The sequence below is a fragment of the Gardnerella washingtoni genome (assembly GCF_049262705.1).
Taxonomy (GTDB): domain Bacteria; phylum Actinomycetota; class Actinomycetes; order Actinomycetales; family Bifidobacteriaceae; genus Bifidobacterium; species Bifidobacterium vaginale_D.
Genome location: NZ_CP058398.1, coordinates 748,137 through 863,479 on the forward strand (window position 1 = coordinate 748,137; position 115,343 = coordinate 863,479).

Sequence of the window (115,343 nt, forward strand, 5' to 3'; positions counted from 1 at the left end):
CGGCTTAATTGGTTCAGCGTAGATTTCCTGAATACGACGAGTTGCAATATCAGATGGAAGCTCAGATATTTCCTTCAACAACGGCTCTGGATTCTCGTAGCGAGTCCATAAGCCCTCCAAATCGAGAACTCCAAGACCACCCATTTGACCGATTGCAATTGCTGTATCTGGGCTTGTTACTGAATCCATTGGAGCAGCAAGGATTGGAATATCAAACGTGTAGGCATCTACTTGCCATGCAGTAGATACAGCTTGCGGATCACGCGAACGGCGCGAAGGAAGGATAGCAATATCGTCGAGCGAATATGCAACTCGGGCTTTTTTGCCCAAACCAATTTCAATTTCCTGAGACATACTTCTTAGGCTAGTGCCTTATACTGACGAAGTGTCGCGCTCAACGATGTCATGTTATTTCTTGTAGCATAATTGCAAGAAAAACAAGATTTTATGCAAAATTTACAGAACTTCTCAGGCTTTTACAAAATACTAACTGTATAATAGATACGATTAGTGCTTGTTTATAGCATTTTGATACTCCCTGCAAACAGTAATGTGTATAATTCAACACACTCAAACTCGTTTATTTTCAAAGCATTGAATAAATATTTTGTAATTTATCCACATTTTTGTTAATTCTTCAGTTCAGCAAAAATTACCTTGTAAGCTTTTATCTAAACTTGCTGCATGTACAAGATACACACTCAGCAGGCGCTCAATAGTAACAATTTTTACCAAGAGAAAGGATAGGAGAAGAATATGAAAATTGATTTTGTTGATGCGTACAGCATGGAAAACCAGGATGACGACGATGAGCACACCGATGAGTCGATGCACAATAGTCACGACAAGCGCGAACGCATACCACGCATTACTACTATCAAACATTATTTGCCTGTTCATGAAGGAAAATTGCGTATTGGTTTTTCGCGCGGCTATTTAGAATATCACGTTGGCATGTGCTATTTCGATAATCGCGATGAGGAAGCATTTATTAATTTGGCGTTGAAAACTTGCCAAATCGCGTGTATTGCTGCAGATATTTCTCGCGGTAGACCTATTTCTCCAGCAATGTCTAAATTGCTCACTCCGAAATGCATGAATAAACTGTCCAATATGTGGAAACTAATGGATGAGTACTTTAGCGATCAACATGATACAGAATCTCGTTCAGCAATACGAAAGTTTCCTGCGGTTCCAGTGTTATTTAACGGCATGCTAGTAAGTCCGACTCATTTTGAAGGAGTTGTGCATATTATTGCAGGACAAACACAATATTGGGTTTCATTAGCCTTGGAACTACGGTACAACAAATGGATTTGCACATATGCAGACTTAGGTTAGCCAGCATATTACAAAAGAAAACAAGCACGTAATTAAAACACGTAATTTTAGAAATAGAAAAATAAGTATTTTGTGTACATATGTTCGGCAACAGATTACAACTACATACAGAAACTCCTTCTTGCGGCTTAATTTTGCACTACCGATATTGCATAATTATAAGAACGTAAGAAGGAGTTCGATCAAAATTTCAAAACAACCTTCTCAATAACACTTCTTTTCATATTTCAAGATTTTCATCGCACGAATTGATAAACTGCACATTGCTAAAACAGATTATTCATAGCTCAGATTTATCTGTAGCATCTTTATGCTCGTGTAAGAAGCGATAAATAGTTTGCGCTTTACTTTCACCAATACCAGGAACTTTTTGCAATTCATCTATTGAAGCTTTTCTCACTGCTTTTAAAGATCCAAAAACAGCAAGCAACCGTTTGCGATATACTGTACCAATTCCAGGAATAGTGTCAAAAGTTGAGTACAATGCACCTTTCCTGCGACGCTTACGATGATAAGTAATAGCAAAACGATGAGACTCATCTCTTGCTCGCTGCAACAAATATAACCCTTCTGAACTACGCTTCAAAATAATTGGATAATCTTCGTCAGGAAGCCACACTTCTTCAAGTTTCTTAGCTAAGCCACAAACAGTAATATTGCTCATACCAGCATCTAACATCGCTCGCCTAGCAGATTTGGCTTGCTCTTTTCCACCATCGATAATAATGAGTTGAGGCTTATAAGCAAAATGCTGATACCCACCCCCGGTTCCAACCTTCACATCAACATGCGTAAATCTTCGAGATATAGTTTCATACACGGCACTTAAATCATCAAGTTTACCAACACCATTCTTACCACGAATAACAAAATGACGATATTCACTAGGGCAAGCAATCCCATCTTCAAACACAACCATAGAAGCAACCTGATAACTGCCATCTACAGTGTTTGAAATATCGTAACATTCAATGCGCAAAGGCGCTTCTTTCATACCAAGAGCTTTTGCGATTTCATTCATAGCTTCAGTTCGCATGGCTATGCTATTAATTCGGCTTGATTTTATGCGTGTTAACGCTTGCGAAGCGTTATCGTTTGCTCGTTCCATAAGAGCACGCTTTTCACCTCGCTCAGCCACTCGAATACTCACTTGAGAACCACGTATAGCACTAAGCCACAATTCAAGTTCTTGCTGACGATCTTCAGGAATTGCAACTGGTACTATAATTTCGCGCGGAACTGGAGCAATTGGAGCAAGTAAATCTTCACGACCTGTAATCTCTTGACGTTCACGGCGAGTTTTAGTAGCTTGCGCTCGTAAATTAACATCCGTTGCAGTGGATTGCTGCGTGCTGCCAACAGCATCTCGAACTTGCGTAATATGAAGAGAGTCACGCTGCAACGATAAAGAGGATTGCTGCTCATATTCTGCATAGACATGAGTGATTAAATCAGCCATGAGTTCACCGTCATGAACCTGCTCATTGCGTTCTACTGACCAATTACGCTCGCCACGAATCATGCCTGCGCGCACAAAAAACACATGAATTGACGCTTCAAGCTCATCTGTGCAAAAACCAAATACGTCAGCTTCTACATCTTCGTCAAAAACTACTGCATTCTGCTGCAAAACAGTACGCAAAACTGCAATCTCATCACGCAATTTAGCTGCACGCTCAAACTCTAAATCATCACTTGCTTGCTTCATATCACGCGTAATTTGAGTAATATACGATGATCCTATACTGCCAGTAAGCACTCCTACTACATGTTTAACTAAATCACGATGCTCAGTAGGATTAATATTGCCAATGCACGGGGCTGAACATTTACCAATTGACGCAAGTAAGCAGGGGCGTCCTGTTCTATGAGCTTTCTGAAAAACAGCTGCTGAACATGTTCTCACCGGGAATGTTTTGAGTAAAGAATCTAAGCTGTGACGCAATGGTCGCACTTGCGCATATGGTCCAAAATATTGCGTATTTCGTGCTCCGCGATTTCGAGTAATCCATACTCTAGGGAAAGTTTCACCTACCGATGCTGCAACATACGGATACGTTTTATCGTCTCGAAAAACAACGTTAAAACGTGGGTCAAATGCTTTGATCCACGTATATTCAAGAGTAAGTGCTTCAAACTCCGTTGCGACAACAGTCCATTCTAAACTTCTAGCGGCGAGCACCATTGATTGCGTGCGAGGGTGCAATTGGTAAAGAGGCTGAAAATAATTTGCTAAGCGGTTGCGCAAATTTTTTGCTTTTCCAACGTAAATAACTCTCCCTTCGCCATCACGCCACTTGTACACACCAGGTTGCGCCGGAATATCTTGAGAAGCTGGGCGAAATAAGTCGCGACTATCCCCCAATAATGGTGCTCCAAAAGCATTTACTTTTTTGCTGTCAACTTCTGAATCTTCCAACAATTGTTTATCTTCCATAACTTTTGTTTTGTGCCATTTTTGAGGAGTTTGTATTCGATTTTGTTCATGTCTACTAGCTAATTGATATGAATTTTCACGAGAGTTATTATCCTGCATTTTCACCTCCTTTCGTAAACACCCTTTCGTAAATACCCTTTGATGAATATCTTGTTATAAACCTTTTATTGAATAATATTTGCGCAATATTCATAGAGTTTAACGCTATATTTTTTATGTTCAGAAATTTCTTAATACTAATTTTTTTAAGCATTTAGTATTGGCTTAAGGAATTTGCCAGTCCAACTTGCCTCACATAGTGAAACAGTTTCCGGACTTCCTTCCGCAACAACTGTTCCGCCAGAATCTCCACCTTCAGGTCCCAAATCAATAATCCAATCAGCAGACTTTACAACATCGAGATTATGCTCAATAACAATAACGCTATTGCCTTTATCTACCAACGATTGTAAAACATTCAGCAACTTTCTAACATCCTCAAAATGCAAGCCAGTAGTCGGCTCGTCAAGAATATACACTGTTTTGCCGGTTGATCTTCTCTGCAATTCTGTAGCAAGTTTTACACGCTGAGACTCTCCACCAGAAAGCGTAGGAGCGCTTTGACCTAAACGAATATAACCTAATCCAACTTGAACCAAAGTATCCAAATATCGCGCAATAGACGGGTATGCTTTGAAAAATACTGCAGCTTCTGAAATTGGCATGTCAAGAACGTCAGAAACTGACTTTCCGTTATAGGTTACTTCCAAGGTTTCACGATTGTAGCGTTTTCCGTGACAGACTTCGCATTCTACATACACATCCGGCAGGAAGTTCATCTCAATTTTTAAGGTACCGTCACCATGGCAGGCTTCACAACGACCACCTTTAACATTGAATGAGAATCTTCCAGGACCATAGCCTCTAACTTTTGCTTCGGGAGTTTGGGCAAAAAGCGTGCGAATTTTATCCCACACGCCAGTGTACGTTGCAGGATTAGAACGCGGAGTTCGACCGATAGGGTTTTGATCAACGTGAACTACTTTATCGCAATATTCCAAGCCTTCCACACGCTTGTGTTTTCCAGGAACTATGCGAGCGCCGTTGAGTTTATCCGCAAGAACTGGATACAAAATTGAGTTAATGAGGGTTGATTTTCCAGATCCCGATACTCCTGTGATGCAAGTAAACACTCCTAGCGGTATACTCACGTCTATATTTTTGAGATTATGCTCGCGAGCGCCAATAATGTGTAGCATTTGCTCTGGGTTTATTGAGCGACGATTTTTGGGTACTTCTATCGTTCGTCTTCTAGCAATGTAGTCGCCTGTGATTGAGCGTTGTGCTTTTACAATATTTGCTGACGGTCCAGAGTACACTACTTCTCCGCCATGTTCTCCTGCTTCTGGACCAATGTCAACTAGCCAATCTGCTTCACGAATGGTTTCTTCATCATGTTCTACAACAATAAGCGTGTTTCCTAGGTTTCTTAGGTGGTGCAAGGTTTCGATGAGACGTTCGTTATCTCGCTGGTGCAATCCAATAGATGGTTCGTCTAGCACGTACATAACGCCAACTAATCCTGAGCCTATTTGTGTAGCTAAGCGGATTCGTTGTGCTTCGCCTCCTGATAAGGTTTTTGCAGCTCTTGAAAGGGTTAAGTAGCTTAATCCTACGTCGTTTAAGAAGCCAAGTCGCGCACGTATTTCTTTGAGCACTTCTCCTGCGATAAGTGCTTTGGAACCTTCTAATTGTAGTGAGTTAACCCATGCTAGGCTACGTTCTACTGGCATATCGCAAACTTCAGCTATTGATGTGTCTGCTACTGTAACTGCTAGTACTTCTGGACGTAAACGTTTTCCATGACATTTTTGGCATGGAACTTCGCGCATGTATGATTCGTAGTATTGGCGCATTTGCTCTGAATCAGTTTCGTCATGTTTGCGCATCAGCGTTCTGACTACGCCTTCAAAGCCTGTTGAGTATTCGCGCTGCCTACCCCACCTGTTTTTGTAGGAGACTTTTACGCTAAAATCATGTCCGTACATGATTGCATGCTGTACGTCTTCTGGAAGATTTTTCCAAGGCGTATTCATGCTGAATCCCATATCTTGAGCAAGCCCTGAAAGCACATGCTGATAGTACATTCCTGCAGCTTTGTTCATTGCCCAAGGTTCAATAGCTCCTTGTGCGAGCGATTTGTCTGGATTGGGAATAACAAGTTCAGGATCAATTTCAAGTTTGTAGCCTATTCCAGAACATTCTGCGCACGCTCCGTATGGCGCGTTAAATGAGAATGTTCTAGGTTCAATTTCTTCAAGATCTAGCTTGTGATTATGAGGGCAAGACCTGTGTTCGGAAAATGATTGGCGCCTGTTTGGAGAATTTTCTGGCTCGTCAACAAAATCTGCAACCATCACTCCTTGAGAAAGTTGTAATGCTGTTTCTATTGAGTCTGTTAAACGAACTCGAATACCTTCTTTTATAACTATTCGATCGATTACTACTTCAATAGTGTGTTTTTTCTGTTTTTCAAGCGTAATATCTTCAGAAAGTTCATGCATTTGACCGTCAATAATTGCGCGCGCATACCCGTCTGCTCTCAATAGTTCAAGCGTATCTTTGAATTCTCCTTTGCGTCCTCGCACAACAGGTGCCAAAATTTGTAAACGGGTACGCTCGGGCATAGCTAGCAAAGTATCAGTCATCTGTTGAGGAGTTTGTGCACTTACCAACTCACCACATTCAGGGCAGTGAGGAACTCCAATTCTAGCGAACAGTAATCGTAAATAATCGTATATTTCAGTAATGGTTCCAACAGTAGATCGAGGGTTACGATTGGTGGTTTTTTGGTCAATAGAGACTGCTGGGCTTAAGCCTTCTATGAAATCTACATCCGGCTTATCCATGCGTCCTAAAAATTGGCGAGCATACGCACTAAGCGACTCAACATAACGCCTTTGACCTTCCGCAAATAACGTGTCAAAAGCAAGCGAAGATTTGCCTGAACCAGAAAGTCCCGTAAAAACAACCATACGGTTTCTAGGAATCGACAAACTCACGTTCTTAAGATTATGCTCGCGCGCTCCTTGAATAGTTATTTTCCATTCTGTAGGTACATGAGATAAATCAGATATCAGTGTTCCATTACTATCACACAAAGGCGCTTTATCAAGTAATGCTTGCAATGTGTCAGATTGCGTATAAAGTTGCCTACTCATAAAACCTCCACACTCACTCATAATCATCCGCATATTCCCAACCAATATGCACGTACTCGATAAATAGCAATCATAGAACAAGCGTTCAAAAAGTAAAGTTTGCTTCAGCATACTCTTTACGAATACGAGTACACAAAACTCAGAAAGATTACGCATATAAACGTTCGTGACTACTACACGGTATAATAGTGAGTTTGGCTAATACTTTACTTAGTACATATAGATAAGAAGCCTACTTTTTCGGGGGAACGGAACATACATTATGCCTATTGACGCACAAGCATTAACCATTCAAATTGGTGCGCGCACGCTGTTAAACCCTACCGATTTTCATGTTACAAAGGGAGACAAAATCGGTTTAGTCGGTAGAAACGGCGCAGGCAAAACGACACTTACTCGCGTTATTACTGGAGATATGCTTCCAGCAGGCGGATCCGTGAGAGTAAGTGGTGGCTTGGGGTATTTGCCACAAGATACTCACGCAGCAGACCCTGAACAAAGCGTCATCGACCGCATTATGAGCGCTCGCGACATTGCTTCTATTGTTTCGCGTATACGTAAAGCAGAAAAAGAGATGACCGATCCCGATCCGGACGTGATGACTAAAGCCATGAACCGCTATGACAAAGCTATGCAAGATTTTGAAAAAGCAGGCGGCTACGCAGTGCAATCCGAAGCAATCTCAATGGCAACAAGCTTAGGATTACCGCAAGAAGTGATGCAACAAGCTCTTGGCACTCTTTCCGGCGGACAACGCAGACGCATTGAGCTTGCACGCATCCTGTTTTCAGACGCGGACACATTAATTCTCGACGAACCTACAAACCATTTGGACGCAGACTCGATTATTTGGTTACGCAACTATCTGAAACGCTTTGAAGGCGGATTCCTTGTTATCTCCCACTCAACGGAACTGCTTGACGAAGTAGTAAACAAGGTTTGGCATTTAGATGCTCAACTCGCACAAATAGACATGTATTCAATGGGCTGGAAAGCATACTTACATCAACGCGTAGTAGATGAGGAACGTCGCCGCCGCGAACGAGAAGTTGCAGAAAAGAAAGCAGAACGCCTTATGAAACAAGGCATTCGCTTGCACGCAAAAGCCACAAAAGCTGTTGCTGCACAAAACATGATGCGCAGAGCAGAACGACTACTCAGTGAAACAAGCGAAGCTCAAAAACAAGAAAAAGTTGCCGACATTCGCTTCCCAGAACCAGCACCATGTGGTCGCACACCAATTATGGCTAAAGATATTTCTAAAGCATACGGTTCTAACATTGTTTTTGCAGGTATTAATCTTGCAATAGACAAGGGTTCCAGAGTTGTTATTTTGGGATATAACGGTGCCGGAAAAACCACAACTTTACGCATCTTAGCAGGCGAAGAAACAGCCGATACTGGCGAAGTGCAGTATGGGCACGGCTGCAAAATTGGCTACTTTGCACAGGAACACGACACTTTAGACTTAGACGCTACGGTACTCGAAAATCTGCAGCATGTTGCACCAAACTTAAATGACACTCAAGCACGATCCATGCTTGGAAGCTTCCTATTTTCAGGTGATGACGCTATGAAGCCTGCACGAGTACTTTCCGGCGGCGAAAAAACTCGTCTTGCGCTCGCAACACTTGTTACATCACAAGCTAACGTACTGCTTCTCGATGAGCCTACAAACAACTTAGATCCGGCATCTCGCGATGAGATTCTTAAAGCTATTGCAAAATATGAGGGCGCAATTGTGCTTGTTACTCACGATGAGGGTGCTGTTGAAGCATTGCAGCCTGAGCGCGTACTACTCATGCCTGATGGTGATGAAGACTTGTGGAATGATGAGTATCTTGACTTGGTTGCTGAAGAATAAGTATTCGTTCACTGTTTACTCGAAGCTTTGCAATAGAATGGTTATGTGATGGTTGCATCGTCCACGGCTCAAAATTTGTCGAAGAAATCACAGCATGCTCAATCACAAGATGCTAATACCTACGTGAGCAATACAACTCACGCTCATGGCTTACCTTGCGCATGGCATTTTTTGCGCATACCATTGCTTATCGCTGCGTTCGTCATACTTTTTGAATGTTCAATTGGTAATCTTCCCTTTTGGAATAGCATTACTGGCAGCACGGATAGCGCATCCGTCCACAATACTCTTGGTAGTGGTGTTCGGCGTTTAAACTCCGGCGGTTTACTTATAACTGACCCCTCAGAAGCGTATTTGGAAGTAATTTCAGATGGAAGCTCGCCTTATATTCGTCTTCAACCGTCGCGTATTAAAAGCAAGTTTTATAAAAAGCAGCAAATTACAGATGATATTCACACGCGTATTGAAGCTAATAAATATGTGAGCAAGCCACAAAGCACAAACCCTAGAGCACTTGATGCTTCATTGCTGATGCTACCTTCTGAAGCAATTGATCAGCATTGTATTGTGCGCGTATGGCTACAACATCCTGTAGGCGCTGTGCTTGATATTGAAGATGCTCGTGCTAACGTCCGCGCACCGTTTAGCTGGTCTTGGGGACGCGTAAGTCTACTAGTTATTTTCGCATTGCTACTATCTCTGTGGAATCCATGGTCAAAAATATGGCATATTCAGCTTGACACTAACAGCCTACGTCAACGGTGCTATCTTGCATTATCATGGCTACCATTCGTTACTATTGGCATAGTAACAATTATTTGGAATTTGCGTAATGCTACCCCTATGCATTTCGACACTGCAGGTAATTACACCTATGATTTTGACCAATACGCGCACACAGCTGATGCGTTGCTCAGTGGCAAAGTTCATCTTAATCTGCCGGTTCCTCACGAATTAGCACAATTAGCGAATCCTTACGATCCAACAGCTAGAAACAATCTCCTTAATCATTCAGTGCATCACATGTACTGGGATTACGCGTACTATCAGGGACACTGGTATTCATACTTTGGCGTGTTACCAGCAGTATTGCTGTTTTTACCGTATAAACTTATTACTGGATTATGGATACCCGGTGGCACAATGCTTCCAACTACAGTTGCCACGCTTGTGTTTCTTATTGGTTTTCTTATTGCAGGTTCTTTACTTGTTCTTCGCATCATTCAACATACTGCACAAAACGTGTCTTTAGGAACCGTATCAATTGCGTTAGCATTATTCTTTATTACCTCGAATACTGTGTATTTGTGGTTTAGGACCTCATTCTATTCAGTTCCTATGGCTGCTTCACTTTTCTTCACAACTCTTGGCATATGGTGTTATTTTGGAACGAATAAAACACATTTATTGCGAAATATTATGCTCGGTTCTTTCTTTATTGCGCTGAACTTAGGTTGTCGTCCTACATTTGTTATAGCTGTTCTTTTCGCAATTCCTGTTATCTATTCGCGCGTGAAAGAAAATATAAACAGTATTCTTCAACACTCCTGCCAATCTGATTCATGGCATAACCTTTTGAAATATGCGGCAGCTTGGGTACTTCCTTGCATGATTACTGCTATACCTTTCGGATTATACAATCTGCTCCGTTTTGGCTCACCCTTCAACTTTGGCAACGAATATCAGATCACTATTACCGATATGACTACTATGCGTTTGCCTTTACAAAATATTTTGCCATCTATTTTTAGCTATATTGCGCTACCTTTGCGTTTTATTCCAACTTTTCCTTGGATTGGTATTCAGCCTGTTGCTTTTGACAGATGGCAGTATGCTGAACCTATGATTGGCGGAATGTTTACGTTATCACCACTAGCGCTCATTGCAGTAGCTGCTGCCTGCATAATGTATAAACGTTGCCACGTTCGTCTTGCATGGCATGCCAGCATAATAGCATTCATAATTGGGGTTGTACTTATCGTATTCGATAGTTTGAAAGCTGGCATTGGTTGGCGCTATATTGCTGATTTTGCTTGGTCTTTTGCCATTATTGCAGTAGTTGGTGTTACATTACTTTTAGAATATGCTATTTCAATTCGCAAAAATGCTTCTTGGCAGAAGAAAACTCTTTCATACAGTATCCATTTTTTGATAGTAACGCTGCTTTTTGCTTCGATTATTATTGCAGCACTCAGCTGGTTCGTTACAGGTCGCGAAGATAGCACGCTCCGCTTTAACCCGGACTTATGGTATGTAGTTCGTTCGTGGCTTACGCTTTTTTAACGAAACGTTATTTGCAAATCATTCTTCGCAAAGAAGAGTATCGACAGTTTGTAAAAGTGCTTTCAAACCTTCAATAAACTGCGTTGGTTCCGGCAGTAACGAAAGTGCAAGATACCCGTTTGCCGGCATATCAAAATAGTAGCCTGGCTGCGAAACTAAGTGATAATCCTGTATTAAACGCAATGCTAACACATCATCGTCAATGCAAGATGGCACACGCAACAAAATATTCCAACCGCCTTCTGCGCGCAAAGCAGTTACACAACAATGCGGCCAAGAAGCTAAGGTCTTACGAAGAGTTGCAAGATTGTTATTCACGCGATTTCGCACCTTTTGAGTCTGCGAAGAAGCGTATGCCAGCAACTCGGGAATGTGCTGCGAAACCGTTGTTCCAATTGGCAAAAAATCGTCTGCTATAACGTCAAGTCTTTTTTGAGCTTCATAAACGTCATCTTCCGGCCCTGAAACTTCAATCCAACCAACTTTTGCGTGAGGAGCAGCAAGCATTTTAGAAAAACCATCCAACGCAAACACAAGCGTTGAAGCTTCTCCAGCAAACCTAGCGTTCGTTTCAAAAGGCTCTAACGAATAGTCGTAGAACACTTCGTCAGCAATAATCGCAACGTCATTATCATGACATAATTGCAATAATTCTTTTCTTTCTTCTTGCTTAACATAGGAGCCTGTAGGATTATTAGGATTAATAAGAACGAGCGCTTTAATTCTCAAAGACGCATCTTCTAATAACTCTCGAACGCGAGGCACGTCAATAGTCCAAGAACCATCGTAATGCAAAGGATACGGTATTGCGTTTACACATTGTAAACGTGCAATCGACTCAATAAGCGGGTAGCCTGGAGTCGGTCCCATAACAGCATCTCCTGCGTCGCAAAGAAGCATCATAAGCCATGCGTAAGCTTGAGACGTTGAAGAAAGCACGTAAAGACGATCTGGATTCAATGTTGAAGGAGTAGAAGTATTCGTGCGATTGTCGCGCTTGTTAATAAAGTCTGCAATAAGCTCCCTAGCTTCTTGAGGACCTCTTGCATCGGCAGTATAACGTCCAGATAAACATTCAGGAGCAAGAGCGTGAACAGTAGGATTAGAGTCGTTTAATTTAGTGAGTTTTATACCCTGGGATACAGCTTTACGCTGAGCTACAATAATAGGATTCGGTTCGCTTACATCTACTCTGGAAGAAAATCGCACGCAACTACCCTAACACTTGGCATAGCAAAAGCTGGGCAGTGCATAAACCACACACCCAGCTTCTACCAGTAATCTTATCAATAACTATTTAATGCTGCTGCTTTTGACTTGCATAATAAGCTGCACCAATAATACCAGCCTCATTATGCAAAGAAGCGACAACAATAGGAGTCTTAATATCAATATGTGGAAGGAATTTTTCGCTTACGCGACTCACACCACCACCAACAACAAACAAGTCAGGGTTAAAGTACTTTTCCATCAAACCGTAGTACTTTGTTAAGCGCTTAGCCCACTTCTTATAGCCCATATCAAGCTTTTCACGAACGGAAGAAGCAGCATACTTTTCAGCATCGCCCTTACCTTTTTCAAGCTGAATATGACCAAGCTCAGTGTTTGGAATAAGCACGCCGTTGTAAATCAAAGCTGTACCAATACCGGTTCCAAGCGTTGTAGCAATAACTAAGCCATCCTTATCTTTAGCGGCACCGAACTTTTGTTCAGCTAAACCAGCAGCGTCAGCATCGTTAACAACTGTTACTGGACGACCGCAAGCCTCACTAAAGACTTCAGTAACGTCAACACCAATCCAAGACTGATCAAGATTAGCCATAAAATCAAGCTTCTTACCCGGCTTAATCGGAGCTGGGAATGCAATTCCCACAGGAACATCTGCAGGAACTTCAAAATGTTCAAGCTGCTGACGAACAATATCCGCAACCGCCTGAGGCGTAGAAACTGCAGGAGTGAGAATCTTATAACGAGGTTCTGCAAACTCGCCTTTTTCCAAATTCACTGGAGCAGCTTTAATACCAGAACCACCAATATCGACGCCAAATGCTTGTGCAGTGTCAATCATCTCACTAACACTCCCCTCTGAATGTGTGCTGTAACAGGATATTCAATAGTATTCTACCGTATATTCAGTGCGACACGCTTACTATGCTGGTAGCTTCTATGCTATTGGCGGCATAGGTTTCCACGTTCCGTCGTGCAAAATCTTACGAGAAGCCAACCAGCCGGTGAATAATTTGGTAATACCAGAAACAATATGCTCACGGTCAACAGCAACCAAACGAATAAGCTCTTTAGCAGCTGTTAAAGCAGTTCCAAGCGCAAACATCAACGGGCGAAAATCACCATGAACCATAAAGTAGCGAGCCATAAACCCACGATTTCGCATGATATGGTAACGGTTCATATCCGATGTTGAGTTGAGTTGGCGCACTCCAGCGATATCCCAATTAGGAATATCGCGAGTACGACGAAGAATAATATCAGGAATAACAATAGGATTCGTAACTTTACTAGCAAGATACCCATAGGTAGTATCATCCCAGTAAATAAAGTAGCGAGAATCTGGGAAGCCGATTTTTTCAACAATATCGCGACGAATCAAACCACCCTCAAAGCACATCGTATTCATCACACGATAACCAGCTCTTCCGAAAGCGGCTGGAGCAATAGGATTCGGTATTCCAAGAGGAACCAAAAAATCGTACTGCCAGTAGAAATTACCACCATCATAATCTAAGCGGCTTCCTTGAATAACAGCGTGACGCTTCGTCCAAGGAGCAAGACGCTCAATAGATTCAGGCACTGTTTCAACATCATCGTCCATAACCCAGAACCACTTAGCTCCAAGTTCGTAAGCCTTCTTTACACCAGCACTAAAACCACCGGCTCCACCAAGATTTTCAGTTTGAGGAGCGTAAACAACGTGAGAACAATTGCCTTCAGCATCCTTTTCTGCATTTCCCCAACGATGAGTCAAATCAGCTTCAAGACGAGCAACCATTTCACGAGTCTTATCGCTGCACTCATTGTCAACAACAACAATTCGCCAAGGACACTCGTTCAAACATTCAAAAGAATGGAATAAATTCTCCAAAAGTTCTTGACGTTTATACGTAACTACAACAACAGCAAGCTTATCAATACTCTTAGCTTTACTGCGCACAATTTTCTTTGTTCCCATATTGCTCATACTTGTATTCTCGCACCTACCCTCGCCACACAATGATTGCAACAATGTTCTTAGCATGAGATACAAAAGAATAGTTAGTTTCAGGGAAGGTGAAAATCCTTACTGGCGGTAACAAAATACGTGTTTCATGCGTTTTTGAAGCCCGCGAGCGGCTTACAAGCTGCTGATTCGGTTCAATTCCGAAGCCAACGGTTACAGTCCGGATGAAAGAAACGGAGACCCATCATGGGCATTTCTCATACCAATAATCACCAAATAAACTCTTCAAACGCACGCTGGTCTAGTGAGAAAATCGCAAAATATGCGCTATTTGTAGCACTTTCAATGGCAGTAAGCTTCATAGAATTTCCACTTATTCCAGACTTGTCGTATTTAAAATATGATCCTTCTGGAATCGTGTGCCTAGTTGCAGGATTCGCGTATGGTCCTGCAGCTGCAGCAATCGTAAGCATACTCGGCTTTGCACCGCACTTGTTTACCAATCCACTCGGCACAGTTATGGCAGTGCTAGTATCTTTAGGAGCTAGCGTTACAGCAGCAATCGTGTACAAGAAAATGCACACCAGAAAAGGCGCAATCATTGCACTTTTGGCAGGCTCTATTGTTGCAATTGCGCTCGCAATAGCAGGAAACCTTGTTATTACACCGCTTTACGCTCACATGACTGTTTCGCAAGTTGCGGCTCTTATTCTTCCAGCATTACTGCCGTTTAATATTATTAAACTTGCTTTGCACGTAGTAGTAACTATGCTTATTTACAAACCAATTTCCAACCTACTACACAAAAATAACTAATCATCCTAAGCAGCATAGTTATGCATAATATCAGCACAAGCAGCAGTACGAACGAAGCTAAAAAGCACATGATTGAAAACAATGCACAAGTAGTGTTGCGAAATATTTGCTTTAGCTACGATGATGGAAAAACTTGGACGCTTGAGCAACTAAATCTTACAATTCACCCTGGTGAACGCGTAGCGATTGTTGGCAAAAACGGTTCTGGTAAATCAACATTGGCAAAAATTATTGCAGGACTAGTCGCTCCAGATAGCGGCTATGTTGAATTGTGCGGCGAAAAAGTGTTTGAAAATACTACTGCTTATGCTGATGCTTATAAAAACGCGCGAAAATATATTGGCGCACTTTTCCAAAGTCCTGAAGATCAGATTATTACTACAATTACTGAAGAAGATGTTGCCTTCGGACTAGAAAATTTGCAATTCCCTCAAGAAACAATGTATAAGCATATCAACGAGGCTTTAAAAACCGTTCATATGGAAGATAAGCGTTACGATGACCCTAGCACTATGAGCGGCGGACAGCAGCAACGAGTAGCCTTAGCAAGTGCTATTGCGATGAATTCTAAACTGCTTGTTCTTGACGAACCTACTTCTATGCTCGACTCGTTCGCACGCAAAGACGTAGATGCATTATTCGATAATTTGCACAAAAATGGCACTACTATCGTTCAAATTACACACAATTTTGAGGAATGCAAGCGCGCAAATCGCATACTTTTACTAAAAAATGGCATCCTCAAAGAAGTAAGCTTGAATGGTTTAAAAACTTACTTTTCTCATATTGAGTTGGCAAATAATCATGTAACTAACATGAGCAAGAACAAAAACTTAACAGATAGTAGATGCAAAGAAAATAAGTCAGATATCGCTGTAGAAATTTCCGGACTAACTGTTCAATATGATAAAACTTCGCCAGCTGTTATTAATAATTATTCACTCACTGTTACAAGCGGAGAAACAATTGCAATAATGGGCGAAAACGGCTGCGGCAAATCAACTCTTGCCAAAACAATGTGCGGATTATTAAAAGCCAATTCAGGAAATATAACAGTGCATGGCATATCTGTTAGAGCTAAAACATCTAGAATAATACGACAAAAACTACATCAAACAATTGGCTACGTTATGCAACTGCCAGAACAACAGCTTTTTGCTGACACAGTACGGAACGATGTTGCTTACGGACCAAAAAATTTTGGGCTGAAAGGCAATGCTCTTAAAGAACGTGTGGATGAAACCCTACGCTTATTGAACCTTGAGAACTTGGCTGAAAAATCACCTTTTGCGCTTTCTGGAGGTCAGCAGCGTCTTGTTGCAATAGCTGGCGTTCTCGCTTGCAAGCCACGCGTGCTCGTACTGGATGAGCCAACAGCCGGATTAGATTTTGAAGCTGCGTTGCGTATTCGAGAAATTCTTGAAATGCTACACAATCAAGGCGTAACCATTATACTTATTACGCATAATCTTCAAGAAGCAGAAGATTTAGGCGCAAGATTAGTAACATTAAAAGCAAGGAATAAAGCAAACAATACTGAAAATACTGAAAATAGCATAAAGAAAGAAAGTTCCACAAAAGCAAAAACAACTTCACTGCTTCAATCTTTTGACCCACGTGCAACACTGCTATCATGCTTTATTCTTATGCTAAGCGCTTTTAGCATTACTAACTACATACAGCTAGCTATTCTTGCTTTTGTAACATTTACACTAACTGTTGCTGCAAAAATACCGTTTGTTAAGCTTATTGCTTCACTGCATATGATTATTGCAGTATTTGTTTTCTCCGGACTACTGAACATTCTGGCAGTACGAACCGGCACAGTACTAGCAAATATTGCAACTATTCCTATTACAACTGACGGAATTAATTACGCAATACTGTTTGCAACACGATTCTCGCTTGTTATTATCATTGGAGCAATTCTAGTACTAACAATGAGTCAAACAACGCTGAGCGAATCTTGCACACGATTACTATCACCACTTCGACATATTGGAATACCAACGCAAGAAATAGCACTTATTATGAGCCTAGCGCTACGATTCTTACCAACACTCAGTGCAGAAGCGCACTCTGTGGCACTAGCGCAAATCGCTCGCGGAAGTAGCATTCGAGATGGTTCTTTTAAACAACGAGTACACGCTATAACAGCTTTAATAGTGCCAGGTTTTGCAGGAGTCATTCGCCATGCTGACACTCTTGCGCTCGCATTAGATGCACGCTGCTACACGCCTGGAGCTGAAAGAACTCACTTGTACTCATGGAAAATACGTATCAAAGACGTGCTGCTATTAGTAGTTACTCTTTGTGTTGTGTGCGCGATTATTGTGTGCAACATGCTGCCTTGGTAATAAAAATTTTGAAAATATCTCACACTTTTGCAGCACGCGCAATAAATACGGAATAAATGCGCAATAAATGCGCAATAAATAAATTTGTATTAGCGCATGCAACAATTCGCAATATACTGTATAATCCGTTAAGCACTTATATAACACTGATGTACCTGAAGTACTACTTTTAAGATTACCTATACTGGGTATTTGAAAGGACGCCTTATGGCATTGACGAAAAAGCAGACGAAGCAACTGCGCGCGCTCGCTAATACGTTAAGTCCACTGTTGTATGTGGGAAAAAACGATATCACTGATGCAGCTGTGAAACAAGCAGACGAAACCATGCAGTATCACGAGCTCATGAAGTGCGCTGTGCAAGATGGTTCCGGATTAAGCGCCAAAGAAGCTGCTGACGAACTTGCTCAAAAGCTTGGCGCTGAAGTTGTGCAAGTCATCGGCAATCGTTTTGTGCTATTCCGCGTCTCTCCACTCGACAACGTTGACCACATTATGCTCGTGCGTGAATAAAACTCTCTCTTAGTATTTTTATATTTTTGCGATACTTCGTAAATAAAAATGCTCCATGATTGCAAAACTGCTGAGGCAGTTCAACATTCATGGAGCATTTTTAATCTTTACTGTATCAACATGCTACCAAAAAGCATTCCTACTCTTTGATAACAAATACATTATTCATAACAGGTAAGCCATAAGGGATTGATCTAAGACTCATTCCTACATCTCCAGGTTTTCCAATTACAGTAAGTCTCTTCCCGTTATATGACTTGAAACTATCAATACCATTGTATTCAGAACTGGAAAGAAGTACACCACGACAATCCATACTTTGCACTGATGGCCTAAACATACTATCCATAAATTGCGGCCAAGCATCTACAGACATAGGCCTATCAAAACTAAGAATAGTATACGTATTCTTTGGATCCACATCTTGCGAATACTGCGATTGATCTTTAGCAAAACGAGCAGCTTCTAGCGCAGTAAGAGTTTTTACTTCCCCGCTAAAAACTTGATATCCTTTCTCTTTCCATTTTTGAACTGTTTTTTCATATCGCTTTTTTGCAGCGGTATTCTTCACATAATTTGCCAATTTATTTACATCTGTTTCATCATCTACTGATATAAACGATGGATGAACGTATTGTTTTATTTCATTTCGCCAATCCGAATCAGTTCTCGGGAAACTATGCGTTTCCTTTAACTTATTTTTGACAATCTTATAAACAGTTTCTCTTGCTGTATATGAATTCTCGTCAATGCTACGCAATGTAATAATTCCGTCATTATTATTGCGCAAATACAAAGTTCCGAGGAATTCTCCATTACCATGCGGATCTACAATCGCATTAGTAGATATAAGTTTCTTACCGTTGTATGAGAACACACGAATATATTCATCAGTATTACTCATAGTTCCACTTTGTGCGGCAATAACAATCATATCCGGAATCTTATCTTTATTAATATCCCATAAGGTATAGTAATATTTTCTATCCGCTGCAACAGCATTATCCTTGTATTTACCATTAGCAAGCACATCCTTATACGCTTTACCAGCTTTAGCAAGAAGTGCATCGCTAATCTCATTTTGTGATTGAGATGCAGATACAACTGGACAATCTATAATATTCCATGGATGTTTTTCGTTGTTAAACAATTCTATCTCATAAGACCATGGATCAGGTCCCCAATCTAACATGTCTCTATCAACCATAAGTAATCCAGCAGATACTTTTGTTCCAAATTCCAAGGCGCCTTTAACTGACATGTACACTTGCGCAACATGTTTAGCTTCCTCACCGGTTTTTAAATTACTTTCAACTTTACCCACTATCCCTAATCTGAGAGTGACACCACTCATTTCATAAAGATATATAGTCGGTTCAATAGAGAGCCCTGCATCCACTCCTAACTTTCCATCAATTTTTCCAGGAATTCTACAAGCCGGGTTAACATGGTTAATCTTAAACGAACCCTCATGAATTGGATTCCATTTATCATTCTTAAATTCGATACCTAACTTCAAATTTTGCTCTAAAGTTTGACCAATACTTACAGAAGTATCAAAATCTAAATTACTATCAAAGAAGATAGGAACCACAATATCTATTATTACAGGAACGCCTCCAACCATAAAAATATACGGTGACTCTGGATGATATTCCACAAGCTTATGCTTAAAAATCTTTTTTTTAATTTTTTCACTTGCTTTTGCGCCTATAGTCACATCACCCTTTTCGCTGATATACGTTTCAAAGTTCTTGACTCGTGATTTAAACCAATCTAATTCAATTTTCAAATTGAAATGCAAAATGAACTGAAGTTCAGCCTCAAAGGAAGCAAAAGTATCCTCTTCAATATCCTCCTTCCTTGCTTCTTCATCATTCTTTTTAATAGATTTGTACTCAACGTCGCAATAAGTTCCACTGGTTTTTCTAACATCACAGGAAATGCCCAACGATATTTTAGCAAGATCACTATCTTTACCAATATCAAAACTACGATTACTGCGTCCAGATGGAAGTTCACTATGCACAGTTGTTTGGAAAGAATCTGCGGACGAATCATCAGTTTCCCCATTTTTATCTGGAATAGGCTCCAAAGACCTGTTACCAGTAGAAAATGGTCTATCTTCGCTAATATCCGCTTGATAAATAGCATCCGTGAGCATTGCAGGTTCAGTAACAACAACCCATGTATTGCCTTGCTGTGTTACACCAACAACCTTACGCAAGAAGCCCCTCGGAGCATTCTTTCCAGGCGTGGAAGCTAAAATATCACCAGCCTTGTATTGAGGCTTCTTGTTAAACACTAATGAATCAGGATTAACAGCAGTAATATCATTGCTCAACTCGTCAGGCATCACAACTTTAGCTTTGTCACTAATAATAGTTTTCTTAGCATCCGGCAGTTGAGTATTCACGTCACGCTGAGTAGTACCGAAACTATTGTTGGTACGAGATACAGCTTTAACGTGTATAGCATTCTTACCAGCAACCGGTATGGCAATCTCCATGCTCCATATTGCTTTGCCATGAGCATCGTAAGAAACAGCAGCATTACCTAAATCAACTGTCTTATTATCAGAAGAATGAACAGTTACATTCACATAGTCAACTGACGAAGCTGCGTCAACAGTACCAGAAATTGTTAACTTCTTACCCTTAGAGAAATCAATAGAAGCATTTTCCTTAGGAGAAGTCCATGTAACGGTAACAGTTTCAGCTTTATCGTTTTGCGGTCTATTACCAAGAATACTTCCAAGCATCAAAACTTGAGAAGATACATTACTTCCTCGAGCAGATACCTTCGCACTCTTTGCATCAGTGTCCACAAAATCAAGCTGAGGTAGTGCTCCTTCTTTCGCGTCAACTACTGCACCAGTAGATCTGCCTTGAACAGGTTTACCATACTCAACAAATGCACGTTTACCAGAAGCATGAGCACTAACTAAGGCAAGTTCAAAGGCACTATCGTTTGATTGTTTACCTAAAGCAACAGTAGAAGTTTTATCTTTTTCTGTTGTTGATTCAACCCAATTCTTAGCAATTGACGGCACAAAACTTCCAGTTACGTTAGCATGAGCCATACTTGGCATAGCTCCTGCAACCCATCCGCGTACATACAACTCAGCAGAAGCAGCATTTTCTGATTCAACACTAATTGAGCCATCTGTAGAACTTGGAACAACTATTGTAGAAACTACAGAATCACCTTGCGGAAGAGCTATTTCTTGCCCAGCTACCTTAACATTTCCAGCATTTTTCATAGCAACTTTCATAGTCACATATGCTGCTCGCACATACTCTCCAGGAATGTTACCCAAGCCAAGTAATCCAACTTTGCAATGTGCAGATGAACTCATGCTTGTGCAGGATACTTTCTGATTAGTGTCCATACGAGTTACTGGCTTCGCTAAAGAGACAGTTGCGCCAGGAACATAAGCTGGCTTCTGATTCTTAGCTGCTGCAACAGTTTTTGATTGTAAGAATGCAACAACTTCAACACGAGCCTGAACTGCTTGAGAAGCATAAACATGAAGCTTACCATCTGCAACATGAGCTAACACTGTTTGTGAAGCATCATGTTTTGCAGCTACTTGTAATGCAGGAGCACCATCAACATACACAGTTGTATCATTATTCGCATTGAATACACTCACGCGAACCAGTGCACTACTGTATCCATGCGCGCCAGGTAAATCAAGCGTTGCATTACTGTTTGTCGATATAGAATTATCCTTGCTATCTTTGGATTCATTCGATGCTTCAAGATACGGAACCCTGGCACGGGCATCAACATTAATATTCGTTTCACTGTCAGCATTTGCATCATTAGCATAAGCAATATTTGCTGGAGCGATACAAACAATCATAGAAAATGTTATCAAACTCACAAATGCTTTATAAACAAAAGCAGTATTGTGAATCATACGCATGATATTGCAAAAAATTGTATTGCGTTTCATCTTCTCACTTCTCCTTCTTAGCATGCGCACCATTGACGTTCAATCGCATACTCATTCCTACAAAAGCCGCTATTGCCGCAACTAACACAATGCACGTCATACCCACACCTGTAGCTGACAATACGCTAACAAAATGTTTCCGTTTCGCTACTTGAGAAGACGAATGTGAACCATCATGAATATTTGAATTTGAATTGTTACTAGAATTATTTGCATTATTATGATCAGATTGAGTCTCGTTTCCTTTATCTATAGCTGAGCCGTTATTATGAGACTTATCTGACACATGAGAACTGTTATTTTCAGAGCTTGCATTTTGATTGTTATTATCACTGCTTGAAGAATACGAATCATGATTATCTTGCGTATTATTATGATCAGTATTATCAGTTTTATTGCTATGCTGCTCTTGAATCTTTAATCCACCAGCCAACGACACTGTAAGCTTAGATTCTTGAAGAATTACATTATTAGCATCAGCGCATGTAACAAAAATAAGTTGATTATCATGCTTCTTCACCGCTTGTAAAGCTAAACTGTGAGCACCGCCCCCCAGAGCATTAATTGATGTTACTCCAGATGGAGAGGCAATAAACTTTATTCTCTTATTGTCGATTGTGCCGCCAATCTTATCAGGGCTAATATTAGTTCCTTCGACATCAACCCAAACCTGTGAAGTATTGGATGGAGCATTAATAGTTATAGAACTATCTGCCGCGTAGCACTGTGGAACACAAATAAGCGAAATGCACAACGCTAATACAATAGATGCGCTGCGCATAACTGTTTTACCTATAGAGGTACTTATACAACCTCTTCTTCTATACAAGCAAGATAACATGTATCTCCCCTTTTTCTCTGCAATAAATAACAGTTGACAATCAGCAAAAGATAACTCCATTGCGAAACCCTCAACTATTGGCATAAAACACCGTTTCTATTTTAATATCGCTTCTATATAAATTACGTAATCAAACCAAAGATACGCATAATGTTTTGCATGTTTTCTTATCAGCGCATATAACTAAAATCATATGTAAGAATTTCACTTAAGAGATTGCTTATGCAAAAGCTCAGCTAGTACGAACGTAGTTAAGAGAGATTGATTGACAATAGCACTGAATCAGTGATGCTTTATTTTTGTAAGCGCATTGTTTGAGATGGAGGTTTATGATGAGCAAAGCTAAAAGCTATTTTTGGGGATTTGTTGTTTTCGTTATAATAGCTGGCTTATGCTATTGCGTTCAGCACAATGGATCTTTTAGTGGCGTGCGAAATACTCTTAATATAAAGCCAGATCTTAACGCTATTAGCGAAAAGTGTAATCTGCCAATAAAGCATAGCTATGCTCTTGGTGGAGCTAAAGCAATCGTAAAAATTGGAACAGGCGACGCTTTTGAAAAAGATGCATCATGCGTACTCAACGAGTTTCCGTCCGCTGAAAAAAATCGTAAAAAATTAGAGAATATACTTTACAAAAATGGTAGCCCCTTCGATATGAGTGATGACAATCATATTTTTATTGTTGGTGACCCATGTTCTGTAATAATTTTTCCGACTACTGCTGGCGATGTGATGATTGTTGGAGATGCTAGTAATCTTTCCCACATTGACAACAACTCGCTTATGGCAGGTTTAATGAAAGATGTTTCTTCCAATTACGGTGAGTAGATTTACGTATAAAACGTATAAAACGTATAAAATGTATAAAATGTATGAAACCTACATTTTAGCAAAAGCAATTACAATGCTGCGACTTGGCGAAAGTAGAGATGTTGGCAATGAAAAAAGATAATATTCTACTGTATTATTGCGTATCAACCATTGTACTTATTTGCATGCTGACCACATGGGTTGTGTATGTTCGTTTTGTTGCCGACACTGTACAAAATAGCGGTTTTTCACTGAATCATGTTGCTAGCAGTACCATAAGTGCTATCACAAAACCGCATACTCGCAATACTGACGATATTCTTGCTCAAGCAGGCAAAGAGTACAAGGATGTGCTTGAAAATATTCACAAGTATTCATTCAATGATGCTCCAGAAGGCGATTATACTTACGCCTTATGGGATATTAATGATGACAAAATACCTGATTTATTGGTTACTGATACGTACAAAGTTAAGAAAAATGATTCAGATGATACTCAGGAAGTGTCGTCAACACGAGTTTTTTCATACGATGGGAATAAGCTAGTTGCTCCTAATAATGTTCTCAAAACTCTATTAGGTAGATATGAGCATTCAACACTTTTCTTTTATAGGAATCACAAAGGTTTAGTATTCTATTTTCCGGAAAGTGAAGAGTGGTATAACAATCTTTCTAATAACAATCCTTCTTTTGACTTAGATACTCCATTCAAGTGGAAAGAAGTATCTTATACGCTTAATGGAAACGAACTGAATGATAGTACTACAGTAGTTGATTATCCTATTAAGAAAAATGACAACGATACATGTGAAATGGATAAAGTAGTTGCTCCAGTTTTTATCCCTATAAATGATGCAACTGGTATCAATAAGTTAATCAACTCAAATAAACGTAGCGATAAGCAAAAGGCGTACGATAAGCAAGTTCTTCAATGGCAAGAAAAAGGGTATCAAGTTTATACTGGCACAGTAAAACAGCTTACTCCAGAAGAAGCATACAACTATCCTGGTGCGCCAGTAACATATACTGGTTTTAGTCTTGATGATTTTATACGTATTAACAATAACCCAACTACCACAGTGCTTGCTTTAGATAATCCGCGCTCAGCATCGTCATATTGTAATGGAACTGAGTGCGGATATAGGCCTCCAAGTAATTTGATGAATAGGGTCGTAATAATATTAGATGATGGGTTTATACACAATCCGGATCATGACAAGATTATGAATTATGTTGGGAAGAGAGTTACTTTTGCAACAGATGGAATGTATGATACTGTAAACAATCTTCCATGGGGGCAGCCTGTATTAACTAGTAGCTCATACATAATTCAGGAATTAGATCCTAGCTTAGATGAATACAAATAAGTAATATCAGGCAAGTTTGTGAGATCTGCTACGCGTTAAAATATTTAGTCTGTAATGATTTTTAGAGCGCTGTAGCTAGGGTTTTCGTAATCTGGTTCTAAGGTAAAGCATATTGAAGAAGCCTTTTTAACTGCTATAGTTACGTTCTTTCCTACATAATCTTTCATTTCTCCGGCTTTAGGTTCAACAAAGAAACGTTTGTAAACGTATGTGTCAGGAACTGGCGTACCTTTGCCATCAACTCCAACAGTTATGATGGTTTTGTATGGCATATTTACCGTATAAATAATTTTTGAATCGTTGACAAAATAATAAGAATAATTTTCTAAATCCGCATCCGGCTGTGCTGTTTGCTTTACTTCGTCAATATTCATCTCTTGAACATTGCCGGTAAGAATGGTGTATCCATCATCTCGTAAATCTTGAATATACTTATTGTGTTTCTTCTCTTTTTCACTAAGAGTCATATTATTGATGAGATTGTCAACAGGCTTAAGATTTTTAACATCAACAAACATTGCATCAAGATCGCCTATAGTGCTAGGATCTGCCGAGTTATCTTCAACACTTGAATCTAATGTAAACTTATAATCTTCAGTAAGCTTGTAAGTATCACGACGAACTTTAAGCCCGTCAAATACATGATATACAACTATGCCATTGTGATTATGATCGTACATTAATGTTTCTGAGAATTCGCCATTATGAGACGGTTCTAAATCTTCAATTAACTGCGACTCAACAATTTTTTTGCCATCAAAAGAAAATACTTTAGTAAAACGCGGCTTATCATCATCGTAACCTAATTTTTTCCTTGCAGTTACAATAAGCTCTGGAATCTTATCATTATCCAAATCCCATAAATCGTAGTAATATCCGAAGGAATCTGGAACATTTTTGAACTTGTATTTTCCGTGTAGATTTTCAAGCACGTTTTTATAAGCACGACCTGCTAAAGCAAGAGCATTATCTGACTTATTTGGTTCAACTACAGCTGTTACAGCATTGTTGCTCATAACATGTTTCAGTGAAAAACCACTGTTTTGTACAGTGTCGGCAACAAAGCGAACATACACAACCCATGTGGTGAGCATGCAAATAAGCACAATGGTTGATACGCAATAATACAGTAGAATATTATCTTTTTTCATTGCCAACATCTCTACTTTCTTCGGACTTATGAAGTATATTGCGAATTTGAGATAAGCGTTGAGTGAGCTCGTGCTCGTAGCCACGGTCGTTAGGATGATAGTATTCGCGTCCAACTAGCTCGTCTGGCATATACTGTTGCGATGCTACAGCTCCCGGATAGTCGTGAGCATACTTGTACCCGTCGTGATTGCCCCAACTTTTCATCAAAGCAGTTGGAGCGTTACGCAAATGAAGAGGAACTTGACCAATATTGCCAGCATCAACATCTTGTAAAGCCTGATTAATAGCATTATAGCTTGCGTTTGATTTTGGAGCAGTTGCTACAGCAATCACAGCTTCCGAAAGAATAATGCGCGCTTCTGGCATGCCGATTAAAGCAACAGCTTGAGCTGCTGCAACAGTTACTTGCAAAATTTGTGGAGCCGCCATACCAACTTCTTCGGCAGCAGCAATCATAATTCGCCTTGCAATAAAACGCGGGTCTTCACCAGCGCGAAGCATGCGCGCTAAATAATGCAAAGAAGCGTCAACATCACTTCCGCGCATCGACTTAATAAAAGCAGAAATCACATCGTAATGATCGTCGCCATCTTTGTCGTAGCGAACTGTAGTAGTATCCATTACGTTAGAAACAATATCAGCAGTAATTACAGGCTTCTTTTTGCCATGCTGTAACGCGGAATCTCCTGTTATTGCTCCTGCTGCAGCTTCTAAAATAGTAAGGGTTTTACGAGCGTCTCCCCCGCTTAAACGAATAATTGAATCTATTGCGTCGTTATCGATTTTAAGCTGATTGTTGAGCCCATTTTCGCTAGTTACTGCACGCTCAATAAGTGTATGCAAATCTTCCACACTCAGCGACTCAAGTTTAACAACCACAGATCTACTTAAAAGCGGCTTAATAATTGAAAAACTTGGATTTTCGGTAGTCGCACCAATAAACGTTACATCGCGATTTTCAACACTTGGAAGCAAAGCATCCTGCTGAGATTTAGAAAAACGATGAACTTCGTCAATAAAAAGAACTGTTTCTTGACCTTTACTCACTAAACGCTCATGTGCTCGATCAAGCACTGCGCGAACGTCCTTAACTCCAGAAGTTACAGCAGAAAGCTCTTCAAACACGCGTCCAGATTGGCGAGCAACAATATAAGCAAGCGTAGTCTTGCCAACTCCCGGAGGGCCAAACAGCACAACAGAGCTTGGAGCAGTAAGAGAACCTTTCGATTGCGGATTTGCAAGCCTGCGCAAAGGCGAACCATCTTTTAACGCATGAGACTGCCCTAGCACGTCTTCAATGCTGCTCGGACGCATACGCACAGCTAACGGACGCGTTACATCGACCGGCGCACTACTTGCCGCAAATAAATCCTGCTCCATACATATCAGCCTACCACATAAATAGAACAAACGTTCGATTTATGTTTTTGTATTTTGCTAGCATATTCCTAAAATTACACGTGCGAAACTTGATAATCGAAGAACACTACTTCGCCTTCGTCTTGCGTTGCATCCAAATCAACAACGCCAGTAATAGCCCAATTATGATCCCCGTCTGAATCATCGATAATCTGCCGAACTTTCCACGAATGCTCACTTTTTTCAAGCGAATCATCCAAAATAAATAAGTCGCCACTTCGAGCCTTAGCGTCGATGCCAACATACTCGTGCTCGTCGTAATAGTCGTCAAGCACATCATTCCACTCATGAACGCCATAACCCCAAGTTTTGTCAAGTTCGCCAAGAGTTGAAGCATCTTCCAAATCCATAAGTTGCACGCGACGGAACATAGCATTCCTAATCAACACAATAAGTCCACGACGATCCTCAACTACAGACTCGGAAGTTCCAGGAGCAGCCATAGTTACAGCATTAGCTTCTGCGTCCGAACCGCCTGCACTCTCCCACTCGTCAACAAGACTTGAATCAATAGAGCGCACAACAAGACGAAGCCACGAAATAATATCACGTAATTCTTCGTTAAGCATATCTTCTGGCACAGTTCGAGCAAGTGAACGGTAAGCGTCAGAAAGGTAACGAAGAAGCGTTCCCTCACTTCTAGCAATGCCATAACGTGAAATATATCCAGTAAAATCGGATGCTGTTTCAACCATGTCTCGAAGCACAGATTTAGGCTTAATCCAGTAGTCGTTTGCCCACGGCACGTCTTTACGATATTGCGCAAAAGCAGGAGCTAGCAAATCTTCAAGAGGCTTAGGGTAGCTAACTTCAGCTAAGCGTTCCATGCGCTCCTCGTAGTCGACACCATCATCCTTCATACCAGACATCGCAGCATCACGAGCCTTGCGCTCCTGCGCACGAAGCACAGGCTTAGGGTCATCCAAAGTCGCTTCAACCATAGAAATTACGTCAAGCGCATAGCTTTGAGATTCTGGGTCTAGAAGTTCCAAAGCAGCAAGCAAGAACGGAGAAAGCGGCTGATCTAGCGCAAAACCTTCTGGCATAGCAACATCAAGATCATAATCACAAGAACCATCCGAAAGCTCTCTGCATTCAATGACTTGAGTATCGAGCAAAGTTTGGAAAATATCATCACAACGCTCAAGCAATTTTTCTTTATCTTGCGGCCTTTGTGCACTATCTTCAATAAGTTTTTCAACGCGTGCTCTAGCATCTCCACCTTGTGTAACTTCGTTCAAAATCATTGAATGCGTTACAACCATGTGTGGGTTCAAAGTTTCCGGAGCGCTTTCAATAAGCTTAGTAAACGTTGGCTCGCCCCAAACTACAAAACCTTCTGGAGCCTTCTTACGCTTAACTTTTTTAAGCTTTTTAGGATCGTTCCCGGCTTTCGCAACAGCGCGCGCATTCTCAATCTCGAATTCTGGAGCCTCTGCAACCACTAGACCTTCGGTATCAAATCCCATTCTTCCTGCGCGGCCTGCAATTTGGTGAAACTCGCGAGCGCGAAGTTTGCGACTACGATTTCCGTCAAATTTCGTGAGGGCTGTAAGCACAACCGAGTGAATTGGCACGTTAATACCAACGCCGAGCGTGTCAGTTCCACAAATAACTGGTAGCAGCCCTTGTTGCGCAAGCTGTTCGACGAGTCTGCGGTAGCGTGGAAGCATGCCAGCATGATGCACGCCAACACCAGTGCGCAGGAGTCTTTGCAAAATTTTGCCGAAGCCTGTAGTAAATTTAGTGCCTTTAATGGCTTGAGCTATTTTGTCTCGCTGATCTTTGCTTGAAACTCCTGTACTTGCGAGCGCTTGTGCGGTTTCAAGAGCTGCGTCTTGAGAAAAATGAACTACGTAGATTGGCGTTAGACCCTTGTTGAATAAGAGTTCTACGGTTGTGGCAAGCGGCTTATCCGTGTACTCGTATTCCAACGGAATTGGTCTTGGCGCATCTGCAATAATATCAACACTTCTTTTTGTTGATTTTTCTAAGCGTTCCGCAATATCCGTTACGTCTCCAAGAGTTGCGCTCATAAGTAAGAATTGCGTATTTGGAAGTGTAAGTAACGGAACTTGCCAAGCCCATCCGCGCTCTGGGTCACCATAGTAGTGAAATTCGTCCATTGCAACGCAATCAACTTCAGCATTCGCGCCTTCACGTAACGCTTGGTTTGCTAAGATTTCCGCAGTGCAGCAGATTATTGGAGCATCCGCATTAATATGCGAGTCTCCAGTAATCATACCAACGTTGTCTCGCCCGAAAATTGCAACTAAATCGAAGAATTTTTCGGATACGAGCGCTTTAATTGGTGCAGTATAGTAGGAGCGTCTGCCTGTGGCGAGCGCTGCAAAATGCATGCCGAGCGCAACAAGAGATTTCCCGGAACCTGTTGGAGTGTTTAAAATAACGTGGTCTCCTGCAAGCAAATCCATAATGGATTCTTCTTGATGCGGCCACAAATCTACATGCTTGTTATCTGTAACCCAATCAACAAATGCTTGAAAAATCTCGTCTTCAGCAGCATGATGTAAATCACGAGCTAACTCACCCAAACCAGCCATACACGCTCCTATTTTACTTTATTTGCGCTTTACTTACGCTTCTTCTTATCGCGTACTTTTACGGAGATTTGAATAGGAGTTCCCTCGAATCCAAACTCTTCGCGAAGCGAACGCTCAATAAAGCGACGGTATCCGTGCTCTAAAAAGCCGGTTGTAAATATTACGAAACGCGGAGGTTTAGTTGATGCTTGAGTAGCAAACAAGATTCGCGCTTGCTTTCCGCCTCGCAAAGGATGCGGATGAGCAGACTGAATACGCCCTAGGAAAGCATTGAGCTTACCTGTAGGAATGCGCTTATCCCAACTGTCTAAAGCTGTTCGCATAGCGCGAGCAAGACGATTCGTATGCCATCCTGTTTTTGCAGAAAGATTGACGCGCTCAGCCCAAGTTACGCGCTCAAACTCCGTCTTCCACAAGCGTTCCATACGCTGCCTGGAGAATTCGTCCATTAAATCCCACTTGTTAAACACAAGTACGATTGCGCGACCAGCATCAACTGCTTGGCTCATAACTTTCAAATCCTGCTCCGCAATAGGCTGGGAAGAATCGAAAAGAATCAAAGCAAGTTCAGAACGCTCAATCGCAGCTTGCGTGCGAAGTGAAGAATAATATTCAGCACCCGTCAACTTGTGTTGTCTGCGCTTAATACCAGCAGTGTCAATAAACAGCCAATCTTCACCGTCAACTCGCACAACCTCATCAACAGGGTCACGAGTAGTACCAGCTAGGTCGTTTACAACAGAACGTTCCTCGTGAGCCAAATGGTTCAAAAGCGAAGATTTACCAACGTTCGGTCGACCAACTAAAGCAACTCTGCGAAGTCCATCTGGAGTTAAGAAGCCCGAAGTTTTATTCGCTTTCTTCAAAGAATTGAGCGCTGCATCAAGCAAGTCTCCCACGCCTCTACCGTGCATTGCGGAAATTCCGTAAGGCTCACCCATACCGAGCTTCCAAAACTCTGCAGTCAAATACTCGCTTCTAGCATCGTCAACCTTGTTAACTGCTAACGTAATAGGCTTTCCTGCAGCGCGAAGCATGGAAACAATACGCTCGTCGGTAGCTGTTAAACCAACCTGGCCGTCTACTAGGAAAATCACAGCATCGCTTAAACGCACTGCCACTTGCGCTTGTTGAGCAATAGAAGAATCAATACCTTCTACGTCAGCTTCCCAGCCGCCCGTATCAACCAGCTTAAAGTTGGTTCCAGCCCACTCAGCATCGTAACTTACTCGATCCCTCGTGACACCCGGAGTATCTTCTACAACAGCCACACGATGACCTAAAATACGGTTTACCAGCGTTGATTTTCCAACGTTTGGTCTACCAATTACAGCGATTACACCAACTGCTTTAGAATCTTTCGCATCGTCTTGACTTACTACGTCACCGCGAAGAAGCGCACGGTCTTCATCGTCAAGATCGTAACCTTCAAGGTTTGCAGCGTAACGGTCGTACTCATCCTGCTCAATCGCAGCATCAACCATTTCAACAAGCGCATCGAGCGTCTGCTCAAAAGTTAAATCAGAATTATCGAGCGTTGTAACACCGTCTGCAGCTTGAAGAAAACTTGTTACCCTCGCATCTTTAGCGTCACGAGCGCGAATATCGTCTTCCTCAGATTCATTATTTTTAGATTGATTATTTTGCAAATTTTCTTGCGCAATATCTTGCTTGTTTCTGCGAGCTTGACGCACTTCTTCGCGTGCAGTAAGAAGCACACGAACTTGCGCATGAGGAGCTACAACAGTAGTAATATCGCGACCTTCTGCAACTATGCCTTCACCTTGAGAGAAAGAATCTTCAGCTGACTGTGCAGCAATATACGCACGTTGTGCAGCAATAAGCATGCGGCGAACTGCAGGAATCGAAGAAACCGTAGACACGTGCGAAGAAACTTCGCTGGAACGTAACTCTTCGCTAATATCCTCGCCGTCGATTACCACTACAGGATTTTTTGGATCAACACTAAAAGTTACGTGATCTTCAGTAAACAGGGCGCCAACAGATTCAACAATTTGGTTAAAACGCTCACTATCCGCATCGTTTACAGGCTGACCTTCATCATCTAAAGAAAGCTGAGTGCTTAAGTCAATGCCTTTTTGCATGCACCACCAAGCAGCAGCTCGATACATAGCCCCAGTATCCAAATATGCAAAACCGTAGTATTGCGCTAAAGCGCGAGAAGTAGAAGACTTGCCTACTCCTGCTGGTCCATCAATTGCTACGCAAATCACAGGCCAACCTCCTTAGAAAGCGAGCGCACTTCTGTTGGGGAAAGCACGCGATATGATCCAGCTTTTAAGTCCCCCAATTTAATAGGACCAATTTGCGTACGCACAAGACGCCTTACAGGGTATCCTACAGCACCAAAAATTCTGCGCACAATACGATTTTTGCCAGAATGCAACACAACCTTTACCATAGTTGTGTCGTGATTTTGGTCGATTATTGCACAACGGTCGAGCTTAATCCAACCATCTTCAAGATTTACACCTTGCGAAACCAAGCGGCGGCAAACCATGCCGTTGATTTTACCTTCGACAGTTGCAATATACGTTTTTTCAACCTCATACTTTGGATGCATAACATGCTGGCTTAGCTCACCATCGTTGGTCATTAAAATAAGACCTTCAGAATCATAATCCAAGCGACCCATGTGGAAAATTCGCTCATACTTGTCACCAACAATATCCCTTAAAGTAAAACGACCTTTAGGATCGTCCATAGCGCTAAGCACGCGCTTAGGCTTATGCAATGCGAGCGTTACGAGCTTTGTGTTGAACTTTACTCGCGAACCGTCAACGCGCACTTTTTGGCGTTTTGGATCTACGCGAGTACCAAGTGTTGTAACCAATTCGTCGTCTACTTCAACACGCCCATCGAGAATAATCTCCTCACATTTGCGTCTTGAACCAAATCCCGCTTCAGCAAGCAGCTTCTGCAGTCGAATGGCGTTGTTGTCATCTGAATGCGCCTGATTGGCGCGGGAATATGCGTTTGGCATCGTTCTCCCAACGTGACCTCGTGAATTATTCAGAACTTTGTAACGCAATTGCAATTTTTTGCGCACAAAATCGAAAATTCATTATTACTTACCGTGTATCTCGTGTGGTTATTTGTACAATTTGTAATAAATCAGAAAATTACCACGTTTTTCTATGCTACCGTATGGCATAGCCGTGCTACTATAGCAGAGGTTTTATCCTGTTGCAATAACCAATACGCAACACAATTTATAGTAAGGAATAGTATGACTCATACTCCATCATCTTGTACAAAAAATCAGCTTCAAACGCCACTCGTTGTTCGTTTTGCAACTGAATTTATTGCTACAGCATTAGCAATGTTCGTTATTTACACGTTCTCTTCACTTGCTACCGCTATGTATGGCATTAATTTGCTCATGATTGCAATTGGTACCGGTATTACGTATGCTGCAGCAATCAGTATTGCTGCTAAAATTTCTGGCGGACATCTTAATCCTGCAGTAACAGTTGCTTCTATGCTTACTGGGCGTACTTCGTACTTAGCAGGTCTTGGATATATTATTGCACAGATTCTTGGCGCATTGGCAGCCGCTGGCGTATTTATCGTCGTATTGCCACAAACAAAAATGGTGAAAGACGTTAATTGGTTTGCTTCAGTAGTAAACGGATTTGAAAACGCTTCTATTTCCGCAAATCAGTTGAAGAGCGTAAACGCATCCTTCGGCGTTATTACTGCGTTACTTGTTGAAGTTATTGCAGTAGTGCTAATCGTTGCTACCGCAATGAGCCACACTGATGACAATGGCGCCACTCACTGTGATTATGCTACTCACATGGGTCTTGCCTACGCAGCTGGAACATTAATAACCTACCAGATTACTGGTTCCGGTTTGAATCCTGCACGTTCTACTGGTATTGCTGTACTTGCTAATTCGCGCGAATTAGAAGTTAAGCCATTAACGCAACTGTGGGTTTTCTGGATTGCTCCGATTTTTGCCGCCGCTCTTGTTGGGTTTGTTATACTGCTCGCAAAATTGCTCGCCACTTCTGCCAAGCAAATCGCAGCAACAGATGACACTACTCATACACCAGCTGCAGCTTCAACAACTCCAGCAGCAGTTATTGATCAAACTGAATTCAACCAAGCCAATCCTGAACAAACTGAGTCCTATCAGTATGAGAACACTCAGCAAACTGTCGACACAAGCTTGAATGCTGCTAACAACAACACAATGGCATAAGTTAATTACGCTACAGTAATAATACTGATGCATACGTTATGAGCAAACCAATACCCAACGCAATACTTACAAAAGAATCAAAGCTCACTGAGCGAACTTTCCAAGGACTGCGTTGACGCATGCTTATGCGTATAACACCCAGAAGTATAGCCGTCACAGAAATAATAACTGTGGCGGCTTTTATATACCCCCAAAATGCTAAAACAGCAGATACGCATACTATAAAAGCTATAATCCACTCAGCGTAAGGCTTACCCTCACGTTTTTCTGATACATAAGGATGCTCTATTGTATGAGGTTCAATATGCTGTTCAGTCTTAGTCATACTTGTATCATACCTGCTTCTCGATAAGAAAACATAAGTTGTTTTAGTCACTCATATAAAAATGTGACGTTTGAGTATTTCAAACGCCACATCCGTAGTATTCATTGACTTATTTATGAATGGTAGTGGAAGAAGTTTTAGTGGAAGAAGTGACGAGTGCCAGTTACATACATCGTTACACCAGCCTCACGAGCAGCTTCAAACACTTCTTCATCACGAATAGAACCACCCGGCTGAACGATTGCACTCACTCCAGCTTCAATAAGAATCTGCGGACCGTCAGCAAATGGGAAGAACGCATCAGAAGCTGCCACCGCTCCGCGAGCACGCTCAGCACCATCAGCCAAAGTGTTAGCGCGTTCAACAGCCAAATGGCAGGAATCTACACGATTAACCTGGCCCATACCAATACCAACCGTAGCATTGTCATGCGCAAGTAGAATTGCGTTAGACTTTACGCAACGAAGCGAACGCCAAGCAAATTGTAAGTCACGCAAAGTGCTATCATCTGCAGGATCTCCAGAAACCAACGTCCAATTTTCTGGATTGTCACCAAAAGCATCAATCTTATCTGCCGACTGCACTAAAGCACCACCGTCAATAGGATGCACTTGCAAATCTAAAACAGGCGGAGTTGCAACCTTCAAAATACGAAGATTCTTCTTCTTTGTGCGAAGCAATTCCAAGGCTTCTGGCTCATAATCAGGAGCCACAATAACCTCGGTGAAAATTGGTCGCACGCTTTCTGCCATTTCCAAAGTCACTGTAGTGTTTGCAGCAATTACACCACCGTAAGCGCTCACAGGATCGCAAGCATGCGCTTTTTTGTGCGCTTCTACAGCAGTTGCTCCAATAGCTAAGCCACAAGGATTATTATGCTTGCAAACAGCAACAGCAATTTGCGGCGCAAAATCCCATACAGCACGCCAAGCAGCATCAGCATCCACATAATTGTTGTAGCTCATAGGCTTACCACCGAGCAGCTCAGCCTGAGCTAAACCACCCTTATGCAAAGGATCCAGATACAATCCAGCCTGCTGGTGAGGATTCTCACCATATCGAAGCGCATGTTCTAAACGCCACGTACGCGTGTAATCTGCTGGAAGAACAAGAGTATCGTTCGCCGAGTCACTAGAATTCTCGGATTCTTGCTGTTTTTGAACAGCAAAAGTTTCAGGCTTTTGCCAAACTGTTGTAGTCCACTGAGAAATAGCAGCATCATAAGCTGCAGTATGCTCAAACGCTTTTGCTGCAAGATATTCGCGCTCTTGCAAGCTAAACCCTTCGCCCGAAGCAATACGATCAGCTAAAAGCTGGTAATCTGCAGGATCAGTAATAACAGCAACAGACTTATGATTCTTCGCAGCAGCACGAATCATGGAAGGTCCGCCAATATCAATTTTTTCGATAATAGCATCCTGCTCAGCACCACTCATCACTGTGTCCACAAATGGATACAGGTTCACTACTACAGCATCAAACGGCTTAATATGAAGCTTTTCAAGCTGCTGAACATGATCAGTATTATTCATATCCGCTAAGATTCCAGCATGAATATGCGGATCCAGTGTTTTCACTCTACCGTCGAGACTTTCTGGGAATCCAGTTACACTAGAAACTTCAGTAACATGCACACCAAGTTCCGCTAGTTTAGCAGCTGTAGAACCTGTTGAAACCACTTCAGTTCCAGCTTGAATAAATGATTGTGCTAATATTTCAAGTCCTTCTTTATGAAAAACTGAAACAAGCACTCGGCGAATTGACCTTTCCCCTGTGGTTATCAGCACATTTGCGTCTGGTTGTTGGCTCTGTGTCTGTTGCACGGTGGTCTTCCTTCCTAAATAGCAGTGAGGAATTATTTTCTTTTCGTCTTTGATGAAGCAGTCCTAGGATAAGCTTTTTTCAAAGACAAAGGTGGTTGTTGTTCACTGTTTTGAGTAGGCATGTTTACTTGGGAGCTTGCGTTTGAAGTTGCAATACGCGCAGCTCTATCAGTGAACGCTGGTTGATAAGTATGTGATTGTTGATTATGAGAAGATTGTGACGATGTAGTTTTTCGTAAGTTTGTCACACGATGCAACTCAGCAGACTGAACTGTGCGCGGCTGATTTGTGCGATTATCCCTTGTAACAGTACTACTACTAACACGAGCTTCACTATGGTGTGTTTGCAAAGGCTGCGTGCCAGGAAGTAACGTAATAAGTTTCTTCACTGCATGAGCGCACTGATTTACACTACTGCTTGCAGCACTCACTGCTGAATGCGATGCTGATGCTACAGCACCTAACGTTTTACTCATCTGCGTATGAAGTTTGTTAACTGCTGCGCTTATTGGTTGCTTTACTGTAGTAGGCTTACTTTCTGTAGTAGCCATACTTTCTGTAGTAAGCCTACTTTTATGAGTATGATTCAAACGTTCCGTATGATTTTCACTATTATCTTCCTGATCAGCAGTGACAGGTTGATTATTGTTCTCATGCGAAATATTATCATGCTTCTTATTATCGCTGTTGCTAGCAGATACTTCGGTAGAATGTACGCTGCGCAGTGGCTGATTATGAGACGTAGTCTTACGAGTAACGTTTGATTCCTTCGTATTATCAGTATTGTCTTTTACAGCAGTTTTAGTAACAGTTTTAGTAGCTTCTTGAATAGCGCTTGTACCAGTTGTACGAGTAGCGTCTTGAATAGCGCTTGTAACAGCATCCTTTGTAACATTTTTCGCGGTAGTTGCTGCAGCAGTCGTTTCAACAGTTTTAATCGCATCATCACTAGCAGTTTTTGCGCTATCCTTATGCTGCTGCCCATCACTGTGAGAAACACGATGATGCGTCAGCAAGCTTAAGCAATATCGAACACCACAAATCAACAAACTGATTACAAGAGCTAATACCCACGAAACTATGACAGCATAAAGAGTAAGATGACCAACAGCTCGCGTACTTTCAACAACATCGACGCCAACAACAGCAAGTCGATACTCGCCTAGCGAACCATTTGCGCAAGCAAAAATAATCGTACCAACCACCGTAATAAAAGCAGCAACGCCAATACTAACAATTGCTGCTTGCACAACAGCAATTATAAACGCTTTTCTTTCTGTTTTATTATTAATGTTGATTACACCCAATCCGCAGCCACGTTTATGCAATATTACAATAAGCATTATTACGCAGCACACTACTGGGATAATTCCATAACACACAGCACGATATGTAGCATCACTGATAGCATCTGGGAATATACCAAAAACTGGCACTGGTGGTAAATGCTTATATTGTGCAGCAGACAGTGTGAAATATGCTACCTTGCCAATGCTAAAACCTGCGCCACAAATCCACGACAACGCCCAAATTGCTACATTAGGCAGCCATATGAAACAGGCAAGAGTCGTAAGAATACGTGAACCATTTTGCATGCCTAAGGTAATAAAGAAAGAATGAACAGAACCAATATGCGTGCAAGACCAAACTACAACAGTAGCTACCGCAACTAGCGCGTACGACGCAAAAACAATTACTGCAGCACGTTTGGCAACACAAATAATTTTTTGCACACGTACAGAACACACTTGCTTATAACGCTGCTTGGTTACTGTCCAAAATTCGCTACTAGGGAACACAGCAAGCAGTAATGCCAATATGTACACGCATGCAGTTTTACCAGCAATAACAACAATTGAATCTACCAAAGTTACATGCGTATTTTGAGCAAGTACTACATGAGTAGCAACCCACACTATAAGACCAGTAATATATGCTAAGCTGCCGCCTTTAATCCTACGGATAAGCCCCACAAGTACAGCTATAAACAATAATGTGAGACCTAAAGGAATAATCGTTACAACACAATTACCAAAAGTAAGACCAACCCCCTGAGCGAACATGAATACAGCCCAAGTCATAGACATAGCAGAATCAGAAAGACTGCCTGCACCCTCTTCTATAGAAATAACAAGTAATGTGAGGGATAAAAAAAGACCAATAGTTAACGAAAATACAAAAATCGCAATTAAAGGAGTTATTACGCCTTTAGATACACTCAGTAAGGATGACTTAAGTTTTTCAACCACAGCTTCTCCTTTCATGGCTTTCTAAAAGTATAATAACGTATTGTACTTCAGTAGATTAAGTACAATACTCGTATGCATGCTCTTATGCTGGCATGGTTATTAAACTACTGCAAGGGTAATCACATAAATCTTTCATACCGTTAATACCAGTAAGTTCAACAACAAAGCTAAAACCTGCAACTATTCCTTGCGCACGATCAATAATACGAGCTGCTGCTCTTGCAGTACCACCGGTTGCAATAAGATCATCAACAATAAGCACACGCTGACCAGGTTTAATCGCGTCACGCTCAATTTCAATACTCGCTTGACCATATTCAAGCATATAAGACTCAGTGATAACAGGAGGCGGCAACTTACCAGCCTTACGAACAGCAAGGAAACCTTTACCCATACGTGCAGCCATTAAAGGTCCAAACAAAAAGCCACGAGCTTCAAGACCTGCAATCACATCAATAGAATCCATTGATACTGGCAATGCATCAATTAATGCGTCAATCAGTATGCGCGAACCTTGAGCATCAGCAAATATAGGAAGAAAATCGCGGAATGTAATATGAGGGTTTGGAAAGCCTGGAACAGTACGAATCAGCGAAGCAAGATAAGCAGCATCTTCGTCACTTACTGTTTTCAACGTTTTTACTACAATATCCGTCGTTGTCATAATCCTAACGTTCTTTTCTTCACAGATGTGTATTTAAGAATATGTAAAGAAACATGTTACATACTCTCGTAGCACAGGAGGCACTTACTGCGCCTCCATGCCACGAATAATTATTCAATTATCAAAAGCTACAGCGCGCAGAATTAATTTTCCGTTGATTGCGTAGATTCAGAGGTAGAATCTTCACGAACTTCAGCACTGGCACTGGCTTCAGCGCTATCAGTAACTTCAGAATTATCAGCATGCTCAGTATTTTCAGCTGCTTGTGCAGCTTCTGCTTCCTCGTCGCTAATAAATGCCGGTCGCGTATATACTCTATTTACTGCACGGAATGACACACGCAGCAAGCTACCTTCAGAATCAATAACGATCTCTTCATACTGGGTATCGACGCTTACAATCTTGCCAATAATACCGCCGATAGTAATAACCTCAGTACCTGGTTCCAAAGATTCATGGAAGGAACGCATTTCAGATTGACGCTTCTTTGCATTGCGAGTCTGGAACCACATCATGCCAACCATAACTACAATAAGCGCAATAAGCATCCCATACTGCTGGAAAAATTGAGGCACAATAAACTCCTTAAGTGTCCAATTGTAAGACGGATGAACTACCGTCCGAAAGAATTATTTTAAGCTAGCTCACTGACATTACTAGGCGCTTGCAAACCTAAATGTTGCCAAGCTTTACTAGTTGCAACACGACCTTTCGGTGTGCGAACTAAAAATCCTTCACGAACAAGATACGGTTCACAAACAGTTTCTACAGTTTCAGATTCTTCACCAACCATTGCAGCAAGATTATTAAGACCAACAGGTCCACCATTAAATTGACAAACCATAGCCTTTAGTACTGCAATATCAAGACGGTCAAGCCCTTGAGTATCTATTTGATACAAGGCTAAGGCTTCAACTACAGCATCATGATTTACGGTAGACAAATCATGTACAATAGCCCAATCGCGCACACGTCTTAGTAAGCGGTTTGCAATACGCGGAGTTCCACGAGAACGCAAAGATAATTCTTTAGCAGCTTGATCTGCAAGCTTAATACCAAGCACTTGAGCTGAACGCTCAATAAGCTTTTCAAGCTCCTCATGAGGGTAAAAATCAAGATGTGCTGTAAAACCAAAGCGAGCACGTAATGGAGATGGCAACATACCTTCGCGAGTAGTAGCCCCAACTACAGTAAAACGAGGAAGAGTCAGAGGAATCGAAGATGCACCAGGCCCTTTACCAACCATAACATCAACACGAAAATCTTCCATAGCAATATACAGCAGCTCTTCAGCAGCACGAGGCAGACGATGAATCTCATCGATAAACAGCACTTCACCCGTATCTAAAGCGCTTAATATTGAAGCTAAATCACCAGCATGTTGAATAGCAGGACCAGATGTAATACGAATAGGTACCTGCAACTCATTTGCTACAATCATCGCAAGCGTAGTTTTCCCTAAACCTGGAGGTCCTGCCAAAAGCATGTGATCAGGCGGAACCTCACGCTTTTTAGCTGCATCCAAAAACAATTGCAATTGCGCTTTTAAAACCGGTTGACCAATAAAACCATCTAAAGCGCGCGGACGAAGCTCTTCATCGCTCAGCTGCTCATGAGCCAAAGGAGCAGAAGAAACCATGCGCAAAGAGTCTTCTGAAACACCAGTATTTACTGCAGAAGCGTATTCATTACTCATTATCTCAACTCCCCCAATACCGTATTGTTCAGTAGCATCTTCATCTGCCTCTGTCTAACGAAGCCAACGCCATACGGAGAATATTAGGCATATCAGCATCTTTTATAGGAGTAATAATATTGTTTTCGGCACAAACCTGCTCAACAGCGCGCTGAGCGTCACTCTGGCGCCAACCAAGTGATACAAGACCATCAATTACAGCATTAATCCCAGAATCAATAGTTTTGTTACTAGAAATCCTTGAGCTGTCTTGAGACAAACTATTAAGATCAAGAGAACCTTTCAATTCTAAAATAATCTTCTGAGCACCCTTTTTACCTAAGCCTGGTGCAGAAGAAAGGGCAGTGACATCCCCTTCTGAAATAGCTTGCAAAAGACGATCAACGTTAAGTGTAGAGAGTAAAGAAAGCGCAACTTTTGGACCAATGCCACTCACTTTTTGTACTTGCAAAAACATGCGCTTAGCAGCCTGAGTTGTAAAACCATACAGCGTTATAGCATCTTGAGATACTTGCATAGACGTGTATACGCAGACTTCTTGCCCTTCGTGCAATGTAGACAAATCTACAGTGGGCATATACGCTTCGTAGCCCACGCCAGAAACATTGATAAGTACAGTACGAGCATCAATTGATGCTACTTGACCAACAAGCATCCCAATCATCAATACTCACCTTCCCGTACATAACAACTCACGGCATAACGTAACAAACAAGTCAAAAAAACAGCCAACAATAGAACAGATGTTCTATTGTTATCCTACATGCCACGATTGACAGAAGTTCTACTACCAGCAGCACGCTGGGCTAATGCCCACTGCTTTTGAGCGGAAGTTAAATGCTGCTCACGCTCTCCACCTTGCAAAGCTCCGGACGGTCGAAGAGCATGACAAATAGCTTGAGCTAAAGCATCAGCAGCATCTGCCGGCGTGGGCAAAACATTAAGCCCAAGCAAACGAGCAACCATGCGCTCAACTTGCACTTTTTGAGCTTTACCATTTCCAGCAACAGCGAGCTTTACTTCAGTAGGAGTATGCAATGCTACAGGAATATTACGCTGAGCTGCTGCAAGCATTGCAAGACCAGCAACTTGCGCAGTACCAAGCACAGTATTTCGATTCTCTTGCGCAAAAACACGCTCGATAGACACTGTGTCTGGAGCAAAACGCTCAATTTTTTCAACTAAACCGTTATAAATTTTTAACAGGCGCAAATCTTGCGAAAGACCAGGCTCAGACCTCAGCACATCAACGTGAATAAAAGAAAGCCGACGCGAAACGCCGGCTTCAATCACGCCGACCCCGCAGCGAGTAAGCCCGGGGTCAACGCCCAAAATCATCATAAGACTCTATTCATCTTCCTCAAGCTGAGCCATAACTTCATCTGAAGCGGTCCAGTTGCTATAGATATTCTGAACATCATCAAGGTCGTCGAGATTATCAATCAGACGAGAAACCTTCTGAGCATCCTCTAAGCTTAACTCAACTTCATTATTTGGATGCATAATAATATCCGCAGAATCGTAGTCGAAACCAGCATCCTGCAAAGCCTTACGAACCGTAACCAAATCGCTGGAATCAGTGTAAACAGAATACACATCGCCATCATCAGCTACATCTTCAGCACCAGCTTCTGCAGCAACCTCGAAAAGCTTATCGTAATCAACGCCTTCAGAAGGAACCTCAATCAAACCTTTACGCTCAAAATTAAAGCTCACAGAACCACTTGTTGCCAAAGAACCATTGCCCTTAGTAAGGGTTGAACGCACATCAGCTGCGGCACGATTACGGTTATCAGTAAGGCACTCAATAATCAAGCCGACTCCAGCAGGAGCATAACCTTCATAAACAATTTCTTCGTAGTTAGCGCCACCAGCTTCTTCACCAGAACCACGCTTCACTGCACGCTTGATATTATCGGCAGGCATAGAAGCCTTCTTGGCTTTAACGATGGCATCGTACAACGTAGGGTTACCATCAGGATCGCCACCGCCCAAACGAGCAGCAATTTCAATATTCTTAATCAGCTTAGCAAAAAGCTTGCCACGCTTTGCATCGATAGCGGCCTTCTTGTGCTTAGTAGTCGCCCACTTGGAATGACCTGACATGATACTCCTAAAACGTACAGTTAATCAAACGAAACGATTCTATTGCACTTTCAAGACAAATGTAGCTTAACTACTTACTCAAGACCTTGTTTGACTGCAATAATGCGCTGAAAAACAGTAATAATACCACCAATAGCGAGCAGAATCATAGCGCAACTGAACCAGAAAAGTTGATGAGTGATGCCAGATAATCCCATAGCAACAAGAATCACAGCAACACGATCAGCACGCGTAATCAACCCAATACTAGGATCAACCGAAATAGACTGACCACGAGCACGTGCATATGACGTCACGAAAGCAGCCATAAGTGCAACCATACAACTCAATAATCCTGCATATTTTAACAACATTCCAAGTACGGATGGTATCCACATACACACACTTTTGTTACTAGCGCGACACAAACAAATGCAAACTGTCATAAATAGTGACCAATCTGCAATACGATCAAGCGTTGAATCAAGAAAAGCTCCAAATTTTGTGCCACCTGTTGTTAATGCTGCAACTGAGCCATCTAAACCATCAGCAAGCACGAAAATAGTAAGCAATACAGTTCCTACAATAAGTTGACCTGTAAAAGCCGTTACAAAAGCTGTAACAACTACTGCTAATGTTCCAACAATTGTTACAGCGTTAGCGCTTACGCCTAATCGAACCAGTAATTTTGCAATCGGAGCAATAACGCGCTTAAAACTACTACGTAACGATTCCAGCATTGAATCAACCTTCCTAGCGCAATTGCCAGTAAAACTTGTGTTCAATCAACATTCTTATAGTAACCGCGCGGCTGTAAGAAGATACAAGCACCGTTACTAACTCAGATAACTAACTGAGAAAGTAACGGTAATAAGCAAAACACCGTTACTAACTCAGCTAACGAACTGAAAAAGTAACGGCAATAAGCAAAACACCGTTACTAACTCAGCTAACAAACTGAGAAAATAACGGTAATAAGCAAAACACCGTTACTAACTCAGCTAATGAACTGAAAAAGTAACGGTGTAGGCGATTGAGATATAAAGAAGCCCACACAACGTTAAGAAGTGTGGGCTTTTGCTCGTTAAGATTCAGCTTACACCGAAACTTACGTTAGCGTTTAAATTAGCTAACTTCAATCACTTAGTGTAACGCTCGAAATCTTCTGCAGTATTCACTTGCACGCGCTGCTTAATAATGGACAAAATCCACTCTTTAGCTTGTGCAACAGGAACACCGTTCAACTGGCTGCCATCGCGGAAGCGGAAGCTCACAGCATTGTTGTTCACATCCTCTTCACCAGCAATCAAAGTGAAAGGCACCTTAGACTTAGAAGCGTTACGAATCTTCTTGCCAAAGCGATCGTCGGAGCTGTCCATTTCGCAACGAACCATGTTCTCTTCCAAATCACTAATAAACTTTTGCAAGTGTGGAGCAAACTCGTCCGCAACAGGAACGCCAGTTACTTGAACTGGAGCTAACCATGCTGGGAATGCGCCTGCATAGTGCTCAAGCAAAATAGCGAAGAAGCGCTCAATAGAGCCGAAGAGTGCGCGGTGAATCATCACCGGACGCTGGTGGCTACCGTCAGCCGCAATGTACTCCAACTTAAAACGCTCAGGCAAGTTGAAGTCAAGCTGAATAGTAGAAACCTGCCAAGTGCGACCGATTGCGTCGCGAGCTTGCACAGAAATCTTCGGCCCGTAGAATGCAGCTCCACCTGGATCGTCCACGAGTTCCAAACCAGACTCTTTAGCAACCTCAGCCAAAGTATTAGTTGCTTCTTCCCAAATCTCGTCGGAACCAACAAACTTGTGCTCATCCTTAGTGGAAAGCTCCAAGTAGAAGTCGTTCAAACCAAAATCTTTAAGAAGACCAAGCACAAAATTAAGCAAGCTCTTCAACTCATCGCGCATTTGCTCGCGAGTGCAATAAATGTGCGAATCATCCTGAGTCAATCCGCGCACGCGAGTTAAGCCATGCACAACGCCAGACTTCTCGTAGCGATACACAGTACCAAACTCGAACAAGCGCAAAGGAAGCTCACGATAAGAACGCTGGCGAGACTTGAAGATTAAGTTATGCATTGGGCAGTTCATTGGCTTCAAGTAGTAGTCAGCACCTTGGCGAGTTACGTTACCGTCTTCGTCACGCTCTTCGTCAAGCTTCATTGGAGGATACATGCCATCCTTATACCACTGCAAGTGGCCGGAAGTCTCATACAAGCCGCCCTTAGTAATATGCGGGGTTTGTACGAAGCTGTAGTGATGCTTGCGGTGCTGCTCGCGCGAATAATCTTCCATTGCGTTAATAATTGCAGCACCCTTTGGATGGAACACTGCCAAGCCTGGGCCAATCTCGTCTGGGAAGGAGAACAAATCCATCTCTTGACCGAGCTTGCGGTGGTCGCGCTTAGCAGCCTCTTCCATGCGAGTTGTATAAGCTTTAAGCTCTTCCTTGCTAGGCCATGCAGTGCCGTAAATGCGCTGAAGCATAGGATTCTGCTCAGAACCACGCCAGTAGGCTGCAGCCACACGCTCAAGCTTAAAAGCCTTAATATAACGCGTATTTGGCAAATGAGGTCCGCGGCACAAATCGCTCCAAACCTTATTTCCTTCGCGATCCACATTGTCGTACATGCTAAGCTCATGCTTGCTAATTTCACCAGCAGCAGCCGGATCAAGAGCAGCTTCCTTATCCCCAATCAACTCCAACTTATAAGGTTGATTCGCTTCTTCTTCGCGCGCTTCATCTTCTGTTACAACGCGGCGACGGAAGCTTTGAGACTCTTTAATAATGCGCTGCATATGCTTTTCGATTTGCTTCAAATCGTCTGGCGTAAATGGAGTATCAACATCGAAATCATAGTAGAAGCCGTCTTTAATTACAGGACCTACGCCTAACTTTGCGTCTGGTCGAATTTCTTGAACAGCTTGAGCCATCACGTGAGTAGCGGAATGACGCATGATTGCGATGCCATCTTCACTATCAAGTGCTACTGATTCCACGGTATCGCCGTCATGAAGAGGCGTGTACAAATCACGCAACTCGCCATTTAAACGCACGGCAATAATATTTTTATCTTCCGCGAAAAGTTCAACGCCAGTGAAGCTTGCATCCACCTCCTTGCGTTCCTCGTTTACAGTGATGGAGATGGTATTTTCAGCCATAATTGTCCTTTTCTATCGGGGTCTTGCGTTACTAATGTGCAGACCTGGACTTGCGTGGCGCCGATAAAACTTACGCGATGAAACAATCAATAAAACGCGCAAAAACGACGTCAATTGCACGCATTTTTCACGCACAATTCATTGATACTTTAGGACAACAGAGCGACTTTTAAGACTCGTTTACTCAAGAGCGTTTTCAGCTACTTTTCCTCGACGTACATGCCATCTTGATGAAAAATCATGAATTGTTATAAAAATACTTTCACTAATCTTAACTATTAAGAAGAAAGCACCAGCAACAATCGCAATAGTGCCGCCTGCAGAAAGCTTGAGTATTACAGCAAACGCTAATCCTGTGAGCGCTATCAAAACAGATGAAATTACGCATGCTAGCACAAATTTATTAATAGAGGCAATTCTTCCCTTGAGTGCAGCCGCAGGAGCAGCAATAAGAGATACAGAAACAACGGTTCCAACTGCTGGAATAATAACAGAAACAGTAACAATAATCAGTGCAAGAACCATACCTTGTATAAAACCAGATTTTCCGCCAGCTGCACGATAATTAATCGGGTCAAATGAGCAGTGCACAAGATTAGCTGCGTTAAAAACCCACAATTCGAGAACTAGTAGAAAAGCAACAGATGCTGAAATCACGTCTGCAGGAGTGCAATTAAGCAAAGAGCCAGTTAAAAATCCTTCAATACGTAAAGGCAGTGGAGCAAACCACTTATTTAAAAAGTATCCACTAGCAAAACCGACAGTAAGCGTAATTCCAGCTGCAGCTTGCGAAGAAATACCTTTAATATGCGAAAGCGCGTACATGACGAAAGAAAGTACTACGCATGCAAGAGCTGCACCAATAAATAAGCCTAAGGAAAGCACATTCTGATCAATCGTATACATCGACGTGCATACTACACCAAGAACAGCTCCTGGGAAAGCTGCGTGCGTAATGGATTCTGTAAAGAATATGCGCTGATTAAGAAGAGCAAGAGAACCAACAAAACCACATAAAGCACCAACCACTACTGCTTCAACTATAGGGAGTGCAATAATTTGCCAAATACTTACCATTTAAGCTCCCCGCTTTTCTAAGATTGATTCATGCAGTTTATGTACTTCATGCGATTCACGCACTTTATGCGATTTATGTGCTGGAATTATTGAGGAAACAAATTGTATACACCAACGGAGTATGAGCACAACTATAAACATTGCGCACATGCTTAAAGCGATTGCTGCTTGAGGAGAAACAGGATGATCCAAATCAAGATTCATAACATACATACCAAGCACAACGCCAGCAATACCAACCGCAATACCAACCGCAACCATTCGTCCCACGGTGCGAGCAACTAATCGCGCACTAGCACCAGGAATCACAAGGTATCCAATAACAAGCAGTACACCGACTGCAGAAGACGCAGAGACTACAACTGCTGCAATACCAACATTGAGCACAATATCTACTAACAGCGTACGAGCACCCATCAGCGGCGCACTTGCACGGTCAAAAGCAACAATAATCTGCTGCTTCCAAGTTGCTAATAGCACAATAATTGCAAATAGGCAGATCCACATAGCTTGAGTCATGCGTTCGTCAGTAACATCAAGAAGCCTACCAAACATAAGCGATTCAAGCTGCCCAGACATATCACCTTTTTTCAAAGAAATTACTACGCCCAATGCGAAAAAAGTGGTAAGCACTGTAGCAATAACAGATTCGTTAATACGCGCCGACCGCGATGCCCATACCAACGCCGCAACTAAGAATACGGCACAAATTGCAGCACCTGGAATAATGTGATCAATGCCACCATACAAAGCTCCGACCACTATTCCGGGGAAAATGCCATGAACAATAGCTTCTGCATTAAATTCAGCACATCGCAAGTTTACGAATACACCGACAATTCCGCTAGCTATAGAAAGCACTATTAGTAAGCAAAACGGTCGAAAAATATAAGGCGCAGAAGCAATAAAATCAAAACCTGGAATTGGTTCCAACGCTTGCCTTAACGACTCAACTAATCCAGCAAGCATTATTCTTGACTTTCTTTTGCTTGATTATTTTCTTGAACATTTGATCGAGTTTCCGCTTGAACATTCACCCGAGTATCCACATCAGCCATTTGTGAAAGCGTAAGACCAGCAGATGCAGCAGGCATACTGCCACCGTAAGCGCAAGTAATATTTTCTTTCGTCATCACTTCTCTCAGCGGACCAAACGCAACCTGATGCCCTGCCAAAAGCAACGCTTTTTCGCAAATCGCATCTGCTATTACCAAATCGTGAGTAGAAACAACGAAAGCTATACCCTCTTGCTTCGCTGCTTTCATAATATGAAGAAGTTCACGACGATTCGGCTCGTCAAGACCATTAAAAGGCTCGTCAAGCAAAATAAGCGTAGGATGTGCAACAATGGCGCGCGCAAGAAGAATGCGCTGACGCTGACCGCCAGAAAGATCACCAAATCGCACATCTGCGCGATGCAATAATCCAACATGATGAAGAGCGTCCTCAACGGCTTTTTTCTGATCTTTTTTCAGCAAACCAAGGAATCCAGTTTTTCTGCTTAAGCCCATTGCTACGACTTGCCGAGCAGTAATTGGAAAAGTTAAATCTAAATCCACTTGCTGCGGCACATAACCAATAGACAAGGTTTTTGGCATGCGCAGTTCGCCACCACTTACGCGCACAATACCAATAATAGCTTGCAAAAACGTAGTTTTTCCAGAACCATTTGGACCAATTAAAGCCAAAGCTTCCCCAGCTTCTACACTGCCGTTAAGCCCAGTTACTACCGTTTTATAACCGTAGGCTAGGTTGCAATTTTCCATTGCAAGGACGCTCTTATTCACTATATTTCCAGTCTTTTTAGTGTTTATTTATATTGCACATGTAGCTTTATTACTACTTTTTCAGTGCAGCTTTTACAGATTCCGGAAGAGCTGGAACTTTACCATCCCAAGCCTTCACAAGAGTCTGAACATTGTGAACAATAGAGCCAATGTAAGTTTCACCAGCAGAACCAACTGGCCCTAAGGAATCACCATAAAGTGCATCATCACCAATAATAGCCTTAACGCCTGCAGCGGCAGCCACAGCCTTAATTGACTTGGAATTATTAGAATTTTCTGCGAAGAGCGCTACAGCACCAGACTTCTTAACGTCTTCAGCAGCCTTCTTAATATGGTCAGCGGTGGCATCCTGCTGGCTGTTGAAGTCAGAAAGTGCTGCACCGATGAACTTTACATTGTAGTCGCGAGAGAAGTAACCAAATGCGTCGTGAGAAGTGAAGAGAACGCGATGCTCCTGTGGCACACTGTTCAAAGCTTCAGTGGCCCAAGCGTCCAAATCAGTCAAAGCTTTAACGAACTTTTCAACATGCTCATCGAAAATCGTCTTGCTTGCAGGAAGGGCTTTGCCTAAGAATGCACCAATATTCTTCACCTGAATCATGGTGTTCTTCGTGCTAGTCCAAATATGCGGATCGTACTGGAACTCAGGCTCCTTTTCGCCTTCTTCTGGAGGGAATGGCCACTTTTCAGCATGAACCTTGGCAATACCGCGGTCAACCTTGTATGGAAGATTCTTTTCTTTAGCTAATTCTGCTTTTGGATCCTTGATTTCATCAGCAGTGAGAATGCCGGAGGTAACACCCATCGTGCCTTTGAAACCAGTAGCCTTTACTGCTTGATCCAAGAAGTGTTCAAGATCAACACCGGAAACAAGCATTAAATCAGCTTTGGAGAGAGCTTTGGATTGTGCTGGAGTCATTTCGTGCTCATGAGCAGAAGCGTTCGGCGCAAGTAGGCAGGTTAAGTTAATTATTGACTTTGCTTTGTTTGCTGGAGCACCAATTACAGACTTTTTACCCTGGGAATCGGTTTTATTAAGACTTAAACCAGAATTTGCGTCCGCAGTTGACGCGATTTGAGTTACGTAATCGCAAATTTGCGTTGTTGTTGCCACTACGTTTACTTGATTTCCTTTTGCATTATTTTCTGCAGTTTTAGCAGAGCCGCAAGCGCTCATAGAAGTAGCTAACAGTGCAACCGCAGCGGCAGTTGCGAAAATTCGTGAAGTTTTCACACTTGTTCCTTTCGGGAATCTTTACTGTTATTGCATGGCTTGATTGCAGGAGGTCTCATGAAAGTTGTTCATGAAAAAAATAATCATTCGCAATAACGCTTATAGCATATGAAAAATATGCACGTCGGTCAATGAAAAATACGAAAAAACGCGATTATTTTTACAAAAATGCGTTTCGTAAATTTTTTGTCTGATATAATGCACATTTTCAAAATAAGAGTCGTGTATTTTCGCTGTAATTTGTCGTAAAAAATGGCAATATATCAACAAAATAATGAACATGATTATAATGTTTCAACAAATATGAAATACTGCATATTGTTCACTAAAACACGCTGCAACACGCCGCAACACCCCCATTGCGCAGAATAACAAAAAATTACAAAAATTTTCAAAACTTTACAGATTAAAATAAGACATATGTTTATATAATCAAACAAATGCTTAAGCAATATTGAGAGTTGTTCAGGGACAATTAAGAGATATAACGCACGCCTATTAAACTAAACGGTATGATTGACGACATGCCTTTGTTGAAATACAATTCACACAATTCCAACGATGCCAGTAATGCCAGTGATTTCAGCACTCACCAAAGTTTCAGCACTCACCAAAGTTTCAACAATTCCCATACTTGCCACGATTCCAATGAAGTTCTTGTAGATACACATCTTGCTGCAACATGTCTTCGCACACCACGCTCTGAATACAACAAGTATTCTAGAGGCGTTCTTGGCATAGTAACCGGTTCTCAAGAGTATCCTGGAGCCGCAATACTCAGCACCCGAGCAGCAGAGTACAGCAATATTGGCATGGTTCGTTACGCAGGTCCTTTACGCGCACAAAATCTTGTGCTTCAATCAGCACCAGAAACAGTTGTATGTGAACGATTAGAAGGAACAGTTCAGGCTATAACTGTCGGCTCTGGAATACCCGATGCCACTCATTGCAATACCGATGAAACCAAAGCTCAACGAGATTATATTTCGGAAATACTAGCAAAATACGCTACTAACACAGAATCCACAAATGCACTTCCACCAATCTGCGTAGATGCTGGAGCATTAGATTTACTGCCAAAAAAAGTTTGCACAAAAGTAGTTGTAACGCCACACACAGGAGAATTGTGCTCTGTTTTTCAACAATACGGATTAGCAATAAATGCGCAGCAAATAGCTAGCAATCCAGTGCACTATGCTCAAGAAGCAGCAAATCTTACGGGAGCAACAGTACTTCTTAAAGGTGCAAAAACGGTTGTTGCCTCGCCAAGCAATCTCCATATGCCAATATATGTTGCTCAATACGGTCCAACTTGGCTTGCAACTGCAGGATCTGGAGATGTTCTTGCTGGTATTCTCGGTGCTTTACTTGCACAACAAACAGCACATTGCGCAAACTACGCACTTGTTGCAGCAAGCGCGGCAGTAATTCACGGCATTGCTGCAATTTTGGCATCTTACAGTTGTAGCGACAATAATTGCACACAGATTATGCAAAGTATGGTAAAAACTGAAAAGCCACTTATGTTTGAACATCCGATTGTGGCAAGCGACGTTATTACCGCACTACCCCATGTTTTCGGCATGCTTATCAACCTTAAGTAAGCATGTAAATATGTAGATACGCAAATACTCAAATACGTACGTAACAATGAGTGATAATAAAAATAAAAAATAATATGCATGAAATATGCAACATGCACGTAACAACAAATGCGCAAATACTGCAGCATAGAGGAAGGAATACTTATGACTGATACACCAAGTGTTGAAATTCACGACGTTATGTTCGATTATTGCCGAGTACTACTTGAGTGGAATTGCCGCAATTGTTTGCAACAACAGTTCCCGAATTTAGTTGATACGATTTGCCCTAACGGCAGTTTTGGAAAGGATGATTTAGCAGGATTCTACGAGTTTGAGGATCGAATGGACGGTGGAGAACTGTTGAACGATCTTATGCCTGAGTATGAGCATCGTTTTGGCAGTGAATTTGCTGAAGCCTTCCGCTGGTATTGCGCACATTATGATCAAGTTTTGACTCGCATGATGCCTGGAATGGTTGATTTATTGCGTGACCTGCGTAAAGCTGGATACGGCGTATGGGGGTTAACAAATTGGTCAAGTGAAACTTTCCCATTAGCACTTCGCAAATTCCCGGAACTGTCAACACTGTTGCAAGGTACGATTATTTCTGGAATTGAACACTTGCATAAGCCACAGCCGGAAATTTTTGAGCTTGCTATGAGTCGTTTCGGGTTGCGCGCTGAACATACAGTGTTTTTTGACGACAAGCCAGTAAATATTGATGGCGCTCACGCTGTTGGTATGCATGCTTTTGTGTTTACAACAGCTGAGCAAGCACGTAAAGATTTACTGTCTGTAGGCGTGCAACTCTCATTGTAGTGTAAATTCTCATAAACTATTTACATAATTCTTGAATAATTTACCTCTCAAAAGACTCTTATTGTATTGCACGAACTATGCCGATACCTTTTGCTACATTCATTACAGTTATTACAGTTTGTTAGTTATGTGATTGCTAGCTATGAGCTCAACTTTTAGCGCGTGAAGGATACTTAAGATGACTTTATTGCAGTTGAAATATATTGTAAAAATCGTTGATTGTGGATCTATGAATGAAGCTGCGCGCGCATTGTATATTTCCCAGCCTGCGTTAAGTTCATCGGTAAAAGAGCTTGAGCATGAGCTCAATATTGAGATTTTTACAAGGTCTACTCAAGGAATTGCGTTAACAGCTGATGGTGCCGAATTTTTGACGTACGCTCGACAAGTCATTGAACAGGCTGATTTGCTTGAAGAACGCTACAAAAGTACGAAGCCTCGCCCACAATTATGCAGCGTTGCAACACAACACTACATGTTTGCTGTTGAAGCATTCGTCGATATGATTCGTAGTATTCATTCCGATGAGTATGAGTTTTCTATTCGTGAAACGCGTACTAAAAATATTATTAAGCAAGTAAGCGATATGCGCGCAGATCTCGGTATCTTGTATCTTTCTGACTATAACAAGGATGTGATCGGCAAGCTGCTTCGCGAAAAACATTTGGAGTTCCACCCACTTTTCCGAGCAAAATTGCACGTTTTTCTTTCCAGAAATAATCCACTTGCTGTACGCAAAAGCTTGAGCTTGGAAGATTTAAAGCCATACCCGTTTATTCAATACGAACAGGGAGAAGAAGGAAGTTTCTTCTTCGCAGAAGAAGCAGTGTGGCCTAGTCGTCCACCAAAAAAAATTAATGTTTCTGACCGAGCTACTATTTTAAACTTTATTATTGGGTTGAATGGTTACACTGTTTGCACTGGAATAGACAACGGCGATTTAAACAACGAGAAAATCGTTACTATTCCGCTTGAATGTGATGACACTATGCTTGTTGGCTGGATTACTAACGAACGTACGAAACTTTCAAAAGCTTCACTTGCTTACCTTGCGCAGCTTAAATCTGTGCTTGTAAAACACGGCTATACGCTTATTGATTCACAAAATTAACTTATAATTTATAACTTATTAGCTTATGACATGTTGAATTATCAACACGTCATCAAGGAAGACTCATGATAAGTAAAGCTAACTTGCTATTAACGATGGGCGAACGCTCTATAATACTGTGACTAGGGCAATCGCAACTGAAATCAGCCTTTCTAAGTTTTCTTACCACCAGCCACAAAAGAATTGCGCAATGTGCAGAAAGTGTGGCATGAGTAAGTGCAATGTGCAGTAAGTGCAACATGCGCAAGTGCAGCCTGGAACACACAAACAACTAAGGCGAGTACTCGTTTAGCAAGCACCCGCCTTCATCATTAACAACATTCTTATGCTATAGGTACTTCTAAAGAGCAGTACCATGCTCATCAAGACGAGGATTACGTTTTGCATTACCTAGCGTAAAGAACAAACCAAAAACGCCCAGAGCAAACAGCACTGCAATAGTTATAACAAGCACTATTGGTTGACTTGGGAACCACATAATCACCAAAAATGCGAATGCAGAAAGCAATAGCACAGTCCAGGAGCAAACACCCACAACCTTACGAACAGTATTCCACGTATCATCACCAGTCTCAGCACGATGAATATTACGTGCTAAACGCTCTTCTTCAGCCGTCACATTAGAAGTCGGCTTCCAAGGACCAGCACCCTGTTCCTGCAACCTGCGCGAACGCTCTTGTAAATTATACTCATCAAGCATGCCGCCGCGAGCGCGACCTTTTGTTTCATCATATTGAGAAGGAATCCCCTTGCGATTTTGCCTTTCCCTAGCACGACGCTCTTTCCTGTTCGCCATGACTATTCCTTTCTACGTTGAATTTTCGCCTATTACGCATTATAACACAATTACGAGTTATTTTAGCACGGTCAAGCCGTTTTCACACGCATCTACGATTTTTTCAATAAGCAAATCGTTTAATAGTCTTCCTTTACGCGTTGCTATGAGCCTATCTCCATGCGTATTTGCAAGAGCTTCATTTTTTACTTCAATCATTGCTTTTTGCAAGTAAGAATCGTCAAAATTGCCTTGTTCTTCACCACAATTGTTGCGCATTTTTTCGCATAATTGCGAAATATTAAGACCTTCTTTAAGACGAAGACCGAGCATGACTTCTTCTATCAGCGCATCTTCTGCGTTTATGCATTCGTAGTTTTGCCATGGCACGTTTCCAAGATTTATAGCATGCGCCCATCGTTTTGGGTGCAAAATATCCCATGAGCGAAGATTATAAAACTCGTTTGCATGTGCTAAAGAAGCGTCATCATCCATGCTTTGTTTACTTATACGATTCGCAGCATTGTAGTGCGAGTGCGCTCCAGGACCAATACCAGCCCAATCAATATTTCGCCAGTATCCAAGATTGTGTTGAGATTCAAAACCTGGGCGCGCCCAATTAGAAATCTCGTACCATTCTAAGCCAGCAGAACTAAAAAGTTCGTCTGCTATTTCGTATTTTTGAGCTTCATCATCATCGTCTGGAGCATGAATAATACCTTGAGCGATTTGGCGACCCATTTTTGTGCGCGGCTCTACCGTTAGCGCATATGCAGAAATATGGTTAATGCCTAGGTTTAAAGCCATTTCTACTGACTTTCGCCAATCGTCTAAACTCTCCCCTGGAGCGCCATAAATCAAGTCAACACTAGACCGCAAGCCGCAAGCATTCGCCGCTTTAACTCCGCGTTCTACGTTTTCTGGCGTATGCGTGCGGTCAAGCGTTTGTAGCACATGCGGCACAGCCGATTGCATTCCGAACGATATTCGCGTAAATCCGCCTTCTGCAAGCGTCTCAATATACTTCTCGTCTGCAGTATCTGGGTTTGCTTCAGTAGTAATTTCCGCACCAGTTTTCAATCCCCACAAGTTTCGTATTTCTTGCAAAATACGCACTAAATCTTGTGCTTTAAGAACTGTTGGAGTACCACCACCAAAGAAAACAGATTGCGCTTCAGGCTCGAAAATCCCGTGAAATTCCTGCCATTTTTTTACAAGACGCATTTCACGAATCGCAACATCTGCATAACCTTCGCGACTTGCACCCTCACCCAAATCGCGAGCCGTATACGTGTTAAAATCGCAATAACCGCAACGACGCAAGCAAAACGGCACGTGCACATAGACTTCAAAAGGCATGATTGAATGCGAATCTTCACTGGTCTTGTTCGATTCAAAATTCAATATAAGCCTCAGCCTTCAGACTTTTGTGCTGCACGAATCTTATCTTTCGTATCGCGATCGTTTGCACTCTCGTCTGTAGCCAAAGCAGCAACAAACGCTTCTTGCGGAACCTCAACGTGTCCAAGCATCTTCATGCGCTTCTTACCAGCCTTCTGCTTTTCGAGAAGCTTGCGCTTACGCGTAATATCGCCGCCGTAGCACTTAGCAAGCACGTCTTTTCTAAGAGCGCTAATCGTTTCGCGAGCAATAATACGCGAGCCGATTGCAGCTTGAATTGGAATCTCAAACTGCTGACGAGGAATAAGGCCGCGAAGCTTCTTCGTCATCATAACACCGTAAGAATAAGCCTTATCGCGATGCACAATCGCACTGAAAGCGTCAACCTTATCTCCCTGAATAAGAATATCAACCTTAACAAGGTCAGCAGCCTGCTCACCATCTTCGTGGTAGTCGAGAGAAGCGTAACCTTTTGTGCGGCTTTTAAGCTGATCGAAGAAGTCAAAAACGATTTCTGCAAGAGGAATTCTGTAGTGCATTTCCACGCGGTCGGCACTAATGTATTCCATTGTGCCCATTTCTCCGCGATGATCTTGGCACAAATCCATTACAGCACCAATAAACTCTTTCGGCGTAATAATATCAGCCGCAACCATTGGCTCAATAATGCGCTTAATCTTGCCTTCAGGAAACTCGCTAGGATTTGTTACGTGATGCTCTTTACCATCTTCGCTAGTAACGTCGTAAGTTACGTTAGGAGCAGTGGAAATAAGATCCAAGCCAAACTCACGGCTTAAGCGCTCGGAAACAATCTCCATGTGTAGAAGACCTAAGAATCCACAGCGGAAACCGAAGCCCAATGCAACCGACGTTTCTGGTTCGTAAAGAAGAGCAGCGTCGTTAAGTTTGAGCTTGTCGAGAGCATCTCGGAGTTCTGGGAATTGCGCGTTGTCGATTGGGAACAATCCCGCATAAACCATAGGCTTCGGGTCGCGGTAGCCATCTAAAGGCTCGGACGCTGGATTCGCAGCGCTGGTAATCGTGTCGCCAACTTTAGATTGGCTCACGTCTTTTGCACCTGTAATTACGTAGCCAACTTCTCCCGCTCCAAGCGCCTTAGTTGGAGTCATATCTGGGCTAATAACACCGATTTCAATAGGATCGTGCGTCATGCCAATCCCCATCATGTGCAGCTTTTCGCGCGACTTAAGTTCGCCATCAACCATACGGATATAAGTGACGATTCCGCGATACGAATCGTAGACGGAATCAAAAATAAGCGCACGCGCAGGAGCATCAGGATTTCCGTTTGGGGCTGGAACTTCAAGAACGATTTGGTCAAGAAGATCCTTTACGCCTTCGCCGGTTTTACCCGAAACGCGCAGCACATCCTCCGGCTTGCAACCAATTAAGCCAGCTATTTCTTCAGCATGCTTATCTGGCTCAGCACTCGGCAAATCGATTTTGTTAAGAACAGGAATAATTGTTAAATCGTGGTCAATTGCCATATAAAGATTGGAAAGAGTCTGCGCTTCAATGCCCTGAGTTGCGTCAACAAGTAAAACTGCACCTTCGCATGCTGCTAGTGCACGCGAAACTTCATACGTAAAATCGACGTGACCAGGGGTGTCAATCATGCCAAGCGAATACTCTTTGCCCTCAAAGGTCCATGGCACTCGAACAGCCTGAGATTTAATAGTAATTCCGCGCTCTTGCTCAATATCCATGCGATCAAGGAAACGATCGCGCATTTCGCGCTCTGGCACGATTCCAGAAAGCTGCAAAATGCGATCAGCAACCGTAGACTTGCCGTGATCAATATGCGCAATAATGCAGAAATTGCGTATCAACGACTGATCCGTAAATCCTGGCTGGTTATGCGGTGTAATCAAAGCAAGCATCTCCTTAGTAAATACGCGTACAATATGAAATTGCGCAAGCTACACAAGTAATCTATCCTACCAACTCTACTACCCTATTCTACGACAGTAAACGCCGGAGAAATAATAAAAACTAATCAAGTTATCCAAGAAGCATGATATGCTTATTCTTTGTATGTCCTTATATAGCAAACGTCGTTTGGAGTAACAGTGGCAAACATTAAGTCGCAGAAGAAGCGCGTTCTCACTAACGAGAAGGCACATAAGCGTAACGTAGCAGTGAAGTCTGCTTTGAAGACCGCTATTCGTGCAACTCGTGAAGCCATCACCGCTGGTGATAAGGCTGCAGCGCAGGCCGCTTTCGCAGTAGCCGCTCAGAAGCTTGACAAGGCTGCAGGTCGTGGTGTGATTCACAAGAATCAGGCTGCAAACCGCAAGTCCGGTCTTGCTGTAGCGATTAACGCTCTGTGAAGTTTGTGCAGGTAACTGCATAACACAGCATGTAAGGAAAATCCCCAGTGCCAAATTGGTACTGGGGATTATTTTTACAGCATATGCAATATTAGGGTTATAGGCCAAAAGTGTGTAAAGCTAAGCTGATGAATATTCTGTGGCATAAGCCACAGACGCAACACTGTTACTAACTCAGTTAGCTATCTGAGAAAATAACGGTAATCACTCAAACACTATTAAAAACTCAGTCAACAAACTGAGAAAACAACGGTAATCACCCAAACACTGTTAAAAACTCAGTCAAGTATCTGAGAAAGTAACAGTCATATGTTACTGGTGCAGTACGTAATCTGCGTTAATAACGAATAAGCGGGGTTATACGTTCTTCGCGCAGTACGTAATTTGCGCTAGTAACAGCGTTTGACGATGTATTGTTATATTCAGCTAATACATACTTGGAATGCCGCTTAGCATAAGAAATAGCCCACATTCGATATACCCCACGAGCCCTACTGCCGTAAAGGTTATGAGCTTATTTTTTACACAGTTTTTGTCCAGGTAGTGGTGAATATGCAGCAAACAGATTTGATTACCGCAAAACGCTTGTATTGCAAGGCCTAAGACATGATTTCTTACACACTTTTTGGCCTATAAACCCAATATTAACGATGACGGCGATTATTAATGCGACGAATACGCGGACAATGCACTTTAATGGGTTCCGTACGATTCAGTGCGCCAAATAGTGTTAAATCAAATTTCACTGATAGCAAACGCATTGCCACTACTAACGCAACGATAAGTACATCCAATAAAATCTCAACTGTTACACCAAAGCAGCCAGCATGTTTCGCTTTCACTACAAAAACAGTGAGCACGCATCCTACAGCCGCTGGGAACGCATACCAATGTTTATCACGCACAATAACAGGCACTTGGTTCAAAATCATATCGCGAATCAAACCACCGCCTAACGCAGTTGCCATTCCCAAAAACACAGACGCCATGCCAGACATATGAAAATCCAAACCTTTTGCAGTACCATTCACTGCAAATAAGCCCAAAGCAAACGCATCAAGAGTTAGCATAAACCAACGCCATTTGTCAATTTCAGGGTGAGCAACTGCAACAATAACGCCAGAAAGTAAGCCAGTAATAACGAAACCACGATCAGCGATACCTACGGGAGGTAGTGCCCCCAGCAGCACATCGCGCACAATACCGCCACCTAGCGCAGTTATCCAAGACGTAGTAATAATGGCAAACACATCATATTTTTTGCGGATAGCCCACAATCCCCCAACCATGCCACAGCAACCCATAGCAACATATTCAACTATAAGAAAGAAAATGTTATCCCCTAATGCACCTTCCACAAAATATCCCTTCAACCTTTTATTAAGATCATGCGCCGTTATGCAACATACGTGCTACACAAATACGCGACGCGCCGCACTATATATAAGAATCTACATATATAGAGCACGACGCGCCACACATAATATATCGATAGGTAATATATCGATATTGCATCGATATTACATTATTAAATATTTGCGAAATACATAACAAATACTTACGTCATACTTACGCAATATGAAAAGTATCTGCCCATATGTATTACATATTGCTGATTGTTGAATCCTAGTCGCAAACCTTCCACATCCAGTTATGCTTGTCTTCAACATCGCCAAGCTGAATGCCAAGAAGTTCGTCACGCAAAGCCTGAGTCAACTCACCAACACCACCATCAGCAACCTTAAGATCAAAGTCATCAGACTTAAAACGACCAATTGGCGTAATGATTGCAGCAGTACCACAAGCAAAGACTTCAGTAACCTCACCAGAACGAATATCGTCAAGTAAGCCTTGAAGCGGAATCATAGTTTCAACAACCTCATGACCAGCCTCTTTAGCAAGCTGAATCAAAGAACGACGCGTAACGCCAGGAAGAATGCTGCCAGTAAGCGATGGCGTCTCCAAATGACCATCCTTATGGAGTGCAAACATGTTCATGCCGCCAAGCTCTTCCAAATACGTCTTAGTTGCAGCATCCACGAAGCACACTTGCTCACAACCATGCTCAATGCCCTTGTATTCACCTAGCAAAGAAGCAGCATAGTTGCCGCCACACTTAGCAAAACCAGTACCACCAGGACCAGTGCGGAACCACTGATCTTCAACCCAAATGCTCACAGGCTTCAAGCCGCCCTTGAAGTACGGACCGGATGGAGAAGCAATTACACAATATTCAACCTCATGAGCTTCACGCACACCAAGGAACGGCTCAGAAGCAAACATGAATGGACGCATGTACAGCGTATATTCGCGACGGCTTGGAACCCATTCCTTATCTCGCTTTACTAATGCAGCTACAGAACCAATAAAGTCGTCAATAGAAAGATCTGGCAAGTACAAGCGCTTAGCAGAATTTTGGAATCGTGCAGCATTAATATCTGGGCGGAAAAGCCAAACGGAACCATCAGCACGCTTATAAGCCTTCAAACCTTCAAAGCATTCTTGAGCGTAGTGCAACACTGATGCGCCTGGATCCATTTTTAAAGGACCATAAGGCTCTATGCGACGATCCGACCAACCCTCGCCCTTAGTCCAGGACATGTGAGCCATATTGTCGGAGAAAATCTGACCGAAAGCAGGCTTATCAATAAGTTCGTTGCGCTTTGCGTCCGAAACTGGATTATCATTTGGCAGAACTTCAAAATTGCCAGCTAATTTGTTCAACAGAGTTGGATCGCTATGTTCATAAGACTCATAAGCGTTCGCAAAATCTGGAGCGACCTCTAAATCAGCCATTATGTCTCTTTTCTATGTGTATCTTTACTACTTGCTTTTAACGCAATTAACGTATAGATTAATACGATTCTTGTTTTTAGCAAATCTAAAACGAGAAAATTCGTACAAAAAATCTTCTATAAGAAAAAATTTTATTGCCAAAATGTGCGAAATTATATACAAAAAGCCGCATAATCATTACGACTATGCGGCTTACGATATTAAAAAATATTTTTATAAGTTCATTAACAGCTCAGTGTGTCAAACTTACTTTTCTTCTGCAGGCGCAGCATCAGCAGCTGGAGCAGCAGCGTCAGTGCCGGCAGCTGGAGCAGCAGCATCTTCAGGAACAGTCACGCTGACAACGGATTCTTCACCATCCATGTCAAGCTCGGCACCCTCAGGAAGCTTCACATCCTTAGCAAACACCTTCGTACCATCAGTCAAACCATCGACGTTCACAACCAAACGCTCTGGCAAGTTAGCAACATCAGCACGAACCTTGAGCTCCTGCACATCTACGAATGCAACTGCAGCACCCTTTGGAGTGCCTTCAACGAAGACTGGAACTTCAACGTCAATCTTTTCGCCAGCCTTCACTTCGTAGAAATCAACGTGTTCTACGATACGCTTTACAGGGTTACGCTGAACATCCTTCACAACTGCGATGCGAGATTCGTCACCGAACTTAATAGTGAACAAAGCGTTTGCGTGACGCAAAGCAAGAGTGGTTTCGCGCATTGGAAGTGTAACGTGCACTGGTTCAGCACCACCAGCGTAAAGGCTTGCTGGAATCAAATGAGCAACACGCAAACGACGAGCAACACCCTTACCAAACTCGCTGCGCAATTCACCTTCGAGAGTAATTTTTGTAGCCATATCGGTCTCCTTATGGTCTGGATAGTTGTATATTAAATCCAGCTTCAGGCGCACCGACGCGCCGAAAACCATAAGTGGCATCAGCCCAGTCGATAACGGAACTCTGCCACAAAGCTCATCACAAAGCCAGCAGCACATTCCCTCGCCAAAGCAACTTTTCTAGTATAACCACATACGTAGACTTAACGCATTGCAAGATAGCTATTCTAGTTGCGTCCCTTTTACCGCATTTACTTGCAGTCGCAGCTGCTCAGTCACACGCAGCTGCACTTGAGCACACAAGCGATTATGATAGATAACAGTCCTAAACGCATCGCAACCGCGCGTTTGAAAAAAGCCTTTTGGCATGATGAAGGAGCAGATGTGTCTGTTTTTAATGCACTCCAACAGCAAGCGTTTAATCTTGCACGCAAAGCATTACGTATTGGCAGCAACTTCGCACACCCAGTCAGCGATGACCGCGCAGGCGAACCAGATTATCCTCATACTGATCAGGAAAACGCAGCGAATACTTTACTTTCGCAAAATCCACGTCTTCCACGCGTAGAAGAGTGGGGCGCGGAAATGCCGACTACCACGTTTATCGATCCGGAAACTGGTTTGCTTACTACAAAAACAGAAAGCGCCGCTCCCCTCGATGAAGGCACGAGCATTTATGACTTGTATGCTGATCGCGCTGCGCGCATGGGAGACGACCCTCTTTACACGTATAAAGAAAACGACCAGTGGGTTACAAAAACCGCCAACCAGTTCCTTAAGGAAGTGCGTGATGCAGCGAAAGGTTTGATGCACTATGGCTTGCGCAAAGGTGAAGCTGTAGCTCTTATGTGCAAAACATCCTACGAGTGGGATGTTGCTGACGCTGCAGTAATGGCTTGCGGTGGCATTCTTGCTACGATTTATGATACAGATTCTGCTGAGCAAATTCGTAATATTGTCAATAATTCCGATTCTCGATTCCTTATTGTTGGAACCACTGATATGCGCAATAAAGCTGATGGCGCTATTGAAGAATGCCCAAGTTTGGAACGCATTATTTGCATAGAAACCGGCGGATTGGCGGAACTTCAAGCTTTTGGTTACACTGTGAGCGATGAGGAGCTTGATGCGCGTATTGATTCTGTAAAGAAAACCGATTTGTGCTCTATTGTATATACTTCCGGTTCTACTGCTGCGCCTAAAGGCGTGGAAATGACACACGAACACTATTGCACTACCGCATTAAATCTGCCTATCTACTTGCCTGAGTTGCTCAGCGAAAAAGACGGGTCCGTGCTTCTGTTTCTTCCTCAAGCACATTCTTTTGCACGAGCTATTAATTATATTGTTGTGGCAAGCACACTACGTATTTACATTGCCCAAGGTATTTCTACGTTGATTTCTGATTTGCAAGTTGCAAAACCTACAGTAATGATTGTGGTGCCTCGTGTACTTGAAAAGGTGTATAACGCAGCTTCGCAGAAAGCTGGTCATGGTGCTAAAGGCTTAGCCTTCCAGGGTGCTGTTGTTACTGCTCAGCAATATATGAAGGAAGTGCAAGAGTTTGGCGATGCTAAAACTCTTACTAAGGCTCGTCGCACTGCTTATGATCCTCTCGTGTATCGTCCACTTCGTCAGGCTCTTGGCGGTCGTGCGCGCTGGATTGTTGCTGGCGGCGCTCCGCTGGATCCTGAACTGCTTTCTTTCTTCCGCGGCGCTGGTGTTCCTGTGTATGAGGGTTATGGTCTTACTGAAACCACTGCCCCATGTGCTTTTACTCCTATCGGCGTTCCTTTCCGCGAAGGTTCTGTTGGTATTGCTTTCCCAGCTTTTACGTTACGCATTGCTTCTGATGGCGAAGTGCAAATTAAGGGAACTTGCGTTTTCCATAAGTATCATAAGAATGATGAGGCTACAGAGACTTCATTTACTCAAGATGGATGGTATGCTACTGGCGATTTAGGGCGAATTGACGATGAGGGCATGCTTTATATTACTGGTCGTAAGAAGGATTTGATTATTACGGCTGGCGGCAAGAATGTTGCTCCTGGACCTATTGAAGAAATGATTAAACGCTGTGAGCTGGTATCTCAAGCTTTAGTACTTGGCGATAAGCGCCCGTTTATTTCTGCACTTGTTACGTTGGATGAAGAAACGTTGCGCACATGGCTTAAATCAAAGGGTCTTGACGCAACGATGAGCATGGAGGAAGCGGCTAGTAATGCTGTGGTTCGTTCTGAAGTGCAAAAGTTTGTGGATCTTGCTAATGAGGGCGTGTCGCGCGCTGAATCTGTGCGCAAGTTCATTATTTTGCCAGAAGAGTTTACGCAAGAAAACGGCTTAATGACTGCATCCATGAAGATTATTCGTCCTCATGTTATTAAGCGGTATGCTACATTGCTGAATACGCAAATGTACACGACGAGGAAGAAGTAACGCCACAACATGATTTGAGTTTGTTGTTCAAGCTGCAGTAAGTGAGCTTAACTTGCTGCAGCTTTTTATTTTGCGCATAGTTGTTACAACTTTCACCTAATGCGTGCACGCAATTGCAGATATAGCATGTGCGCATATGTATATAGATGTATATAGACGTTAAACCGTAAAAAGTAACATGCACAGACGGACTATAGCGTAGATGTACTTTGCTAGTTTCGGACTGTCGCTCATAAAAAACACGGTATGATTGTTATATTTGCATAAATTATTAGTTTGTAAAGATTATTATTTTTTATCGTTTTGCATAGGATTGCATAATAATTTATATGTTTTTATTGCATAAATTTAGTAAAATTATAGTGATTTTCTATATTTTATAGAAAAGTTTCCATATACACACATACGGATGTTTTTAGCAAATACCTTGAACCCCCCCCCCGTACCAGAATATACTGTTTTGCAGAGAAGCAGGAGAGATAATCCTTGTAAAAAATCATTGCCCACCTGATTCTTCATATAAGTGAAAATAGCCACACATTGAACACTATAAGAGAGAAGGTTAATGATGAATTCTAAATTTGCATCATTACTCGCTTTAGGAGCTGGCACACTTCTTGCATTTGGCATTTCTGCCAACGCTGCAGATGCACAAACAAAACAAGCAGCTGACTCCGATACTCAAGGTATGTACTATTATCCAGGCGCTATCGGTGGAGACAAGGAAGACGTTACGTCTGAACCTGCACCAACACCAACACCTGCTCCAGAAGATGAAGATAGCGGTATGTACTATTATGCAGGCTCTATTGGCGGAAGCGATGAGGACGTGTACAGTGATGAAGCTCCAGCTCCAGAACCAGAACCAACTCCAGTAGTTCCAGTTACACCAGTAGTGCCAACACCGGAGCCTCCGGCACCGGAACCTCCAGCACCGGAACCATCTGAAGAAGATGACTTGTACCACTTCACCGGTTTCAGCGACGAAAACGTGTACAGCGACGAAACGCCTACACCAGCACCGGAACCTCCAGCACCGGAACCAACTCCAGTAGTGCCAGTTACACCAGTAGTGCCACAAACTCCAAGCATCTCTGATGTTCTTGGCACATTAGACGGCGACACAGTGTTCCACACAACTCCAAGCATCTCTGATGTTCTCAGCACATTAGATGGCGACACCGTGTTCCACTTAACCCCAGCTCCAAAGCCAGTTACCCCAGTAACCCCAGCTCCAAAGCCAGTTACCCCAGTAACCCCAGCTCCAAAGCCAGTTACCCCAGTAACCCCAGCTCCAAAGCCAGTTACCCCAGTAACCCCAGCTCCAAAGCCAGTTACCCCAGTAACCCCAGCTCCAAAGCCAGTTACCCCAGTAACCCCAGCTCCAAAGCCAGTTACCCCAGTAACCCCAGCTCCAAAGCCAGTTACCCCAGTAACCCCAGCTCCAAAGCCAGTTACCCCAGTAACCCCAGCTCCAAAGCCAGTTACCCCAGTAACCCCAGCTCCAAAGCCAGTTACCCCAGTAACCCCAGCTCCAAAGCCAGTTACCCCAGTAACCCCAGCTCCAAAGCCAGTTACCCCAGTAACCCCAGCTCCAAAGCCAGTTACCCCAGTAACCCCAGCTCCAAAGCCAGTTACCCCAGTAACCCCAGCTCCAAAGCCAGTTACCCCAGTAACCCCAGCTCCAAAGCCAGTTACCCCAGTAACCCCAGCTCCAAAGCCAGTTACCCCAGTAACCCCAGCTCCAAAGCCAGTTACCCCAGTAACCCCAGCTCCAAAGCCAGTTACCCCAGTAACCCCAGCTCCAAAGCCAGTTACCCCAGTAACCCCAGCTCCAAAGCCAGTTACCCCAGTAACCCCAGCTCCAAAGCCAGTTACCCCAGTAACCCCAGCTCCAAAGCCAGTTACCCCAGTAACCCCAGCTCCAAAGCCAGTTACCCCAGTAACCCCAGCTCCAAAGCCAGTTACCCCAGTAACCCCAGCTCCAAAGCCAGTTACCCCAGTAACCCCAGCTCCAAAGCCAGTTACCCCAGTAACCCCAGCTCCAAAGAAGTAATAAAAACTGAAAACTGATAAAACATATGGGTGGTACATAGTCAGACTATGTACCACCCATATGTTTATGGTTTATTAAAAGAATTAGAACTGCAAAGAGCAACGCAGCTCACAGCAGCTAACATAGAATATTCAAGAACAAAACACTCAAGAACAGAACATTCAAGCAGGGAATATTCATCCGCAAAAAGGATTACTCACATACAACCGTATGCACACAATGAGCAATTGTGTGCATACATAAAAATCCTACACAGCATCCACCATGCAAGCAGCAACAATGTTAAAAACCTAAACGTTCAAGCTTCTTAGGGTCACTCTGCCAACCTTTAGCAACTTTCACATGCAAGTCAAGCACAGCTTTTGTGCCCGTAATGCGATTTACTGCTGTGCGTAAACGCTTCTTCACACGCACTAAATGTTCCGCACGATGACCAATAATAATCGGCTTCTGCGAATCACGCTCTACATACACTGACACAAGCACATGCGCTTTATTGTCATCGTATTGAGTATCTTCACCATCTCCCGGATACACAATATCGTCAACTACCACAGCTAGTGAATGCGGAAGCTCGTCGTCAAGTTCTTCAAGAAAAGCTCCGCGAATAAGCTCAGCAATCATGCTTTCAGGGGTTTCCTCGCTAAGCTGATCCTCAGGATACATTTGCGGGCCTTCCGGCAGATTATCAATCAAAACCTTCTTAACTTCATCAACATTATCTTTGGTAAGCGCACTTACAGGCACAATATCCGTAAAATCAGCAAACTGCTGAATTTCAAGTAAATGATGAACTAATTCATCACGGTTGAGCATATCAATTTTCGTCACAATACCAATAAGCGGCACTTTCCACGACCAGTTGCCTTGCTTATTTTTGGTAGCAAAATCAGATCGCAGTCGGCTTAGGATTCGCCTGTCTCCAGGCCCTATCTCTTGATCTGCTGGGAGTAGGAACGCAATCGCGTCAACATCAGAAAGTGACTCGTCAACAATATCGTTTAAACGTTGACCAAGCAGGGTGCGCGGACGGTGAATACCTGGAGTATCCACTAATACCATTTGTGCATGTTCAGTTGTAACAATTCCTCGAATAGCTTTACGCGTTGTTTCTGGGCGAGACGACGCAATAGCAATCTGCGTGCCAATAAGAGCGTTCATCAGCGTAGACTTACCAACATTCGGCCTACCTACTACAGCAACAAAACCAGAACGATAGCCGTGAAAATCAGGAGCAGCAACAGTTGCATGTGTTGAAGCATCGAGGTTTGCGAACATGTCGTCGTCAAAGTCGTTCTCGTCGTCAAAGTCGTTACGAGCATTGGAATTGTTATGAGCATCAACATCGTTCATAGTATTCACGTTATTTTTACCATCCAGTTCTTTATTTCAACATATTTGTTTGCTTCATCTTACTAGCTTGTTGCAAGGCATTCGTTTGCTTACTTACTGTTACTGCAGGTTGTTCTGCATTACTACTTTCAGCTTGTTCTTCTTGAGGCTCCTCTAAGCCCTGCACATCGCGTTCAACGAGAATAGTTGACACTTTCTTTCGTCTACCAGCAGAATCCACTGCAGTAAGCTTCAGCCCGCGCGTAACAGCACTAGAACCTACAATCGGCACATTACCAAGTAGTTTCGTAAGCAAACCAAACACAGTGTCCACATCATCTTCGTCAATATGAACCTCAAAAATATCTTCCAAATCTGCAATCGGCGTGCGCGCAGGCATCTTCCACACACCTTCACGTATCTCTTCTGGATCTGCATGCTGCGTGCGATCATGCTCATCTTCCAGTTCACCAACAATCTGTTCAATAGCATCCTCAATCGTCACCAAGCCTGCAATACCACCGTATTCGTCAACAACTACGGCAACATGCTGGCGAATACGTTGCATTTCGTGGAATAAATCATCAACTGGCTTAGATTCCGGCACAAGCATAGGGTCACGGCTAATCGTGTCAACAGCTCTCGTAGAAGCTGCAGGATTAAACACAGTAGCGCGCACAGCATCCTTCAAGTATGCAACACCCACTAAATCGTCAACGGAATCACCAATAACAGGAACTCGAGAAAATCCGGAACGAGAGCATAATTTCAGGAAATTTTCCAGCGTTTCGTCACTTTTAACGCAAATCATATCAGTTCGCGGAACCATAATTTCGCGGGTCAACGTATCTGAAAGCGTAAGCACATTGCGCATCATTTCCGAAACTTCAGGATCAAAATCATTCGCTTCAACTAACCGGTCAATACTCGCTTTTGCCTGATCAAGTTGAATATCTTCCAAAGCTTCATCATCGGAAAGATCAGCATGCTTTTTCCTTGGAGCAACATCCACATCACCAGCAATATGCACAAGCGGATTCAACGCTATGGCAATTGATACTACGCGAGAAAGACGCATTAATTTTGCTACAGGCTGAGCAGCACCAACAGAACGTGGACGAACAAGAATAGAAATAACAGCAACAACTACTGAAACAAGTATGCCAATAACTAATGTAAGCCATAAAGGCGATCCAAAAAATGCTACTAATGCTGCAACAAGCACACCATCTAACACATTGCACAGCACACGTACAAACGCACAAGCTCCAGCTGTTGTATAACGGTCAGCAATCAGTTTTTTAACACGATGAATTCTTGATATTTTGCGCATGCGCACGATTGCGCTTATTTCATCATCATGAGTTTGCGCTTCAATCATGAGATTGTTTAAGCTTGCGCGAGTAACTCTTGGCACTGCTCCTTCAGCAGCAGCCATAGCAAGCGACAACCACACAAGAAGCATTGCCAGCACAAGCAACACAGCTAATCCAAGCCACACGTGTAACGGCAATGCTGGAACCGATATGCTAGAAAATACTTGTTTAATATATTCCATAATTATGCTCTTAATGCGCTTTAATGCTGTTTTTTATTTTTATTTTTATTTTTGATGCTACTCGCTTCATGCTCAGCATCGTAACGCTCAAGCTCATTTACAGCGCCTTCTGGAAGCGTAGCATCATATAATTCTCCTGAGCGCGCAGCAAAAAACGTGAGTAGCAACTGCCGTTGCAAACCAAACATTTGCTTTTCTTCCTCAGGCGTAGTGTGATCGTAACCGAGCAAATGCAAAATACCGTGAATAGTGAGTAACAACATTTCTTCCATAGCACTGTGCCCAGCTGCGAGCGCTTGCTGCTCTGCCACCCACGGGCAAATCACCAAGTCACCAAGCATACCTTCAGAAACTTTATCGTCACTTCCAGGAGTTAGCTCATCCATTGGGAAACTCATAACATCTGTTGGACCTTCTAAATTCATCCAACGCTCATGCAAAGAAGCAATTGGCTCTGGGTCAACAAAAGTAATTGATAAATCTGAATGTGTGCTTACTTTCATTTGTTGAAGAACCCACATGCCAAGATCAGAGAAAATTTTTACGTCAATATTCCACACCGTTTCATTCATGACTTCAATGCTCATGATTTATCCGTTATTCCTCTCAGTAAATTCTTTAGTACGTTCACGTTTTTTACGCTCAAGCATTGCATCGTAATTTTCGTATGCTTCCACAATACGACCAACCAAAGCATGACGCACAACGTCTTCTACTTGCAAATGCACAAAAGCAATATCTCGAACTTCACCCAAAATCTTTTCAATAGAAACAAGCCCGGAACGTGGCACAGCTAAATCAACCTGCGTACTATCACCAGTAATAACCATAGTGGTATTAAAGCCAAGACGCGTTAAAAACATCTTCAACTGCTGCACGGTAGCATTTTGTGCTTCATCGAGAATAACAAAAGCATCATTTAACGTGCGACCACGCATATAAGCAAGAGGAGCAACTTCAACAATATTCTCGTCAAGATAGCGTTTTAGTTGCGTAGAGCCAAGCATGTCTGAAAGCGCGTCGTACAGTGGGCGCAAATATGGATCAACTTTATCGTTTAAAGTGCCAGGCAAGAATCCTAAGTTTTCGCCAGCTTCTACAGCAGGACGCGTCAGCACAATTCTGCGAACTCTACCATCTTCCAAAGCACGAACTGCTTTAGCAACTGCTAAATATGTTTTACCGGTACCAGCAGGACCAATGCCAAACGTTACAATATGAGCATCCATTGCCTGCACATACGCTGTTTGCCCAGCAGTTTTTGCACGCACAGGAATGCCGCCGGCAAACGTAATTACGCCCTTACTCATGCGCGCTCTACGACTCATTGCTCGACGATGAGCTTCTTCGCTAGAAGGCAACAAATCGCTGTCATTCCTTGAAAACTCGTTTTCGGAACGCGAAGCCACACTATTCGCAGCATAAGCATTCGCAGGAAAACTACTTCCAAGCACCCCACCATCGTGCCCGATACGATTTATGCGCACATTGTGTTCATCATTATGCAAAATATCACGCTCAAGCATGCGTCTTACTTCATACGCATCCATAGGTTGTTCGTAAGCTGCATCAATCATGCGCCTAAACGCATACTCAGCTTTCGCAGCATCTTCATCTGCTCTAGCTGAACGAGCAACAATTTGAACATCTTTGCCTCGTACAGTAATATCCGCTTCTGGAAAAGCATGTTCTACTTCACGCAAACCAGCATCCGCAGCGCCCAAAACCGCTACCGAGCTTAATTCGCTAGGAATTTGTACAAAACGCGTCGTACTTTTCGTCACGATTTACAAGCTACCTTCTACAAGTTTCTCACCAGTAAGCACATGCGCATGTACATGGAATACTGTTTGACCAGCATCAAGACCAGTGTTAAACACGAGTCGATAATCACCATGGAATGCGTCATCCGCAATATGTTGCGCCACTTGAGCAATATGAGCTAAAGTTTCAGGAGCTTTACTAGCAAGCTCTGCAACATTCTTATAGTGATTGCGAGGCACAATCAGCACATGCACTTTTGCTTGCGGATTAATATCATTAAACGCTACGACAGTATCATCTTCATAAACGCGACTGCTTGGAATCTCACCTGCAATAATCTTACAAAAAATGCAATTCTCTTCAGTATGATAGGTATGATCACTCATAGTTTCTCCCCTACTTGTTACGCATGCTCATGCATTATCACACGCAGTGTTTATGTAACAACACAACACCTGCTTCATACGTGCGCACATTAGCATATCTTCTACTATTTTACACAAACTCCAGCATTTTTATTGCTCAGCATTGCTATTTATTACGATTATTCGTAACGTCCTAACGCACGCGAAAGTAGCGAAAGAGCCACAGGGCCGGCTGTAGACGCACGCAAAATATTACTACCTAAAACACAACTTCGTGCACCAGCATCAATAAACATTGACACTTCATCGTCACTGATACCACCTTCTGGACCAACTAAAACGTAAACAGTGCGCTCTTTGCCATCTTCCAAACAGCGCTCGCTAAGAGTATTTACTGCTTGTTCTATTTGATTCCAACAATCAGTTGCATCCTGATGCAACACCACTACCAAATCACCATACACGCACGCGCGCCTACATATTGCAACAATCTGTTTACTTGACACACAATCATGAAGCTTCGGAATCCACGCTCTTCGTGACTGCTCAGTAGCAGCTTGTAATACTTGATTCCAACGTTTATCTGTGCGTCCAGGCTTCCACTTTGCAATTGAACGATCCGCACACCAAGGAATTACCTCATCCACACCAATTTGCGTAGCCATATCAATTGCCTGCTCATCATGACCAGTTTTTGCTAACGCTTGCACTAACGCAAGTCGCGTAGTTCGGCGCGTTTCCCTAGTAAAAGCATCAACTCGAACTAAACCATTTTCTGCGTCCGTAACAGTTGCGTGAATCCGTAAGCCTTTTCCGTCGGAAAGCTGCAAAGCGTCTCCTCCTGCCAAACGCATGGCAGATATTGCGTGACGTTGTACGTTGGAAGGAAGCGTAAGTGTCCAACCTTCTTCAATTCCATCTGCAAGCACAGGAGCATTATCACAGTCAGTATTCAGCAAAAATAAAGCGTCAGTCATAGTTTAAGCCTAACGTGAGGAGCAAGACAAACTTCCAAAACAGTAATCAAACTACAAGTTTATATTACAATTCGTTTAATGTGGCGCGAGTTTTGGGGGATTTCTCTCCTCGCGATTTTGTTTGCGATATTCTTTAGTATCGTCTATGAGTTTTGTAACTGATTTAGTTTTTTATTTTTGACGAGGCTGGAAAATTTGTGTTTGCGCTTATAGCGCTCGTACACTTTGCGTGTACTCGCTGCTGAGCTTGCGTTGAAAGCACACCGTGCTTTCAACTTGAGCAAGCTCACGCTCCGAGTTGCCTTCGCGCGCTACGCTTTAAGCGCTTCGGCAGGTCGTCGCGCCCAGTCCTTCGTGCGCTCTGGCTGTTAAAGGCGTTTATTGTGTTCGCCTTTCTTTAAAGAATGTAGCTTCTCAGTCCTCTTTTAGCACTGAACACAATTTTTCCAGCCTCTCAACACACTAAACGCCAACACAAAACTCATAGACTCGTTAAGTTTGTTACGTAAAGTGCGTGGTTTACTAAGTGCAACTAAAGTCGAAAAATTAAGCTGCGGGTGGGTGCAGCTATCTATTTTTTATTGTTTGTTTAGTGCGAAAAATCTCAAATCTCACCTCACGAATATCCACGCGACTAAATAACGACGCAATCGGTTCTAGTTCTGTGCAAGTATTGTGGCAAACTATAGTAGTACGTAATTGGAGGTAGCGCGCAATGAGTAATGAGCTTCACAATAACACTGCGCTTGTTACCTTGCGTATTTCCCGCTTTGCGCCGTGCGAAGAAACGCAAAATCCACAAGACGCCACGAAAACTGTGCGAAAGCGTCACGAAAGTCCTTTTGCTCGAAAAAAGCGTAGCAATCCTTTTGCAAAAGTAGATTCTGCAGAAAACGAAAATAGTACTACTGAATCTTCCGTTCCTTCTATAAAACGCATTCAAGGCAAGCATTGGGTTCAAGATTACGTTTTGCGCGTTCAATCCACGGATACTATTCTTAGCTGCTTGCTAACTATTAAGCGCACAATCGACCCGACTTTGGCTTTTCGCTACTCTTGTGGTCACGGAGTTTGCGGATCGGATGCTGCAAACGTAAACGGCATGCCAACTCTACTTTGCAGCGCAACAATAGGAGCGAACGCTCGTCCAGAAATCATTAATAACGTGCAATCTCGCGGATTTAGAAAAACCGGAGCTGCAAGTAGCGGCGAAAGCTCGGTAAAATCGCCAATTCTACAGAAAGAATCTACTCAGGCTGTAGCTCAAAAGAATGGCAGTTTTGGTATTATCGAACTTGCTCCTCTTGCTGGATTCGCGGTTCAGCGCGATCTTATTTGTGACCTTTCGCCTATGATTTCGCAGATAAAACGTTTAGAGCCTTACTTACAAGCAGCAGACGTTTCTGTGCGAAATGACGAGGGGAAACTTAAGCTTATTGAGTTTTTGCAGCATCCTGAAGAGTTACAAAAATTTGAGCTTTTAAGTAACTGCATTATGTGTGGTGCGTGCGAAGGAATATGCCCAATCTACGCCGGTGGTGAGGCTTTTATTGGGCCTGCTGCTTTGATTAACGCAGCTCGTTTTATTTACGATTCCAGGGATAGTGCAACAGAGCGCAGATTAGATTTGATTGACGGCAGCGACGGAATTAGTGCGTGTCAGTCGGTTAGAGCGTGCTCAAGGCAGTGTCCGCGCGGAATTGACATTGGCGAAGAAATTTGGCAGCTTACCACACTCGTGAATGAGCGCAAAAACTCTTAGATTATTCAATACCAGATGCTATGCGCACGGCTTCTAAAGGATCGTCAGTCATAGCAAACAGATGCGGATCAATAGTAGAAATCAAACCACGATCAGTAACTGTAGACTGTAACCAGGTAACAAGCCCCTTCCAGTACTCGGTTCCAAAGAGCACAACTGGCACACGCGCAACCTTATGAGTTTGCACAAGAGTTAAAGCCTCAAACATTTCGTCCATAGTGCCAAATCCGCCCGGGCACACAATGATGCCAGAAGAATACTTCATAAACATGGTTTTACGCACGAAGAAATACCGAAACTGCATGCCAAGATTAATCCACTGGTTCAACCCTTGCTCATGCGGAAGCTCAATACCTAAACCAACTGAAGTGCCACCGGCTTCTGCAGCACCACGATTTGCAGCCTCCATAATGCCAGGCCCACCGCCTGTAATAACAGCAAAACCATGTTTTACAAGCTCCGCACCCATCATGCGAGCAGCAGCATATTCAGGCTCATCTTCTTGTATGCGAGCAGAGCCAAAAACACTAACAGCTTTGCCAAGTTCAGCAAGCGCGTCAAAACCATCGACAAACTCAGCTTGAATACGAAGCGCACGCCATGGATCAGCACTACGCCAATCCCACTGACGATCTGCAGGTACGCCAACTCCTGCAGCAATCTGCTGATTACAATCATTACGAAGCAATGTTTCTGTGGTACTTTCTTGGGGGATCATGGAGCCTCTCATAACTACAGAACCACGATGATATGTGGTACCCCAAGGTGGAATCATATCCGAAGAATTTTCTGTATTTTTTTCCATAATCACCTCTCGTAATTATTACCTCTCGTAATTATCGTTGCGTTAGTAGGTTAATACGTTGTTGAGCTAATACGTTATTACATTGCTACTTGTTACGCAGTGACGCAATGAAATTGCCGCGCTGTTCATCCCCTACTTTTGCACGAAGTAGCAATATCGTATTGCGTCAATCGTCTATTTCTTCTAATTCTTCTTCCATACGCTTAGCTTGACGCGCAAGTAAGAAGCCGGCAACACCGGCAGCAATAATAGAAGCAACAAGCACACCAAAACGCGCTTCAGCAGACAAATCTGCATCCGAATACGCAAGTGAAGCAATCAGTAACGACACAGTAAAACCAATACCACACGCGCAAGCAGTAGGAAGCAAATCACGCACACTCAAACCATCTGGCACACGTAGACCAATGCAAGTTCTAGCAAGCCAAGCAGTTATCATAATGCCAAGAGGCTTACCAACAACAAGTGCAAGAGTAATTGCAATAAGAATTGGAGAGAAGAATAATTCCCACGTTAATGTTTCAAAATGCACGCCAGTTGCAAATAGTGCAAAAATTGGTAATGCAATAAGAGCAGAGATAGGCTGAATTTTCTTACGATAGCGCTCAGCACGTAGCGTTGTTTCACCATGTACTAGATGCGCAGGTGTAAGCAAACCAACCATTACACCAGCTAACGTTGGGTGTATACCAGCCTCATACATCATAACCCACGCTGCAATACCAACTAAAGCAACAAGAAGCCAAGGAACTCGTTTAAGTCGCACTAAAGTCGTCCAAACGAGCCCACAAATAATTACGCCTACGAACCAATACCAAGCGTTCAAAGATGAGAAAAATACTGCAATAAGTGCAATACCGAGTAAATCATCTACAGTAGCAAGCGTCATAAGAAACGCCCTTAAAGCATGCGGCAATGTTTTAGCAAACAAAGCCAATACTGCCAGAGAAAACGCGATATCGGTTGCCGTCGGAATTGCCCAACCAGCACGCACCATACCTAGGGAAGGTAAAGCTCCAGAAGTTAGTCGCATAATTTCTTGACCAGCATGAAGCTCAGAAAATACGGTTACTGTTGTTACAAACAATATCGGAGGCACAACCATGCCACCAACAGCACAAATCATCGGCATAGCTGCAGCACGCGGATCTGAAAGTGAGCCAGCAATCAGCTCATGTTTTAAATCTAGGCCAACTGAAAGGAAGAAAATAGTAAGCACACCATCTTGTACCCAATGACCAATTGACATGTGAATATTTGTCAAAGGGATACCCACATGAGTATGCGAAATGGCTTCAAACACAGGCGCTGTTACAGGAATATTAGCAAGCAATAAACCAGTAAGAGCAAAACCAAGCATAATCAAACCAGAAATTCGCTCATTATTAGCAATATTGCAAGCTATTCTCCAACCGCGTCGTATCATATCGTAAATAAGCCTCCCTTAAGTGCGCGTGTTACCATGCAGCAGTACTGACTCGCAAGCAATACTGACTCGCAAGCAATACTGCTGACAGCAGCAATTGACAAGTAACACTACAATCACATTGGCACAAACACCAAACTGTATTACCAAGCAAACAATACAGTGAACTTGTACTTGTTAGTATAGCGGAGAGGGATAAACCAAGCGCGAGGCTATAAGCCCCAAAAGTATGTAAGAAATCATGTCTTAGGCCTTGCAATACAAGCGTTTTGCGGCAATCGAATCTGTCTGCTGCATATTCGCCACCCGGACAAAACTGTGTAAAAAATCAGCTCATAACCCTTATGGCAGTAGGGCTTGTGGCATATCGAATGTGAGCTATTCCTTTAGGCGCTTGAGCGTCGAAGCAAGAATCGTACGAATATTTAATAGCAATTCGGCTTGAGTGGCGTTTTCTCAGTCGGTTAACTGAACTAGTAACAGTGTTCGGGTGATTACCGTTGTTTTCTCAGCTAGATAACTGAACTAGTAACAGTGTTCGGGCGATTACCGTTGTTTTCTCAGTCGGTTAACTGAACTAGTAACAGTGTTCGGGTAATTACCGTTGTTTTCTCAGTCGGTTAACTGAACTAGTAACAGTGTTCGGGTAATTACCGTTGTTTTCTCAGCTAGATAACTGAACTAGTAACAGTGCTGAGGCTATGGTTTATGCCACAGAATATTCATCCGCTTAGCTTTACACACTTTTGGGGAAATAACCCTATAACCCTGTTTATACGGAAAGGGTGGGCTGGAAGATAAAAACACGCTAACGACACGCCGATTTTGTACACACTTTTGGGAAATAACCCTCAAAAGCGAGGTTATAGGGTTATAGGGTTATTCCCCAAATATGCAAAAAACGCGGAGCCGAAGCACCGCGTTTTACTTGTGCGCCAGACAGGATTCGAACCTGCAACCTTCTGATCCGTAGTCAGATGCTCTAATCCGTTGGGCTACTGGCGCATGTTTCCAGTCTCAAGAACCATGTCCTTGTTTCCGGCAACTTGACTAATATACAACTATTCCATAGAAAACACAAACCCCGGCGTGTCGCCAGGGTTTGTACTGTTCATCACGATTGTAAGCAGCCAGTGAGGAATGCTATATGAGCACCGACACAGTAACATGCTTATATAGCTACATAATGAAACAGCTACATATTCATATGACTATGCCTTCGCGCAATCATATACTCACATACTTGCAACCCTTATAGCGTCACATTATTCTCGATGCTCAAGCACTTCATCAACCATGCCATAAGCTTTCGCTTCTTGAGCAGTGAGAATAGTATCAACTTCAATATCTTTACGAATACGCTCAATATTTTGACCCGTATGTTTAGCAAGCGTTGATTCCAACCACTCACGCAAGCGCAGCATTTCCTTCGCCTGAAGCTCAATCTCGGTTGCCTTACCAAAATCCTGACCCATAGAAGGCTGATGAATAAGCACACGCGCATTCGGCAAAATCATGCGTTTACCAGCAGCTCCAGCAGCAAGAATAATAGCCGCAGCAGATGCCGCCTGTCCCAAGCATACCGTTTGAACATCTGGCTTAATGTATTGCATAGTGTCGTAAATAGCAGTCATGGCAGTCATGGAACCGCCTGGGGAATTAATATACATCATTACATCGCGGTCGCTGTTCATGCTTTCTAACACAAGAAGCTGAGCCATAATATCGTCAGCAGAAGTGTCATCAACTTGAACACCCATGAAGATAATGCGGTCTTCAAACAATTTCGTATATGGATCTTGCGTTTTCAAGCCATATGGCGTTTGCTCACCAAATTGTGGCAACACGTATCGGTTAGTAAAACGCTGGGCTGAAGCAACACCACCAAAACCGGCTAAACGTTCAGCGCGCGCAACAAACTTTGCTTCTTCACTTGCCATAAATTACTCCTCACCACGCATAGAAGCAGGAGTGGTTACAATCTTATCTACGAAACCGTACTCCAAAGCTTGCTGAGCTGTAAACCAATGATCATACTCGTTATCTCGGTAAATTTCTTCCACCGTATGACCAGTTTGTTTTGCAGTCAGCTCAGAAAGTGTTTTCTTCATATCCATAATCAGCTCAGCGTTAATACGCACATCTGTAGCAGTGCCACCAACACCGCCAGAAGGCTGATGCATAAGCACACGCGCATGTGACGTAATGTAACGCTTACCAGGCGTTCCTGAACTTAACAAGAACTGCCCCATAGAAGCTGCCATACCAACTGCAATAGTTGCCACATCTGGCTCAATGAGCTGCATTGTGTCGTAAATTGCCATACCGGCGGTAATAGAACCACCTGGCGAATTAATATACAACCAAATATCTTTCTTAGGATCTTCTGCCGCAAGCATCAGCATCTGAGCGCAGATGATATTAGCATTCTCGTCTTTTACCTCAGATCCCAACCAAATAATGCGATCTTTTAGCAACCGATTGAAAATAGAATCAGTTGGGGATGATGCTTCACCCTGCTCTAACACAGGAGAAGTTGTAAAAAGCTCAGTCACCTTATCTCCTTACCATAAACTTAAGTATTCCTAGATTATCGTGTGCGCGTGACCGTAAAAAACAAGAATGCGAAATAAAACACTCAACACAATTAGCTACTAAATGAGACACAATCACAGCAAATAACATAAGAAAAAGTAATGCAAACGGTGCGTTTACTAATTCAGCAACTAAAAGCCACGCCATAATCGGAGCTTTTCTGGAAGACGCAAGTAAAGAAGCAGAGCCAATAATAGCTACAGAAATTGCAGAAACTTGAGAAATACCAAATGTTGAGTAGAAAATAGAGTATAAAATCACCCCAATGCAAGCACCAGTTGAAATACTCGGCTGCAGTACTCCGCCGGAAGCACCGTAACGCAGAACAAGCAAAGTAGCAAGCATTTTCAGTATTGCAAGAATTAGCAAAATAATCATAATATTCGCGCTAGCTGCCACATGCGGAAACGAAGATACAGAAAACGCAAGCTGAGAAAGCGACCTGCCATTCCCCATAATATGCGGAAAACGGCAAGCTATAATGCCAATAATGAAGCCAGCTACAGGCATAAAACAGAGCATTTTTACACCGCGCAAAGCATGAGTTCGACACCAAATAATACCCAAGCGAAAAACGTAGCCGACTAAACCGCACACTGCACCAACAGCAATAGCTAAAACACAAATTTGCCAAGAAATAGCGCAAGAAAAGTGCGAAATATTGTAGTAGCTAGAATGATGCATTACAAATTCAACAACAAACGCAGCAATATAATTCATTACAAGAGCAAAAGGTAAGCAATACAAGCGCTCCGAATGCGCAATATTTTTAACAATATTAACTGCTACAGAACCATCGTCGCGATTGAGCCACGTGTAAAAACCAAAACCCTGAGTTTTACTCAGCAAACCTAATGCGAGTACAGTGCCAGCTAAAGGCGCGTGATACACTGCCGCCAAGCCTGCACCAGCAGCAGAGGCGATCAGTACGCGCTGAGTTTTAGCAGATATGCGAAAAATATGACTGTAACGTTGAGCAAACATTGCAGCTAATTCTCGCGGAGCCACTTCCCTACCAATTGAAATTCCAGAACCAACAATGCCAATTTGCAGTAAAACATGCGCAATAGTAGAAAAAATTGGCATCTTACTTCCGCTAACAGCTTGCGGAATGGTAACAATACGAGGAGGATTCTCTCTCTTACGCAGCAAATACCAGGCTACACCAGCAATAGCCATAGCTATTGTGGTAGATAGCATGTAACGATACCACGGAAAGCCTGAAAATACAGTGTTTTTGGCAGATTCAATTGATCCAAAAGCAAGGTATTGTACTGCGTAAAGAATAAGTGTAAGAACTGTTGCGCCTAAGCCTGCAAGAATGCCAAGAACAACAGAAGCTGCAGCAAAACGCACTACTTGAATTGCGAGATTAAGTAACCTGCCAAATCTGCAGCAAGATTTAGGCTTCGTTTCAGCGCTACTATCCATAACTTCTCACAATTCTTAAAATATGTAGATTCGTCCTTTAAGGAGTTAATTAAACTATAAAATAAGACCCAGCAGAACATCATTCCGCCAGGTCTTACTTAAAGCCGTTACGAAGTAACGCAGAACTTGAGTTACTGCTACTTGGAAAGTTCGTCAGCAACGGCTGCAGCCTTAGTTGCAGCTTCTACGCTTTCATTTTCATCACTTTCGTCTTCCTCAGTCAAGAAAGCGCTCAAGTCGATAGCTTCGCCGCCGGAAACAAACTTTACAGCACGCATACCAGCAAGCAAGCCCTTAGAACGAGCCACTTCTTGAACAGCGGAACCAAGTTGACCATTGTTCACAATTGCGTTAATGAACTGGTTTGGATCCATGCCATACTGCTGAGCAACAGAAACCAAGAAGTTGGTGACATCAGCTTGGGAAACAGACACATCCATCTGCTCAGCCAAAGCATCAAGCACCATTTGGTCGCGAAGTTCCTTTTCAGCAGACTTCTGAGCTTCATCTTTCTGCTCTTGCGTAGCCTTTTCTGGGTCTGGAGTCATAGCCTTCAAATGTTCAGCAACAGCCTTGTCCAAAACACCCTTAGGAACAGGAATCTCAACCTCTTCCTGGAGCTTAACAAGGAATGCGTCACGAGCATTGGTTGCCTGACGACCTTCAGCAGCCTGTTCGCAAGCCTTACGAACATCAGCTTTCAGCTCATCCAAAGTGTCAAACTCGGAGGCTTCCTGAGCAAAATCATCGTTAAGTTCTGGCAATTCCTGAGTCTTTACGGAATTAACCTTAACTTTAATCTGAGCTTTCTCGCCCTTATGCTTACCGGATTCAAGAGTACCCTCGAAAGTGGTTTCTTCACCAGCAGAAAGGCTATCCAAAGCCTCATCCAAACCGTCAAGCAACACACCAGAACCAATTTCGTAGCTAACGCCTTCTTGTGCGTCAACAACTTCATCGTTAATGCGAGCTTCCAAATCGATATTAGTGTAATCACCCTTAGTTGCTGGACGATCAACACCCACCAAAGTAGCGAAACGCTGACGAAGACCCTCTAAACGATCATCCACGTCTTTGTCGGAAACTTCTGGCTTCTCGACTTCAATCTCAACACCCTTGAACTTGTTCAACTTAAAATCTGGACGACGCTCAACAGTAACAACAAACTTAAGTTTGGCATCTTCAGCAGTTGACGTTGGCACTTCTTGCACGTCAAATTCTGGCTGATCCATTGGGCGAATCTTCTTTTCTTCCAAAGCCTTAGAGTAAAGCTCTGGCACAGCGGAATTGACGGCTTCACCGGCAACAGCACCGAAACCGACGCGCTGATCTACAATCTTGCCTGGTACATGTCCCTTACGGAAACCTGGCACGTTAATTTGCTTAGCAATCTCCTTACGAGCTTCATCCAAGAATGGCTTGAAGTCTTCGAGATCTGCGGTAATGGTGAGCTTAACCTTAGTTGGCTCAAGATTCCTGACGCTGATTTTCACGCTTGCGCTCCTGAAATTACGTTTTCTTACCTTCTGCCGGATGGCACAACCGTTACATGATAACGCGAGTTACGGACTCAGCAATAAGTGCAACCTGCCACGCTCTAGCACCTTGAGCTAAAAGAAAGGTTGAAACGTCAACTTCGTGTATATTTTCACTCCAACAAAGATTGCGAATAATTTGTGGTTTAATAATCACTTCTACCGGAGTATGAGTATCTTCAGCAATACACATCAGCAAGGAACGAACACGCTGCAACAAATCATATCGTGCAGGATGATGCTCCTTCCAGTAATGCATGGAACGAGGAGCAGTTTGTGAATCCTGCGAATATTGAGCACCTTGAGCACCCAACGAATCTTGCGAATCAGTAAAATCCTGCGCATCCTCAGTATTATTTGTTGTCCGCAATGAAGAAGATTTGTGCGACTCGCGCGAATCAAATTGCATAGTTCCATTTGGCAATATTGGCGGCACATCATCCATAGCTGTTTCACCAGATTTCGCACGCAAAATTGCTTGTTCAATAACATTTTTCCAAAGAGATGGCTTAATTTTACGCTGAATTGGTGCGTACCGTTCAAACATTTTATCTTGCTCACTGCCTGTGTGTATTCGCACTCGCTCATTTAACGAGCGAATACTACGAAACGCACGAGCATTGCACGGCTTGCGCTTCCCCGCCTCAATAATCGCAGCATCAGAAAGCAGTAGTGTAGGCGCAATATCGTATTGACGAGCAAGAGCATCACGCTCTTCCCACAAAGATTTTGCAATAATTAAGCCAACGCGATCGTGCATAAGCACACTAATATGCGATATTTTAAGCCACGGACGCGGATGCGGAGCTTTCTTTTGCGCCCCCTGCTTCAGTAAGTGCGCAAATTCTTCTTCAGCCCAAGAAAGTTTACCCTGTTTTTTGAGTTCCGCGCGCATTGCTTCTTCTAATTCGATAAGCAATTCAACATCTAAAGCCGCATAATTTCGCCAATCTCGAGGAAGTGGACGGTAAGACCAGTCAGCTGCAGAATGTTCTTTTGCAAGAGTAAGCCCCAAATAATATTCAGTTACCGAACTTAAGCCGAAGCGCTTTCTGCCAAGTAATTTAGCGGCAATCTCAGTATCAAATAACGCACGCGGACGCAAACCAATATCAAAGAATCCTGGCAAATCCTGCATAGAATCGTGAATAATCCAAGGCGCATCCCCTATTGCCGCGTTAAACTCATGCCAATCAACGCCAAGTTTTCCTAGTGCTACAGGATCAAGCAAACCAATGCCGGCACCTTTGCGCTTAAATTGAATCAACCAATCTTCATGACTGTAACGAAAACCGGAAGCTCGCTCAGCATCCGCAGCCAAAGGTCCCGTTCCTGCTGCCAACAAGCTACAATAATCTTTATATGCTTCAAGCGTATCAATGACTTCTGGAACTCCTTCTCTAGGCTCTTTTAAAAGCTTTGGTTCCTCGTTCAAGAACGCCTCCTGATTGTACGCTTAGCAAACACATGCACTTAAAACTATACGTAATATTACACACATAGTTTGCACATTGCTACAGCGAGTAACGCAACCGGATATTCTAATTACGAGATTTACGCAACAATAGTATTCCTCGAGTAATCGCAAAACCTAATACGCTTATAACTAAGGTTGGAAGCATTGCATTAAGGAAATACGATGCGTCCAAATAGAAGAATCTTAACGATATTGAGCCAAGACTAAAGCACACATTCTCGGCTACATTTTTAGAACCACAAGGCAAACCGAGCAAATGCAGAGGTACTGCAAAATACACTAAAAGCGCGTCGTAAATAATGCCTACAAGCACCACAATCCATCCGCCTTTGCCAGCCATTCCAGCGCACACGCACACTCCGGCCATAAGCAAGAATGGGAATATCATAAGCGAAATCATAATGCCAATGCCTTCGCTTAATAGCACGAGTACTGTAGAAGCAATATAACCAATAACTAAAGTAAACCAGCAACCAGCAAGAATCTTATGCTTAGAAATCCAACTATCTTCTTTCATAAAATCTGTTTTACTCAAGCAATACTCTTTAACAGCATCCAAAACGTAATATCCAAAAGCGTAACCAACCCAAGTACCAATAATTCCTCCAAAAGCAATAGCTAGAAGCGCAAGTACTAACAATCCGAAAGAAAGCTTACTGCCTACATAAGGATAAAACGCAAGAAAAATGTCGAAAAGTATGCCACATAACACGCTTAATATCGATGTGATTATCGGCAACGTTAAGCTTCTGGAACGCAGCATAGCAAATAACGATTGAATAGCAAAAAATATTACAACAAGTAAAACTGCTGGACCACACGCAACTGAAACACTTAAATGACTACTATGCACCAATGCGTAAGGAGCGGAAGCAAGAACAGTCACATAAAAAATAAGCGAAACAATCACAGCAACCAAAGCCACAGTATGCGTGCGATTCCAAGTACAATTCTCCTTCAATTCCTTCAACTTCTTCACGATAAGCTCCTTTGCCTATGCAATATTGGATATTGTTGAAATCCTATCATAAACAAAAAAAATGTAAATATAGAAAAATACGCTCTTAACAGAATTATTACAACTTACAGAGCGTTATAATTTAAGCACTTCGACAATTCAATGCGCATATTTAGATTCAATACACAACAAAACCGTGGTCTTTGAACTGGTTTACAACTCGCTCTTTAAGCGCCCTAGAAGGTCCTTTCTGATTCTCAAGAGGGTACGGAATCCTAAGCTCATGCCACTTTGGGCGGCCTAGTTGATGGAATCCAAGCACGTCAATATGCTCAACAGCATCCCCAAAGGAATCGCAAATCTCAGCAACTTTTTCAACATTTTCTTCGCTGTCGGTCAAACCTGGAACGAGCACAAAACGCACCCAAATCTTCTTACCAGCTTTTGCTAAGCGCTGACCAAAGTCGATAGTTGGCTGAAGCAAACCACCGGTAACTTTTTTATATGTTTCTTCAGTGCCAGATTTAACGTCAAGCAAGCAAAGATCAATATCGTCAATCATTTCGTCCGTGTAATTACGATTCAAAAAGCCGGAAGTATCTAAGCACGTGTGCACGCCCATTTCTTTTGCAGCGCGAAACACTCGAGATACAAAAGCCGGTTGCATCATGGACTCGCCGCCAGAAAATGTGATTCCGCCGCCTGTTGCCTTAAAAAGACTTTGATAACGGTCAACTTTTTTAATCATCGCGTCTAAGTAGACTGGCTTTCCGTCGCGCATTTTCCAAGTATCAGGATTTTGGCAATACTGGCAGCGAAGCGGGCAGCCACTCATAAACACCGTCATACGAGTTCCCGGGCCATCAACAGAAGTGTTAATATCCCAAGAATGAACGAAACCAATATCGCCTGTTTTAAGAGCAACTAAGCGGTCTTTACGATCCAAACCAATTGGAGATTCAAAGCCAGAAAGTCCACCCATTAACGTTTGGCGAGCATACTCTTTCGACTCTTTCAACATATGCTGAGTCGTGGTACGAAACGCTGTATTTTCAACCATAAAGATGCCCTCCAAACTTATTTTTACACAATATACGTAATATATGCGATATGCATAATATACACAATTAACAAAAGCCGGGAGCGAAACTAACCTCACTCCCGGCGGTGTTCAACAATCAACCAAATCAGTCAGTAACAGAACCTTGGTGGAATGTACGAGAAATAACGTCGAGCTGCTGCTCCTTAGTGAGCTTTACGAAGTTCACTGCGTAGCCGGAAACTCGAACCGTCAAGTGCGGGTACTTTTCTGGGTGCTCAACAGCATCTTCAAGCTGTTCCTTACGCAAAACGTTGATGTTTGCATGGTACAAGCCGTGGCCGTTGCCAGCATCCAAAATACCAACCAAGTTGCTGATACGCTCGTCTTCGTCACGCCCCAAACCGTCAGGAGTAATGGTGTTCGTAAGCGAAATGCCGTCGAGAGCATCGTCATAATCAATCTTGCCAACGGAGAACATGGATGGAAGCATGCCGTGCGAATCCATGCCGTTTTCTGGATTTGCGCCTGGAGCGTACGGAGTACCCTTCTTGTGGCCAGACGGGAAGGAACCGGTGTTCTTGCCGTACTCGACGTTAGAAGTAATAGTCAAGATGGACTGAGTTGGAACAGCATTACGGTACACAGGCAAACGCTTTACCTGACCCATTACAGTGCTTACAACCCACTTAGCTAAGTCATCAGCGCGATCGTCGTCGTTACCGTAGATTGGGAACTCACCAACCGTCTTGTAACCAACGATCAAATCGTCATCGCCGCCCTCGATGTACTCGTACTCGTGGCCTTCGGTAGTCTTAGCATCCTTGTTGTAGATTGGGTAAACTTTCGCATACTTTAGAGCAGCCAAGGAATCTGCAGCAATCGACAAGCCAGACATACCGCAGCCGAGTGTACGGTAGACTTCCCTATCATGCAAAGCCATTTCAATGGACTCGTAAGCATACTTATCATGCATGTAGTGGATGATATTCAAAGCCTCAATATAAGTCTCGGAAAGCCATTCCAAAGCCTTCTCGTAGTTGGCCTTAACCTTCTCATAATCGAGAGTGCCGTCTGCTTCTGGACGAATTGGCTCAATAACACCCTTATCAATAACCTGCATGCCGGTCATTTCATCGCGGCCGCCGTTAATCGCGTAAAGCAAAGCCTTTGCGGAGTTCACGCGAGCTGCGAAGAACTGCATTTGCTTACCAACGCGCATTGGGGAAACGCAGCAAGCAATAGCAGCGTCATCACCCCAGTGCTCACGAATGTCTTTATCGGACTCGTACTGGATTGCAGAAGTGTCGATAGAAATTTGTGCGCAGAAACGCTTGTAGGCTTCTGGAAGCTTTGGATCCCAGAAAATAGTGATGTTTGGCTCAGGACCAGGCCCAAGATGCTCAAGAGTCAAAGTGTTAAGCAAACGGAACGAAGTCTTAGTAACAAACGTGCGACCATCATCACTGAAGCCAGCATCAGACCACGTTGCCCAGTATGGATCACCAGAGAAGATTGCATCATAATCCTTAGTACGCAAGAAGCGCACAATGCGAAGCTTCATAACGAGTGCATCAATAATCTCCTGAGCGTCAGTTTCGGTAATCAAACCAGCCTTCAAATCGCGCTCAAAGTAGCAATCGAAGAATGCGGAAACACGGCCGAAGCTCATTGCAGCGCCATCCTGGCTCTTGACAGATGCAAGATAACCCATGTAAGTCCACTGAACAGCTTCCTTAGCAGTTTGAGCTGGACGTGTCAAATCCAAGCCGTACTCGTTACCCAAATTAATAAGCTGCTTCAAAGCCTTGATTTGCTCATCATGCTCTTCGCGGAAACGAATCCAATGCTCAATTTCCGTCTCGGTAAAATCGTTACGATATGGAATTGAATCCTTATCACGCTTCTTAAACTCAATAAGCATATTCACGCCATAAAGAGCCACGCGACGGTAATCACCAATAATACGACCGCGACCATAAGCATCTGGCAAACCGGTTAAAATCTTGTTGTGGCGAGCAATCTTAATGTTCTTAGTGTAAACACCAAACACACCATCGTTATGAGTCTTACGATAGGTAGTAAAAATCTTCTTAATTTGAGGATCTACTTCCTTGCCAGCTTCCTTAATAGCCTGCTCAACCATGCGCCAACCACCATTTGGCATCATAGCGCGCTTGCAAGGCTCATCAGTTTGCAAACCAACGATAACGTTATCTACTTCTGGGCTTTCAATGTAGCCGGCTGGCATGGCGTCAATGCCTGCAGGAATGTGAGTTTCAACATCATAGACACGACGCTCACGCTCAACAGCTAAGTAATTGTCGTCGAGATACTTCCACATGTGCTTTGTTTTCTCAGTAGCATCAGCCAAGAAAGTCTCATCGCCTTCATACGGCGTGTAATTCTTTAAAATAAAGTCACGAACGTCAATATCTTTCTTCCAGTTGCCGTCAGTAAAGCCATCCCAAGCCTTAGTACGAAGATCCTCTTCGGTGAGAACCGGTGCATCAACTGATGTCATATTAGACTCCTTTTGTACCCGCAGCGCACCTTCACGCTGTCTTACTTAACTATGGTAAAGCATGCGCAAAAGGGTACGCGAGGAGTTTTGCAAAAAATCTAGTGAATTACGTCACATTTTATTGAAAAAATGCATTTTTTACTCCCGAAATGCGGTAGTAACAGGTATTCTGCGATCCCTGCCAAATGCAAGAGCACTTACTTTTGGTCCAAGTGGATACTGTCTACGCTTCCATTCAGCACGATCAACCAGTCGCATAACAGTATCAACCGTGTGAGCATCAAAGCCGTCAGCAAGTAAATCCGCTCTACCGTGCGCTCGTTCAATATGTGCTTGCAAAACACGGTCAAGCAAATCGTACTCCGGCAAAGAATCAGAATCCTTCTGACCTGGACGCAACTCTGCACTTGGCGGTTTCACAATAGAATTAACCGGAATAAGCACACCATCTTGCGGAGCTGCTACTTTTACGGCATCCTCATTGCCAACAATCGGCAGCATACCAACACCCACGCCAGCAGCTGCAGCGCGATTGCGCCAACGAGAAAGTGCCCACACTCGTGTTTTGAGTAAATCTTTAATAGGAGCATACCCCCCTACCGCATCACCATATATGGTGGAATATCCACACGCAAGCTCTGACTTATTGCCAGTTGCGAGCGCCAAAACACCGCGCGAATTTGAGTAAGCCATTACGATTACGCCACGCACGCGAGCTTGCAAGTTTTCTGCAGCAACACCTTCTAAGGAAAGTTGCGATTGAAAAGCCTTAAAAAGTGGTTCAATAGGCTGCACATCGTAATGTGCACCAATACGCTCAGCTAAGTCGCGCGCATCATCTTTAGAACCATCCGAAGAATACATGCTTGGCATAGAAATGCCGTACACGTTTACTCCACCGCACGCATCTGCAGCCATAGTTGCTACTAATGCTGAATCTATGCCGCCAGAAAGTCCCAAACACACGCCCTTAAAACCATTCTTACGCATGTAATCTCTAAGACCTACGACACAAGCGCAATATACTTCTTCATCCGCATCAAGTTTTGGAGCAATGCTGGAAACTTTCTGTTTTTTAAGCGAGCTATTGAAATCTACAAAAGCTAAATCTTCAGCAAACATTGGCGAGCGCTCAAGCAAAGTTCCATCCGCATCAACCACAAAACTTCCACCGTCGAAGACTAAATCATCCTGCCCACCAACTTGGTTCACATACACAACAGGCGCATGAACTTCAGCTGCGCGCTTTTGAGCTAAGTTATAGCGCACATGGGTTTTGCCTTCTTCGTAGGGAGAGCCATTCATGGTAATAAGCGCATCAATACCAAGTTTTGCGAGTTGAGCTACAGGACCACCGTCTTGCCAAATATCTTCACAAATTGCGAATCCTAAGCGCATACCGTCAACTTCTATAAGTTCGCACTTATTCCCGGAAGAGAAAATACGAAACTCGTCAAAAACGCCGTAATTTGGCAAGAAATGCTTGTCGTATTGCAATACGGACTTACCTTCATGCAATACGAGCAGGCGGTTACGAGGCTTTCCAGCAGACTCGTCAAAGCCAACAGTTCCAACTACTACATAAAGCTCTCCCAAACCTTCTTCCACAAGTTTTACCGCAAGTAAATCGGCAGCTTGTTGAGCAGATGCGCGAAATGTGCCACGTAAAGCGAGATCTTCAATTGGGTAGCCGGTTAATGTCATTTCCGGAAAAACTACCATCCGAGCGCCTGATTGTTTTGCATGCGCCGAGTATTGCAATACTTTCGCAACGTTACTATCAATATTTCCAACGCATGTATCTATCTGCGCTAATGCCAATCGCAAAAAACTCATATTTTATAGTTTAGTAGATTGCTTTATTGCAAGTAAGAGACGTGTTGCAAAACTCGAACCAAAAACTTTTGTATCTTCCCACATTGCAAGCATTCGCATTAGTAACACGTCATAAATAATACTAATAAGCAAAGTGTAGAATTATTAAATTTTCTCGCTTATATTGATAATTCGTTACTCGCGAAGGGGAAATTCAAAAAGGATTTCAACAAACAAGGAGCAGAAAATATGCGCAGGATTAAAGTTATTGCCTCGATTACAGCTTTGGCAGCTTTGGCAACTTTCGCTTTAAGCGGTTGCGGAAGTGCTAGGAATGCAAATAGCCAAGACGACAAGACTGTTACTGTAGCAGCATCGCCTACTCCTCATGCTGAAATCCTTAATAAAGTAGTAAAGCCGATTTTGCAGAAGGAAGGCTACAAGCTGGTTGTTAAGGAGTTTACAGACTACGTGCAGCCGAATACCGCTACCGAAGAAGGTGAAGTTGACGCAAACTATTATCAGCATCTTCCTTACCTCGACAATTTCAACAAGGAAAAGGGAACGCATCTTGTTTCGGTAGGCGGAATTCATTTTGAGCCTTTTGGATTGTACCCAGGAAAGACCAAAACCATTAAGGCTTTGGCTGATGGTGCAACCGTTGCAGTGCCAAACGATCCTACGAATGAGGCTCGCGCACTGCTACTTCTGCAGGACGCTGGCTTGTTGAAGCTGAAGAATCCAAAAGATATTAACGCTACTGTAAAAGATATTACGAGTAATCCGAAGAATTTGAAGTTTAAGGAACTTGAGGCTGCAACCGTTCCGACTGCAATTAAGGATGTGGATCTTGCTGCCATGAATGGCAACTACGCAATTCAGGCTGGTTTTAACCCAACTAAGGATCCGCTTACTTCCGAAAAGGTTGGTGGAATTGCTGCTAAAACTTACGAAAATATTATTGTAGTAAAGAAGGGTTCTGAAAAGCTGGCCAAAATTAAGGCATTACTTAAGGCTTTGAAAACAAGCGAAGTCCACGACTATATTACTAAGACTTATAAGGGCGCTGTGCTTCCTGTTTTCTAAATAATACTTACCATCAATACTTACCATGTAGCCATATAATGCCGTAAATACGTGTGATTTCTAGCGCGCTTTGCGGCATTATTTTTGTAAGTGCATGAGTACATAGGTACATAAACGCATAAACCCCTGCATAGTATGCGTACAATATGTAAGGCAGTACGTAACATAACACAACTTGATACGTAATTTGATACGTAATTTGATACGTAACGCTAGTATGTTGCACAGAGCACAAAATAATCTGTAAGGAATAGCATGATTCAGATTGAACATCTTCATAAAAGCTACGGCAAAGGTAGCGAAGCGCATGAAGCATTGCATGATATTAATCTCACTATTGAGTCGGGAGAAGTTTTCGGTATTCTCGGTTCTTCCGGTGCTGGAAAATCTTCGCTCGTGCGTTGCATGAATCTGCTTGAGCGCCCAACTTCCGGTAGGATTGTGATTGATGGCAATGATATTACTGGAGTCAAAGACCGCGAGCTTGCTAAAGTTCGAGCAAATATCGGCATGATTTTCCAGAATTTTAGTCTTTTCCAGCAGCGCACAGTATTGCGAAATGTAACTTTCCCACTTGAACTTAATCACGTTGATAAAAAGAAGCGTGAAGAACGCGCGCATTATTTGCTTAATTTAGTTGGTTTGCAAGATCTTGCCGACCGCTACCCTAGCCAGCTTTCTGGCGGCCAGCAGCAACGCGTTGCTATTGCTCGGGCGTTAGCAAATAATCCTTCGATTATGCTTTGTGACGAAGCAACAAGCGCACTAGACTCCACTACAACCGCGCAAATCCTCGATTTACTGCGCCGAATTAATCGCGAACTTAACGTAACACTGGTTATTATTACGCATTCGTTGGCAGTTGCGCGAAATATTTGCGACCGAGTTGCAATGATTGACGACGGTCATATTGTGGAATTAGGCGACACTACAACCTTATTTGCAAATCCACAAAGCAATATTTTGCGAACGCTGATTGCAGATGAAAAGCAAGAAAATCATCGTAAAAAGCCTGCATCTACTACGATTTAATACGCTCTACTACGATTTCATACGCTTAGTAACGAGGTGAAATAACAATGATAGAATCTGCTACACAATTTTTGAACGAATACGGCGACTTACTTGCTGAAGGTGTGCTCGATACACTAGTGATGACTTCAGTCGCAACACTCTTAGCATACGTTATTGGGCTTCCGATTGGCGTATTGCTTATTACTTCCGACAAAAAAGGTATTTGTCCGAACGCTCCAATAAACGCGGTTCTTGGCTGGATCGTTAATATCGTGCGTTCAGTACCGTTTATTATCCTGCTCGTTGCGTTAATTCCATTTACACGCTTGATTGTCGGCACTTCACTTGGCGTCCCGGGTGCCATTGTGCCACTTGTTATTACTGCAGCTCCATTTGTGGCGCGCATTGTTGAACAATCTTTAGCAGAAGTTGACGGAAGTCTGATCGAAGCTGCGCAAAGCTTTGGTGCCAGTAAATTACAAATCGTGTGCAAAGTGCTGCTTTGGGAGGCGTTGCCTTCGCTTATTCGCGGTGCCGCTCTAACATTTATTACACTTTTTGGTTTTTCTGCAATGGCTGGAACGGTTGGTGCAGGCGGACTTGGCGATATTGCAATTCGATACGGCTACCAGCGTTACCAGTATGATGTTATGACTGTAGCTGTTATTCTTTGCATCATTCTCGTGCAAATTGTGCAAACTTTGGGCGACACTATCGCGCGCATTATTAATCATCACGAACGCTAAAGCAGTTCTACATTTTACCAATTACAAACTGCCTGCATGCTACTAACACAGGCAGTTTTATTGTGTTTGAAACTAGTGTGTTTAAAGCTATTGTGTTTGAAACTATTGTGCCGCTGAGATTTATTATTGCTATGTATGATTGTGTTTGTCTTCATACCACCTTCGTGTTCGCTCTCATATTTGCAACATACCCCAACCCATGAAATGCGCATAATCGTGTAAACTTATTGATAATTCAACATTTTGCAGGGGTGCTTTCATAGGAAGGCTGAGATAGGTATTTAATACCTAACCCTTAGAACCTGTTAGTTAATACAACGTAGGGAGCAACGAGTTTAGTATGAATTCAAATTATCCATACGCTTCGATGCGTAATCAATTTAATCTCAACGCCTGCTTTATTGCAGACCCACAAGCTTGTAATCATCGACCACTTACTGACGTAGTTGATGATGCTTTACGCGCAGGAGCAACTCTTATCCGACTTCATTGCAACAATGAAAACGCTAAGGAAATTACGACTCTTGCTCGCGATATCGCTCAAATTATTGAAGATAACAATAAGTGCGATTCCGTAACGTTTGTTATTGACGAGCGAGTTGACGTTGCTTGGCAAGCTAGAAATCAAAGTATCAAAGTAGACGGCATTCATCTTGCACAAAGCGATATGGAACCTCGAGAAGCACGTGCTTTGCTTGGAGAGGACGCTATTATTGGCTTGTCTGTTGAAACTGAAAGTTTAGTCAAAGTTATTAATGAGCTTCCGGATGGTTGCATTGATTATATTTGCGTAACTGCCATGCACAATCCTGAAGAAGGATGCGAAAATACTACTGCTGCCTACGAATTGGAAGCAAATCACACAACGTTGGACGAAGCAAAAATTAACACAATTTGCGTAGCAAGTGATTTTCCAGTACTCGTGGGTGGAAAAACACAATTAGATGATGTAGCTATGATTGCTCGTACAAAAGCTGCAGGATTCTTTGTTGCTGAACCTCTATACACTTCAGAAACACCAGAATCCACTATGCGTGAGTTCATTGAACGTTGGAAAGCCGTACGCGGTGAAGCAAAACATGGTTACGCTAAACGCGTAATCGTCGCGGAAAATACAGAAGAAAAGTCTTCAAAACCATCTGAAGAAAAGAAGCCGACGTTTATTAACGCTAAAGAAGCAAAAGATGCAGCAAAATTAGCTAAGCAACAACGTGTTGATATTGCGGCTCGTGGTTGCACCCAGCGAGATAAGGCTCATATTCGCAAAACTACTCCTGTTCATTTTGAATATAAGTATGGTTCCTACGATTTGGAAGTTCCGTACACGGAAATTAAGCTTTCAGATACTCCTGGCGTGGGACCTAACCCGCCTTTTAAGGACTACAATACGGAAGGACCAAAGTGTGATCCTAAAGAGGGCTTGGCTCCGCTTCGCCTTGACTGGATTCGTGACCGCGGTGACGTTGTGGAATATGAGGGCCGCAGACGCAATCTTCAAGACGATGGCAAGCGCGCTATTAAGCGCGGTAAGGCTTCTAAGGAATGGCGTGGGCGTACGCATAAGCCAATGAAGGGCGCGGATCATCCGATTACGCAAATGTGGTACGCTCGCCATGGCATTGTTACTCCAGAAATGCAGTATGTTGCTACTCGCGAAAATTGTGACGTGGAGCTGGTTCGCGAAGAAGTTGCAGCCGGACGCGCTGTAATTCCTTGCAATATTAACCATCCTGAAGCTGAGCCTATGATTATTGGTTCTCGCTTCTTAACGAAGCTCAACGCGAACATGGGTAATTCTGCTGTTACGTCGTCTATCGACGAAGAAGTAGAAAAGCTTACGTGGGCCACGAAGTGGGGTGCTGATACCGTGATGGATCTTTCCACCGGTAACGATATTCACACGACTCGCGAATGGATTTTACGTAACTCCCCTGTGCCAATTGGAACCGTACCAATGTACCAGGCTTTGGAAAAGGTTGAGGATGACGCTTCTAAGCTCAGCTGGGAGCTGTTCCGAGACACGGTTATCGAACAGTGCGAGCAGGGCGTTGACTACATGACTATTCACGCAGGCGTACTACTTCGCTACGTGCCGCTTACCGCAAACCGAGTAACCGGTATTGTGTCGCGTGGCGGCTCGATTATGGCAGAGTGGTGCTTACAGCATCATCAAGAAAGCTTCCTTTACACGCACTTTGAAGAGTTATGCGAGATTTTCGCAAAGTATGATGTTGCTTTCTCTTTGGGTGACGGTTTGCGTCCAGGTAGCTTGGCTGATGCAAACGATGCGGCTCAGCTTTCCGAACTTATGACACTTGGTGAGCTTACAAAGATTGCTTGGCAGCACGATGTGCAAGTGATGATTGAAGGTCCAGGACACGTGCCATTCGACACTGTGCGCATGAATATTGAGATGGAAAAGGCGATTTGCCAGAATGCTCCATTCTATACGCTTGGTCCTCTAACTACCGATACCGCCCCGGGCTATGATCATATTACTTCCGCAATTGGCGGCGTAGAGATTGCACGCTACGGTACTGCAATGCTTTGCTATGTGACCCCTAAAGAGCATTTGGGATTGCCTAACAAAGACGACGTGAAGCAGGGCGTGATTGCATATAAGATTGCTTGCCACGCAGCTGATCTTGCTAAGCATCATCCGCATGCTATGGATCGCGATAACGCTATTAGTAAAGCTCGATTCGAGTTCCGTTGGTTAGATCAGTTTAACTTAAGCTACGATCCGGATACTGCAATCGCTTTCCACGACGATACTCTTCCTGCTGAGCCTGCAAAAATGGCGCACTTCTGCTCGATGTGCGGACCAAAGTTCTGCTCCATGGCTATTTCTCAGAATATTCGTAAGCGTTTTGGCGGCGCTGCTCAACAGGAACAGCTTGTTGAGGAAGCGCGTAGCCAGGCGATTACTGATGGCATGAAGGCAATGAGCAAGAAGTTCCAGGAATCTGGTTCGTCGCTGTATCAAAACTTATAGTGTATTTTTAATACGTTTCAATATTAGAAAATACACGTTTATACGTACCACGAATAAATTAGAAGAAGGTTAAAATAACCAACTACAGCGGGTTTTATAGTGAGCGCTACTGCTTACTATAAAACCCGCTTTTTTATAACTTGCAAAATATTAAGTTCATTCCTACGTTAATAGCCAAATTGGTTCTTAGGTTGGTTCTTAGGTTGGTTTCTCAATTCGCTCTACAATATCGCAAAATATAACGTATAACACGATACTGGCTAGCAGTCTCGAACATATGGGAAAATTACAACTATGAGCACAATTATTATGCATACTTCTGAAGGCGATATTACTATCAATCTCTTTGATGACAAAGCGCCAGAAACTGTTAAGAATTTCATTGGTCTCGCAACCGGCGAAAAAGAGTGGAAAGACCCATTCACTGGTGAGGCTTCTCATGAACCTTTCTACAATGGTTTGACATTCCACCGCATTATTAAAGATTTTATGATTCAAGGCGGTTGCCCACTTGGCACCGGCACAGGCGGTCCTGGATATGAGTTCGACGATGAGATTGATCCGTCGTTGAAGTTCGATAAGCCTTATTTGCTTGCTATGGCAAATGCGGGTAAGCGCCGCGGACGCGATGGTCGTTTACACGGCACTAATGGCTCACAATTCTTCATTACGACTGTACCAACACCTTGGCTCGATGGTCATCACACTATTTTCGGCGAAGTAGCTGACGCTGCTTCAAAGGCAGTAGTAGATAAGCTCGATACTGTTGCTACCGATCGAACTGACGCACCTTTGGAACCAGTAGGTATTATGTCGATTGAGGTGTTGTGATTTCTCACATCAATGTATTACTTATCATCAAGTAACAATTTGTTATAAGTCTGTTTTTTGAAAAAGAAAGCTCCTGTGATGCTTATTTGAGCACGCAGGAGCTTTTCTACATTTGAGCTGTTCTGTACTTTTATTTTGTTTTTGTCAATGCAGCAAAAGATCAATCAACTCTACAATTCTGTCATACGCAAGTAAGTTAAGCATACAAAAGCCTTACCAGCGACTAAAAATCACCAGTAAGGCTTTTCTACTATGCGTTATTAATTTTGGGACTAACTAGCAACTAAGCTAGCTACAACCTACTTATTGCTGTGACGAGAAGTGCCACGACGCTTACCCAAGAAGATTGCAGCACCAGCAGCAGCTACCGTTGCAGCAAACATGCTCAACACAGATACTGCACTACCAGTCTTACTTAGTTCAGCAGCACGACCTGCCTGTGACGCATGAGCTTGCACGGACTTACGGACTTGAGCTGCATGAGCCTGAGCATCCGCAAGAGTCTTACGAGCATCCGCAAGTTTACGCTGAGCAGCATTAACTTGAGCTTGCGTTGCAGATGGGTTAGCAGCAAGCTTCTTAACTTCAGCCTCAGCAGCTTCAACCTTCGCTTGTGCTTGAGCAACAGCAGCATCAGCGTTCTTCACAGCTGGCGTATTGTTTACAGCAGCATTGGTAGAACCAGTTGTGCTCTGATCAGCCGTAACGCTTGCACCAGTGGTGGTTGTGTTGCCAGTAGTTGTGCCAGCGTTGCTGCCAGTGGTGGTACCAGTGGTGGTACCTGCAGTGACGCCTGTACCCGCATCACTCGTAGTGCCAAACTTGCTCACAATCGCTTGTTTAGTATTCTGAAGCTTCTTCAAAGCTTCATCAACTTGAGCCTGCGTAGCATGAGCATCCTGAAGCACTGTATGAGCATCGTCAACAGCTTGCTTGTACGCATCTAAATCAGGTACTTCAGCAACCAAATACGGTGCTTTGCTTCGGAAATTAGTATCATCGTCAACAGCCTGCTGCAAACCACTCTTATCAACTGAAGGAGTTGGAGTTGGCTTCAAATCATGCTCAGCCTTATTCAAATCCTCAGCAGCCTGATTCACCTGATCCTGAGTTGCATTCGGATCCTTATTCACTTCGTTAGCGTGATCCAAAGCGTGATCATAAGCCTGCTTCTTATCTGAAGGAGCATTCGTATAATCATCAGACTTCTTCACATTAGGCTCGTTGCCAATTTCCTTTTGCAAACCAGTCTTATCAACTGAAGGAGCTGGAGTTGGGGCTGGCTTCAAATCATGCTCAGCCTTCTTCAAATCCTCAGCAGCCTGATTCACCTGATCCTGAGTTGCATTCGGATCCTTATTCACTTCGTTAGCGTGATCCAAAGCGTGATCATAAGCCTGCTTCTTATCTGAAGGAGCATTCGTATAATCATCAGACTTCTTCACATTAGGCTCGTTGCCAATTTCCTTTTGCAAACCAGTCTTATCAACTGAAGGAGCTGGAGTTGGGGCTGGCTTCAAATCATGCTCAGCCTTATTCAAATCCTCAGCAGCCTGATTCACCTGATCCTGAGTTGCATTCGGATCCTTATTCACTTCGTTAGCGTGATCCAAAGCGTGATCATAAGCCTGCTTCTTATCTGAAGGAGCATTCGTATAATCATCAGACTTCTTCACATTAGGCTCGTTGCCAATTTCCTTTTGCAAACCAGTCTTATCAACTGAAGGAGCTGGAGTTGGGGCTGGCTTCAAATCATGCTCAGCCTTATTCAAATCCTCAGCAGCCTGATTCACCTGATCCTGAGTTGCATTCGGATCCTTATTCACATTGTTAGCGTGATCCAAAGCGTGATCATAAGCCTGCTTCTTATCCGAAGGAGCATTCGTATAATCATCAGACTTCTTCACATCACCACTATTCGCAATCTCATGCTGCAAACCAGTCTTATCAACAGAAGGAGCTGGAGTTGGAGCTGGCTTCAAATCATGCTCAGCCTTCTTCAAATCCTCAGCAGCCTGATTCACCTGATCCTGAGTTGCATTCGGATCCTTATTCACATTGTTAGCGTGATCCAAAGCGTGATCATAAGCCTGCTTCTTATCTGAAGGAGCATTCGTATAATCATCAGACTTCTTCACATCACCACTATTCGCAATCTCATGCTGCAAACCAGTCTTATCAACAGAAGGAGCTGGAGTTGGGGCTGGCTTCAAATCATGCTCAGCCTTCTTCAAATCCTCAGCAGCCTGATTCACCTGATCCTGAGTTGCATTCGGATCCTTATTCACATTGTTAGCGTGATCCAAAGCGTGATCATAAGCCTGCTTCTTATCTGAAGGAGCATTCGTATAATCATCAGACTTCTTCACATCACCACTATTCGCAATCTCATGCTGCAAACCAGTCTTATCAACAGAAGGAGCTGGAGTTGGAGCTGGCTTCAAATCATGCTCAGCCTTCTTCAAATCCTCAGCAGCCTGATTCACCTGATCCTGAGTTGCATTCGGATCCTTATTCACATTGTTAGCGTGATCCAAAGCGTGATCATAAGCCTGCTTCTTATCTGAAGGAGCATTCGTATAATCATCAGACTTCTTCACATCACCACTATTCGCAATCTCATGCTGCAAACCAGTCTTATCAACAGAAGGAGCTGGAGTTGGGGCTGGCTTCAAATCATGCTCAGCCTTCTTCAAATCCTCAGCAGCCTGATTCACCTGATCCTGAGTTGCATTCGGATCCTTATTCACATTGTTAGCGTGATCCAAAGCGTGATCATAAGCCTGCTTCTTATCTGAAGGAGCATTCGTATAATCATCAGACTTCTTCACATCACCACTATTCGCAATCTCATGCTGCAAACCAGTCTTATCAACAGAAGGAGCTGGAGTTGGAGCTGGCTTCTTACCATCCAACGCAGTCTTAGCAGTAGTAATAGCCTGAACAGCTTTAGCAACATCATCAGCCGTAGCATCAGTCTTAGCTAACACGCTTTGACCATCACTAATAGCCTTATCATAAGCACCCTGCTTATCAGCATCAGCATACTTATACGCGTCAGAATCCTTCACCTGCCCAGCAGCATCAACAAGAGCCCTCAAACCAGTCTTATCAACAGAAGGAGCCGGAGTTGGCTTTTGTTCCTTACCATCAAGAGCCTTAGCAGCATTCTGCAATGCAGTCAATGCAGCATCAACAGCTTTTTGCTTCTGTTCTTGAGTCTTTGGATCCTCGCCAACAGCTAACTGTTTCTTGCCTTCAGCATCCGCAATCGCATCTTCAGCCGCTGCAAGTGCCTTGTCAAAATCAGTCTTCTTGTTCTCAGTAGCATTCTTGTATACAGGCTTATCCGTCAAAAGCTTATCTTTGTCGACTTCAGCTTGTAATGCAGTTGTATCAATGCCGTCAAGAGCCTTGCGAGTATTCACTAAGTTAGCAAGAGCAGCACCGATTGCATTCTGCTGAGCTGCAGCATCAGCACCAAGCTGAGTTACTTTATTTGCATCCTTAGCCTCTTCAAGAGCAGTTTTTGCAGCTTCAAAAGCTTTATCGAATGCTTCCTTCACATTCTTCGTTGCATTCTTGTATACAGGCTTTTCCTTCAAAGCAACATCATCAGTGTACTCTTTTTGCAAGTCGTCAGTGTACAAACCAACACCCTTAACAGAGCTATCAAGACCTTGCATAGCTTTAAGCAAATCATTGTACAAAGCGTTAGCACCGTCAGCGTTAATATTGTCGCTGTCTGCGCCATCAACCTTATCTAGTTGAGTGTTTGCAGCCTTCAAAGCAGCATCGAAAGCAGATTTCTTATCTTCAGTGGCAGAAGAATACTTTTTATCTTTATCATCCTTCTTAAGCGCGTCTGCACTCGTAGCAAGATCAGCCAAACGCTTCATCACACCGTTCAAGTTCAACGCTTGCTCAAGAGCATCATCGATGTCATCCTTGCCAGTAGACTTTCCAGCTTCATCAACATGATCAGAGGCATCAGTGCTATCAAGAAGATCCTTATAATACTGCTTTTGAGCCTTGTTCAAATACTTAAGATCAGCAATCTGCTTCTTAGCATCCTCAATCTTTTGAGCTTTCAAGTAACGATTAGCAATACCGGTTGGATCACCAAGCATAGTTGCAGCTTCGATGTCCTTAATAGCCTTCTGCTTTTCAGCATCTGGAAGATCACTACCGTTAATACGCTTCTTCTGAGCTTCCTTTTCTTTATTAAGTTCAGAATTTTGATCGTTGGTGATACTAGAAGTATCGCGCTTAGGCGTATTCTTCTTAATGTCTCCATTCGCAGCATCGATATTAGTATCTACGCCATCAACAGCCTTCTTGATTTCGGAAGGCTTTGTTGCGTTGTTCACAGCAGTCTTAGCATCATCGATTGCTTTAGTGGCAGCTTCATATGAAGTTTTAACGCTCGCTTGCTGTTCAGAAGTCAACGCCTTGTATGCTGCATCAAGCTCTGCTTTCTTAGTTTCAAGCTTCGCAATACCAGCATTCTTGGCATTCTGCTCGTTACTTGTATTCTGTAGCTTGGCGGCGTCAAGAGCATTCTTAATCTCATCTGCAGTGGCATCCTGCTTTGCAAGAGCAGCTTCCAAAGCAGTGAGCGTTGGATCCTTAGCAGGAGTTCCACCGAGCAACTCGTTAAGAGCAGCATCCTCAGTGTGGTTTGGATCAGACGAATCATCTTTTCCACCCTTACCGTGGTCAAGGAACACAAACGTTGCTTTTTGTGCTTCTTCCTTAACGCCCTTAAGCTCGCTGAGTTTCTTGGCTTCATCAACAACGCTATTCACGCCATTAATGTCAGCTGCTTTATTGACCTTACCCTTAAGAGTATTCTTTTCATCATCACTCAAATTAGGAAGCTTGCTGATAATATCCTTAGCAGCTTCTTTAGCAGCGTCGAGCTTCTGCTGGTTCTCAGCGTCAGTACCATTCTGATTGCCGCTTATTTCGTTACTAACTGTTGGATCTACAGATTTTGCGTTTTCACCAGCTTTCTCTGCAGCTTCCTTCAAAATCTTTTGAATTTCTTCAGCAGTATTTGCTGTATCAATACGATCATCAAAACCTTTCTTATCTGTCTTAGTCAGATTTGGATTATGATCGATTGTCTCCTTAGCTTGCTTTCTCATCTCCTTAAGCTCATCGTCGCTAAGCTTTGGAGTTTTTTCCTTCTTCTTGTAGCTAATAGCAACAGAGAAAAGCTGCTTACCATTCTGATCCTTAAAGACGATTGACTTATAGTCTTTTTTACCATCGGTTTCGCTGGAAGTAACTGACATGATATTATCGTCAGCAATTTCCATGTTAACAGTGCCAGACTTTGGAGTTAAATCAGTAGGTAAAGTTGTAGGGACAGTATTAGCATTGAATTTGTCGCTATTATCGTAGTTAACTTTTACGAACGCTTCCACAGCCTTCTTGAAATCATCTTCAGTAGGCGTGGCTGGATTATCAACAACAACATCACCAGCAGAATTGTAAGTAGGATCAGCATGCTTTGCTTCACTCAGCTTCTTAATAAGCTCACGAAGCTCTTCGGCATCAGTCATCTTATCAATAGCTTTATCAGTTATTTCATCTTTATTTAAACCAGCTCTTGTAAAGTCAGATTTAGTAAGATTTTTCTTTTCAGCCAAAAGCTGCTTAGCAAGAGCCTTCAATTTTTCAACGGTGTTGTCCGTAGGATTCTGGCTTCCGCTATTCTTGATATACAAGTCAGATGCCTTGATGGTGAATAGTTGTTCTTCAGTAGATGCACCACTGGCATCTTCTTCAGTATCGCCCTTCTTGTGTCCACAAACTATGATATCGCCATAACCTTCCGTGCCTGCACTTGTATTCGCAAAAATCTTTGTAACACCAGCACCAGTAGCATCACTATACGGAGTCATACCTGTAGTATTTGGAGCTGCATTTACTCCAGAAGCATTTTCAAGCGTAACTGTACCATCACTCATTGCAGGGATTGTGCCAGTATAGTTATCGTTCACAAACTGCTGCAACGCATGCTTCATTTCATCTTGAGTTGGAGTTTCACCTGCAATACCAATCTTTGTAAGATTATACTTGTATCCATCTTGGCTTGGCTGTGGAGTTACTGTCTCCTTCTTGCGCTTCTCATAAATCCTACTGTGATCAATAGTAAGAAGTTCAGTGAGCTTCGTAGATGAACCAGTAGTCTTGTAACCCTTAATTACAATGTCTCCACTGTTGTTGTATTCAATATCAACGACGCCATCACCAGAATTGACACTAGCCGTAAGACCCTTAGTGCTATCTTTTGGCGTAAGATTGCTCACAAGGCATTTGCTTCCAGTTAATGTACCAGCTGACTTGTAGTTATCTTTAACAAACTGAAGAAGCGCACCATTTTTATCTTCTGTAGTAAGATGCTCAGGGTCATCGACAAAATACTTATTAAGGTTGTATTTGATTCCGCTTTCCTCAACAGTGCCAGACTGCTGATGCTTCTGCAGTTCAGGCTTCTGTTTCATAAACATACCCATCGGGTAAGTTGCAGACTCATACTTATCTGCCGTAAAAGTAACCTTGCCGACACCATTCTTATCAACAGCAAACGTAACGTCGGTAATTTGAGGATGAGTATCAGAGTCCTTAGTATCAGTAGCAGTCAACCCCTTCAAAGTATCTTTAATTGAAGTAAGTTGCGTACTATGATCAGTTAAATCAGTTGTCTTCATGTTAAACGGATCAAAATTCACAGAGGGAATGTCAGTAGGAACAGCAACCGTGAAATACTTTTTCTCATCGCCAGTTGGCTTCAGCTTTGGAGCATCAGGAGCTTTCTTCTTTAAGTATAAGAAACCTGGAACTATAGTTTGCGATCCATCTTTCCAAGTTATAGTAGCAGTACCGTTAGTAGCAATACTTACAGGAGATTTACCATTTTGCTTAGCAGCATTGTATATACCTAACTTTTCGTTAGCTTTATCAAACTTAGCTATTAAATCAGTAATCTCTTTTTGAGTTAGAGAAGAAGGATTATCAACTTCTGTATAACCCGGCAAAATGTACGGCGCCCAATCGGCGATAGTTGCACCTTGATACACCAAATCAGACGCAGGGATTTCAAGATTTGAACCATCTTCGTAAGTCACAACAAGGTTCTTGCCGTCTTTATCGAAAGCAATAGCATTATCCTTAGCAAGATGCTTGCTAAATTCGCTGTCATCAGGATTCGCCTTCTTGAACGCAGCAATAACAGTCTTCTTGTCCTCATCGGTCAACTTAGACGGCTTCACTACAGGCGTGCGAGCTGGAAGCGTTGGCTTATACTTGTCTTTATCGGTTTCGTTCTTTAATACCAATAAGTTAGCCGGCATAACACGCTTAGTGTTGTCTGTAAAAGTAATAGTCGCATTACCTTTAGCATCAACACTAACGCCGTCTTTTGCTACCAGCTTATCAAATAAGTTTGGATTTTTTGAATCCGCACTCTTATTAACATCCTCAATAGCCTTCTTCACTGCTGCCTGTTCATTCTCATCAAGCGAGTCAAGATTCTTTACAGGCGTCGGCTTAGGATATTTCAATTCCAAATGATCAGCAATCTTCGGTGCACGCATCGTGGTACCTGCAACGTAACGCCAATTGCCAACACCACGGTAAATACCTGCAACAAACAACAGCGGCTTCTGATCGCGCTGCATCCAAGCCTCATCCGTCATTTCTGCCACATACGACATTTCGTAGTAGCGTTGACCAGCAGACTCCCAGTCAGCAAAAATACCCTGGAGACCGTTAGCCTCACCGTCCTTATAAATATTCCACTGATCTTTGGTATTACCAGAATTATCGTAATCTTTCTCATTCTTAGTAATACCGACCATACGCTGCCAACCCTTGCCATCGATGGTCTTGTCACTACCAGAGTAATAATCGCGCGAAACACTGTGCTTCCACTGATCTATGTTGTTATACGTATGGTCACTTGCTATAACATAGCCTGGCCTTGAAGCATCTTGCAACTTTTTAGCACCAGGAGTAGCTGGACTAGAAGCCTCCTGAGTTCCTCGCTCATTCCTTACCAAACGAATTTGAGAAATCGTACCTGTTTCCAAACCTTTTGGCACACCAAACCACCAAGTTGGTCTTAAAGCCCACTTATCTGGTTGTTTATTTGAATCCTCAGGATTATTAGAAGTATATTCAACGCGCACAAACTTACCAAGCGGATCAACACCATCGTTTCCACCTTTAAGCGCGTCAGCCTTAGTTTTATAATATGTTACTTTAATCAGCAAACGCTCTTTACTGTAATCAGCGTCAGCTTTGTAGCCGTAATAAACGCGAGCACCGTCACCACTTACATAACCATCAGCATAGGCAGGAGAAACGAATACCCCCCCCCCAAGCAACATTGATCCAGCAAGCATCGCAGCGCACACACTCTTGGATAGTGGCGCATAAGTAGTATGCTTAGCAGACTTTTGCAAAGCAGCAAGATGCTTTACAGTAATACTCTTCTTCGTCATTATTCCTCACTTTATTTGGTATACATAAGCTGAATATGCAATTTGCAGCCAACAATAACAGACAGCAACAAGCAATCAGCATCCACTTCATTGATACACGCCAGCTTGCAGTTTCATTACGCTTCATACTCTCCCATACGTTTCAGCGAGCATAAACCTTGCAAACTGACACCCGTACAGATGTAATGATACTCAAAACTTCACGCATTTCAAGCATTGTTACACTATGATTTTTAAATATTTCGGCGTATTTCCGCAGAAATTATAGATTATGACGTTATGATATTTCTTTACAAAATAAAGCGACACGCCGCAGCTTGTAGTAACTATTCTCAGCTACTACTAGCTGCGTAAGTGCCGCTTTTAAAATTACGTCATGCAAAATTATTGATTGCTATGTAATGAATCATTTGGTTACATTATTTAGCTACGTTACCTCATTACGTTACCTCATTACGTTACCTAATTACGTTACCTAATTAAGATATGGTCGCAGCTTATCAATAAGTAAACCATTCGACGCTACTACATCATTCTCGCGGCGGTAATGAATAGGACTTCCATCCCACTGGCATACTTGTCCCTGAGCTTCTTGCACCACCACGGCACCGGCAGAAACTGCTGGAATATCCCATTGATGCAAATGCGGCTCAAAATAAGCGTCGTACGTGCCGTCTGCCACCTTGCATAAATCAAGCGAGGCTGGACCAATGCGTTTAATATCTGCCGGACAACCTTCTTCTAATGAAGCAACCACATCCAAAGCACGTTTCGATTCGCCCGGAATATAAGACATACCATAGCAAACTACCGAACCACGAAGATCCGAAGATGTAGACGGCGTAATCTTTTCACGTTTCTCACCTTGTGGAGTTCTGCGAATACGAATCGCACCTTGATCTTTTGCAGCAAGATATGTCAAACCCAATGCAGGAGCATGTACTACACCAAGCACAGGGCGAGCTGAACCTTCATCATTAAATTCAAACAAAGAAACCGTAAGCGTCCACTCAGCCATGTCTCGGTTGAAATTAATAGCACCATCAACATTGCCAACACACCAAAAACGGTCTCCAGGATTACAATGCTCTGGTCTCGTTCTCCAAAAACCTTGGAAAGGATTGACATAGGTCAAACGGTTTTGAATAAAGCGCACAAGCTTGTCACCAAAACCAGACTCTGATTGCATAGGATCACCCAACGCAAGCGAAGTCATATCTTGAGGACTTAACTGATCCTGATACGCATGTTTACCAACATCTTCCAAAATACGCGCAACTTCTAGCGCAACTTCTCGTAAATTCACGTTACACTCCCTACCCTGCTATACGTAAATTCCCGTATTTACGCACACTCTCTCTCACTTACAAATTACTTACTATTTTACTTGTCTTATAAAAGACTTACCAGCACAAACATATGTTGTGGTTAAAAGATACACAACATGCACAAACTAGTATCTCATCACTAGTATTCATCATTAATATTTAATCATTGTCCTACAATTTTACATTGCCTACGTACATTACTCAACTTTTCGTTCTATAAATGCAGAATTTATTTTGCATCTCAATATGTTTTGTAATTCATTCGTAGTGATATTAACGTGGTAGAGATTTGAGATTTTTCGCACTGATTGGATCTTGCGCGTTTATGAAGTTTTGCAGTTGTGCTCTGCAGACGCTGATTCTCTATTGCATAGAGAACGCTAGCACTCATGCTGCTGCACACATCACACCAGAAAATCTCAACCTACGCACCCACCCGCAGCTTAATTGCGCGACTTTAGTTGCACTTAGTAAACCACGCACTTTTCGTAACAAACTTAACGAGTCTATGAGTTTTGTGTTGTTGTTTAGTGTGTTGAGAGGCTGGAAAAATTGTGTTCAGTGCTAAAAGAGGACTGAGGAAGCAACATTGTTAAAAGATAGGCGAACACAATAAAATGCTTTAACAGTTAAAGCGACGAAGGACGGGACGCACGCAAACACAAATTTTCCAGCCTCGTCAAAACCAAAAAACTAAACCAGTTACAAAACTCATAGACGATACTAAAGAATATCGAAAAGAATATCGAAAAGAAAATCGCAAATAAAGAAATCCCCGAAACTCACGCAACATTAAGCAACGCATTAATTCACATTCAAAAAACGCAAGACAGCACTTACATCGCGAGTAAGAATGCGGTAAGGAGTAGCCGCTTGAACTGCTGGTTTTGCGCAGAAAGCCACGCCTAATCCAGCGAATGTAATCATTGCAATATCGTTCGCTCCATCCCCCACTGCAACAGTTTGTTCGTGCGCAATTCCGAAATTACTTGCCCAAGTTTGTAGCGCTTCAACTTTTGCGTTAGCGTTAACGATATTTCCAAGTACGTTGCCAGTAAGCCTGCCATTTATAGATTCCAAATGGTGAGCCACCCAAAAATCAATATTCAAACCCGGCAAAAATTCGTCCAAAATCTCGTGAAAACCGCCAGAAACTGCGCCAACTTTCCAACCATGCGCATGAAGAGTGTCAATTAAAACATTCGCGCCTTTAGTTACGTGAATTTGCGAAATAATACGCTTTTTGCACTCATCAATATGTAAACCGCGAAGCATACTCACGCGCAGACGCAAGGAAGTATCGAAAGTAATTTCGCCACGCATTGCGCGCGCTGTAATCTTAGAAAGCTCATCTCCGCATCCAGCTTCTGCACCGAGCAAATCGATAACTTCTTCTTCTATAAGTGTTGCATCAACATCCATAACCAAAAGCCCAGGCTTGGATAAAGTTGGCAACATCGAAGAAAGGTTCATACTCATAATTTTATGCACAGTAAGCTGTTGCCGAAAGCCTGGCTCCGCGCGCCCAGTCTGCCGCTTTCATAGCTTTCTTACCTTGCGCTTTTACTTCCAAAAGTTCAAGTGCGCCGCTTAAAGTACCGACCCAAACTTGCTTCTTGCCAGCAAGCAATTTTCCAGGATCAAGCTTCATCAATTCCTCACCATGTGGATCGTTAGCATTTGCTGGAACTGCGCGTAAAACATGCAAAGTAATCGGATCCGCATTATGTTCATCATCAGCGTGAAGTTCGCACCACGCACCTGGATTTGGCGTACAAGCACGAATTTGACGATCAACAGCAAAAGCTGGCGCATGAAAATCAATATGAGCATCTTCAACCGTGATTTTTTGCGCAACTTCTTGAGGAGTTTGATCTTGCTCAACCGGCACAATTTCACCAGTTTCCATACCACGAAGAGATGCTGCAAGCAGCGGAGCTCCGTCGTTTGCAAGTCGCGCAAGAAGATCGCCAGAATTTTCGTGAGGCTCAATTTTTGTAGTAAACTGCGCCAAAATAGGTCCACAATCCATGCCGCGTGTAATGCGAAAAACCGTAGCACCTGTAATGTCATCCCCGGCCCAAATTGCGCGCTGCACAGGAGCTGCACCTCGCCATTGCGGAAGAATCGAAAAATGAAGGTTATACCAGCCGAGCGGCAACGCATCTAAAACATTCTGGCGCAAAATCTTACCGTACGCCACAACTGCTGCAGCTTTTGCACCAGTTGCCGCAAGCTGTTCAAGAAACACATCTTCATTTTTAGGATCCGACTCAAGCACCGGCAAACCAAGCTCAAGAGCAGCCTTCTTCACAGGGCTTGGAACCAGCTTCCTTCCACGACCTGTTGGAGCGTCAGGACGAGTAAGCACTGCACGAACGTCAAAATGCTCATTATCTTTTGCTAGCTCACGAAGAGATGGAACCGCAACTTCTGGAGTACCTGCAAACAATATTGGTAATACCATACTTACCCCCACAATTTTTACACTTATAAAATTCTATGCCTATATAGTGCTCTTATAAAAGATTTTTGAGTATCACGCATGTTCGGTAATAAAATTTGCAAATTAACAAAATTTTGTCCATCTGCAAACATCAGCCAGCAAACATCAGCCTGAAAATATCAGCCAGCAAACGCTTCCTTTAATTTACTAAAGAAACCTTTACGCTCACTTGGCTGTTCTGTCAAAGAATGCTGCTGCACTTGCTTCACACTGCCGTCATGCAATTGAGCAAACTTCTCGATTAAAGCACGTTCCTCATCATTCAGCTTTGTAGGCGTTTGCACTACGACGTGAACAACAATATTGCCACGATCTTGAGAACGCAGTTTCGTTACGCCAAGATTTGACAAAGTAATAGTATCGTCACTCTGGCAGCCAACAGGAATAACTATGCGCTGCAAACCGTCAAACGTATTAATCTCAACATTATGACCAAGCACAGCCCAACTCATAGGAACCGTAATCCAGCAATGCAAATCGTCACCGTTACGCGTGAACTGCTTATCAGCGCGAATATGAATATCAACATACAAATCGCCGGCAGGACCACCGCATTCGCCAACACTACCCTGCGAAGCTAAGCGCAAACGACTACCATCACGAATGCCAGCTGGCACATTCACACCAACTTCACGAATAGTACGCACACGACCATGACCATGGCAGTTCTGGCAAAGATTCTTAATAATGGTGCCATGCCCCTCGCACTTATCACAAGGCATTGAAGACATCATTTGCCCAAGCATAGTGCGCACAATCTTCTGGCAAAAACCAGAACCATGGCATTGATCACACTGTTCAGGAGCAGCACTGTCTGCAGAACCAGAACCAGAACAATCCTTGCATACGCCAAAAGTAGTTACGCGCACACTGACATTGCCGCCAAAAATAGCGGTTTTCAAATCAATACGCGCCTCAGCTAACGCGTCATCTCCAGGCTGTACGCGAGAAATTGGCCCTTGCGAACTACCAAAAGAGCCACCAAAGAATTGGCTGAAAATATCCCCCATACCCATATCTGAAAAGCCAGCAGCACCAGCACCTGCACCAGCAGAAGGATCATTAGGATCAACACCCATATCTACCATACGACGCTTTTCTGGATTAGAAAGCACGTCATAAGCAGCATTCACTTCTTTAAACTTATCTTCAAACTCAGCGCCAGCAATATCCGGGTGGTATTTGCGGCTCATCTTGCGATATGCTTTACGAATTTCATCATCGCTAGCATTATGGTCAACACCCAAAATCTTATAATAATCAGTCACTGTAATCCCTTTGAATAGACTTCATAACACATTTCGTAACAAACTTCGTAATAAACCCCATCAGTATTACTCAACGTCACCTATTATATAACTCCACTTATTGTGCCATAAGGCAACGTCAGTAAGTCATAACCAACAGTGATTTTCAACGATTTTGTGCAATAAACGCATTTAGGTAACGTGCAACCGCTTTAACAGCAGCCATCGTAGCAACATAATCCATATGTTGCGGTCCAATAGAACCAATAAAAGCAACTGGCATATTTTGACGATGAGTTCGATCGATATTTGATTCTTGAGTAGAAACATCAGCTTGAGATGAAGATTCATTCATTAGCTGATTGTCAATATTATTTATAAAGGCAGCTTTTGCAGAACCAACATTCGCAGAACCAACATATACCGCATCAGCATTCCCAGAACCAGCATTACCAGAATCAACATTTGAGCTAGTAAAATCTGCAGAATCAGTAGACGCATCTGGATCATACCCATATCCACTCGTAACAACAGAAGCATGCAATAAACCTGGATTATGAGTCTCGGAACCTATAGCAACACTTACACCACTGGCACAGTCACTTGCTTCTTCACTCATCGCAGTCATTAAGCGCATTATCACAGCCTGCTCTTCAAGAGCATCAAACAAGGAAGCAAAATCACTCATTGTTTGACGGTGAGCCAACTGAGAAGCTCCAGCCATATACAAATCATGCGTATGTTCACCAATATGCATATCTTCTAACGCATCCACAAGAGAACGAAGCAAATTACGAATATGAGCACTAGCAATAGTAGTAGAAATTGTTTGCAGTGTACGCGCGGCTTCACGCAACGACAACCCAACGCATAACTTATTGATAGTAGCAATAGACTGACTTAATTCTTCAGCATTCACATCCGAAATCTGCAACATATGCTGCGCAACACTGCCAGTATCAGTAATAACAACTGCCAGCAGCATACTCATGGAAACTTGAACAAGCTCAATACGACGAACACTCGCGCGAGATAATGCCGGAGCTGCAACAAGAGCAACTTGACCTGTAATACTTGCAAGCAAACGCGCAGAACGCTGCAATGTATCTTGCAAACTAACCGATCCGCTTAAAAAGTTACGTATAGCACGACGCTGGGGCTCAGAAAGCGGAATCACAGCAGCCAAACCGTCAACAAAATAACGGTAGCCTTTTTCAGTAGGAATACGCCCTGCAGAAGTATGCGGCTGTATTAAGTAACCTTCTTCTTCCAAAGCCGACATATCGTTACGAATGGTCGCTGAACTGACACCAAGCTGATGATGTTTTGCTAAAGCAGCAGAACCAACAGGCTCCTGAGAACGAATATAATCCTCAACAACCGCACGCAATACCATCATGCGTCGTGACTGCATTATCGCTCCTTACAAACACGTCTAAATACTATACTTCTATAGTAATCTATTTCTTAGCACGCAACAGAACATAAAAGCAAACTTTTGACACACTTTATAACATATTCGTCGCGCACGAAAGATAGGATTGAAGGGCAATGAGAGGGTAAAAGCCAGCGTAAGCTGTGCGTAAAAACCCGAATTATTGGAAGGAAAGTAGATCACATGACCGATTTCAACTGGTCTGCATTAGACGAGCGCGCCGTAAAGATGGCGAAGGTTCTCTCGGCTGATGCTGTTGAGCGAGCAGGACATGGACATCCTGGCTCCCCTGTTTCATTGGCACCAATTGCGTACACTCTGTACCAGCACTTCATTAAGCACGATCCAGCTGACCCAAAGTGGGCCGGTCGCGATCGTTTCATTCTTTCTGGCGGTCACGCTTCGCTTACGCAATACGTGCAGTTGTTCTTCTCTGGATACGGCTTGACTCTTGACGACCTCAAGTATTTCCGTGGCGGCGCCGACACGCGTACTCCAGGTCACCCAGAATATGGCTTAACTCCAGGCATTGAAATGACCACTGGCCCACTCGGTCAGGGTCTTGCTTCCGCTGTTGGTTTCGCTTACGGCCAGCGCTTTGAGCGCGGACTTCTCGATCCAGAAGCTCCAGCTGGCACCTCCCCATTCGATCACAAGGTTTGGGTTATCTGCGGCGAAGGCGACGTTGAGGAAGGCGTTTCTTCTGAGGCTGCTTCCTTGGCTGGAAACCAGAAGCTCGGCAATTTGACCGTAATCTTCGATGCAAACCACATTCAGATCGAAGGCGACACCAAGCTCACCTTCTCTGAAGATATTCTTGCTCGTTACCGTGCATACGGTTGGTACACCGATGAAGTGAGCTTCATTCAGCCAGATGGCTCCTATAAGGAAGACGTTCAGGCTTTGGCTGCAGCTATTGAAAAGGCTCAGGAAGTTACCGATAAGCCTCACTTCATTAAGGTTAATACTTTGATTGCTTGGCCAACCCCAGGCAAGACCAACAACGAAGCTTCCCATGGCTCCAAGCTTGGCGAAGAAGCTGTGAAGGGCTTGAAGGAACTTTGCGGTTTCGATCCAGAAGCTCAATTCCCAATCGACGAAGAAGCTTTGGCTCATGCTCGCAAGGTTGCAGAGCGCGGCTTGGCTGCTCACAAGGCTTGGGACGAAACTCTTGCAAAGTGGGCTGCTGCCAACCCAGACAAGGCTGCTCTCTACGAGCGCATTAAGGCTGGCAAGCTTCCTGAAGGCTTCGACAAGGCCATTGACGACTTGGTTGCTGGCTTCGAAGTCGGTTCCAAGGTCGCTACCCGTAAGGCTTCCGGCGCAGTTCTTAACGCAATTGCTGCTGTTATGCCAGAACTTTGGGGCGGTTCCGCTGATTTGGGCGGCTCCAACAACACCAACATTAAGGGCGCTGACTCCTTCGGTCCATCCGAAGACGCAACCCGCACTTGGCCAAATGTTTCCGAGCACGGTCGTCAGCTTCACTTCGGTGTACGCGAGTTCGCAATGGGTGCTATTACCAACGGTATTTTGCTTGGTTCTGACACTCGCCCATTCAACGGCACCTTCTTCCAGTTCTCTGACTACGAGCGCCCAGCAGTTCGCTTGGCTGCTTTGATGGAGATTCCAAACCTCTACGTTTGGACTCATGATTCCGTAGCTTTGGGCGAAGATGGTCCAACTCACCAGCCAATCGAACACTTGGCTGCTTTCCGCGCTATTCCTCAGCTTGAGGTTGTGCGCCCTGCAGACGAGTACGAAACTGCTGAAGCCTACCGCTACTTCTTCGAGAAGAAGAACAGCTACCCAACTGCCATGATTTTGACTCGCCAGGGTGTCCCAACCCTCGCCGAGACTGCTGAGAAGGCTCGCGAAGGCGTAAAGCACGGCGCTTACGTTTTGGTTGATTGCGAAGGCACTCCAGACGTAATCCTCATGGCAACCGGTTCCGAAGTTCAGTGGGCTGTTGCTGCTGCCAAGACTTTGGCTGCAGAAGGCGTTAAGGCTCGCGTTCTTTCCATGCCATCTCTCGAATGGTTCGAAGAGCAGGACGAAGAGTACAAGGAAGCAATCTTGCCAAAGTCCGTTAAGGCTCGCGTTTCCATCGAAGCTGGCTTGGCATTGCCTTGGTACAAGTATCTTGGCGATTGCGGCAAGGCTGTTTCTATCGAACAGTACGGCTTGCAGGGTGACGGCGGTCAGAACATGATCGACTTGGGCATTACTGCTGAGCACGTAGTAGAAGCTGCTAAGGCTTCTATCGAAGAAGCTCGCGCCTAAGATAACTAGGCAAAAAGCAGATAAGCGAAAAAGCTTGATGTATCAAAATAAAATTGATTCATCACAAAACTCGAAGTGCTAATTTAGCTACTTCACAAGAAACAGCGATGGCGTGTTGATGTCGAGCTACCGTTGGTTCGGCATCAACCGCTGTTTCTTGTAACAACGCCACAATACCGACGTGCCCCAATTGGTGGAGCACAGTGTTAAGGAGATAACATGACTGAAGCAACGCAGCGCACCAGCGATTCCGGCGTTTCTATTTGGTTGGACGATTTGTCCCGTACCCGCATTGAGTCCGGTTCTTTGCAGGATTTGATTGCTCACAAGAATGTTGTTGGCGTTACCACCAACCCATCCATCTTCCAGAAGGCTTTGAGCCAGGTTGGTCCATATGACGCACAGCTTAAGGAACTCGGCAAGGTCGACGTTGAAACCGCTATCCGCGAGTTGACCACTACCGATGTTCGTAACGCAACCGATATCTTCCGCGAGATTGCTGAAAAGACCGACTTCGTTGACGGCCGCGTCTCCATCGAAGTTGACCCACGTTTGGCTCACGATACTGCTAACACTGAGAAGCAGGCTGAAGAGCTTTGGGCAAAGGTTGATCGTCCAAACGTTATGATCAAGATTCCTGCAACTTTGGAAGGTCTTCCAGCTATCACTGCTACCCTTGCTAAGGGTATTTCCGTGAACGTAACCTTGATCTTCTCCCTCGAGCGCTACGAGCAGGTTATCGACGCCTTCATCGAAGGTATCGCTCAGGCTGCAGCTAACGGTCACGACTTGAAGCACATTGGTTCCGTAGCTTCCTTCTTCGTCTCCCGCGTTGATACCGCTGTTGACAAGCTCCTCGAAGCTAACGGTTCCGATGAAGCTAAGGCTCTTGAAGGCAAGGCTGCTGTTGCTAACGCTCGCTTGGCTTACGAACTCTTCGAGAAGAAGTTCGCAGCTGATCCACGTTGGGCTGAGCTTGAAGCCAAGGGCGCTAAGAAGCAGCGTCCACTTTGGGCTTCTACCGGCACCAAGAACGCAGCTTACTCCGATTGCAAGTACGTTGACGAGTTGGTTGCTGAGCATGTTGTGAACACCATGCCAGAAAAGACTTTGAACGCTCTTGCTGATCACGGCAATGGCGCTGCTTCCATTAAGGGCACTTACGAAGAGAGCCACGCTGTTATGAACAAGCTTGCTGAGCTTGGCATCAACATCAAGGACGTTACCGACAAGCTTGAGGCTGACGGTGTTGCCGCCTTCATCAAGTCTTGGGATTCCGTGATTGCTGACGTACAGTCCGGCATCGATCGCGTAAACGCCTGATTTTGCTAATCGTCTGATAGCTAAACTGCTAATCAGCGAAACTGCTAAATAACATAAACCGC

General features: G+C 43.3%; 81 protein-coding genes, 1 tRNA gene and 2 riboswitches (1 of these 84 only partly in view). Of the genes, 22 read left to right on the forward strand and 60 right to left on the reverse strand.

Going from position 1 to position 115,343, the window contains the following annotated elements; translation table 11 throughout:
• A protein-coding gene (locus HXT28_RS02885) for a GuaB3 family IMP dehydrogenase-related protein (protein ID WP_016636640.1) crosses the window boundary here: on the reverse strand, positions 1 to 354 show its beginning. It extends 777 nt beyond the left edge of the window; only the first 354 of its 1,131 coding nucleotides appear in the window; its start codon is at positions 352 to 354; the stop codon falls past the left edge of the window.
• A gap of 402 nt (positions 355 to 756) precedes the next feature.
• Here HXT28_RS02885 and HXT28_RS02890 point away from each other — a divergent pair, with 402 nt between their 5' ends.
• Positions 757 to 1,341: a hypothetical protein gene (locus tag HXT28_RS02890; protein WP_016636641.1), complete on the forward strand. Its 585-nt coding sequence runs from the start codon at positions 757 to 759 to the stop codon at positions 1,339 to 1,341.
• A gap of 280 nt (positions 1,342 to 1,621) precedes the next feature.
• On the opposite strand, the gene uvrC is transcribed toward HXT28_RS02890, so the two are convergent.
• Both uvrC and uvrA read right to left on the reverse strand, forming a co-directional pair.
• Positions 1,622 to 3,877, reverse strand: coding sequence for an excinuclease ABC subunit UvrC (gene uvrC, locus HXT28_RS02895; protein WP_422113640.1), 2,256 nt, complete (start codon positions 3,875 to 3,877; stop codon positions 1,622 to 1,624).
• 146 nt (positions 3,878 to 4,023) lie between these two features.
• Positions 4,024 to 6,978 (reverse strand): excinuclease ABC subunit UvrA, encoded by a 2,955-nt coding sequence (uvrA, locus tag HXT28_RS02900; protein ID WP_422113641.1) that lies wholly within the window; start codon positions 6,976 to 6,978, stop codon positions 4,024 to 4,026.
• 262 nt (positions 6,979 to 7,240) lie between these two features.
• Between uvrA and HXT28_RS02905 the strand changes: the two genes are divergently transcribed.
• Together HXT28_RS02905 and HXT28_RS02910 are read left to right on the forward strand one after the other, a co-directional pair.
• Positions 7,241 to 8,842 (forward strand): ABC-F family ATP-binding cassette domain-containing protein, encoded by a 1,602-nt coding sequence (locus tag HXT28_RS02905; protein WP_064347402.1) that lies wholly within the window; start codon positions 7,241 to 7,243, stop codon positions 8,840 to 8,842.
• A gap of 48 nt (positions 8,843 to 8,890) precedes the next feature.
• Complete coding sequence (locus tag HXT28_RS02910) at positions 8,891 to 11,125, forward strand: beta-carotene 15,15'-monooxygenase (RefSeq protein WP_422113642.1); 2,235 nt, start codon at positions 8,891 to 8,893, stop codon at positions 11,123 to 11,125.
• 18 nt (positions 11,126 to 11,143) lie between these two features.
• On the opposite strand, the gene HXT28_RS02915 is transcribed toward HXT28_RS02910, so the two are convergent.
• The 3 genes from HXT28_RS02915 to HXT28_RS02925 all read right to left on the reverse strand — a co-directional run bounded on the left by HXT28_RS02915 (position 11,144) and on the right by HXT28_RS02925 (position 14,321).
• Positions 11,144 to 12,334, reverse strand: coding sequence for a pyridoxal phosphate-dependent aminotransferase (locus HXT28_RS02915; RefSeq protein ID WP_064347400.1), 1,191 nt, complete (start codon positions 12,332 to 12,334; stop codon positions 11,144 to 11,146).
• Between the two features lie 88 nt (positions 12,335 to 12,422).
• Positions 12,423 to 13,193 (reverse strand): polyphosphate--glucose phosphotransferase, encoded by a 771-nt coding sequence (gene ppgK, locus HXT28_RS02920; protein ID WP_016636647.1) that lies wholly within the window; start codon positions 13,191 to 13,193, stop codon positions 12,423 to 12,425.
• 96 nt (positions 13,194 to 13,289) lie between these two features.
• Entirely contained in the window at positions 13,290 to 14,321 is a 1,032-nt protein-coding gene (locus HXT28_RS02925) for a glycosyltransferase family 2 protein (RefSeq protein ID WP_422113643.1), read from the reverse strand.
• Between the two features lie 72 nt (positions 14,322 to 14,393).
• Positions 14,394 to 14,540, forward strand: a riboswitch (FMN riboswitch).
• 6 nt (positions 14,541 to 14,546) lie between these two features.
• Between HXT28_RS02925 and HXT28_RS02930 the strand changes: the two genes are divergently transcribed.
• The 3 genes from HXT28_RS02930 (at position 14,547) to HXT28_RS02940 (ending at position 17,986) form a co-directional block, all read left to right on the forward strand.
• Positions 14,547 to 15,116: an ECF transporter S component gene (locus HXT28_RS02930; protein ID WP_016636649.1), complete on the forward strand. Its 570-nt coding sequence runs from the start codon at positions 14,547 to 14,549 to the stop codon at positions 15,114 to 15,116.
• A 20-nt stretch (positions 15,117 to 15,136) separates the two neighbouring features.
• Positions 15,137 to 17,473: an energy-coupling factor transporter ATPase gene (locus HXT28_RS02935; RefSeq protein WP_422113644.1), complete on the forward strand. Its 2,337-nt coding sequence runs from the start codon at positions 15,137 to 15,139 to the stop codon at positions 17,471 to 17,473.
• A 207-nt stretch (positions 17,474 to 17,680) separates the two neighbouring features.
• Positions 17,681 to 17,986, forward strand: a complete 306-nt coding sequence (locus tag HXT28_RS02940; protein ID WP_064347391.1) for a YhbY family RNA-binding protein — start codon at positions 17,681 to 17,683, stop codon at positions 17,984 to 17,986.
• A gap of 139 nt (positions 17,987 to 18,125) precedes the next feature.
• Here the strand turns inward: HXT28_RS02940 and HXT28_RS02945 are convergent, their stop codons facing one another.
• Together HXT28_RS02945 and HXT28_RS02950 are read right to left on the reverse strand one after the other, a co-directional pair.
• Complete coding sequence (locus HXT28_RS02945; RefSeq protein ID WP_422113645.1) at positions 18,126 to 21,947, reverse strand: hypothetical protein; 3,822 nt, start codon at positions 21,945 to 21,947, stop codon at positions 18,126 to 18,128.
• Positions 21,948 to 21,951: 4 nt separating this feature from the next.
• Positions 21,952 to 22,728, reverse strand: a complete 777-nt coding sequence (locus HXT28_RS02950) for a hypothetical protein (RefSeq protein WP_422113646.1) — start codon at positions 22,726 to 22,728, stop codon at positions 21,952 to 21,954.
• 389 nt (positions 22,729 to 23,117) lie between these two features.
• Here HXT28_RS02950 and HXT28_RS02955 point away from each other — a divergent pair, with 389 nt between their 5' ends.
• Positions 23,118 to 23,618 (forward strand): hypothetical protein, encoded by a 501-nt coding sequence (locus tag HXT28_RS02955; RefSeq protein WP_422113647.1) that lies wholly within the window; start codon positions 23,118 to 23,120, stop codon positions 23,616 to 23,618.
• Positions 23,619 to 23,728: 110 nt separating this feature from the next.
• Positions 23,729 to 24,967, forward strand: a complete 1,239-nt coding sequence (locus tag HXT28_RS02960) for a hypothetical protein (RefSeq protein WP_422113648.1) — start codon at positions 23,729 to 23,731, stop codon at positions 24,965 to 24,967.
• A gap of 44 nt (positions 24,968 to 25,011) precedes the next feature.
• Here HXT28_RS02960 and HXT28_RS02965 read toward each other — a convergent pair whose 3' ends face one another.
• From HXT28_RS02965 to HXT28_RS02985, 5 genes are all read right to left on the reverse strand, one after another.
• Positions 25,012 to 26,118 (reverse strand): hypothetical protein, encoded by a 1,107-nt coding sequence (locus tag HXT28_RS02965; protein ID WP_032818720.1) that lies wholly within the window; start codon positions 26,116 to 26,118, stop codon positions 25,012 to 25,014.
• Positions 26,105 to 27,499: a replication-associated recombination protein A gene (locus HXT28_RS02970; protein WP_064347382.1), complete on the reverse strand. Its 1,395-nt coding sequence runs from the start codon at positions 27,497 to 27,499 to the stop codon at positions 26,105 to 26,107. Before HXT28_RS02970 ends, HXT28_RS02965 begins: the two co-directional genes overlap by 14 nt.
• Positions 27,500 to 27,573: 74 nt before the next feature.
• Positions 27,574 to 30,102, reverse strand: coding sequence for a DEAD/DEAH box helicase (locus tag HXT28_RS02975; RefSeq protein ID WP_422113649.1), 2,529 nt, complete (start codon positions 30,100 to 30,102; stop codon positions 27,574 to 27,576).
• A gap of 29 nt (positions 30,103 to 30,131) precedes the next feature.
• Positions 30,132 to 32,336: a bifunctional cytidylate kinase/GTPase Der gene (der, locus tag HXT28_RS02980; RefSeq protein ID WP_422113650.1), complete on the reverse strand. Its 2,205-nt coding sequence runs from the start codon at positions 32,334 to 32,336 to the stop codon at positions 30,132 to 30,134.
• A complete protein-coding gene (locus HXT28_RS02985) occupies positions 32,333 to 33,106 on the reverse strand; it encodes a pseudouridine synthase (RefSeq protein WP_016636659.1) in 774 nt (257 codons plus the stop codon). The genes der and HXT28_RS02985 overlap by 4 nt, the downstream gene beginning before the upstream one ends.
• Before the next feature lie 246 nt (positions 33,107 to 33,352).
• Between HXT28_RS02985 and HXT28_RS02990 the strand changes: the two genes are divergently transcribed.
• The gene (locus tag HXT28_RS02990; RefSeq protein ID WP_422113651.1) at positions 33,353 to 34,330 is read left to right on the forward strand and encodes an MIP/aquaporin family protein; all 978 of its coding nucleotides are present in this window, start codon (positions 33,353 to 33,355) and stop codon (positions 34,328 to 34,330) included.
• A gap of 10 nt (positions 34,331 to 34,340) precedes the next feature.
• Here HXT28_RS02990 and HXT28_RS02995 read toward each other — a convergent pair whose 3' ends face one another.
• From HXT28_RS02995 to HXT28_RS03065, 15 genes are all read right to left on the reverse strand, one after another.
• Entirely contained in the window at positions 34,341 to 34,655 is a 315-nt protein-coding gene (locus HXT28_RS02995; RefSeq protein ID WP_016636661.1) for a hypothetical protein, read from the reverse strand.
• Positions 34,656 to 34,792: 137 nt separating this feature from the next.
• The gene (gene purH, locus HXT28_RS03000; protein ID WP_422113652.1) at positions 34,793 to 36,478 is read right to left on the reverse strand and encodes a bifunctional phosphoribosylaminoimidazolecarboxamide formyltransferase/IMP cyclohydrolase; all 1,686 of its coding nucleotides are present in this window, start codon (positions 36,476 to 36,478) and stop codon (positions 34,793 to 34,795) included.
• Positions 36,479 to 36,510: 32 nt separating this feature from the next.
• A complete protein-coding gene (locus HXT28_RS03005) occupies positions 36,511 to 38,727 on the reverse strand; it encodes a DUF6350 family protein (RefSeq protein ID WP_230469600.1) in 2,217 nt (738 codons plus the stop codon).
• A gap of 82 nt (positions 38,728 to 38,809) precedes the next feature.
• A complete protein-coding gene (locus HXT28_RS03010; RefSeq protein WP_016636664.1) occupies positions 38,810 to 39,391 on the reverse strand; it encodes an adenine phosphoribosyltransferase in 582 nt (193 codons plus the stop codon).
• 143 nt (positions 39,392 to 39,534) lie between these two features.
• Positions 39,535 to 39,966 (reverse strand): preprotein translocase subunit YajC, encoded by a 432-nt coding sequence (gene yajC / locus HXT28_RS03015; RefSeq protein WP_422113653.1) that lies wholly within the window; start codon positions 39,964 to 39,966, stop codon positions 39,535 to 39,537.
• A gap of 59 nt (positions 39,967 to 40,025) precedes the next feature.
• The gene (ruvB, locus tag HXT28_RS03020) at positions 40,026 to 41,087 is read right to left on the reverse strand and encodes a Holliday junction branch migration DNA helicase RuvB (protein WP_016636666.1); all 1,062 of its coding nucleotides are present in this window, start codon (positions 41,085 to 41,087) and stop codon (positions 40,026 to 40,028) included.
• Positions 41,088 to 41,127: 40 nt separating this feature from the next.
• The gene (gene ruvA / locus HXT28_RS03025) at positions 41,128 to 41,751 is read right to left on the reverse strand and encodes a Holliday junction branch migration protein RuvA (RefSeq protein WP_422113654.1); all 624 of its coding nucleotides are present in this window, start codon (positions 41,749 to 41,751) and stop codon (positions 41,128 to 41,130) included.
• Between the two features lie 95 nt (positions 41,752 to 41,846).
• Positions 41,847 to 42,428, reverse strand: coding sequence for a crossover junction endodeoxyribonuclease RuvC (gene ruvC / locus HXT28_RS03030; protein ID WP_016636668.1), 582 nt, complete (start codon positions 42,426 to 42,428; stop codon positions 41,847 to 41,849).
• A 6-nt stretch (positions 42,429 to 42,434) separates the two neighbouring features.
• The gene (locus tag HXT28_RS03035; RefSeq protein WP_016636669.1) at positions 42,435 to 43,193 is read right to left on the reverse strand and encodes a YebC/PmpR family DNA-binding transcriptional regulator; all 759 of its coding nucleotides are present in this window, start codon (positions 43,191 to 43,193) and stop codon (positions 42,435 to 42,437) included.
• 74 nt (positions 43,194 to 43,267) lie between these two features.
• Positions 43,268 to 43,912: a CDP-alcohol phosphatidyltransferase family protein gene (locus tag HXT28_RS03040; protein WP_422113655.1), complete on the reverse strand. Its 645-nt coding sequence runs from the start codon at positions 43,910 to 43,912 to the stop codon at positions 43,268 to 43,270.
• Positions 43,913 to 44,311: 399 nt separating this feature from the next.
• A complete protein-coding gene (gene thrS / locus HXT28_RS03045) occupies positions 44,312 to 46,342 on the reverse strand; it encodes a threonine--tRNA ligase (protein WP_016636671.1) in 2,031 nt (676 codons plus the stop codon).
• A 180-nt stretch (positions 46,343 to 46,522) separates the two neighbouring features.
• Positions 46,523 to 47,419, reverse strand: a complete 897-nt coding sequence (locus HXT28_RS03050) for a metal ABC transporter permease (RefSeq protein ID WP_422113656.1) — start codon at positions 47,417 to 47,419, stop codon at positions 46,523 to 46,525.
• Positions 47,420 to 48,388: a metal ABC transporter permease gene (locus HXT28_RS03055; protein WP_016636674.1), complete on the reverse strand. Its 969-nt coding sequence runs from the start codon at positions 48,386 to 48,388 to the stop codon at positions 47,420 to 47,422.
• Positions 48,388 to 49,185, reverse strand: a complete 798-nt coding sequence (locus HXT28_RS03060) for a metal ABC transporter ATP-binding protein (RefSeq protein WP_064347011.1) — start codon at positions 49,183 to 49,185, stop codon at positions 48,388 to 48,390. The genes HXT28_RS03055 and HXT28_RS03060 overlap by 1 nt, the downstream gene beginning before the upstream one ends.
• A 73-nt stretch (positions 49,186 to 49,258) precedes the next feature.
• Positions 49,259 to 50,440: a metal ABC transporter substrate-binding protein gene (locus tag HXT28_RS03065; protein WP_422113657.1), complete on the reverse strand. Its 1,182-nt coding sequence runs from the start codon at positions 50,438 to 50,440 to the stop codon at positions 49,259 to 49,261.
• A gap of 512 nt (positions 50,441 to 50,952) precedes the next feature.
• Between HXT28_RS03065 and HXT28_RS03070 the strand changes: the two genes are divergently transcribed.
• The 3 genes from HXT28_RS03070 (at position 50,953) to HXT28_RS03080 (ending at position 53,956) form a co-directional block, all read left to right on the forward strand.
• Positions 50,953 to 52,044, forward strand: coding sequence for an ADP-dependent NAD(P)H-hydrate dehydratase (locus HXT28_RS03070; RefSeq protein ID WP_422113658.1), 1,092 nt, complete (start codon positions 50,953 to 50,955; stop codon positions 52,042 to 52,044).
• A gap of 108 nt (positions 52,045 to 52,152) precedes the next feature.
• Positions 52,153 to 52,845 carry an HAD family hydrolase gene (locus HXT28_RS03075; RefSeq protein WP_064347003.1) on the forward strand — a complete coding sequence of 231 codons (693 nt, stop codon included), beginning with the start codon at positions 52,153 to 52,155 and terminating at the stop codon, positions 52,843 to 52,845.
• 178 nt (positions 52,846 to 53,023) lie between these two features.
• On the forward strand, positions 53,024 to 53,956 hold the full coding sequence (locus HXT28_RS03080) for a LysR family transcriptional regulator (RefSeq protein ID WP_064347001.1): 933 nt from the start codon (positions 53,024 to 53,026) through the stop codon (positions 53,954 to 53,956).
• A gap of 340 nt (positions 53,957 to 54,296) precedes the next feature.
• Here the strand turns inward: HXT28_RS03080 and HXT28_RS03085 are convergent, their stop codons facing one another.
• From HXT28_RS03085 to lepA, 3 genes are read right to left on the reverse strand one after another with little or no spacing between them, the layout of a single operon-like run.
• Entirely contained in the window at positions 54,297 to 54,752 is a 456-nt protein-coding gene (locus tag HXT28_RS03085) for an SLC41A family transporter (protein ID WP_422113659.1), read from the reverse strand.
• A 57-nt stretch (positions 54,753 to 54,809) separates the two neighbouring features.
• A complete protein-coding gene (hemW, locus tag HXT28_RS03090) occupies positions 54,810 to 56,090 on the reverse strand; it encodes a radical SAM family heme chaperone HemW (RefSeq protein ID WP_422113696.1) in 1,281 nt (426 codons plus the stop codon).
• A 53-nt stretch (positions 56,091 to 56,143) separates the two neighbouring features.
• Positions 56,144 to 58,024: a translation elongation factor 4 gene (gene lepA, locus HXT28_RS03095; RefSeq protein WP_032814752.1), complete on the reverse strand. Its 1,881-nt coding sequence runs from the start codon at positions 58,022 to 58,024 to the stop codon at positions 56,144 to 56,146.
• A gap of 198 nt (positions 58,025 to 58,222) precedes the next feature.
• Between lepA and rpsT the strand changes: the two genes are divergently transcribed.
• Positions 58,223 to 58,483 (forward strand): 30S ribosomal protein S20, encoded by a 261-nt coding sequence (gene rpsT / locus HXT28_RS03100; RefSeq protein ID WP_004127335.1) that lies wholly within the window; start codon positions 58,223 to 58,225, stop codon positions 58,481 to 58,483.
• A 644-nt stretch (positions 58,484 to 59,127) separates the two neighbouring features.
• On the opposite strand, the gene HXT28_RS03105 is transcribed toward rpsT, so the two are convergent.
• The 3 genes from HXT28_RS03105 to HXT28_RS03115 form a co-directional block, all read right to left on the reverse strand.
• Positions 59,128 to 59,841, reverse strand: coding sequence for a trimeric intracellular cation channel family protein (locus tag HXT28_RS03105; RefSeq protein ID WP_422113660.1), 714 nt, complete (start codon positions 59,839 to 59,841; stop codon positions 59,128 to 59,130).
• 268 nt (positions 59,842 to 60,109) lie between these two features.
• Positions 60,110 to 61,279 (reverse strand): branched-chain amino acid aminotransferase, encoded by a 1,170-nt coding sequence (locus HXT28_RS03110; RefSeq protein WP_016637823.1) that lies wholly within the window; start codon positions 61,277 to 61,279, stop codon positions 60,110 to 60,112.
• Positions 61,280 to 61,525: 246 nt separating this feature from the next.
• Positions 61,526 to 62,137: a 50S ribosomal protein L25/general stress protein Ctc gene (locus HXT28_RS03115; protein ID WP_064346887.1), complete on the reverse strand. Its 612-nt coding sequence runs from the start codon at positions 62,135 to 62,137 to the stop codon at positions 61,526 to 61,528.
• A 363-nt stretch (positions 62,138 to 62,500) separates the two neighbouring features.
• On the opposite strand from HXT28_RS03115, the gene HXT28_RS03120 reads away from it, so the two are divergent.
• Complete coding sequence (locus HXT28_RS03120; protein WP_064346882.1) at positions 62,501 to 64,552, forward strand: AMP-dependent synthetase/ligase; 2,052 nt, start codon at positions 62,501 to 62,503, stop codon at positions 64,550 to 64,552.
• 357 nt (positions 64,553 to 64,909) lie between these two features.
• On the opposite strand, the gene HXT28_RS03125 is transcribed toward HXT28_RS03120, so the two are convergent.
• The 8 genes from HXT28_RS03125 to HXT28_RS03160 all read right to left on the reverse strand — a co-directional run bounded on the left by HXT28_RS03125 (position 64,910) and on the right by HXT28_RS03160 (position 72,604).
• Positions 64,910 to 65,191, reverse strand: coding sequence for a hypothetical protein (locus HXT28_RS03125; protein WP_158409780.1), 282 nt, complete (start codon positions 65,189 to 65,191; stop codon positions 64,910 to 64,912).
• 156 nt (positions 65,192 to 65,347) lie between these two features.
• A complete protein-coding gene (locus HXT28_RS03130) occupies positions 65,348 to 66,646 on the reverse strand; it encodes a beta strand repeat-containing protein (protein ID WP_422113661.1) in 1,299 nt (432 codons plus the stop codon).
• A 244-nt stretch (positions 66,647 to 66,890) separates the two neighbouring features.
• The gene (gene era / locus HXT28_RS03135) at positions 66,891 to 67,961 is read right to left on the reverse strand and encodes a GTPase Era (protein ID WP_016637247.1); all 1,071 of its coding nucleotides are present in this window, start codon (positions 67,959 to 67,961) and stop codon (positions 66,891 to 66,893) included.
• 31 nt (positions 67,962 to 67,992) lie between these two features.
• On the reverse strand, positions 67,993 to 69,498 hold the full coding sequence (locus HXT28_RS03140; RefSeq protein ID WP_422113662.1) for a hemolysin family protein: 1,506 nt from the start codon (positions 69,496 to 69,498) through the stop codon (positions 67,993 to 67,995).
• 20 nt (positions 69,499 to 69,518) lie between these two features.
• Positions 69,519 to 70,085: an rRNA maturation RNase YbeY gene (gene ybeY / locus HXT28_RS03145; protein WP_016637249.1), complete on the reverse strand. Its 567-nt coding sequence runs from the start codon at positions 70,083 to 70,085 to the stop codon at positions 69,519 to 69,521.
• 3 nt (positions 70,086 to 70,088) lie between these two features.
• Positions 70,089 to 71,282 (reverse strand): PhoH family protein, encoded by a 1,194-nt coding sequence (locus HXT28_RS03150; protein WP_422113663.1) that lies wholly within the window; start codon positions 71,280 to 71,282, stop codon positions 70,089 to 70,091.
• Positions 71,283 to 71,285: 3 nt separating this feature from the next.
• The gene (locus HXT28_RS03155) at positions 71,286 to 71,648 is read right to left on the reverse strand and encodes a histidine triad nucleotide-binding protein (protein WP_016637251.1); all 363 of its coding nucleotides are present in this window, start codon (positions 71,646 to 71,648) and stop codon (positions 71,286 to 71,288) included.
• Positions 71,649 to 71,806: 158 nt separating this feature from the next.
• Positions 71,807 to 72,604 (reverse strand): 16S rRNA (uracil(1498)-N(3))-methyltransferase, encoded by a 798-nt coding sequence (locus HXT28_RS03160; RefSeq protein ID WP_422113664.1) that lies wholly within the window; start codon positions 72,602 to 72,604, stop codon positions 71,807 to 71,809.
• Positions 72,605 to 73,319: 715 nt separating this feature from the next.
• Here HXT28_RS03160 and HXT28_RS03165 point away from each other — a divergent pair.
• Positions 73,320 to 74,366 carry a succinate dehydrogenase/fumarate reductase iron-sulfur subunit gene (locus HXT28_RS03165; protein WP_016637377.1) on the forward strand — a complete coding sequence of 349 codons (1,047 nt, stop codon included), beginning with the start codon at positions 73,320 to 73,322 and terminating at the stop codon, positions 74,364 to 74,366.
• Between the two features lies 1 nt (position 74,367).
• Here HXT28_RS03165 and HXT28_RS03170 read toward each other — a convergent pair whose 3' ends face one another.
• The 12 genes from HXT28_RS03170 to HXT28_RS03225 all read right to left on the reverse strand — a co-directional run bounded on the left by HXT28_RS03170 (position 74,368) and on the right by HXT28_RS03225 (position 89,992).
• Entirely contained in the window at positions 74,368 to 75,171 is an 804-nt protein-coding gene (locus tag HXT28_RS03170) for a TIGR00730 family Rossman fold protein (protein ID WP_422113665.1), read from the reverse strand.
• A gap of 166 nt (positions 75,172 to 75,337) precedes the next feature.
• On the reverse strand, positions 75,338 to 76,597 hold the full coding sequence (locus HXT28_RS03175) for a Na+/H+ antiporter NhaA (RefSeq protein WP_422113666.1): 1,260 nt from the start codon (positions 76,595 to 76,597) through the stop codon (positions 75,338 to 75,340).
• 931 nt (positions 76,598 to 77,528) lie between these two features.
• Positions 77,529 to 77,602: transfer RNA gene (locus HXT28_RS03180), tRNA-Arg, on the reverse strand.
• 260 nt (positions 77,603 to 77,862) lie between these two features.
• A complete protein-coding gene (locus HXT28_RS03185; RefSeq protein WP_016637036.1) occupies positions 77,863 to 78,537 on the reverse strand; it encodes an ATP-dependent Clp protease proteolytic subunit in 675 nt (224 codons plus the stop codon).
• A gap of 3 nt (positions 78,538 to 78,540) precedes the next feature.
• Positions 78,541 to 79,152, reverse strand: a complete 612-nt coding sequence (locus HXT28_RS03190; protein WP_016637035.1) for an ATP-dependent Clp protease proteolytic subunit — start codon at positions 79,150 to 79,152, stop codon at positions 78,541 to 78,543.
• 1 nt (position 79,153) lies between these two features.
• Positions 79,154 to 80,623 (reverse strand): chloride channel protein, encoded by a 1,470-nt coding sequence (locus HXT28_RS03195; RefSeq protein ID WP_422113215.1) that lies wholly within the window; start codon positions 80,621 to 80,623, stop codon positions 79,154 to 79,156.
• Between the two features lie 137 nt (positions 80,624 to 80,760).
• Complete coding sequence (tig, locus tag HXT28_RS03200; protein WP_016637033.1) at positions 80,761 to 82,116, reverse strand: trigger factor; 1,356 nt, start codon at positions 82,114 to 82,116, stop codon at positions 80,761 to 80,763.
• 52 nt (positions 82,117 to 82,168) lie between these two features.
• Positions 82,169 to 83,593, reverse strand: coding sequence for an HRDC domain-containing protein (locus tag HXT28_RS03205; RefSeq protein WP_422113216.1), 1,425 nt, complete (start codon positions 83,591 to 83,593; stop codon positions 82,169 to 82,171).
• A gap of 106 nt (positions 83,594 to 83,699) precedes the next feature.
• Positions 83,700 to 84,614, reverse strand: a complete 915-nt coding sequence (locus HXT28_RS03210; RefSeq protein WP_004137378.1) for a hypothetical protein — start codon at positions 84,612 to 84,614, stop codon at positions 83,700 to 83,702.
• A gap of 157 nt (positions 84,615 to 84,771) precedes the next feature.
• The gene (gene pflA, locus HXT28_RS03215) at positions 84,772 to 85,653 is read right to left on the reverse strand and encodes a pyruvate formate-lyase-activating protein (RefSeq protein ID WP_016637030.1); all 882 of its coding nucleotides are present in this window, start codon (positions 85,651 to 85,653) and stop codon (positions 84,772 to 84,774) included.
• Between the two features lie 127 nt (positions 85,654 to 85,780).
• Positions 85,781 to 88,156, reverse strand: coding sequence for a formate C-acetyltransferase (pflB, locus tag HXT28_RS03220; RefSeq protein ID WP_016637029.1), 2,376 nt, complete (start codon positions 88,154 to 88,156; stop codon positions 85,781 to 85,783).
• 138 nt (positions 88,157 to 88,294) lie between these two features.
• The gene (locus tag HXT28_RS03225) at positions 88,295 to 89,992 is read right to left on the reverse strand and encodes an NAD+ synthase (RefSeq protein WP_422113217.1); all 1,698 of its coding nucleotides are present in this window, start codon (positions 89,990 to 89,992) and stop codon (positions 88,295 to 88,297) included.
• A gap of 228 nt (positions 89,993 to 90,220) precedes the next feature.
• On the opposite strand from HXT28_RS03225, the gene HXT28_RS03230 reads away from it, so the two are divergent.
• The 5 genes from HXT28_RS03230 to HXT28_RS03250 all read left to right on the forward strand — a co-directional run bounded on the left by HXT28_RS03230 (position 90,221) and on the right by HXT28_RS03250 (position 96,643).
• A complete protein-coding gene (locus HXT28_RS03230; RefSeq protein WP_422113218.1) occupies positions 90,221 to 91,057 on the forward strand; it encodes a MetQ/NlpA family ABC transporter substrate-binding protein in 837 nt (278 codons plus the stop codon).
• 255 nt (positions 91,058 to 91,312) lie between these two features.
• Positions 91,313 to 92,089, forward strand: coding sequence for a methionine ABC transporter ATP-binding protein (locus HXT28_RS03235; protein WP_422113219.1), 777 nt, complete (start codon positions 91,313 to 91,315; stop codon positions 92,087 to 92,089).
• Positions 92,090 to 92,136: 47 nt separating this feature from the next.
• Positions 92,137 to 92,817, forward strand: coding sequence for a methionine ABC transporter permease (locus HXT28_RS03240; protein WP_422113220.1), 681 nt, complete (start codon positions 92,137 to 92,139; stop codon positions 92,815 to 92,817).
• A 237-nt stretch (positions 92,818 to 93,054) separates the two neighbouring features.
• Positions 93,055 to 93,160, forward strand: a riboswitch (TPP riboswitch).
• Positions 93,158 to 95,812 carry a phosphomethylpyrimidine synthase ThiC gene (gene thiC, locus HXT28_RS03245; protein ID WP_064346946.1) on the forward strand — a complete coding sequence of 885 codons (2,655 nt, stop codon included), beginning with the start codon at positions 93,158 to 93,160 and terminating at the stop codon, positions 95,810 to 95,812. It overlaps the preceding riboswitch by 3 nt.
• Before the next feature lie 294 nt (positions 95,813 to 96,106).
• The gene (locus HXT28_RS03250) at positions 96,107 to 96,643 is read left to right on the forward strand and encodes a peptidylprolyl isomerase (RefSeq protein WP_064346944.1); all 537 of its coding nucleotides are present in this window, start codon (positions 96,107 to 96,109) and stop codon (positions 96,641 to 96,643) included.
• Positions 96,644 to 96,942: 299 nt separating this feature from the next.
• Here the strand turns inward: HXT28_RS03250 and HXT28_RS03255 are convergent, their stop codons facing one another.
• From HXT28_RS03255 to hrcA, 6 genes are all read right to left on the reverse strand, one after another.
• Entirely contained in the window at positions 96,943 to 105,159 is an 8,217-nt protein-coding gene (locus tag HXT28_RS03255) for a hypothetical protein (RefSeq protein WP_422113221.1), read from the reverse strand.
• A gap of 475 nt (positions 105,160 to 105,634) precedes the next feature.
• Positions 105,635 to 106,465, reverse strand: coding sequence for an inositol monophosphatase family protein (locus HXT28_RS03260; RefSeq protein WP_422113222.1), 831 nt, complete (start codon positions 106,463 to 106,465; stop codon positions 105,635 to 105,637).
• A gap of 826 nt (positions 106,466 to 107,291) precedes the next feature.
• On the reverse strand, positions 107,292 to 107,945 hold the full coding sequence (gene serB, locus HXT28_RS03265; protein ID WP_422113697.1) for a phosphoserine phosphatase SerB: 654 nt from the start codon (positions 107,943 to 107,945) through the stop codon (positions 107,292 to 107,294).
• Between the two features lie 25 nt (positions 107,946 to 107,970).
• Positions 107,971 to 108,954: a methionyl-tRNA formyltransferase gene (gene fmt, locus HXT28_RS03270; RefSeq protein ID WP_422113223.1), complete on the reverse strand. Its 984-nt coding sequence runs from the start codon at positions 108,952 to 108,954 to the stop codon at positions 107,971 to 107,973.
• A gap of 158 nt (positions 108,955 to 109,112) precedes the next feature.
• Positions 109,113 to 110,261 (reverse strand): molecular chaperone DnaJ, encoded by a 1,149-nt coding sequence (gene dnaJ, locus HXT28_RS03275; RefSeq protein WP_016637126.1) that lies wholly within the window; start codon positions 110,259 to 110,261, stop codon positions 109,113 to 109,115.
• A gap of 145 nt (positions 110,262 to 110,406) precedes the next feature.
• Complete coding sequence (gene hrcA / locus HXT28_RS03280) at positions 110,407 to 111,654, reverse strand: heat-inducible transcriptional repressor HrcA (RefSeq protein WP_422113224.1); 1,248 nt, start codon at positions 111,652 to 111,654, stop codon at positions 110,407 to 110,409.
• A 204-nt stretch (positions 111,655 to 111,858) separates the two neighbouring features.
• Between hrcA and tkt the strand changes: the two genes are divergently transcribed.
• Positions 111,859 to 113,958 (forward strand): transketolase, encoded by a 2,100-nt coding sequence (tkt, locus tag HXT28_RS03285; protein WP_422113225.1) that lies wholly within the window; start codon positions 111,859 to 111,861, stop codon positions 113,956 to 113,958.
• Between the two features lie 219 nt (positions 113,959 to 114,177).
• Positions 114,178 to 115,281, forward strand: coding sequence for a transaldolase (gene tal / locus HXT28_RS03290; protein WP_016637653.1), 1,104 nt, complete (start codon positions 114,178 to 114,180; stop codon positions 115,279 to 115,281).
• The last annotated feature ends 62 nt before the right edge of the window (positions 115,282 to 115,343 follow it).

Coding starts and splice junctions, on each gene's coding strand:
- HXT28_RS03140 (WP_422113662.1), bottom strand. CDS start 69,498: ATGGAATATATTAAACAAGTATTTTCTAGCATATCGGTTCCAGCATTG.
- HXT28_RS03060 (WP_064347011.1), bottom strand. CDS start 49,185: ATGGAAAATTGCAACCTAGCCTACGGTTATAAAACGGTAGTAACTGGG.
- HXT28_RS03035 (WP_016636669.1), bottom strand. CDS start 43,193: ATGTCAGGTCATTCCAAGTGGGCGACTACTAAGCACAAGAAGGCCGCT.
- HXT28_RS03235 (WP_422113219.1), top strand. CDS start 91,313: ATGATTCAGATTGAACATCTTCATAAAAGCTACGGCAAAGGTAGCGAA.
- ybeY (WP_016637249.1), bottom strand. CDS start 70,085: ATGAGCATTGAAGTCATGAATGAAACGGTGTGGAATATTGACGTAAAA.
- fmt (WP_422113223.1), bottom strand. CDS start 108,954: ATGGTATTACCAATATTGTTTGCAGGTACTCCAGAAGTTGCGGTTCCA.
- HXT28_RS03160 (WP_422113664.1), bottom strand. CDS start 72,604: ATGACTGACGCTTTATTTTTGCTGAATACTGACTGTGATAATGCTCCT.
- HXT28_RS03010 (WP_016636664.1), bottom strand. CDS start 39,391: ATGACAACGACGGATATTGTAGTAAAAACGTTGAAAACAGTAAGTGAC.
- uvrC (WP_422113640.1), bottom strand. CDS start 3,877: ATGCAGGATAATAACTCTCGTGAAAATTCATATCAATTAGCTAGTAGA.
- HXT28_RS03055 (WP_016636674.1), bottom strand. CDS start 48,388: ATGCTTGCTGGATTAGTTGAGTCGTTAAGGCAAGCGTTGGAACCAATT.
- HXT28_RS03075 (WP_064347003.1), top strand. CDS start 52,153: ATGCGCAAATACTGCAGCATAGAGGAAGGAATACTTATGACTGATACA.
- pflB (WP_016637029.1), bottom strand. CDS start 88,156: ATGACATCAGTTGATGCACCGGTTCTCACCGAAGAGGATCTTCGTACT.
- HXT28_RS03155 (WP_016637251.1), bottom strand. CDS start 71,648: ATGAGTGATCATACCTATCATACTGAAGAGAATTGCATTTTTTGTAAG.
- HXT28_RS03085 (WP_422113659.1), bottom strand. CDS start 54,752: ATGGCGAACAGGAAAGAGCGTCGTGCTAGGGAAAGGCAAAATCGCAAG.
- HXT28_RS03175 (WP_422113666.1), bottom strand. CDS start 76,597: ATGATACGACGCGGTTGGAGAATAGCTTGCAATATTGCTAATAATGAG.
- HXT28_RS03050 (WP_422113656.1), bottom strand. CDS start 47,419: ATGGTAAGTATTTGGCAAATTATTGCACTCCCTATAGTTGAAGCAGTA.
- HXT28_RS02905 (WP_064347402.1), top strand. CDS start 7,241: ATGCCTATTGACGCACAAGCATTAACCATTCAAATTGGTGCGCGCACG.
- HXT28_RS03255 (WP_422113221.1), bottom strand. CDS start 105,159: ATGACGAAGAAGAGTATTACTGTAAAGCATCTTGCTGCTTTGCAAAAG.
- tal (WP_016637653.1), top strand. CDS start 114,178: ATGACTGAAGCAACGCAGCGCACCAGCGATTCCGGCGTTTCTATTTGG.
- hrcA (WP_422113224.1), bottom strand. CDS start 111,654: ATGCAGTCACGACGCATGATGGTATTGCGTGCGGTTGTTGAGGATTAT.
- HXT28_RS03230 (WP_422113218.1), top strand. CDS start 90,221: ATGCGCAGGATTAAAGTTATTGCCTCGATTACAGCTTTGGCAGCTTTG.
- HXT28_RS03240 (WP_422113220.1), top strand. CDS start 92,137: ATGATAGAATCTGCTACACAATTTTTGAACGAATACGGCGACTTACTT.
- HXT28_RS03130 (WP_422113661.1), bottom strand. CDS start 66,646: ATGTACCACCCATATGTTTTATCAGTTTTCAGTTTTTATTACTTCTTT.
- HXT28_RS03195 (WP_422113215.1), bottom strand. CDS start 80,623: ATGGATAGTAGCGCTGAAACGAAGCCTAAATCTTGCTGCAGATTTGGC.
- HXT28_RS02995 (WP_016636661.1), bottom strand. CDS start 34,655: ATGACTAAGACTGAACAGCATATTGAACCTCATACAATAGAGCATCCT.
- HXT28_RS03080 (WP_064347001.1), top strand. CDS start 53,024: ATGACTTTATTGCAGTTGAAATATATTGTAAAAATCGTTGATTGTGGA.
- thiC (WP_064346946.1), top strand. CDS start 93,158: ATGAATTCAAATTATCCATACGCTTCGATGCGTAATCAATTTAATCTC.
- HXT28_RS02975 (WP_422113649.1), bottom strand. CDS start 30,102: ATGGCTGGTTTGGGTGAGTTAGCTCGTGATTTACATCATGCTGCTGAA.
- HXT28_RS03165 (WP_016637377.1), top strand. CDS start 73,320: ATGAGTAATGAGCTTCACAATAACACTGCGCTTGTTACCTTGCGTATT.
- HXT28_RS02930 (WP_016636649.1), top strand. CDS start 14,547: ATGGGCATTTCTCATACCAATAATCACCAAATAAACTCTTCAAACGCA.
- ppgK (WP_016636647.1), bottom strand. CDS start 13,193: ATGATTGACACTGCACAAGCATTTGGCGTCGATATTGGTGGTTCTGGT.
- HXT28_RS03070 (WP_422113658.1), top strand. CDS start 50,953: ATGATTGACGACATGCCTTTGTTGAAATACAATTCACACAATTCCAAC.
- uvrA (WP_422113641.1), bottom strand. CDS start 6,978: ATGAGTAGGCAACTTTATACGCAATCTGACACATTGCAAGCATTACTT.
- HXT28_RS02970 (WP_064347382.1), bottom strand. CDS start 27,499: ATGGAGCAGGATTTATTTGCGGCAAGTAGTGCGCCGGTCGATGTAACG.
- hemW (WP_422113696.1), bottom strand. CDS start 56,090: ATGCCTTTTGAAGTCTATGTGCACGTGCCGTTTTGCTTGCGTCGTTGC.
- ruvB (WP_016636666.1), bottom strand. CDS start 41,087: ATGAGTAATGAATACGCTTCTGCAGTAAATACTGGTGTTTCAGAAGAC.
- HXT28_RS03250 (WP_064346944.1), top strand. CDS start 96,107: ATGAGCACAATTATTATGCATACTTCTGAAGGCGATATTACTATCAAT.
- HXT28_RS02950 (WP_422113646.1), bottom strand. CDS start 22,728: ATGCGCAGCGCATCTATTGTATTAGCGTTGTGCATTTCGCTTATTTGT.
- HXT28_RS02940 (WP_064347391.1), top strand. CDS start 17,681: ATGGCATTGACGAAAAAGCAGACGAAGCAACTGCGCGCGCTCGCTAAT.
- HXT28_RS02935 (WP_422113644.1), top strand. CDS start 15,137: ATGCATAATATCAGCACAAGCAGCAGTACGAACGAAGCTAAAAAGCAC.
- HXT28_RS02925 (WP_422113643.1), bottom strand. CDS start 14,321: ATGAGCAATATGGGAACAAAGAAAATTGTGCGCAGTAAAGCTAAGAGT.
- HXT28_RS02965 (WP_032818720.1), bottom strand. CDS start 26,118: ATGAAAAAAGATAATATTCTACTGTATTATTGCGTATCAACCATTGTG.
- HXT28_RS02985 (WP_016636659.1), bottom strand. CDS start 33,106: ATGCCAAACGCATATTCCCGCGCCAATCAGGCGCATTCAGATGACAAC.
- HXT28_RS02890 (WP_016636641.1), top strand. CDS start 757: ATGAAAATTGATTTTGTTGATGCGTACAGCATGGAAAACCAGGATGAC.
- HXT28_RS03040 (WP_422113655.1), bottom strand. CDS start 43,912: ATGCTGGAATCGTTACGTAGTAGTTTTAAGCGCGTTATTGCTCCGATT.
- ruvC (WP_016636668.1), bottom strand. CDS start 42,428: ATGATGATTTTGGGCGTTGACCCCGGGCTTACTCGCTGCGGGGTCGGC.
- HXT28_RS02955 (WP_422113647.1), top strand. CDS start 23,118: ATGATGAGCAAAGCTAAAAGCTATTTTTGGGGATTTGTTGTTTTCGTT.
- ruvA (WP_422113654.1), bottom strand. CDS start 41,751: ATGATTGGGATGCTTGTTGGTCAAGTAGCATCAATTGATGCTCGTACT.
- HXT28_RS02945 (WP_422113645.1), bottom strand. CDS start 21,947: ATGAAACGCAATACAATTTTTTGCAATATCATGCGTATGATTCACAAT.
- HXT28_RS03185 (WP_016637036.1), bottom strand. CDS start 78,537: ATGGCAAGTGAAGAAGCAAAGTTTGTTGCGCGCGCTGAACGTTTAGCC.
- pflA (WP_016637030.1), bottom strand. CDS start 85,653: ATGGTTGAAAATACAGCGTTTCGTACCACGACTCAGCATATGTTGAAA.
- tkt (WP_422113225.1), top strand. CDS start 111,859: ATGACCGATTTCAACTGGTCTGCATTAGACGAGCGCGCCGTAAAGATG.
- era (WP_016637247.1), bottom strand. CDS start 67,961: ATGAACGATGTTGATGCTCATAACAATTCCAATGCTCGTAACGACTTT.
- HXT28_RS03110 (WP_016637823.1), bottom strand. CDS start 61,279: ATGGCTGATTTAGAGGTCGCTCCAGATTTTGCGAACGCTTATGAGTCT.
- HXT28_RS03225 (WP_422113217.1), bottom strand. CDS start 89,992: ATGAGTTTTTTGCGATTGGCATTAGCGCAGATAGATACATGCGTTGGA.
- HXT28_RS02990 (WP_422113651.1), top strand. CDS start 33,353: ATGACTCATACTCCATCATCTTGTACAAAAAATCAGCTTCAAACGCCA.
- serB (WP_422113697.1), bottom strand. CDS start 107,945: ATGTTGCCAACTTTATCCAAGCCTGGGCTTTTGGTTATGGATGTTGAT.
- thrS (WP_016636671.1), bottom strand. CDS start 46,342: ATGGCTGAAAATACCATCTCCATCACTGTAAACGAGGAACGCAAGGAG.
- HXT28_RS02960 (WP_422113648.1), top strand. CDS start 23,729: ATGAAAAAAGATAATATTCTACTGTATTATTGCGTATCAACCATTGTA.
- HXT28_RS03170 (WP_422113665.1), bottom strand. CDS start 75,171: ATGGAAAAAAATACAGAAAATTCTTCGGATATGATTCCACCTTGGGGT.
- HXT28_RS03115 (WP_064346887.1), bottom strand. CDS start 62,137: ATGGCTACAAAAATTACTCTCGAAGGTGAATTGCGCAGCGAGTTTGGT.
- HXT28_RS02910 (WP_422113642.1), top strand. CDS start 8,891: ATGGTTGCATCGTCCACGGCTCAAAATTTGTCGAAGAAATCACAGCAT.